105 protein-coding genes and 1 tRNA gene (2 of these 106 running past the window's edge) are annotated in these 115,343 nt (G+C 37.2%); 42 read left to right on the forward strand and 64 right to left on the reverse strand.

Annotation, left to right across the window (positions count from 1 at the left end; translation table 11 throughout):
• On the reverse strand, positions 1–44 hold the 5' portion of the coding sequence (locus B6A32_RS07565; RefSeq protein WP_085302572.1) for an Lrp/AsnC family transcriptional regulator. The gene continues 460 nt to the left of window position 1, outside the view; the window shows 44 of its 504 coding nt (coding positions 1–44); its start codon is at positions 42–44; its stop codon lies off the left edge, out of view.
• Positions 45–182: 138 nt separating this feature from the next.
• On the opposite strand from B6A32_RS07565, the gene B6A32_RS07570 reads away from it, so the two are divergent.
• On the forward strand, positions 183–713 hold the full coding sequence (locus B6A32_RS07570; protein ID WP_233131354.1) for a peptidylprolyl isomerase: 531 nt from the start codon (positions 183–185) through the stop codon (positions 711–713).
• Between the two features lie 40 nt (positions 714–753).
• On the opposite strand, the gene B6A32_RS07575 is transcribed toward B6A32_RS07570, so the two are convergent.
• The 5 genes from B6A32_RS07575 to B6A32_RS07595 form a co-directional block, all read right to left on the reverse strand.
• Entirely contained in the window at positions 754–1,905 is a 1,152-nt protein-coding gene (locus B6A32_RS07575) for an MFS transporter (protein ID WP_085302574.1), read from the reverse strand.
• Between the two features lie 47 nt (positions 1,906–1,952).
• Positions 1,953–3,626, reverse strand: coding sequence for a hydantoinase B/oxoprolinase family protein (locus B6A32_RS07580; protein ID WP_085302576.1), 1,674 nt, complete (start codon positions 3,624–3,626; stop codon positions 1,953–1,955).
• 55 nt (positions 3,627–3,681) lie between these two features.
• A complete protein-coding gene (locus B6A32_RS07585; RefSeq protein ID WP_085302578.1) occupies positions 3,682–5,739 on the reverse strand; it encodes a hydantoinase/oxoprolinase family protein in 2,058 nt (685 codons plus the stop codon).
• 192 nt (positions 5,740–5,931) lie between these two features.
• Positions 5,932–8,106, reverse strand: coding sequence for a TonB-dependent receptor (locus tag B6A32_RS07590; protein WP_085302592.1), 2,175 nt, complete (start codon positions 8,104–8,106; stop codon positions 5,932–5,934).
• A 261-nt stretch (positions 8,107–8,367) separates the two neighbouring features.
• On the reverse strand, positions 8,368–10,155 hold the full coding sequence (locus tag B6A32_RS07595) for an aminopeptidase P family protein (RefSeq protein ID WP_085302594.1): 1,788 nt from the start codon (positions 10,153–10,155) through the stop codon (positions 8,368–8,370).
• Between the two features lie 183 nt (positions 10,156–10,338).
• On the opposite strand from B6A32_RS07595, the gene B6A32_RS07600 reads away from it, so the two are divergent.
• Positions 10,339–10,719, forward strand: coding sequence for a hypothetical protein (locus B6A32_RS07600; protein ID WP_101685930.1), 381 nt, complete (start codon positions 10,339–10,341; stop codon positions 10,717–10,719).
• A gap of 433 nt (positions 10,720–11,152) precedes the next feature.
• Here B6A32_RS07600 and B6A32_RS07605 read toward each other — a convergent pair whose 3' ends face one another.
• The 13 genes from B6A32_RS07605 to B6A32_RS07665 all read right to left on the reverse strand — a co-directional run bounded on the left by B6A32_RS07605 (position 11,153) and on the right by B6A32_RS07665 (position 26,845).
• The gene (locus B6A32_RS07605; RefSeq protein WP_085302596.1) at positions 11,153–11,665 is read right to left on the reverse strand and encodes an AAA family ATPase; all 513 of its coding nucleotides are present in this window, start codon (positions 11,663–11,665) and stop codon (positions 11,153–11,155) included.
• Positions 11,666–11,681: 16 nt separating this feature from the next.
• Positions 11,682–11,903, reverse strand: a complete 222-nt coding sequence (locus B6A32_RS07610; protein WP_085302599.1) for a DUF2986 domain-containing protein — start codon at positions 11,901–11,903, stop codon at positions 11,682–11,684.
• A 167-nt stretch (positions 11,904–12,070) separates the two neighbouring features.
• Positions 12,071–12,331, reverse strand: a complete 261-nt coding sequence (locus tag B6A32_RS07615; RefSeq protein WP_085302601.1) for a DUF5062 family protein — start codon at positions 12,329–12,331, stop codon at positions 12,071–12,073.
• 113 nt (positions 12,332–12,444) lie between these two features.
• Positions 12,445–12,831, reverse strand: a complete 387-nt coding sequence (locus B6A32_RS07620) for a VOC family protein (RefSeq protein WP_085302603.1) — start codon at positions 12,829–12,831, stop codon at positions 12,445–12,447.
• 23 nt (positions 12,832–12,854) lie between these two features.
• Positions 12,855–13,424 (reverse strand): DUF3087 family protein, encoded by a 570-nt coding sequence (locus B6A32_RS07625; RefSeq protein WP_085302605.1) that lies wholly within the window; start codon positions 13,422–13,424, stop codon positions 12,855–12,857.
• 215 nt (positions 13,425–13,639) lie between these two features.
• Positions 13,640–15,799 (reverse strand): exodeoxyribonuclease V subunit alpha, encoded by a 2,160-nt coding sequence (recD, locus tag B6A32_RS07630; protein WP_085302607.1) that lies wholly within the window; start codon positions 15,797–15,799, stop codon positions 13,640–13,642.
• Positions 15,792–19,589, reverse strand: a complete 3,798-nt coding sequence (locus tag B6A32_RS07635; protein ID WP_085302609.1) for a UvrD-helicase domain-containing protein — start codon at positions 19,587–19,589, stop codon at positions 15,792–15,794. The genes recD and B6A32_RS07635 overlap by 8 nt, the downstream gene beginning before the upstream one ends.
• Positions 19,586–23,341 (reverse strand): exodeoxyribonuclease V subunit gamma, encoded by a 3,756-nt coding sequence (recC, locus tag B6A32_RS07640; RefSeq protein ID WP_085302611.1) that lies wholly within the window; start codon positions 23,339–23,341, stop codon positions 19,586–19,588. Before recC ends, B6A32_RS07635 begins: the two co-directional genes overlap by 4 nt.
• A 308-nt stretch (positions 23,342–23,649) precedes the next feature.
• Entirely contained in the window at positions 23,650–24,030 is a 381-nt protein-coding gene (locus tag B6A32_RS07645; protein ID WP_085302613.1) for a hypothetical protein, read from the reverse strand.
• A gap of 1 nt (position 24,031) precedes the next feature.
• Positions 24,032–24,532 (reverse strand): flavodoxin family protein, encoded by a 501-nt coding sequence (locus B6A32_RS07650; protein WP_085302615.1) that lies wholly within the window; start codon positions 24,530–24,532, stop codon positions 24,032–24,034.
• Positions 24,533–24,647: 115 nt separating this feature from the next.
• On the reverse strand, positions 24,648–25,763 hold the full coding sequence (locus tag B6A32_RS07655; protein ID WP_085302617.1) for an acyltransferase family protein: 1,116 nt from the start codon (positions 25,761–25,763) through the stop codon (positions 24,648–24,650).
• A gap of 45 nt (positions 25,764–25,808) precedes the next feature.
• Entirely contained in the window at positions 25,809–26,141 is a 333-nt protein-coding gene (locus B6A32_RS07660) for a YnfA family protein (RefSeq protein ID WP_085302619.1), read from the reverse strand.
• 206 nt (positions 26,142–26,347) lie between these two features.
• A complete protein-coding gene (locus B6A32_RS07665) occupies positions 26,348–26,845 on the reverse strand; it encodes a hypothetical protein (protein ID WP_143327883.1) in 498 nt (165 codons plus the stop codon).
• A gap of 447 nt (positions 26,846–27,292) precedes the next feature.
• Between B6A32_RS07665 and yegD the strand changes: the two genes are divergently transcribed.
• Complete coding sequence (yegD, locus tag B6A32_RS07670; protein ID WP_085302623.1) at positions 27,293–28,651, forward strand: molecular chaperone; 1,359 nt, start codon at positions 27,293–27,295, stop codon at positions 28,649–28,651.
• 126 nt (positions 28,652–28,777) lie between these two features.
• Here the strand turns inward: yegD and B6A32_RS07675 are convergent, their stop codons facing one another.
• Positions 28,778–30,583 carry a GGDEF domain-containing protein gene (locus tag B6A32_RS07675; protein WP_085302625.1) on the reverse strand — a complete coding sequence of 602 codons (1,806 nt, stop codon included), beginning with the start codon at positions 30,581–30,583 and terminating at the stop codon, positions 28,778–28,780.
• Positions 30,584–31,071: 488 nt separating this feature from the next.
• Here B6A32_RS07675 and B6A32_RS07680 point away from each other — a divergent pair, with 488 nt between their 5' ends.
• A complete protein-coding gene (locus tag B6A32_RS07680) occupies positions 31,072–31,320 on the forward strand; it encodes a DUF3297 family protein (RefSeq protein ID WP_085302628.1) in 249 nt (82 codons plus the stop codon).
• A gap of 268 nt (positions 31,321–31,588) precedes the next feature.
• Positions 31,589–32,320, forward strand: a complete 732-nt coding sequence (locus tag B6A32_RS07685; protein ID WP_158088463.1) for an SDR family oxidoreductase — start codon at positions 31,589–31,591, stop codon at positions 32,318–32,320.
• On the opposite strand, the gene B6A32_RS07690 is transcribed toward B6A32_RS07685, so the two are convergent.
• Positions 32,289–32,780, reverse strand: coding sequence for a GNAT family N-acetyltransferase (locus B6A32_RS07690; protein ID WP_085302632.1), 492 nt, complete (start codon positions 32,778–32,780; stop codon positions 32,289–32,291). The two genes, B6A32_RS07685 and B6A32_RS07690, sit on opposite strands and share 32 nt — an antisense overlap.
• Before the next feature lie 66 nt (positions 32,781–32,846).
• Positions 32,847–33,740, reverse strand: coding sequence for a LysR family transcriptional regulator ArgP (locus B6A32_RS07695; RefSeq protein WP_085302634.1), 894 nt, complete (start codon positions 33,738–33,740; stop codon positions 32,847–32,849).
• A 192-nt stretch (positions 33,741–33,932) separates the two neighbouring features.
• On the opposite strand from B6A32_RS07695, the gene B6A32_RS07700 reads away from it, so the two are divergent.
• Positions 33,933–34,505 carry a LysE/ArgO family amino acid transporter gene (locus tag B6A32_RS07700; protein ID WP_233131355.1) on the forward strand — a complete coding sequence of 191 codons (573 nt, stop codon included), beginning with the start codon at positions 33,933–33,935 and terminating at the stop codon, positions 34,503–34,505.
• Between the two features lie 4 nt (positions 34,506–34,509).
• Here the strand turns inward: B6A32_RS07700 and B6A32_RS07705 are convergent, their stop codons facing one another.
• On the reverse strand, positions 34,510–34,851 hold the full coding sequence (locus B6A32_RS07705; protein WP_085302639.1) for a Fis family transcriptional regulator: 342 nt from the start codon (positions 34,849–34,851) through the stop codon (positions 34,510–34,512).
• Positions 34,852–35,458: 607 nt separating this feature from the next.
• Between B6A32_RS07705 and B6A32_RS07710 the strand changes: the two genes are divergently transcribed.
• Entirely contained in the window at positions 35,459–36,832 is a 1,374-nt protein-coding gene (locus tag B6A32_RS07710; protein WP_085302641.1) for a hypothetical protein, read from the forward strand.
• Between the two features lie 45 nt (positions 36,833–36,877).
• Here the strand turns inward: B6A32_RS07710 and fdhD are convergent, their stop codons facing one another.
• Positions 36,878–37,795, reverse strand: coding sequence for a formate dehydrogenase accessory sulfurtransferase FdhD (gene fdhD, locus B6A32_RS07715; protein WP_085302643.1), 918 nt, complete (start codon positions 37,793–37,795; stop codon positions 36,878–36,880).
• A 23-nt stretch (positions 37,796–37,818) separates the two neighbouring features.
• A complete protein-coding gene (locus tag B6A32_RS07720) occupies positions 37,819–38,442 on the reverse strand; it encodes a 3'-5' exonuclease (protein ID WP_085302645.1) in 624 nt (207 codons plus the stop codon).
• A 279-nt stretch (positions 38,443–38,721) separates the two neighbouring features.
• Here B6A32_RS07720 and B6A32_RS07725 point away from each other — a divergent pair, with 279 nt between their 5' ends.
• Entirely contained in the window at positions 38,722–39,681 is a 960-nt protein-coding gene (locus tag B6A32_RS07725; RefSeq protein ID WP_085302647.1) for a LysR family transcriptional regulator, read from the forward strand.
• 3 nt (positions 39,682–39,684) lie between these two features.
• Here B6A32_RS07725 and B6A32_RS07730 read toward each other — a convergent pair whose 3' ends face one another.
• From B6A32_RS07730 to B6A32_RS07750, 5 genes are all read right to left on the reverse strand, one after another.
• Positions 39,685–40,074, reverse strand: a complete 390-nt coding sequence (locus B6A32_RS07730) for a hypothetical protein (protein ID WP_085302649.1) — start codon at positions 40,072–40,074, stop codon at positions 39,685–39,687.
• A 94-nt stretch (positions 40,075–40,168) separates the two neighbouring features.
• On the reverse strand, positions 40,169–40,570 hold the full coding sequence (locus tag B6A32_RS07735; protein WP_143327884.1) for a hypothetical protein: 402 nt from the start codon (positions 40,568–40,570) through the stop codon (positions 40,169–40,171).
• A 141-nt stretch (positions 40,571–40,711) separates the two neighbouring features.
• Positions 40,712–41,341: a putative quinol monooxygenase gene (locus B6A32_RS07740; protein ID WP_085302654.1), complete on the reverse strand. Its 630-nt coding sequence runs from the start codon at positions 41,339–41,341 to the stop codon at positions 40,712–40,714.
• Between the two features lie 73 nt (positions 41,342–41,414).
• Entirely contained in the window at positions 41,415–42,083 is a 669-nt protein-coding gene (gene nfsB, locus B6A32_RS07745; protein ID WP_085302656.1) for an oxygen-insensitive NAD(P)H nitroreductase, read from the reverse strand.
• A 63-nt stretch (positions 42,084–42,146) separates the two neighbouring features.
• Positions 42,147–43,154 (reverse strand): zinc-binding alcohol dehydrogenase family protein, encoded by a 1,008-nt coding sequence (locus B6A32_RS07750; protein ID WP_085302658.1) that lies wholly within the window; start codon positions 43,152–43,154, stop codon positions 42,147–42,149.
• A gap of 417 nt (positions 43,155–43,571) precedes the next feature.
• Between B6A32_RS07750 and B6A32_RS07755 the strand changes: the two genes are divergently transcribed.
• Both B6A32_RS07755 and B6A32_RS07760 read left to right on the forward strand, forming a co-directional pair.
• On the forward strand, positions 43,572–44,705 hold the full coding sequence (locus B6A32_RS07755) for an L-dopachrome tautomerase-related protein (RefSeq protein ID WP_085302660.1): 1,134 nt from the start codon (positions 43,572–43,574) through the stop codon (positions 44,703–44,705).
• A 264-nt stretch (positions 44,706–44,969) separates the two neighbouring features.
• Positions 44,970–45,851, forward strand: a complete 882-nt coding sequence (locus B6A32_RS07760) for a mechanosensitive ion channel family protein (protein ID WP_085302663.1) — start codon at positions 44,970–44,972, stop codon at positions 45,849–45,851.
• Positions 45,852–45,862: 11 nt separating this feature from the next.
• On the opposite strand, the gene B6A32_RS07765 is transcribed toward B6A32_RS07760, so the two are convergent.
• Positions 45,863–46,042 carry a DUF6435 family protein gene (locus B6A32_RS07765; protein ID WP_085302886.1) on the reverse strand — a complete coding sequence of 60 codons (180 nt, stop codon included), beginning with the start codon at positions 46,040–46,042 and terminating at the stop codon, positions 45,863–45,865.
• 371 nt (positions 46,043–46,413) lie between these two features.
• On the opposite strand from B6A32_RS07765, the gene B6A32_RS07770 reads away from it, so the two are divergent.
• Positions 46,414–47,406, forward strand: coding sequence for an endonuclease/exonuclease/phosphatase family protein (locus tag B6A32_RS07770; RefSeq protein WP_332888762.1), 993 nt, complete (start codon positions 46,414–46,416; stop codon positions 47,404–47,406).
• Positions 47,407–47,617: 211 nt separating this feature from the next.
• Here B6A32_RS07770 and B6A32_RS07775 read toward each other — a convergent pair whose 3' ends face one another.
• The 7 genes from B6A32_RS07775 to B6A32_RS07805 all read right to left on the reverse strand — a co-directional run bounded on the left by B6A32_RS07775 (position 47,618) and on the right by B6A32_RS07805 (position 53,505).
• Positions 47,618–48,085 (reverse strand): outer membrane lipoprotein, encoded by a 468-nt coding sequence (locus tag B6A32_RS07775; RefSeq protein ID WP_085302888.1) that lies wholly within the window; start codon positions 48,083–48,085, stop codon positions 47,618–47,620.
• 60 nt (positions 48,086–48,145) lie between these two features.
• On the reverse strand, positions 48,146–48,748 hold the full coding sequence (gene lpoB / locus B6A32_RS07780) for a penicillin-binding protein activator LpoB (protein WP_085302667.1): 603 nt from the start codon (positions 48,746–48,748) through the stop codon (positions 48,146–48,148).
• Between the two features lie 18 nt (positions 48,749–48,766).
• The gene (locus tag B6A32_RS07785; RefSeq protein ID WP_085302669.1) at positions 48,767–49,243 is read right to left on the reverse strand and encodes a YcfL family protein; all 477 of its coding nucleotides are present in this window, start codon (positions 49,241–49,243) and stop codon (positions 48,767–48,769) included.
• A gap of 33 nt (positions 49,244–49,276) precedes the next feature.
• On the reverse strand, positions 49,277–50,668 hold the full coding sequence (locus tag B6A32_RS07790; RefSeq protein ID WP_233131356.1) for a COG3014 family protein: 1,392 nt from the start codon (positions 50,666–50,668) through the stop codon (positions 49,277–49,279).
• 514 nt (positions 50,669–51,182) lie between these two features.
• On the reverse strand, positions 51,183–51,785 hold the full coding sequence (locus tag B6A32_RS07795) for an HvfX family Cu-binding RiPP maturation protein (protein WP_085302674.1): 603 nt from the start codon (positions 51,783–51,785) through the stop codon (positions 51,183–51,185).
• A 727-nt stretch (positions 51,786–52,512) separates the two neighbouring features.
• Complete coding sequence (locus tag B6A32_RS07800) at positions 52,513–52,869, reverse strand: DUF2750 domain-containing protein (protein WP_085302676.1); 357 nt, start codon at positions 52,867–52,869, stop codon at positions 52,513–52,515.
• Positions 52,870–52,926: 57 nt separating this feature from the next.
• Entirely contained in the window at positions 52,927–53,505 is a 579-nt protein-coding gene (locus tag B6A32_RS07805; RefSeq protein WP_085302678.1) for an SOS response-associated peptidase, read from the reverse strand.
• A 175-nt stretch (positions 53,506–53,680) separates the two neighbouring features.
• On the opposite strand from B6A32_RS07805, the gene B6A32_RS07810 reads away from it, so the two are divergent.
• Together B6A32_RS07810 and B6A32_RS07815 are read left to right on the forward strand one after the other, a co-directional pair.
• The gene (locus B6A32_RS07810) at positions 53,681–54,808 is read left to right on the forward strand and encodes a GNAT family N-acetyltransferase (RefSeq protein ID WP_085302680.1); all 1,128 of its coding nucleotides are present in this window, start codon (positions 53,681–53,683) and stop codon (positions 54,806–54,808) included.
• Positions 54,809–54,934: 126 nt separating this feature from the next.
• Positions 54,935–55,528, forward strand: a complete 594-nt coding sequence (locus tag B6A32_RS07815; RefSeq protein WP_085302682.1) for a DUF938 domain-containing protein — start codon at positions 54,935–54,937, stop codon at positions 55,526–55,528.
• Between the two features lie 184 nt (positions 55,529–55,712).
• On the opposite strand, the gene B6A32_RS19320 is transcribed toward B6A32_RS07815, so the two are convergent.
• On the reverse strand, positions 55,713–55,883 hold the full coding sequence (locus B6A32_RS19320) for a hypothetical protein (protein WP_198946881.1): 171 nt from the start codon (positions 55,881–55,883) through the stop codon (positions 55,713–55,715).
• 52 nt (positions 55,884–55,935) lie between these two features.
• Positions 55,936–56,613, reverse strand: coding sequence for an alpha/beta hydrolase (locus B6A32_RS07820; protein ID WP_085302684.1), 678 nt, complete (start codon positions 56,611–56,613; stop codon positions 55,936–55,938).
• 271 nt (positions 56,614–56,884) lie between these two features.
• Between B6A32_RS07820 and B6A32_RS07825 the strand changes: the two genes are divergently transcribed.
• The 3 genes from B6A32_RS07825 to B6A32_RS07835 are packed head-to-tail and all read left to right on the forward strand — an operon-like array spanning position 56,885 to position 60,109.
• Entirely contained in the window at positions 56,885–59,554 is a 2,670-nt protein-coding gene (locus B6A32_RS07825; RefSeq protein WP_085302686.1) for a YdbH domain-containing protein, read from the forward strand.
• A 9-nt stretch (positions 59,555–59,563) separates the two neighbouring features.
• On the forward strand, positions 59,564–59,746 hold the full coding sequence (locus B6A32_RS07830; protein ID WP_085302688.1) for a YnbE family lipoprotein: 183 nt from the start codon (positions 59,564–59,566) through the stop codon (positions 59,744–59,746).
• 9 nt (positions 59,747–59,755) lie between these two features.
• Positions 59,756–60,109 carry a YdbL family protein gene (locus tag B6A32_RS07835; protein WP_085302690.1) on the forward strand — a complete coding sequence of 118 codons (354 nt, stop codon included), beginning with the start codon at positions 59,756–59,758 and terminating at the stop codon, positions 60,107–60,109.
• A 103-nt stretch (positions 60,110–60,212) separates the two neighbouring features.
• On the opposite strand, the gene sigX is transcribed toward B6A32_RS07835, so the two are convergent.
• Genes sigX through B6A32_RS07850 form a run of 3 tightly spaced genes read right to left on the reverse strand, consistent with a single transcriptional unit; the run spans position 60,213 to position 61,824 of the window.
• Positions 60,213–60,752, reverse strand: a complete 540-nt coding sequence (gene sigX / locus B6A32_RS07840; RefSeq protein ID WP_085302697.1) for an RNA polymerase sigma factor SigX — start codon at positions 60,750–60,752, stop codon at positions 60,213–60,215.
• 12 nt (positions 60,753–60,764) lie between these two features.
• Positions 60,765–61,589, reverse strand: a complete 825-nt coding sequence (locus tag B6A32_RS07845) for a mechanosensitive ion channel family protein (RefSeq protein ID WP_085302699.1) — start codon at positions 61,587–61,589, stop codon at positions 60,765–60,767.
• Positions 61,579–61,824 carry a hypothetical protein gene (locus B6A32_RS07850; RefSeq protein ID WP_085302701.1) on the reverse strand — a complete coding sequence of 82 codons (246 nt, stop codon included), beginning with the start codon at positions 61,822–61,824 and terminating at the stop codon, positions 61,579–61,581. Before B6A32_RS07850 ends, B6A32_RS07845 begins: the two co-directional genes overlap by 11 nt.
• Positions 61,825–62,167: 343 nt before the next feature.
• On the opposite strand from B6A32_RS07850, the gene B6A32_RS07855 reads away from it, so the two are divergent.
• The 10 genes from B6A32_RS07855 (at position 62,168) to B6A32_RS07900 (ending at position 75,072) form a co-directional block, all read left to right on the forward strand.
• Positions 62,168–63,214, forward strand: a complete 1,047-nt coding sequence (locus B6A32_RS07855; protein WP_085302703.1) for an OmpA family protein — start codon at positions 62,168–62,170, stop codon at positions 63,212–63,214.
• 141 nt (positions 63,215–63,355) lie between these two features.
• Positions 63,356–63,565 carry a hypothetical protein gene (locus B6A32_RS07860; protein ID WP_085302705.1) on the forward strand — a complete coding sequence of 70 codons (210 nt, stop codon included), beginning with the start codon at positions 63,356–63,358 and terminating at the stop codon, positions 63,563–63,565.
• 626 nt (positions 63,566–64,191) lie between these two features.
• Entirely contained in the window at positions 64,192–66,537 is a 2,346-nt protein-coding gene (locus B6A32_RS07865) for a TonB-dependent receptor (protein ID WP_085302707.1), read from the forward strand.
• A gap of 11 nt (positions 66,538–66,548) precedes the next feature.
• Positions 66,549–68,726: an FAD-dependent oxidoreductase gene (locus tag B6A32_RS07870; RefSeq protein ID WP_085302709.1), complete on the forward strand. Its 2,178-nt coding sequence runs from the start codon at positions 66,549–66,551 to the stop codon at positions 68,724–68,726.
• 5 nt (positions 68,727–68,731) lie between these two features.
• Complete coding sequence (locus B6A32_RS07875) at positions 68,732–69,583, forward strand: DUF547 domain-containing protein (RefSeq protein ID WP_085302711.1); 852 nt, start codon at positions 68,732–68,734, stop codon at positions 69,581–69,583.
• Entirely contained in the window at positions 69,570–71,111 is a 1,542-nt protein-coding gene (locus tag B6A32_RS07880; protein ID WP_233131357.1) for an ABC transporter substrate-binding protein, read from the forward strand. The genes B6A32_RS07875 and B6A32_RS07880 overlap by 14 nt, the downstream gene beginning before the upstream one ends.
• 3 nt (positions 71,112–71,114) lie before the next feature.
• Entirely contained in the window at positions 71,115–72,890 is a 1,776-nt protein-coding gene (locus B6A32_RS07885) for an ABC transporter permease (protein WP_085302713.1), read from the forward strand.
• Entirely contained in the window at positions 72,887–73,549 is a 663-nt protein-coding gene (locus tag B6A32_RS07890) for an ATP-binding cassette domain-containing protein (RefSeq protein ID WP_085302714.1), read from the forward strand. Before B6A32_RS07885 ends, B6A32_RS07890 begins: the two co-directional genes overlap by 4 nt.
• A 44-nt stretch (positions 73,550–73,593) precedes the next feature.
• Positions 73,594–74,283: a CDP-alcohol phosphatidyltransferase family protein gene (locus B6A32_RS07895; RefSeq protein WP_085302715.1), complete on the forward strand. Its 690-nt coding sequence runs from the start codon at positions 73,594–73,596 to the stop codon at positions 74,281–74,283.
• Positions 74,284–75,072: a sterol desaturase family protein gene (locus tag B6A32_RS07900; protein WP_085302719.1), complete on the forward strand. Its 789-nt coding sequence runs from the start codon at positions 74,284–74,286 to the stop codon at positions 75,070–75,072.
• Between the two features lie 130 nt (positions 75,073–75,202).
• On the opposite strand, the gene B6A32_RS07905 is transcribed toward B6A32_RS07900, so the two are convergent.
• Positions 75,203–75,910 (reverse strand): alpha/beta fold hydrolase, encoded by a 708-nt coding sequence (locus tag B6A32_RS07905; RefSeq protein WP_085302721.1) that lies wholly within the window; start codon positions 75,908–75,910, stop codon positions 75,203–75,205.
• Between the two features lie 579 nt (positions 75,911–76,489).
• Here B6A32_RS07905 and xdp1 point away from each other — a divergent pair.
• The 3 genes from xdp1 (at position 76,490) to bamE (ending at position 81,753) form a co-directional block, all read left to right on the forward strand.
• On the forward strand, positions 76,490–77,329 hold the full coding sequence (xdp1, locus tag B6A32_RS07910) for an exosortase-dependent surface protein XDP1 (RefSeq protein WP_085302724.1): 840 nt from the start codon (positions 76,490–76,492) through the stop codon (positions 77,327–77,329).
• A gap of 178 nt (positions 77,330–77,507) precedes the next feature.
• Positions 77,508–80,273 carry an XrtA/PEP-CTERM system TPR-repeat protein PrsT gene (prsT, locus tag B6A32_RS07915; protein WP_085302726.1) on the forward strand — a complete coding sequence of 922 codons (2,766 nt, stop codon included), beginning with the start codon at positions 77,508–77,510 and terminating at the stop codon, positions 80,271–80,273.
• Positions 80,274–81,375: 1,102 nt separating this feature from the next.
• Positions 81,376–81,753 carry an outer membrane protein assembly factor BamE domain-containing protein gene (gene bamE, locus B6A32_RS07920; protein WP_085302728.1) on the forward strand — a complete coding sequence of 126 codons (378 nt, stop codon included), beginning with the start codon at positions 81,376–81,378 and terminating at the stop codon, positions 81,751–81,753.
• 85 nt (positions 81,754–81,838) lie between these two features.
• Here bamE and B6A32_RS19260 read toward each other — a convergent pair whose 3' ends face one another.
• Positions 81,839–81,994 (reverse strand): hypothetical protein, encoded by a 156-nt coding sequence (locus B6A32_RS19260; RefSeq protein ID WP_158088464.1) that lies wholly within the window; start codon positions 81,992–81,994, stop codon positions 81,839–81,841.
• Positions 81,995–82,314: 320 nt separating this feature from the next.
• On the opposite strand from B6A32_RS19260, the gene B6A32_RS07925 reads away from it, so the two are divergent.
• The 4 genes from B6A32_RS07925 to B6A32_RS07940 all read left to right on the forward strand — a co-directional run bounded on the left by B6A32_RS07925 (position 82,315) and on the right by B6A32_RS07940 (position 85,738).
• Positions 82,315–83,463 (forward strand): phage major capsid protein, encoded by a 1,149-nt coding sequence (locus tag B6A32_RS07925; RefSeq protein ID WP_158088465.1) that lies wholly within the window; start codon positions 82,315–82,317, stop codon positions 83,461–83,463.
• A gap of 10 nt (positions 83,464–83,473) precedes the next feature.
• Positions 83,474–84,013, forward strand: a complete 540-nt coding sequence (locus B6A32_RS07930; protein WP_085302742.1) for an HK97 family phage prohead protease — start codon at positions 83,474–83,476, stop codon at positions 84,011–84,013.
• 1 nt (position 84,014) lies between these two features.
• Positions 84,015–85,193 carry a phage portal protein gene (locus B6A32_RS07935; RefSeq protein ID WP_085302744.1) on the forward strand — a complete coding sequence of 393 codons (1,179 nt, stop codon included), beginning with the start codon at positions 84,015–84,017 and terminating at the stop codon, positions 85,191–85,193.
• A 152-nt stretch (positions 85,194–85,345) separates the two neighbouring features.
• Positions 85,346–85,738 carry a P27 family phage terminase small subunit gene (locus tag B6A32_RS07940; RefSeq protein WP_085302746.1) on the forward strand — a complete coding sequence of 131 codons (393 nt, stop codon included), beginning with the start codon at positions 85,346–85,348 and terminating at the stop codon, positions 85,736–85,738.
• A gap of 420 nt (positions 85,739–86,158) precedes the next feature.
• On the opposite strand, the gene B6A32_RS07945 is transcribed toward B6A32_RS07940, so the two are convergent.
• From B6A32_RS07945 to rlmE, 12 genes are all read right to left on the reverse strand, one after another.
• Entirely contained in the window at positions 86,159–87,607 is a 1,449-nt protein-coding gene (locus tag B6A32_RS07945; RefSeq protein ID WP_085302747.1) for a hypothetical protein, read from the reverse strand.
• Between the two features lie 18 nt (positions 87,608–87,625).
• Complete coding sequence (locus tag B6A32_RS07950) at positions 87,626–88,240, reverse strand: hypothetical protein (protein ID WP_085302749.1); 615 nt, start codon at positions 88,238–88,240, stop codon at positions 87,626–87,628.
• A gap of 3 nt (positions 88,241–88,243) precedes the next feature.
• A complete protein-coding gene (locus B6A32_RS07955; RefSeq protein ID WP_085302750.1) occupies positions 88,244–88,501 on the reverse strand; it encodes a helix-turn-helix transcriptional regulator in 258 nt (85 codons plus the stop codon).
• Positions 88,502–88,589: 88 nt separating this feature from the next.
• The gene (locus B6A32_RS07960; protein WP_143327885.1) at positions 88,590–89,267 is read right to left on the reverse strand and encodes a hypothetical protein; all 678 of its coding nucleotides are present in this window, start codon (positions 89,265–89,267) and stop codon (positions 88,590–88,592) included.
• The gene (locus B6A32_RS07965) at positions 89,264–90,511 is read right to left on the reverse strand and encodes an integrase domain-containing protein (protein ID WP_085302753.1); all 1,248 of its coding nucleotides are present in this window, start codon (positions 90,509–90,511) and stop codon (positions 89,264–89,266) included. Before B6A32_RS07965 ends, B6A32_RS07960 begins: the two co-directional genes overlap by 4 nt.
• Positions 90,512–90,676: 165 nt before the next feature.
• Positions 90,677–90,761, reverse strand: a tRNA-Leu gene (locus B6A32_RS07970).
• A gap of 12 nt (positions 90,762–90,773) precedes the next feature.
• On the reverse strand, positions 90,774–91,148 hold the full coding sequence (gene secG, locus B6A32_RS07975) for a preprotein translocase subunit SecG (protein WP_198946888.1): 375 nt from the start codon (positions 91,146–91,148) through the stop codon (positions 90,774–90,776).
• Positions 91,149–91,152: 4 nt separating this feature from the next.
• A complete protein-coding gene (gene tpiA, locus B6A32_RS07980) occupies positions 91,153–91,923 on the reverse strand; it encodes a triose-phosphate isomerase (protein ID WP_085302756.1) in 771 nt (256 codons plus the stop codon).
• 125 nt (positions 91,924–92,048) lie between these two features.
• On the reverse strand, positions 92,049–93,386 hold the full coding sequence (glmM, locus tag B6A32_RS07985) for a phosphoglucosamine mutase (protein ID WP_085302757.1): 1,338 nt from the start codon (positions 93,384–93,386) through the stop codon (positions 92,049–92,051).
• Positions 93,387–93,450: 64 nt separating this feature from the next.
• The gene (folP, locus tag B6A32_RS07990; protein WP_085302892.1) at positions 93,451–94,230 is read right to left on the reverse strand and encodes a dihydropteroate synthase; all 780 of its coding nucleotides are present in this window, start codon (positions 94,228–94,230) and stop codon (positions 93,451–93,453) included.
• Positions 94,231–94,428: 198 nt separating this feature from the next.
• Positions 94,429–96,381: an ATP-dependent zinc metalloprotease FtsH gene (gene ftsH, locus B6A32_RS07995; RefSeq protein WP_198946882.1), complete on the reverse strand. Its 1,953-nt coding sequence runs from the start codon at positions 96,379–96,381 to the stop codon at positions 94,429–94,431.
• 67 nt (positions 96,382–96,448) lie between these two features.
• A complete protein-coding gene (rlmE, locus tag B6A32_RS08000; RefSeq protein ID WP_085302760.1) occupies positions 96,449–97,078 on the reverse strand; it encodes a 23S rRNA (uridine(2552)-2'-O)-methyltransferase RlmE in 630 nt (209 codons plus the stop codon).
• 210 nt (positions 97,079–97,288) lie between these two features.
• Between rlmE and yhbY the strand changes: the two genes are divergently transcribed.
• Both yhbY and B6A32_RS08010 read left to right on the forward strand, forming a co-directional pair.
• The gene (gene yhbY, locus B6A32_RS08005; RefSeq protein WP_085302762.1) at positions 97,289–97,585 is read left to right on the forward strand and encodes a ribosome assembly RNA-binding protein YhbY; all 297 of its coding nucleotides are present in this window, start codon (positions 97,289–97,291) and stop codon (positions 97,583–97,585) included.
• 316 nt (positions 97,586–97,901) lie between these two features.
• Positions 97,902–98,246, forward strand: a complete 345-nt coding sequence (locus B6A32_RS08010; RefSeq protein WP_085302763.1) for a rhodanese-like domain-containing protein — start codon at positions 97,902–97,904, stop codon at positions 98,244–98,246.
• A gap of 90 nt (positions 98,247–98,336) precedes the next feature.
• On the opposite strand, the gene greA is transcribed toward B6A32_RS08010, so the two are convergent.
• The 7 genes from greA to B6A32_RS08045 form a co-directional block, all read right to left on the reverse strand.
• On the reverse strand, positions 98,337–98,813 hold the full coding sequence (gene greA / locus B6A32_RS08015; protein ID WP_085302765.1) for a transcription elongation factor GreA: 477 nt from the start codon (positions 98,811–98,813) through the stop codon (positions 98,337–98,339).
• A gap of 141 nt (positions 98,814–98,954) precedes the next feature.
• On the reverse strand, positions 98,955–102,173 hold the full coding sequence (gene carB / locus B6A32_RS08020) for a carbamoyl-phosphate synthase large subunit (protein WP_085302766.1): 3,219 nt from the start codon (positions 102,171–102,173) through the stop codon (positions 98,955–98,957).
• A 29-nt stretch (positions 102,174–102,202) separates the two neighbouring features.
• Complete coding sequence (gene carA / locus B6A32_RS08025) at positions 102,203–103,348, reverse strand: glutamine-hydrolyzing carbamoyl-phosphate synthase small subunit (RefSeq protein WP_085302767.1); 1,146 nt, start codon at positions 103,346–103,348, stop codon at positions 102,203–102,205.
• Positions 103,349–103,645: 297 nt separating this feature from the next.
• Positions 103,646–104,452: a 4-hydroxy-tetrahydrodipicolinate reductase gene (gene dapB / locus B6A32_RS08030; protein ID WP_085302769.1), complete on the reverse strand. Its 807-nt coding sequence runs from the start codon at positions 104,450–104,452 to the stop codon at positions 103,646–103,648.
• A gap of 34 nt (positions 104,453–104,486) precedes the next feature.
• Positions 104,487–104,912 (reverse strand): hypothetical protein, encoded by a 426-nt coding sequence (locus B6A32_RS08035; RefSeq protein WP_085302770.1) that lies wholly within the window; start codon positions 104,910–104,912, stop codon positions 104,487–104,489.
• A 99-nt stretch (positions 104,913–105,011) separates the two neighbouring features.
• Positions 105,012–105,635, reverse strand: a complete 624-nt coding sequence (locus B6A32_RS08040) for an FKBP-type peptidyl-prolyl cis-trans isomerase (RefSeq protein ID WP_085302772.1) — start codon at positions 105,633–105,635, stop codon at positions 105,012–105,014.
• 157 nt (positions 105,636–105,792) lie between these two features.
• On the reverse strand, positions 105,793–106,779 hold the full coding sequence (locus tag B6A32_RS08045; RefSeq protein ID WP_085302774.1) for a ketopantoate reductase family protein: 987 nt from the start codon (positions 106,777–106,779) through the stop codon (positions 105,793–105,795).
• A gap of 444 nt (positions 106,780–107,223) precedes the next feature.
• On the opposite strand from B6A32_RS08045, the gene B6A32_RS08050 reads away from it, so the two are divergent.
• From B6A32_RS08050 to pgi, 7 genes are all read left to right on the forward strand, one after another.
• Complete coding sequence (locus tag B6A32_RS08050) at positions 107,224–107,988, forward strand: hypothetical protein (RefSeq protein ID WP_085302775.1); 765 nt, start codon at positions 107,224–107,226, stop codon at positions 107,986–107,988.
• A gap of 201 nt (positions 107,989–108,189) precedes the next feature.
• Positions 108,190–109,905, forward strand: a complete 1,716-nt coding sequence (locus tag B6A32_RS08055) for a purine-cytosine permease family protein (RefSeq protein WP_085302777.1) — start codon at positions 108,190–108,192, stop codon at positions 109,903–109,905.
• A 176-nt stretch (positions 109,906–110,081) separates the two neighbouring features.
• Positions 110,082–111,638, forward strand: coding sequence for a mannitol dehydrogenase family protein (locus tag B6A32_RS08060; protein ID WP_085302778.1), 1,557 nt, complete (start codon positions 110,082–110,084; stop codon positions 111,636–111,638).
• Positions 111,638–112,558, forward strand: coding sequence for a carbohydrate kinase family protein (locus tag B6A32_RS08065; RefSeq protein ID WP_085302779.1), 921 nt, complete (start codon positions 111,638–111,640; stop codon positions 112,556–112,558). Before B6A32_RS08060 ends, B6A32_RS08065 begins: the two co-directional genes overlap by 1 nt.
• 82 nt (positions 112,559–112,640) lie before the next feature.
• Positions 112,641–113,342 (forward strand): HAD family hydrolase, encoded by a 702-nt coding sequence (locus B6A32_RS08070; protein ID WP_085302781.1) that lies wholly within the window; start codon positions 112,641–112,643, stop codon positions 113,340–113,342.
• A 3-nt stretch (positions 113,343–113,345) separates the two neighbouring features.
• Complete coding sequence (locus B6A32_RS08075; protein ID WP_085302782.1) at positions 113,346–114,305, forward strand: sugar-binding transcriptional regulator; 960 nt, start codon at positions 113,346–113,348, stop codon at positions 114,303–114,305.
• A 105-nt stretch (positions 114,306–114,410) separates the two neighbouring features.
• Positions 114,411–115,343, forward strand: the 5' portion of a protein-coding gene (pgi, locus tag B6A32_RS08080; RefSeq protein WP_408607665.1) for a glucose-6-phosphate isomerase. The gene runs 714 nt beyond the window's last position; the window shows 933 of its 1,647 coding nt (coding positions 1–933); it begins with the start codon at positions 114,411–114,413; its stop codon lies off the right edge, out of view.

The raw sequence follows: 115,343 nt of genomic DNA on the forward strand, positions 1-115,343 counted from the left end.
ATACGACGATTCATTCTGTCTAACTTAATATGTTTTTTTACCATTTTGTACCAACTTTTGGTTTGTAAAAGTATTAAAAATAAATAGATAATGCTGTTTTAGTATCTGCGTTCTAAATTATATTTGTTACATATACCTCATAATATAAGCTGAACTTCATTAAGCTTATGAGCCGCGAAATTATGATGAAATATTATCCTAGCGTTTTAATTAAAACAGTTTTAGGAAATATTACTGTTAAATTATTTTCAAAAAAAGCACCGATTACAGTAACTAATTTTTTACATTATGTAGATAATCATTTACTTGACGGTAGTAGCATTTTCAGAATAGTTAATGATAACAATGCAAGCCAGGCTGAAGATGCTAATGCAGCAATAAACGTTGTTCAAGCGGGTTTACCGCCAGAGCACCCCAAGTTATTACCTGGAATTGCACATGAAACTACCAAAGACACCGGAATTTTGCATCTAGACGGCACAATATCTATGGCTCGGTTTGAACCCGGTAGTGCTGATGGCAGCTTCTTTTTTTGTATCAAGGATCAACCTGAACTCAACTTTGGCGGCAAACGCTATGATGACGGCTTAGGCTTTGCTGCTTTTGGTCAAATCATTCAAGGTAGAGATGTACTTGAGCAAATTTTTCAAAAAGCTGAAAATCAAGAGTATTTAGAAAACGAAATTTCTATCACATCGATTACCCGTTGTTAGCATTAAATTGCCATATAGAGTTGATTTTCATCGCTAAAGGTTAATCAACTTTTTTAAATCTCGCTAGCGGTAATATTACAATAAAACATAAACTAAACAGCAGCGTTCCCATTATAATGATATCGGTATAGCCTATACCTTTAACTAACGTTGACGCTAAAATCGGCCCTAAAATATAACCCACGCCAACCACTGTTTGAGCTGCACTTATATATTTACCTGAATGATCTACATCTGAAATAACAGCAAATAATCGAGCACCAACAATACTCCAGAAAAAGCTAAATACACACATAGCGATAAGATAACGCGTGTTAGTTAATCCCTTGTTTAATACCCATATTGATAAAGTCATCACGAGTATTGAAATAAACAATAAACCAATGTTTTTACCCATATCCCCTATTAACGCAAAAAACAACGCGCCAGCTAGACCTGCAATCATGGCTAAAGACAATGCTTGAGATACAAAAGACAAAGTTAAACCAGAACTTGTCCCCATAATCGAGACATAGGTCCATACTCCACCAATACTCATATAAAAGAACAGTAAGCTTAGCAACGCTAAATTGAGTAAATTATTGGGTTGTTTAGATAGGTTGGTGATTGCACCTTCTGTCGATTTATAATCATCACTTTTACGTGGTAACAGCTTAATAACAATAAGTGGCAAAGTATAAAAAACCGCCATAGCAACAAAAACGCCACTCAATAACATCGAGTTGTAAATAATGGGCACAAGTACTAGCCCTAAAGCTTGCACAACAACAATTGCCGCGGTATAAAAACCAAACCATCGATTAGGGTTGCTGGTCATGCCGATAGCACTAATACCTACGGCAACAATTATTCCTTCGCCTACCCCTGTTAAACTTCGAATAATACACAGTAATAAAAAGTCAGTTACTAAGGCTGAAATTAAATTACCAATGACGGTAATAACAACCCCTACAATTAATGCTTTTCTAAAGTTCACTCTTTTAATGTAGATAGAAAAAACAAACGTTGCGATGGCTAAACCTATTGAGTCAGTAGAAGCTAGCCAACCTATTTGTTGCTCAGTTAACGCTAAACTAATGCCAACAACTTCTAAGTACACAGGTAAAAATAATAAAACTAAGTAGCCTATAGGTGCAGTGGCTAAACCGCTGAGTCCATATTTTAAATCTGAGTTAGAAGTTGTATGGTGCATTAAAAATCCTTTGCATTCTTAATAAGTAGCTGATAATAAAAGTAAGATTAAATGCCATATATTGCCTGAGCATCGCGCTCAGAAATAAAGCCATTTTTTATATCGGCTAATACTTTAGCTTTAGGGCGCTTATTTGGGTTACCCCAACCACCGCCATTGCCGGTAACTAACCTGATTAAATCACCTTTTTTCAAAGGATAACGACTTGTTCTACTAAAGCGAGCTTTTTCATTACCTTGTTCGTCAAAAACTTGCACATAATTACATGAACCTTCTTCACCTTCATTAATGCCCCAAGGGGTTGTAATACCGCGACCAAAAAAGCTAGAAATATCAGCATCGTCTGAAAGTATTCGATAATCGAGCACGACACCGTTGCCCCCTCTAAACTCACCCGCTCCAGCAGTATTATGACTAAAAGCATATTGCTCTACCATAACGCCGTAGCGTGCTTCTGTAATTTCTACCGGAATATTGCTAGTTTCACCATTACCAACACAAAATTGACCCGACTCACCATCTTTACCAACAGCGGCCCCCCAGCCACCAACTAATGGCTCAACCAACAGATAATGCTCGCCTGTTTCAGGTATTTGACCCGATAAGTTCATAGTACATACTGAACCAAACTGACCAGCAGTAACTACCCCTGGTAAAACAGGAGCTAATGCTTTGCGCACCACATCAGCAGCACATACCATAGATTCAAAATAAGCCGATACTGGTGCTGGTCGTTTTGCTGTTAGTAATGTGCCCTCAGGGCATATCACTTGTAATCGGCGAAAGCAGCCGTCAGTTGCGGGGGCATCGGGCTGAACAATACCCATAAATACTTCTCTAGCCGCAGACACTAATACGCCCATAGTGCAATTAATAGGCCCAGGCGCTTGGTCAGAAGAACCCGAATAATCTAGAACAAAAGCTTCATCGGTTATCGTCACTTTTACTTTAACTTTAAACGGTCCATTACCCATGCCATCTTCATCAATAAGATCTTCAGCTTCGAATACACCTTTAGGTAAAGTTTTAAACTTTTCTAACACCATTAAGTCACCATGTTCAAGCAACTTGTCTATCGCCGTTAAGGTAACGTCTTTACTGTATTTTTTCATAACAGAAAGAAAGCGTTGTTCACCTACTTTTAATGAAGCGGCACAGGCTTGTAAATCACCTAAGGTCATTTCTGGTAAGCGAACATTCACTTCAATTAAATCGAGTAGTGCTTGGTTCGCAATACCTTTTTCAAATACTTTAATACCTGGGAATTGCAAACCTTCTTGATAAATTTCAGTAGCATCGGCACTGTAACTACCGGGATCTTTACCGCCAATTTCAGTCCAATGTGCTTTGTTAGCTGTCCATGCAACAAGCTCTTCTTCAAAAAATACCGGGCGGATCATACAAACATCAGACAAATGAGTACCGCCCCCTGCATAAGGGTCATTTAAAATAAAAACATCATCTGGGTAAATATTTTCGCGATCAAATTTTGCAATAATATTTTGTACGCCCGCATCTAGGGTTCCAATAAAACCTGGAATGCCATTGCCTTGAGAAATAAGTAAACCATTCGCATCTGTAACACCAATACCATAATCTAACGACTCGTAAATAATCGGGCTTTTACTCGTTCTTTTTAAAGCTAAAAACATTTCTTCGCCAATAGCGACTAAGGCATTTTTAATAATTTCTATGGTAAATATATCGACTTTTTTATTCATAATTTTTTACTCAACTTATTTAATTCATTAAATTTATTCAAAAAATATCAATTCATTAATCACGAAGATAAATATGAATACCACCGAAATCATCAATCTCAACTCGGTTCTCAGGTAAAACCACGGTAGTCGTAGTGCTCTCTTCAATAATCGCAGGTCCTTTAAATTTCATACCTGGTTGTAATTTTTCACGATTATAAATAGCCGCGGTTACTTGAGTGTCACTGTCAAAGTCAACCGAACGCTTGCCAATTAAGGCTGTATCTGCACTTTCTGTTGAACTTGCTGGTAATTTTTCAAGTGTTGCTTTATCTAAAAGCCCAAAAGAAACTAAGTGAATATTAACAACTTCAATCGCAGAGCCGTCTAGCCTAAAAGTATATTCTTGTTGATGGGTTTGATGAAAGCGCTCTGAAAGCGCACGAATAAATTCAATTTCTTCAAGTTCAGTGCTTGGAACATGAATTTTAACTGTATGTTCTTGTCCGCTATAGCGAGCATCAACATACATTTCATGCTTAACTTTGCTTTGGTCAATACCATCGTTTTTATAATCAAGTCCAGCTTTTTCAATAACCTGCTCAAAAGCTGAGAGCACGGCGTTTTTACTGTTATCTGTTAAGGCAAATCTATGGGTCTGAATATAATCTCTGCGTAGGTCGATCATCAACATTCCCCAAGCAGAAAAAACACCAGCAAATGGAGGAATAATAACTTTACGCGCATTTAATTCTTTACCTAAGGCTGTAGCATGCAGTGCTCCACCCCCGCCAAAGGCCATTAATGAGAAATCACGTGGGTCGTAACCACGATTTACTGAGATCAATTTCAGTGCATTTACCATATTAGAATTAGCAATGTTCAGCACACCATGTGCTACATCCATGGCGTTAACATTAAGTTGATCAGCCAAGGTTTTAAAAGCAGCTTCTACGGCGTTAAGATCGGGTTGAATTTCTCCACCAGCAAAGTTTTCGCTGTTAATTCTACCGGTAATTAAATTAGCATCCGTTGTTGTTGGCGCAATGCCGCCTCGTCCATAAGCAACAGGGCCAGGAGTAGAACCAGCGCTTTGCGGACCAACATGTAAACTATTGGCGGCATCAATCCAGGCAATACTGCCACCACCATTACCAATTTCAACAATATCAATTACCGGGGTTTTTATTGGGTATCCGGCCTTTTTCGCCGTTTTCTCTAATACATATTCTGTGGTGATACGTGTTTCACCATGATGAATTAATGAACATTTAGCGGTTGTACCACCAATATCCAACGCCATAATATTGCCATCGCCAATAACTTCGCCATAGGCAGCAGCACCAAGAATGCCGCCAACAGGGCCTGACTCAACTAATGTTATCGGGTTATCACGTGCAGATTTTAACGTAGCAATGCCGCCATTAGACTGCATAATAAATGGGTCGCTTTTTAATCCATTCGCCAGTAGCTTCTTTTTCAATTTATCTAAATACTGCTGCGCCGGAGGTAAAACATAGGCTGACAATACTGTGGTGCTCGTTCGTTCGTATTCGCGCCATTCGGCTGATATTTCATGTGAAGAAATTACATTAATTTCTGGCCATAAATTTTTCAGTGCCACAACCAGTTTTATTTCGTGTTCTGGGTTTAAATAAGCATGTAAAAAACAAACACCAATAGCTTCAACCTGTTGCGATTTAAAGTAGGCAACTAACTCAGGTAAGTTATCTAAGTTAATCGGTGTAATAACATTACCTTGGTAATCAAGACGCTCTTCTATTTCTAAACGTAAATGGCGCTCAACAAAAGGATTAGGTTTTTGATAAGTATTGTTGAAAATATCAGGCGTATTACCGCGGGCAATTTCTAAAACATCACGAAAACCTTTTGTGGTGATCAAACCGGTTTTTACACCTTTTCGTTCGGTAATAGCATTGATAACAACAGTGGAACCATGAGCAAAAAAGTCTACATCTGACAAATCAATATCTGCTTTTATAGCGGCATTGACTACGCCCTGCTCAAAGTTTGGCGGTGTTGTATCACTTTTAACGGCTTTAACATTACCTTCATCAATATATACCAGGTCGGTGAACGTTCCACCCACATCTGTTGCGACTCTTACTGTCATAATTTGTACCTTACTTAAAAAGGTTAATTAAAAAAATTATAATTAACCTTATTTAGTTCCATATTTATAACCGAACTAAACATATAAATTTAAAAGAAAATAGTCAGTACTTGATAATGAAATTACCACCAAGCACAGTTTGAGTAGCTACCTAATATGTAGGTAGCTAAATCTCAAGATAGCTTTGCTTGTTTAGAAGTTATAACGCGCCTGCACACCCACTTGTCTTGGTTGATTTCGCATACGTATTAACGGGTTAAATAAGAATACAGTTTCTGGAGAGGCTTCATCTGTTAAGTTAGATGCAAATAATGAAACAGACCATTGTTCATTTTCTACGGCTATATTGGCATTTAAATAGGTATGGGTATCTGATTCGCCGGTATCTTCATTGAAAATATCGAATGAACGCGGCCCAAGGGTGTTAAATGCAAGACGGGTTTTTAGCATGTAATCACCAAATAACTCTCTAGAATAATCGATAGAGCCATTCAGGTTAAAGTCTGAAACATAAGGCATGGTGCCACCTTCGGTTACCGCTAAATCTCTACCAGAAAGAATGTCTACACCTCGGTTTTTGGTAATTTCATTATCAATTAAGCCAATACCAAAGTTAATACTTAAATTGTCTGTAATAGAGGCCGACATTTCTAACTCAAAACCGTCAATTGATACTTCATCAATATTTAAATTTTCAAGCGTAAAGGTATCTGGGTTTAGGCGGGTAAATTGCGCATCTTGTTGCTCAATATGGAACAACGCCATGTTTAACCAAATTTTACCGTCAAGCCACGTTGTTTTAACGCCCAGCTCAACAGTGTCTGAAATTTCTTGGTCATAGTTTCTAATAACAGAAGGAGAATACTCATTGAATCCGCCAGATCTGAAGCCTTTCGAATACGTGGTATAAAGTAAGTGGTCTTCTGTCATTTGCCACGCAATTGACGCTTTAGGTTGTAATTGGCTATAAGTTTCGTTGGCTTTAGAAGCGTTAGGATCTCTTTCATCAAATGCATCGCGCTCTTCAGAGTCATAACGTAATGCTACTGTTAGCTCCAAATCATCTCTGATGTCATAGTTGGTTTGACCGAAAATTGCATAGGCAGTGCTTTCTTGAATAGTTTTTTCACCTTCAAAAACTAGCGAAGGGTCTTGAGCGATATTCTCTTTTACATCTTGGTAAGTTACTCGCTCTGTCGGTGTTAAATCCCACACTTGATCATAAGAAACTTCTCTGTCTTTAGTTTCATAGTATGCGCCAAGTGCCCAACGAAAGCTTTCTTCACCCGAAGATGTAAAGCGCGTTTCAAAACTAGTGGAGTCTTCTTCTATCGGATTTATTTGGGTAATAGGAAAGAAAAAATTGTCTTCGCTGGCATCTTGGTGAGTAAAATCACCGTCAGAGAAAAACATAATGTCTGAATCATTCGCTGAGGCAATAAAGACTAAATCACCATAATCAGTTTCATGCTCAACTTTAGCTGAAACAGACCAAAGCTCAGACTCATCAAGCCCTACAGCATTAGCATCTGGTTTGACTGAAAAGTTTTCTAGCTCGTCTTTTGTCACAAATGCCATGTAATTACTCCCTTGCGTTTTCTTAGAGTAATTACCGTGTAAAGTCAGGGTTGTGTAATCAGTTAAGTAGAATTCAAGCATGCCTTGTGTGCCAAAAGCATCATCAACATAATCAACTTCTTCATTCAAAAATGAATTATCGATTAAGCCGTCAAAATCTTGATAGTTGGCAGAAAACCTAAAGTAAGCTTTATCTTCAACAATTGGGCCACTAACGGCGACATTAACTTTCCTATCATTACCTTGAGCGATTGATGCTTGTATGCTGCCTTCAACTTCATCAGATGCTTGTTTAGTCACAATATTTATTGCACCACCGATAGCGTTTTTACCATACAAGGCGCCTTGTGGGCCTCTTAGTACTTCAATTCTTTCAATGTCGTGTAAGCCTTGGTTAATAAACTCTAGATTTGGCACCGTAATACCATCAACCACATAAGCAATAGGAGCTTCACCAACCTGAGGTGTTATAAGGCCACGCACCGTAACAAAGTTAAGACCTGAGCGAAAATTTGTTGATACATTTAAATTTGGGGTTAGCGCCGAAAAGTCTTTTATTGAGCTTATGCGGGCAGCTTTTATATCTTCGTCGTTAAAAACGGTAACAGAGTCAGGAATTTGTTGAAGGGTTTCTGTTCGTCCTCGGGCTGTCACAACAATTCTTTCAACGTCTTCTACATTATTGTTTGTACTCTGTGCTTCTTCGGCAAATACGCTGGTACTTCCCGACATGGCAATGATTACAGCTAAGGTAACTTTCTTTGGAATAAACTGTTTGAATAGTGACATATAACTTCCCTCAAAATTAAGTGTTGGGCACTTTTTATAATATTTTTTAAGTACCATTTATGCTTTGCCATTTAATACTACGTAATGAGAGGAGAAGTTTTTATTGAAAAACATTCATAAAGCGCAATATATTTTGTATTTATTACCTAAAACGACACATTCCACATTCTGCACGTTAAGTTATTGAAAAGCTTATTACAAAAAATTTGATAAACAACATTTACAACAATAATCACAATAAGCTTTAACAATTTAAATGAATTAAAACGGCATTGTTGCCTTTGCTAGCCAAGCTTTGTTAGTTTCATTACTTAGAGAGGCTATGTGGTGATAAACCCTATGATGATATTGGTTAAGCCAGTTAATTTCTTGCTCACTGAGCATGGTTTTATCAATCAACTTTCGATCAAAAGGCACATGAGTTAGTACTTCAAATTGTAATGTTTTTACTTCTGCACCTACGGGCATTTCACTTTCTTTAATCATATATAAATTTTCATGGCGTATGCCAAATTCCCCTTCACGATAATAACCTGGCTCAATAGAGACAACCATTCCCGCAGCAAGAGCAACACCACTATTAAATTTAGCAATACGTTGCGGCCCTTCATGTACATTTAAGTAATGCCCCACACCATGCCCTGTACCATGTGCATAGTCATAACCGTGTTGCCAAAGGTGCTGCCTTGCTAAAGCATCAATATGTTGTCCTGTTGTGCCTTGAGGAAACTTTAAAGTCGCAAGCGCAATATGGCCTTTTAAGACTAGCGTCGCCATTTTTATTTGTTCATTAGTTACTTGCCCAATAGCGACTGTGCGCGTTACATCTGTTGTGCCATCGAGGTAATGCCCACCTGAATCAAAAAGATAAACACTGTTATTTGTCATTAATGCTGGTGTGGTATCTTTATGGTTGTAATGACACATTGCCGCATTACTGCCGACCGCAGAAACCGTTTCAAAACTAGCCTCTTGATACAAGCTATCTTTTAAGCGCATACTTTCTAGTCGGTCTGATAGCACTTTTTCATCATAAAAAACAAGAGCGCTTGTTGTTTGCTCTAACCAAGCAAGAAAGGCAACAACAGCACTACCGTCACGTAAATGACAGTTCTTAAAACCTGCAATTTCGACAGCATTTTTTTCAGATTTTAATAAACTAACAGGATCAAGGTTTTCTATAATTTCAACGTCATCTTTGATAAGTAAATTAACCATTGCTGCATTAATTGTTTCAGGATCTATTTGGATTCTTTCTGATGAAATAGCAGCTAAATAAGAGTCTAGTTCACTTTCACATCTAAAACTGACACTAGGTTCAAATTGTATAGTAATATCTTTTGGTAGTTTTTTTAGATCGAGGAAACATAAAACCTCTGAGTTTTCGCTGATTATGGCGGTTGCATAAAAAACAGGTAAGCATGGTATGTCGCGCCCACGTAAATTTAACAACCAACAGATAGAATCTAAATTAGTTATAATTGCATTGTTCACGTTATTGCTTTTTAGTCGCTGTGCTACTTGCTTTATCTTTAGTTTACTTGATTTTCCATGATATTTTTCTTGAAGAAAGGTAATAGGCTTTATATTTTTACTAGGACGTTCAATCCAGCACAAATCTATTAAATTTTCTTCGACTGCCAAACAATACTTCCCTGATTTGCTTAAAGCTTGTGTAAATTTTTTATACCAAGAAAATGCATGTAGTTTACAATCAACACCAATTAAAACTTCACTTGGCAATAGTTTATCTGCCCAGTCGTTACTGCTGAAAGTTGATAAACATTCAAATTCAAATAAAGCATTATTTACTTGTTCAGCAACCTGCACTTGGTATCTGCCATCGACAAACATAATCGCTCTATTTTTCAGTATAACCACCACCCCTGCTGTGCCAGTAAAGCCACTTAACCACTTTAGTCGATTATTATATTCAGCAACTTCTTCGAGCAGATATTGATCTTCATGAGGCACTATAAATGCATCTAAATTTAGCTTTGCCATTTTATTTCTAACAGCCTGTAATCTCGACGAGTATGTATTTTTCATTTCAGTACCTAATAAAAATTATATCCCTTTATTTTATGAAGTATTAAAAGTGAATGTATTTCTATTACAGCACTTATTCAGTAATATATTTTGTTTACTCGCCCAATTAACCAAGACATTTTGTCGCGCCAATTAAGTAAGGTCAGGTACACTTTAATTAAGTAGGGTCTGTTGAATCACAAGATGAGTATTAAATTGCGAATATTTTTTTCATTATCACTCGTGCTCGTTTTAGCTTCTTGCACAACTCAAGGAAAACTTGAGTACATCTCTTTGGATGGCGAGCATAAAACAGCGTGCGAAACTGAATATACTTGGGAGCCTTCAGTCGATAAATATGCGCTTGAGTATATTTTAAGTTATTGCGCCAAAAAAGCGGTGAAAAAAGGACATCGCGTTGTTGATGAGTCCTTACTTAAAATAGATTTAAGTATACCTTTATCACCCAATGGTAACTCTTGGACTTTTGATTACGCTAAAAAGTTACATAAAAATAATAGGCTAAGTGACAAGGAATACGGTTATATTATCGCGTATATAGATCTTGGACTGAATAAAGGTTAGGTTTTCTTACTCATCACAAGTGATTTCAACATAAAAAAACAGTTGGTTTTTGCTGATGTCTCGCATCTTTTAACTAACTATTTTATTACAACTTTTAACGATGTTAGGTTTACTTTCAATGAAGATTAATCAAAAGGTCTGGATTTTAAGAGGGTTCGCTTTATTGTTTTTTACTTATCGCAACTCTTACTTCGATAGACGAAGTTAGTTCTTCAGAATATGGTTCATTTTGGCACACATTCATTTTTATATTTAGTTGCCTTGTTTATTATGTGTGCGTTTACCTATCTAGAAAATTAAAGAGCTCTGAAAAAATGAAAACCTAATAAGCGACTTTGCTCGAAACTGCCATAAAAATCACTAATATTAAAACCGTTTTACGGGTTACTCATAAGTAATTGCACGATAATATATGACGGCTTATAAGATGAAGTTACTGGTTATCTATTCGTTGTGCTTTCTCACCTAAAAATTCATTGTAAAGCTTTTCATGGGCCGCTTTTGAAAAGGTATCTGTTCGATGTTCATATTGTGATATCCAATCAACTAGCATAGTTAAATTAGCGTCTTGGTCAGCTTTTGATTTATATTTATGCGGCTCCCAAGGACGTTTTTTCGCATTGCTAATACAAAGCTCTACCGGTTTGTTTAAAAATATAATTTCACTGCAATACTTTAATGTGTGGGTCAATAAATCACTGTAACAGCCTTCAATTACCCACGCGTTGTTTAGCTTAATAAAACGGTCTATTTCACTAACCGAAATATCGACACTTTGGCGATGCGGCACAGGTGATTTTTCGGTGATTGGAAGCCAAGCCAAAGTGTCTAAATCTAAATGCGCAAGTTGATGTAGCTCTGACAGGTGTTTTGCCAAGCTAGATTTACCCGAGGCAGAGTTGCCAAAAATCACAATTCTTTTAACGTCGCTACTCGCTGCTAACATGGCAATACATTAGACCTTATTTTGTTTCGCTTTTAGCAATACTATCCGTATCATTTGCCGAAGTGCTTTCATCTGAGCTTTCACCCGAGACGGCTAGATTAGCTTCTGCTTCTTTCGCAGCAATCGCGGCACGTTCTGCTTTTGAGACATACTTTGGTTTGTTAGAATTTTGCAGTTTAGCATTCATCTTTTTAAGCTTTGATTTCAAGGTTTGGTTAATTTTCTTTTTACGGTTCATATAACAGGTATGCTTCTTTTAATGATTAAGGTGTTTAATGGTTGAACGATAGTTATCAGTAGTTAACTATTGATAATCACTGATAACTACTGGTAACTGCGGGATAATTAAGCCCGCAAACTTAGTAATATTATAATGCGGTAATCGTTTGCTACTTACATTTATGGCTATTTAAGCAAAGGGTGATCCGCAGGTAATTGCTTAGCAATCCATAACGCTAATTTGTGTTTCATGCTGGCTAAGTCTTCACCGTCTTTTGGTAAAGGTTGAATAAGTTTATCGTTAACTAATAAACGGTATAAGCTTTCAACTTTTTCCTTGGCAGCATTGGTGGCTGAAAACCCATTGTAGCCACGATTTTTTGCGTAGCCTTCACCAATAGTAATGGCTTTTTTTAATAATTCTGCTTCATTTTTTAACTTCTTCATCTGCAGTACGGGTTCCTATTTTATGTATTTTATTTAATGGGCTTGATCATTAACGCACCTGTATTAATGATAAAGCCTTGTTCAAGTATATTAATATGCATTTATTAGCAAACTTAAGCGGTTGGCATATCCAAATAAAAAGCATTAAGTTTATTACCATCTAAATCTCTAAAATAGCCAGCATAAAAACCTTCCAACTCCCCTCTTGGCCCTGCAGGTCCTTCACAGATAGCGCCTAGCTCAAGAGCTTTATGATAAAAAGCGTCTACTTCATCAGGAGAATGTAGCATGATAGCGACCATAACGCCGTTCCCCACTGTTGCTGGCTTACCGTCAAAGGGTTTGGTGACAGATATACCGGCTTCTTCTGGTGACCTAGACCAAGCAATAAATTGCTCAGTTTCAAGAAAGCGTGTTGCGCCAATGGTGGCAAGTAATTCATCATAAAAAGCGACTGCTCGCTCTAAATTATTGGTACCTAAAGTAACGTAACCTATCATGGTATATCCCTCTTATTTACATTTTAAAAATCAGCCAACATTGATGGTTCAAACTGGTCGGTTGAAAGAGTTAAATTAAGGTTTTCTAATCGTATATTTAATTCATTTATATCTGTATTGAGTTTAGACATTGTGAGCGTATTGTCATCTAATAAATACACTTGCTTTAAACTGGCATAATAAAAATTCAAAATAATTAAGGCATTGACGTTTACGTCTTCAGCTTCTGCAGCGGCTTTAATTTTTTTCAGTTTACGATAAATAAAGTTCTGCTGCTGTTTAACTTGCCAAACATAATATACTTCACTAAAAAAGGCACTAAAGCGCAATCTATGTAGCGCGAAAACGCAGGTTAATAACGCAAGTAACACGCCCATAAAGTTATATCTGAAATTACTTTCTGTTGCGGCCTCATTAACCATTTCGCCCGAACCTACATTAGCTGAGTTGGGTAATAAGGCATTATCAGCAAAGAGCATAATAAGGCCTTGCCCGTAAACTAGCGCTAAAGTAAGTAAGCTGGCAATAAAGCCAACAATAATAATATTTAAATGTTTACGATAAACGGTTTTCTCAATCTCTTTTAACTTCATTGCTCTACTTACTTGTTAGATTTTATATAGATAATACGGTTATACCAATTGATTTAATGAATCGGTCAATTTTAAACGAGGATAAATTTTCAGTAGCAAGGCGCTTGATTGAGCAATAGCAGGCTATTGCGATTGAAAGCAACGTAGATACTGGATATTTAAACCGCTTTAGAATGATCGATTGTTTATATCAATTGGTATTTTACTCATTTGAGCTAGTCTATGGCGAGTCCAGAGAAGCGACTCACTTGCTGACTTACGCCACTTTGCCAAACACTTTGACTACTGGCTATACTTAAGTGCTGCTTCGCTCGAGTGATGCCAGTATATAATAATTCACGCGACAATAATCTATTGTCTTTTTGTTCAGGCAACACCATAGCAACATGTTTAAATTCACTGCCTTGAGTTTTATGGATAGTCATCGCGTAAACTGTTTCAAATTTCGGTAAACGTGAAGGTAAAATCCAAGTATATCCGCCCGTAGCATCTTCAAAAACAGCCATTAAATGGCCTTCGCTATTGCGCCAAAGTACGCCAATATCACCATTATAAACGCCAAGCCGGTAGTCATTTTCGTTTATCATGATCGGTTGAGCGGCATATAAAGGGTTGTTAGATTCGAAGCGATTAAAGCCAATAACACCTTTATTACGCAAAATATCAATCACTAGAGCATTCAGGCTTTCAACACCTTGTGGGCCTTTGCGGGTAGAAGATAAAATTCTAAACTTTGCCAGTAATGCAAAAGCATCTTCAACTTTTTTACATTGTGATAAAGGTACGTAATATTGCTCAACCAAAGGCGTTAACCAAGTTTCAATGTTGCCTGATAATAAGGTTAGTTGTTTGTTTTTAGCCAAAGGTTCATTTTGTGGCGAACTTTCCAGTGTTTCATTTTGTTTTAATAACTGCCAACTTTCTTGATATTGGCCATTAATAACCAAGTTAGCGATTATGCCTATGCCACCTTCTCCATCAAAGCGACGGCTTTTTAATAAAAAGGTAACGCAATCGCTAGCGCTGTATTGGTTATAATGGCTATTACTGGTGTTAAAGGTGTTATTCGTGTTAGCTAAGTCATCTTTAATTAACGATTGATAACCCGTTACTTGGCTTAAATATTGATGATTTAAGGCGCTAAAACCGATATGAGGTCTTGGCGCAAAATCAGCGAGTACACTCCCAACGGCAACTGAAGGTAATTGGTCAGCATCACCTAATAAAATAACTTTAGTACGTGTTGGCAAGGCGCGGAAAATGCGTGTCATCATAGGTAAATCAACCATAGAGACTTCATCTATCAATAAAATATCGATATCGAGTTTATTCTCTTGGTGATGACGAAAGTTAACTTGCTCAGGTATAACGCCAAGTAGCCTATGAATGGTTTTTGCGCTTTCAGGAATGAGATCTAATATTTTGTCGTCAATACTACCACGAAAATCTGCTACAGCTTTGGTGATAGATTCAGATAAGCGTTGAGCGGCCTTACCTGTTGGGGCAACTAAAGAAATTTTCGGAACTATAAAACTGTCGCCACTTTTAGCTTTAGCTAACATCAAGAGCGCGGCAAGTAACTTAGTAACAGTATAGGTTTTACCTGTGCCTGGGCCACCAGCAATAATAGCAAAATCTTTATTAATAGCATTTGCAACCGCCACTGCTTGCCAATCAATTTCACTTGTTTGTATATCATTCGCTTGTAAGTTGCTTTGAGCAGCTAAATCTGGAAATAAGGTAGCGATAATATTTTTAATATTGCCCGTATCATTTTGCTCTTTATTTCCTGTTTCGTTATGCCCTTCATCAGCGATCTCAAAATGGCTAACATCTGAGTCTAAAAATGGGCCTGCAATGCTTCTTCTTGATCGCACCACCTGCTTTAATTCTTCTTCAAATTGATAATAGCGTCGTAAATACAAACGTTCGTGGTTTAATACTATCGGTTGTGGTTGATCATCGTCTTTGCTATGCGAATTTGCTAAAGGTAATTCAGCCAACAGTTCAGTGATAATGGTTAAGTCAGCAAATAAAAAGCCTTGAGGTGTTAAGTCATTTGAATTATTACTGTCGGAAAATAAACGTTTACCTGCAACTTCGTTCAGAGGTAAGCAACTATGGCCATCACGCAAACTGGCGCTTAATGCGATAAGTAAGTGAAACCATTGCTGCTGCTTTTGGCTAATTGTTATATCGGCATCGTTAGCGGCGTAACTTGATTCAAAGCTAATACACTGAATTAATTCTTTCGCGAAAAAGTAGTCTACAGCAACCAAACCATGTAACTGTTTAGCGGCCTGTTGAAACGACGTATAAATATTATCCACTTGGCGATCTGCTTGCTTTTCGCTGCTAATTATAGCTTCAGACATGTGTCGATTCTCCGGCAAAAATATTGTCGAGTTGTGCTAATTCTTCAAGGGTAATTTGACGATGATATACCCCACAACCTTGATGATCATTTTGATCTGTCATACCACGTAAATACAAATAATAAATACCACCGAAATGCTGCTGAGGATCGTAATCGGCTAAAGCATATTTTAAATGTCGATGCAGTGCCAAAGCATAAATAAGGTATTGTAAGTCGTAATGATTTTTTTCAATATTTTTCCGCATTGCTGCATCGTTATAATCACTGAAGTTATCACCTAAGTGACTAGATTTATAATCGCAAACATAATACTTACCATCGGCTTGAAAAATCAAATCGATAAAACCGTGCATCATACCTTTAAGTTGTTGATAAGATGGAAGGTGTACACGATGTTGCGGCGATGCTTGATTGCTTTTACTACCTTGACTACCTTTGTTAGTTATAGCGAAGTTATTTCTATGTTCGGTCAGCAGTTTAGTTAATGCACTACTACTCGCTGAGCGCATAGGGTAATAAAACTCGGTTTCACGTAAAGTATCTTGTAGTGTTAATTGAGATAAAGACAAGGTGTTGTCTTGATTCAATGGCGTTAGTAGCACTTGCTCTAACCAAGCAACTAGCAATGTATAGCCATGATCTTGTGCGTTACTTTCTAGGCTTCCATCATTTTTTAATGAAGTTTCTAAAATGGCATCCGCTGCACCGTCAAGAGTAACGTCAATAGCGCCATACTTTACCAACGGCCAATGACAACTTTTTTGCCAATCAGGGGCTGAGAAATCGGTTTGTTCTAAAATATCATGCAGTAAATTTCCGGTTTGTGCACCTTTGGTTAAGGAAAATCGAAGGGCTAAATTGTGTTGTGTTGGTGTTGTAAACATAGCTTCTTGTTCATCAGCGAGCAATGTTTCCTGGTTATCACGATCTGGCGCTGAAACACCGTTATGACGCAGATTTTTACTCAAGGCTGAAAAAGAACTTAACCACCAATCACGCTCAATGCTACCGTTAAATTTAGCAACCTCAGGCGTAACTTTAGCGACATTTTCGCTATGGTTGTTTGAAATCGCTGAGCTGGAGAGGGTTTCATTCGGCGATAGGTCAGCCGATAAATAATTATCAAATACTTCAAGGGCGATTTCGTCTGGATTATCATGTGCTAATTGCTGCAAACTGGCTGGAATATCAGTTTCGGTTCCCCACTTTAAAGTTTTGCCTAAAGGTGACTTTTGAAAACTGTCAAACGCGGTACTGAGAATATAACAGCGTTTTTCTGCGCGAGTTACCGCAACATAAAGCAAACGTATAGCTTCTGCATAGGCTTCTGATGCCATGCGTAATTTTGCATCTTCAGTGCCATCAAGACTATGGTGAACCCCACCGTTATCATCATGATGCTCAATAAAGGTTACATTTCTAGGGCCAAACTTCAGAGGGTCTTTATGGCGAGTAGCAAACGGTACAAACACCACGGGATATTCCATGCCCTTAGAGCCATGTTGGGTAATAATCCGAATCAGGTTTTCATCGCTTTCTAATCGAAGCTCAGCTTCAACCTCTGGATTGTCGATTTGGCTTTGTTGCTCAAACCAAAACAGCAGTTCTTGAGGGTGACGATGACGTTGACTTGCCCCTTGCAGTAATTCAAACAAGTGCAACAAATTGGTCAGTATACGATCGGCGTCGCTGTCATTGTCATCACTCATATCAATATGAAAATGTTGATGCATTAACTGCAATGCCATACTAATAAAGCCCTTAAACTGCCATTCATTACGCAGTTTTTCAAAGCTAATTTTTAAGTGCTGCCATTGCTGCTCGTCTTGTTGCAGTTGCAGTAATTTATCGCGTTTGAAGCCCATTAATGGGCTTGCTAAAGCGGCAGTATATAAACGGTCGTTCTCTAAAAAAAGAATACCTTTTAATACTTGCAGCAAATGTTTAGTTTCATCGCTTTGCAATAAGTTCGCGCGATTACTCATAAATACACTGGCTAAATCACACGCATTTAAGGCCATTTTAATATCGGCAGCTTCAGTGCCATCGCGCACTAATAGCGCGATATCGCCACTGACCATATTAAGTGTTGGATTTGCTAACAAACGTACAATTTCGTTGGCGCACCACGTAGCCATAGCGACTCGATAACCTTGTTTTACCGGCTTATCTTTACCGTCTTTGCCCTTAGTTTCAGACTCAACATTAAAATGCACAAATTGCAGGGCATTAAATTGGCTATCTAAAAACAGTTTTTCGTCTGCCTTGGGTGATGCTTTAACCGGTAAATATGGAATTTGATAACCAAACACATCTACTGCATCGCCTGTTAGTTTATTGCCATAAAACAAACGGTTATAGCCGGTGATCATAGCCGCACTTGAACGCCAGTTAGTGTCCATTACCCATTGAAAATCGCAGTCGTTTCGCGCAGAGAGATAGGCAAAAATATCGCCACCACGAAAACCATAAATCGCTTGTTTAGGATCGCCAATCATATAAAGTGCAGCATTAGGCTGATGGTAGTAAATTGCTTTTAAAATAGAGAATTGCTGAGGGTCGGTATCTTGAAATTCGTCAATTAGCGCAACTGGAAATTGCGAAAATATGCTGTTAGCTAAAAACTGTGTGGGGGTATTTTCTTGTCTGTGTTCAAGCTCGTCTGATGTTAACTTATCTATTGTTAACTTATCTATTGATAACTCGCCTGCTTGTTCATTAATTAAACATTGATTTAATGTACTGATTAAATCGTCAAAGCCCATAACATTGGCTTGGAGTTTTTTACGGTCGATTTGTTGGCGAATATGATAAATGCCCTTTCGCACTTCCAGTAAAGCGTATGCGCGATTAAGTTGTTTAGCGAGTTCTGGGTGCTGCTTTTTAACAACATTTACCGCAGCAAAAATTTCAACCAACTCGGTTTTAACTTTTGAGCGCGCATATCGCCTGCCATCAATAAAGGCATCAGGCATTTTTCCATGTTGGCCAGTAACATCAGCCGACAGTGCTTGCAGCCAGTTTAATAATAAATCTAATTCTTGCTGGCGCTTTTCACGCTCAAGCCCTTTTTTTACATCAATTAGCGACTCGGTTAACATCGCTTTATGTTCATTTAAGCTCGCAATAGCTTGTTCAACTAACGCTTTAAATTCCACACTAATGTTTGTGGGGTCTTGCACGTTCAGCACATTTTCTGTACTTAATGCTTTAGAAAACTGTTGAATAAAACTGCTCGGCTCTGACCAAAACTCGGTAACAAGCTTAAAGGCTTGGCTGTTATTTTCGCTGTCTAGGGCTAACACTCGATACCAATCTTGGCAGGCTTCTAAGGTAATGTCTTGAGTGTCAGTTTCCATTTGGGCATTAAAGCTAATGCCGCTAGCAAAAGCATATTGGTTCAGCACACGTTTACAAAAACCATGTATGGTAAAAATAGCCGCTTCGTCGATATACAATAAAGCTTGGGTTAAACGTGCTTTTACTTCTAAACTGCCAATATTTTTCTTGGCTAAGTTCGCGCTTAAACTTTTAAAGTAGTCATCGCTAACAATTAAACTGTCCCAGCTATATAAGCTTTCTCGAATAAAATCATCAATACGACCTCGAATTTCTTCGGTGGCATCTTTGGTGAATGTCATTACCAAAATTTGCTCTATTGGTAATTCTCGCTCTAATAATAAGCGTAAAAATATACGGGTAATATTGTGCGTTTTACCGGTGCCGGCACTGGCTTCAATTAAATGTTTACCTTGCAGTGCAATAGTATTGGCATTTAAATTTTTCATTTTTTAGCTCCTTGCTTTGCGCTAACCTTTACTGTTTGCAAAGCATCGAACATGGGCTGATATATACCCAATAATTTTGCTGAAACTTGATTGTATTCGGGGCATTTTGGCCAAAAGTATCGTATGTAAGCATCATCACCAAAAGCTTGAAAGCTGTTACTGTCTGCCCAAAACTGTTCAAGCTCTGTTTGTTCAAATGCTTTACTTTTACGTATTTTTTCAGCGAGTTCGCCATTAAGTAACAAGGGTTGGTGTTGGCCTAAATAAAAGCTTGCCAATAAACGTAGTAATTGCCCTTTCGCATCTTCTATATTGCTAAAGTAAAACTGGCTTGGTTTCTGGCTTTTGGTGTCAAAATAATAACCATGAGTGGCACTAATCCCGGTAAATAACTCGGCGTTCTCTTGCGCTACACCGGCTTGTGCTATTTGAATAATTAACTGATGCAAATACAAGGTAAATAAGTCTTTTGCTTTCGCACTACTGCTGCGATAAAACACCGCTTTGTTATCTACAATGGTGATTTTACTGCTCAGCGTTAAGCATTTAGGCAGCACGGCTTTTAATATTGTCAGCTCATGGTTTGAATATAAGCCATCAGCCTGCGCAGTTAAATTGCCTAACGCGCTGGCTAAATTAAGCGTAATACTACAATCTATCGGCTCGATATTTAACGCATCGGTTTGTGCTAATTCAGTCATAATAAACTGACTGAAATCTTCGCTGTCTTTTTGCCAACCTTTAATAAGCTCGTCAGTACTGGGTAAATCGGGCAAATTGCCTGAAAGCCTGGCACTGAGCAAAATATCTTCAACACTTTGTTTACTTTGAGTTGGGGCAATATAGTAATTAAGCAGCTCTTGTCTTAATAAATAACTATCGAGATGATTTGGCACAAAGGGCTCAACATCATTTATTAAGGTATCAGTACTATCTAAATATAAATAAAGCGCTTGTTGCGCATAATAACGTGCAGGATGCTGATAAAAACGAATAACATCATTCGCCGATAATAGGCAATCAACAATTTCAGTGCTGTTTTCAAGCATGGATAACGGCTTGTCTAATGATAAGTCGCTTGCTGTTAACTGATCTTCGTTGTTATCACCTTTTTCTGTTCGGCGTAAGTTCAACCAATTAGCGTCGAAGCTTGCAAAGCGGCCAAGATAGTTTTTCTCACTAAACGCCTGCATGGGTAATTGTCGAACTTGGTTAAATTCATTGTTGGGGTTAGTACTTTCAATATCAGCATTTAACCCCAGTAATTTCCAGCCGTAACCGCGGGCAAGATATTCCATTAATTCTTTTAAAACTAACGATGGCTGTCGGTCTTTATTGTTGCGAATATTTTTGCCTTGATAACTTAAATATAAAGCTTGTCGGGCAGAAATAAGCGCTTCTAAAAATAAGTATCTGTCGTCACCACGGCGCGATCTGTCACCTAATTGTGCCGGTGTTGTGCTCATTAAATCAAAACTTAACGGTTGGCGTTGACGTGGAAACTCACCATCATTTAAGCCAAGAACAGCAATGATTTTGAAAGGAATACTGCGCATAGGTAGCATTGAACAAAAGGTGACTTGGCCTATCATAAACTGGCGACCAGGGTCTGGCTGACTGAAATGGCTGTTTAAAAAATCGCGAATAACCGCCAAGCTAATGTCGCTGTTATAAGCTGCGTGTTGGCAATATTCAACTAAAGACTCAACAGCGCTGCGCACAACATTGAGACCGTTATCGTTTTGATCGTCGAAGAGTTGTTGTAATAATTCAAACAAAAATTTCTGCCATTGAGAGGCTGTGCGCGCCTTTGACATGTTAGTGGCGGTTATTTGTAACTGCTCAATAATCAACATCAATTTACCAAGAAGTTCACTATCGCTGCCTTCTATGCTCGGCAATAACATTTGGTTTTGATAAATAGCGCTGTGATCGCCAAAAGCAAAACCGCGCATTAAGCGCGATAAACCTTGCTGCCAGGTAAAGCTATTACTGGTGTTATGTAAACTGTTGGTATCAGACGTTTCACTTTGCGACAGCACTTGTTGTTTATGCGCTTTATCTAGTCCCCAATGCACACTTGAAATTTCTAACCAATGGGTGATTTTTTCAATGTCTTCTAGGCTAATACCAAAGCGAGCTTGCATCGCTGGCAAGCGCAACAAAGCAATTAAACTCGATACCTGAAAACGACTATCGGGTAACGTTAATAACTGTGCAAACGCGGCCACTAATGGCTCAGCATCTTTACTGATTCGATCGGCAATTGAACATGGCAGTGGTGGTACTTCGTCAGCAATATCTTGCCAACCGCGGGTAAAAACTGCATTAACATAAGGCGCATATTGTTCAACTTGCGGACACATCACTAAAACATCTTTTGGTGTTAAGCTTTTATCTTGGTTGAATTGATGTAATAGCCAGTCGTGTAAACCTTGTACTTCTCGCAGTGCGCTGTGTGCACTGGTGATTAAAATTGAGCCATCAACTTTAGCCGCTTGTTGCTGGCTTTTTGACTCTGCTGAGCGCGCATCGGTTAGTGATAAAATATCTTGCTGAACACTTGCCAACACATTGGCTTGTGCAAAAGCTTCTGGGCTTGGAATAACGTTGTCTGCTGTTGTCGAATCTTCGCTGGCTAGATCTGCCACGGCTGACTCAAATACATCAATATTGATGGTACTGTATTGATATAACAAGGCCATAAATTCTCGACCTTGCTGGCCTAAATTGGCTAACAACGGATTACCTACTTGCCGGTTTATATCAGCTAAATCATGGCTATCTTTTTCAGGTTGTTCATCGTCAACAAACAAACCTAATTGTTGTGTTTGCTCATCGCTAGTTTTATCAATTGCTTGCTCTACTTCATTAAAACTTGTGCCATTTAGCCAAGCTTCAATAGCATTTTTTTCCGTTACCACATCGCCCCAATAAGCATAACAAGGGTTTAAGTGGAAAAAGTGCACATCAATTTTAGCACTCAAAGCACTAATAAATTCAAGCCAAAGCGGCGCCATGGCATTAATGCCAAAAAACGATAAGCGATGCTTCAAGTCCATTGCTTTTAATCGATCAACATTATTGAGATTCTTTATTGCCAGAGCGACTAATTCTTGTGGATTATAAGGTTGTTCACGTACCAATAAATACCAGAGCTTACCTTGCCAAACAGCATTACTTTCTAGCGTTAGGTCGATAACGTCTGATGCACTATCGCTCGAGGAATGAGTTTGATCAAAAGCAGGAAATTCGCCTTGATGCCAAGCATGGATCCACTCAGGCCTAAATATTAAATATTGCTCGTATAAATCAGCTAACTGACAGGCTAATTGATAACGCTTTAACTGCTCTGCTTCGCTATATAGTGTATTTACCGTATCTGTTGAATTCGCTTGCCAATAGGTGCTTGCCACCGCAAAGGTTTTATCACTAATAACCTCATCAGACCCTAATAAGGTATCAATTCGCCAGGCGAGTACTTCGCGAGAATAAGGCGATTGCTCTGGAACGTCTTCATCGCTGGCTAGATTTCTGATTAAATTCCACAAAAATTGCGACGGTAAAGCATAGCGCATATTCATGCTGATGCCGCGCTGTTCAGCCAGCGACATATTCAGCCAATGTTGCATGCCAGCATTTTGCACTATAACGGTGTCTTGAGCGAAAACAGGAAGTGGGGAAAGTTGCTGAATTTTATCGAGCAATACTAACAAATTTTCCATTTTATTAGCGGGATAAAGATAGAACAAATGCGCGCCTTTTTAGCCATTTTTCTTATGGCTAAATTTAACCACATCAAGGCTGATAACACTAGCGGTTGTTGTGCATTATCGAGGGAATAGCACGGTTAATGAAGTAAGCTATGTAACTCATTAGCTTACTTTATTACCCTAGCTTGACTCATTGTTGCCACTTTGATTTTATCCCCGTTCGTTAACAGCTCGTACTGACCATAGTTTGATGCATAATTTGATGCAATTGGTTTGATGCATAACTTGATGCATAACTTGATGCAATTGGTTTGATGCATAGCTTGATGAAATGTATCAGGCAGAACTTAGTGCATTAGTTCGCCGGTATATCTGTCTCTACCTTTCCAATATAAACATTCTGGACAATGTTCACCTTCAGGATAATCAATACCTTCTTCATGCGGACAACCAAATATTTGCTCAATCATACTGACAGAATTAGCGCCGTTGTCGTCTATAAATGCCAATATCTCTTGAAATACTTGTTCTGATTTTCTTAAGTCGGAAGTCGAAAACCATTTTTTCACAGGCTCTGCTTCTGCGCCATCAAAGGCGATAATCGCACAAACCACTTTAGATGCTTTGGTATTGTCAGCACCGTAAAATGCGATAGTGGCGATTGGGTAGCCTTTATCACCTTTTCTCAGTTTTTTGTTCAACAACTTTTTATGTTTGCCTTGCGCCATGTTAGTTCTCCTTTGAGAAAGTTGCTTCTATCTTCGTGATATGTTCTTCAACTATAAAGTTTTCTCTGCAGCAGCAATATAAAATACCGGTATAATCAATGCCAAAATATTTGGCTGTCAATTTAAAAGGCTCAATAAAACAATCAGGTGCTTTGGTATCCGTACCTGTTGCAAGAATAGAGCAACTTTTCCCGTTAAGTGCCCTACCCAAAGCTTTCTCAATAGTCAGCAAATCTGATAATCGGTCAACAAACAGTTTCATTTGAGCGCTCATCGCATACCAATAAACCGGTGTTGCAAAAATTAAATGGTCGTATTTCACCAACACGTTAATCAAAGTAATAAAATCATCATTTTGATTGTTATGTTGATAATCGTAGGGGGAGATTACGTAGTCTTTTAAATTAAATAAATCGCAGGGTTGATGTTTAAGGTATAAATCAACTAGCTGATGAGTATTACCATCTGCACGAGAAGTAGCCAATATAATCGCTGTTTTCATTCAATCTCCATACTTTTGATTAAAGATTCCTGCGGTATTTTTACGTTATCAAATGATAACGTTCTAACACATATTCAGCTGTTAATAAGCTAACGTTACCGTGCTAGTTTTATCTCTATACCTTTCGCTTTAAACCAAATAAAAAACGCAAAGTATTAAAAGGCTTAATAATAAATAAACAAATTCCACAAGTGATAAGTAAAGCGGATAAAAACAGCGCAACAGCTTTGATCCAAATAGCTGTTTGCCAACTAATAATATAAAAGCCGATGACAACAATCACCGTTTGATGAAAAACATAAAACGGATAAATGAGTTCATTACTCAGACGTAACCACTGTGGTGTTTTTTTCAAATAAAATTGGGCATAGCCCAAAATAGTTAACAAAGCAGACCATGAAACTAAGCAACACACCAACCACCATATTGACCATCGAATATTTAATGACAAATATGCACTCAGATCAGGAGAATAGTAATAGCCATAAAAAAAGACTGTGCTGATTAAAAGCATCATTAAATGATAAAAACGATGTTCACAAACCCTTTGCCAAAGATGCTTGTTAGCCACAAAGATCATACCTGTAATAAAAAAGAACAAGTAATAAGTCGATGAAGATAAGTTTTCAATTTTGTTATCGTCGCTAGGAAACCATAAAGAAAAACTGATTTTTATCGCTATCAGTAAACCAACGAATAAAAATAACCCACCGTTAAACTTGGTCAGCTCAACAAGGTATTTAAACACCTTAGCACTTGTCTTAGTGTTTAAAATTATATTCAAGGGAATGGCCAGCAACGAGAAGACAATAAGGTATTCTATAAACCAAAGATGATTAGTGGAGAAGTTAAGCGCAAGTGACGGATATGCTTGCCAATATGACGGGTATTGGTTGATATTTTCAATATAACTTTGCGGAGGAACAACCAATAACATGCCAATGATAAGCGGAATTAAAAGCCTTAATAACTTATCAGCAGCAAACTTTTTAGCTGATATTTTTGACAGTAAAATAACCGCGCCAGCACCAGAAATAAAAAATAAAATAGGTAACCTAAACTGCTCAAAATACACCATGACATCGTCAAGTAACTTGCTAGATTCATTATTCATAATATGCCAATTATCACCATTAAACGGCATCAAAACATGATGAATAAAGACAGCAAATATTAATATTACCCTTAACCAATCGAGCTCGGTTAACCTTTGATTACTGTCTATTTTCACTTGTTAATCCTTCCTTAAAATAACAAAGTTGCAGTGTATGTAACGCTATGACGCTTTTGGCGCAAACATAATAATAGCCATACCAATTAACGCGATTGAACCACCAACAATGTCCCAAAGCGAGGGTTTGATGCCGTCAACGCCCCAAAGCCATAATATAGCAACAAAAATATAAACGCCGCCATAAGCGGCATATACTCGACCTGCAGCTGTTGGATGCAAAGTTAAAAGCCAAGCAAATAAGGCCAGACTCGCCGCTGCGGGAATTAAAAGCAAAATGCTCTTATCTTGTTTTAGCCAAAGGTAAGGCAAGTAACAACCGATAATTTCAGCCAAAGCAGTTAAGGCAAATAGTGCAATGGTTTTAAGTTCAAACATTAAACAGATCTCATAAAATTAACTTAAATAAAATTAGACCCAGCTAGGTTAAGCACAGTTATTAGCGGCGAAATAGACGAGTAAGTTATTATTTAAACTTCGAATGATTCGTTTCAAGCCATTGCTATTGCATTTAGTGGCAATATTTAATGCTAAGGTGCAGTGACAAATTGCAATGGCCTTTTTCAAGAATGATCAGCTTAGCATTAACTGGCTTTTTTAACGGCTGATTTAACTACTTCACTCACCACTTCGCCGCTTGAGTTTTCAAGCCACACCTCTGAGCCATTTTTAGTTAACTTACCGTTCACTTTATAGCGTTCTCCAGCAACAGGGGTGAACTCAATGTCACCCGTTACTAGCATACTATCACCAAACATTGCTTGCCCGTCGGTAGCAAATTGCACAAAACCGGCAATAGAAATAATTTGCGATATGGTAGCGACTTCTCTAGACACCATAGTAGGCGTCATATTAAAGCCCCGACCTGAATTAACTACTCGTGTTTTATAACCACTGTCTTCGATAGCTAAACCGTTAACTTTGTTAACAATATAAAAATGAGCGGTAGAACCCTCATGATTTGAAAATGAATCAGAAATGGTGCTTGTAGTGCCAGAATAACCTTCAGGCAAAGAGCTTTTAAATGAAACACAACCAGACAATAGAAGTAACGAGGTGACTAATACAATAAATTTTTTCAAGGTAATCTCCATATTTTTATTAAAATTTATAACCTAGCATAAAAGGTATTTACGTTTTACAACAAAGGAATTTGCTAAACTAAGCAAATATGCTTGCTAATATAATGAACAAATTTACTGGCATTGTAAAAGCTAAATGTTTAAAAGCTCAATATAAAACCTTTGATTAGCCCTGTGTTTACTAAACTGTGTCTACCAAGCACAATACTTAGCAATGACAATAGTATTCGAACTGAAAACAACGTACGCATTAATACTGTTAGCATTGAAGGAGACTTACCTAAGATAAATTTTATGCTAACGATATCTCTCTTCCCAACAAGCACTGTCTAAATAAAATTCATATTCAGAATCAAACATTAACTTTATCATCAGATAGCCTAAAACACCTTGCCTAGTGGTCAATATGTCAGTATTCTACGCGGCCTTTAAATCACTGGAGTTCACATGATTGGATTTGATTACGGCACCTCAAATTGCGCTGTCGGTGTTATGGAAAATAACAGCCCAAAACTTTTATCTTTAGGTGATCATGGGCGCTATATTTCGTCAACCTTGTACGCACCAAGTCGTGACGTTATTGTAAATTGGTTACATAAGAACCTCTCAGAATCTGAACAAAAAAACTTTCAGTTACAGCGCCAGCATCAACTACAAAAAGGTAAAAACACGTTACGTGAATTAACGCTAGATGGTTACCCTACCGATTTGTCATTTGGTCAACAAGCCTTAAATAATTACTTACAAGAGCCTGATGAAGGCTATTACATTAAATCCCCTAAATCTTTTTTAGGCGCGAGTGGATTACTGCCACAGCAAATTGATTTATTTGAAGATATTGTTGCCGCCATGATGAGCAACGTAAAAAACCTTACCGAAGAAAGTCTAGGTCGAAGTGTTACGCAAACGGTTATTGGTCGCCCTATTAACTTCCAAGGTTTACGCGGTGAAAAAAGTAATTTACAAGCATTAAAAATATTAACCAATGCAGCTAAACGCGTTGGCTTTAAAGATGTTGAATTTCAATTTGAACCCGTTGCAGCAGGCTTTGAATATGAAGCAAGCCTAACCCAAGAAACTAAAGTATTAATAGTAGATATTGGCGGCGGTACAACCGATTGTTCGATGTTATTAATGGGCCCTAAACAAGCGAAATCTGCCGATAGAAATACTGATTTATTGAGTCATAGTGGTGAGCGTGTTGGTGGTAATGACTTTGATATAGCATTTGCTTTAAAAGGTTTGATGCCAAGCTTTGGCTTAAATAGCTTACTAAAAACGGGCAAACCTATGCCGAGTAACAGCTTTTGGCAAGCAATGGCCATTAATAATATTAATGACCAAACCGAGTTTTACAGTGCAACAAATGCCAGATTTTTAGCGCAATTGATACGAGATGCAGAGCAACCTGCGTTATTATCGCGTTTATTGACAGTACAAAAACAAAAATTAAGTTATCGTGTAGTCAATGCTGCCGAACAAACTAAAATTGCTTTAACTGACCAATCTGAGCAATTAATCGATTTGTCTGATATCGACGAAGGACTTAACGTGCAACTAAACAGGGATGACTTTGCTGTAGCGTGTAAACGTGAACTTAACTCAATTGCCACGTTAATGAAAGATGCTATTACACAAGCAAATTGCCAACCTGATGTAGTTTTCGTTACTGGTGGTACCGCTAAATCGCCTATTTTGAATAAGTTTTTACAAGATCAATTTGCAAATACTGAAATCGTCATTGGTGATCATTTTGGTAGTGTAACTGCTGGGTTAACGCGTTGGGCACAAACTATTTATCGATAGCAACATAAAATAATATTGAGGTAGTTAAATTGATATCACAACTTAATTACCTCATTAAAACACTAAATCAACGTTACTATTTATCAATGAGATAACAACTTAACAGCCAATTCATTCGCTTCAAGATCACACCTCTTCAATTCGGTTTCGTCCTAAGTCTTTGGCCTTGTATAACGCATTATCTAATTTCTGATACAGCTTTTCAAAATTAGACTTAGAGTTTTTAACATAAGCTATTGAGAAGCTAGCAGTTACATGTAATTTTTCATTTGAGTCTAATGCCATAGGATTAGTTTCAAAGCTTTTTCTAATGCGCTCAACAATTATTTGGGCTGAAATTTTTTCTAAATCTTTCAAACACACAACAAACTCTTCACCACCAACCCTTCCAAAAAGGTCTTGTTGCCTGATATTACCCTTGGTTAATTTAACAATATGCTTTAACGCTTTATCACCAAAAATATGTGAGTACTTATCATTAACCGCTTTAAAGTCATCTAAATCAAAAAGAATAATCGCATGTACGTTACCCTGCTGACTATCTTTAAGGCTATTAATTTGTTCAAAAATAGCGCGTCTATTATTGATACGAGTTAACTCATCTGTTTCTGACAATTTTTTTTGTTTATTTTTCAAGTGCCAAACAAATAAACAAATTGCCACCAACAACAAAATTAAAATACCCGATAAAACTAAAACAATTTTTGAATTCTCTAATTTCGCAGAAACTAAGCCCAGTTCTAATGAAGCTAAATCTTGCTGCAACTCTGCAAAACCTAAAATAGACACCGAGTCTTGTTGATGAGCCAGTGAAGTTTTATTCAGTTCAATAAACTTTTCAAAGTGTTCATTCGCTAACTGAATTTGTCCTTGAGAAATATAATATTTAATTAAAAATTCGTAGTAGTAAATTAAGTTAGTTTCATTGGTCTGCTGGAGTAATGTGTCTTTATTGGCAATAAAATCATTAATACATTGGACTTTCTTATTTTCTACACAAGCGATTGCCTTATATAAAGCCATTCTATTATTTTTATGTAGACTTTGCGTGCTGCTTTGAAATGGTTCAAACTCTTCAAGAAGTGCTAACATTACATCGTATTGTTTATCTATATAGGCAAACTTTATTTGCAAAATTAACGATAAAACCTTGTAGTCTTGAGTATCTGTAAATAAATCTTTTCCTGCTTCAAACTTTTTAAAATACTCTTTACTATTTTCAATGGCTCCTGCATCTAAAAATTCAGTAGCAATAGCGTAATATGTCCAATGTATATCGTATTTATCCACTATAAACGCTAACTGCTTTATAAAAGTGTTAGCGGCAAGGTTGTACTGACCAATTGTCGAATATATTTCACCTATATTGAGGTAAGCATTACTGATAAATATATTATCGCCTTTATACGACTCTAATAGTTTTAAAAATAGTTTAATTTGTTCTACCGGCGTCACTTCAGAACAGTATTTAATTTCAGCCATGTCTAAATATTTCATAAAATCTTGAGAGGCATTAGTTAAGCTTGACTTGGTTTCATAAAAAAAATCACATGATTTTTTTTGTGAATATTTATAATAAAATTCAGTCAAATCATAAACAGCAATACTCAAAACGTCATGATTTACTTCTTCAATGGGTAACTGTGTAATTTTTTTTAATTGTCGTAGGTAATCTTCACTAAAGCCGAATTTACAAAAGATAGCTTTAGATTTTTGCCACAGTAACTTTGATCTTGCTAGGTTCGACAAGTCAACATTGTTAGCTAACAAAGCCTCGACTTTTTCATTTAACACGCTATCGACAGGACAAATATAATCGTGGGAAGGCTTTATGCTATTAAGTGTAATTTTCAAATCATTGGTACTTGCATTAGCAGAACATACAAATACACAATAAAACACTAGCGTTAATAGCAAAATGTTAATTTTCATAACTTAAAGTCCATTTAGCGTTTATATCCATTTTATTTTTATCATATAAAAACTACTTATTCTTACAGAAAATAATACTTCAGACTAACAAGCTGCCTGGTTAAAAATAATGATGTTACGAAAATATACATTCATAAAATTTATCAAAAACGTTAATTTAAGAAAATTTTAAAGAAAGAATTAAAGAGTTTACCTGATAAAACCCCATTACTCTTAATATTTATTTAATTGTGTATTATAAACAACCCTATGGGCACTAAAAGTTTTATAAAAAACCTGGTTGTCTTGCGCCCTGATGAATACAAAGGCTGAATTATACTTTCTTGATTACTTTTGAGTATTAAAAATTATTTCTAACCTTCAAAAACAACATTAATCACTTAAAGTTTGTATATATATATCCGAGATAAATCAACCTACAGTACTTGAGCAAGACACTTATATTGCCTACAATAGCGCACTTTTTATTTATTAACAGCACACATAAAATGACCGATACAAACTCACAACCGGCTTTACCTGATCGTCTTTCTATTAACCCTCGTAGCCCACATTATGTGGCTGCTGTATTCGAACATGAAATTGGCATTAAAATTAATGGCAAAGAACGTTTCGATGTTGAAGAGTATTGTATCAGCGAAGGTTGGATTAAAGTTGCAGCGGCTAAAGCACTCGATCGTCGCGGCCAACCTCTTTTAGTTTCTGTTAAAGGAACGGTAGAAGCATTTTATCGTTAGAATGTACAAAAATAGATAAGATAACCTTCTTGTCAAAATACCTGACAGGGTTTTGCATATTAATTCATGTGTTTTATAGCCCTGTTAGCGTTAGTAGCTAAAGAACCCATTTAAAAATTACGCTCTAAAAAGGCAAATTGAATAATTGCCTCGACCCAATAGCCTGTGTAAATGTCATCATAATGACTTACAGCTGAAACATTAATGATTTACATGCTTTAATGGCATGTTAACCTGTTTTTATACAAATATATTGATTAAGCCTGAAATGTCAGTAACTAACGCATTAAAAAGTAAAGCTCAGCCGAAAGTAGCATTAATTGTTGGTGCTAGTGGTTTGGTTGGTCAGCATTTACTCTCGCAACTATTAGCAAGTAAAAATTATAGCCAAGTCATTGCCTTAGTACGAAAACCGCTTGATGTTAATCATAATAAATTGATACAAAAACAAGTAGATTTTAATAATTTAGCACATAATTTAACGCAACTGACTAAGCCGAATAACGGTCAGGAAAAGTTAGATTTAAACGAAGATTATTTACCTAAAATAGATCATGTTTTTTGCACACTCGGCAGTACTATCAAAAAAGCAGGTTCTAAGTCAGCCTTTAAGCAAGTTGATTATTTATACCCTTTGCTCATCGCCAAGCACTTTTATCAAGAAAATGCTTCTTTATTCTGTGTAGTAACAGCAATGGCAGCCAATGAATCTTCAGCTATATTTTATAACCAAGTAAAAGGTCAGTTAGAGTCAGCAATATGTGATATTGGCTATCAGCACTTGGGAATATTTCGACCATCAATGTTATCAGGTCAACGAAATGAATATAGACTGGGTGAACAATTCGGCACGCTAGTGATGAATGCATTAGCTTTTATGATCCCAAAGAAATACCGCGTAATTAAAGCAAATAAAGTGGCGAATGCTATGTTAGCTTATGCTGAACATCCACCACTAGGTATTACTATTACTCAGTCAGATCAGCTGCAAAATCACTAAGGGTTTTGCCTGTCATTCGATAACCAACCCACTCTTCTTGCGCGACTGCACCTAACGAGTGATAAAACTCTCTAGAAGGTGTATTCCAATCTAAACAACTCCACTCAAATCTTGCACAATCTTTTTCAACCGCTATTTTAGCCATTGCTTTTAACAACTTAACACCAGCACCTTTACCTCGGTATTCTGGCATTACATACAAGTCTTCTAAATAAAGACCCGATTTTGCCAACCAAGTTGAGTAATTAAAGAAATAAATGGCAGAGCCAATAGCCACACCATCAAGCTCACAAATTAAAGCAAAAACATGGCTGTTCTCAGCAAAAATAGTTTCTTTAATGGTTTGTTCTGTTGCTAATACTTCATGTTCAGCTTTTTCATAAATAGCGAGATCTATAATAAATTTAAACAATATGCCGGTATCGTTTACTGTTGCTTTTCTTACAACTAAATTACTCACATTAGCTCCTGATTATTTGGTTTTTATTATGCATTTAATAGTAAATGCATAGAGTGTTAAATACTATTATTGATTATTTAAAGCGTGTCTAGCCCGTGCAACAATAGCAGTTGAAAATGTTTTAAATACGCCTTTTAACAACACCCAATGATGCCAGTATAAAGTTCTTATAATTTGGTGTTCAGGCATTAAACTTACCAGTTCTTTAGCATCGAGTTCAGCTTGTATTTGTAGTTTAGGTATTAAGCAATAGGCAATGCCATGTTTGGCAAAATTAACAAATGCTTCAGAAGACCTCACGGTGTGGCATGGATAAGAGCCCTTTTTTAAGCCAAAAATTTGCTCAATATAATCAATATGCATTTCATCTTTTTGATCATAAGCTACAGCAGGTGCAGTTGCTAATGCTTGTTGATTAATGCCCTTGGGAAAATAACGTGCAACAAAACTTGGCGAAGCAACTAACAAATATTGCATGTCTCCTAGCTTTTCAAAAGTACAACCAGGTAAAGCGTGCGGGTGCGTACTTAAAGCGCCAAACACTTCACCATCTTTTAAATAATTTATCGTTCTATTTTCGTCAGCAAGTCTAAAATTTACCGCAACATTATATTCGTGACAAACATCACCAATTGCCGAAATTAACCAAGTTGCCAAACTGTCAGCATTACTGGCAATATTTGCGGTTATTGTTTCGTGCTTTTTATCACCCGAAATATCAGGAAGAATATCTTGCTCGAGTAATTTAACCTGCTGATAGTGAGCAAGTAATTTTTTACCAATAATGGTTGCTTCAATAGGCTGACTTCTAATTAATACTGGCTGTCCTATTGCTTGCTCTAAGCTCTTAATACGTTGGGAAACTGCTGATTGTGTAACTGCTAAAACAGACGATGCTCGATCAAAGTTTTGTTCGTCTAGCACCACGCTCAACGCGTGGAGAAGTTTATAATCTAGCATGACTTTTCGCTCCAAAAATTTTAGTGATTAACTCACCTCACACACATTAGCAAAACTTATCAAAGATAAAAAACATTAATTATATTTATATACCAACATACGTTAGATTAGCCGCATTAACAAAACAGACAATCACTTTTTGGAGCAACAATGGTTTCCCCTCTTCTACAAGGCCTCTTTTTAGGCAGCAGTATGATTATTCCTCTTGGCGCGCAAAACTCGCACATACTTAACCATGGTATTAAAAGAAATCGTCATTTTTTGGCGGCCACCGTTTGCATGCTTTGTGATGTAATTCTTATTGCCATCGGCGTATTTGGCGGGGCTAAGCTAATCGCTACTTCACCTTCTTTAGTTATAGCTATATCTTGGGGAGGAATATTATTTTTGTCTGGTTATGCCTTTTTGTCTTTTCGCCAAGCTTGGCAAAATAATTATCAGAAAACGACAGAAGAAGGGATAAAAATTAATAACAAACCATGGCTAGTTATTATGTCTACACTCGCGGTTACACTGTTAAACCCACATGTTTACCTTGATACAGTATTAATTCTGGGCAGTGTTGGTGGTCAATTTGAAGGCAATGAAAAAGTCGCTTTTGCCGTTGGCACTATGCTGGCATCTATCCTTTGGTTTTATAGTTTAGCTGGAGCGGCAGCAAAAATGTCGCCTTGGTTAAGCAAAGCCAAAGTTAGAAGAAACATTGATATCATCGTTGGGCTAATAATGTGTGCAATTGCGGGTTCTTTATTTAATAACTTATAACTGACTAGACCAGCCTTTTCTGCCAATTACCGCCATGATATAGCGTGCAGTTTTCTTCACTGTCGAGCTCAATTTGGTTTTTGGCATTTTTTAATTCTATGCCAACATCAGCAAGTTGATTAATAATTTGTAGCGCCAAACTGTCTTTACTGCTTGATTTTAAATAGTGTGCAAGCTTGGCGTTACTATCAAAAACACATACAATTTTTAAGCTTTCCGGGAATTTATTAAAATTAACGGTATGCGTTAACCATTCAAAACCATCGATATCTTCTAACGCTGAATGACAAACTTGAGTTAGTGCTTTAACAATTTGATTATCTAATTTTTTATCTGATTTACGCATGTTATTTTAATATCACTTCTGCTTGATTGCATCTACAAACTTAACAGGGCCTTTATACAGTAACTGTACTCAATTTTACAGTTTGTTTTTATCCGTGTTATTGCGCGGCTCTTTAACAGCAGTTAAATCGATCATACAATTTAATTAGTTTTATTACCTAACCTGAGGTCGAGATAATAAGTGCTTGATACGCAAGTGAATCAAAAGCTTAAGTGGTAAAGTACATGCTATAGCAAGGTGAACATCACGAATAGACACCATCAATGCTTCATTTTATGCCATTTCCAAGGCAAAACGTTTATGAATAGCAACAAGCTATTTATCGACGTTTTAACGCAGATAATGGGTTAAAAGGAGTATTGAGCAAGTGCTGCTTACCCTGAGTTAAGGTTATCTATTTATTAGCAACTAGTCTGCCATAAATAATGTTAGAGATTTTCACCCATTTATTGAACAACATACAAGATTAATTATTCACTTACCATCGTATTTAACATTAAATTAATTCAACTATAAGTGAATAAAATCTTTAGGAAAACAACATGTTTTCAGGCATAATTATTTAATCATGACAAGGCAATTAACTGTTTAGGGGCAGACGATATAAGTGAATAATACCAAACTCACCCAAGACGAAAACCTATCGATTAAAGTTAGTTATCAGTTATTGCCTAATGATCATCAAAGACTTGATTTGTATTTCTCTCTACCTGTAGAAATGGGGATTGGTCCTAATACCTTGGCCGAAGAGCAATATTTTCATAGCAGTATTGAAAGCCACAGCGCTTATTATTCAGATCAGTTGCATTTACCCTTAGTTCGCAGCCGTTTTATCAGTCAAAAAAAAGGCGAACAGAGCGATTATCGCTTGAACCTTAACTTATTCTCTTACCAAATTTTAATTGCCTTAGATACCGATATAAAACAAACAATTAAAAAAAGAGAGAGTGAAAGCTTTTATCCTCAAGCTATTGTGCTGGCTGAACAAATATCGAGTTTATTGAAGAAACTGAGAAGGTACACGCCACCGGATAAAAAACTGAGCCCGTTTTTTGAAAATGCTGACAATTACCTGAGCTGGCAAGTTGAGCAGTCATTTTTAAAGCTATTATCTCGCGGGCCCAAAAGTAGCGATTTTACGACCGAGCGAAACTTTTTATTTGCATTATGTCGCAGCGAAAGTGAATACCGCGAAGCCAATCAATATAATTCAAAAACGACTTTGGATGATCCTAATCGAATAACCAATAAAATGCGTTTACTGCAAAGGTTAATTGAGTACGGAGTAGTACTTCAACAAGAAGTTAAAAGCCTTAATCAAAATTTAAAACGCATGGTAAGTGGCGCAGTAACTATGGTTATTATGGCCTTTGTGATGATGTTGGTGCTAAATGCGCGGGCTAACTTTACTGAAGTGACTATTGCATTAGTCGCAACATTGGGCTTTATTTACGGTTTAAGGGAAATATTTAAAGATGATATTACCCGAGTGCTTTGGCGCAGTATTCAAAGAGGTTTACCTAAATGGAGAAACATTTATACCAATAGTGTAAACAAAGTTCGCATTGCAACTCAAACTATTTGGCTAGAGTACATTCGTGATAAAGATCTGCCAAAGCAAGTAGATAAGTTATTTCAAAATAGACGTCATCAAAATAAGCAAGCCGCGCAGCTACTACATTTTCGCAGTGATATTAAGGTTAATGCAAAAAGCTTTATGCCTGGCTACGATGAAATTCAACAGCGCATTTTCTTTAATCTTACGCCTTTTATTCGCTTTCTCAAAAAAGGTGAAGGACGTTTGTATTCGCTTGACGGTAGTAAAATAACCAAACAAGCCGTAGAGCGTCGTTACCAAATTAATGTGGTTCTGATGCAAACGGATAAACAACACCTGCAAAAAATGCAACGCTATAAAATTACTTTAAATCGTTCAACAATCGTTAATATCGAAGCGATGAAAGCAGATGACGATGATTAAGCCTAATAAATACTCTTTTAATTGATGAGGTTTTTATCTGCTGAATTATTCGGTAGTTACCAAAGGTATTAAACGCCAATCGCCATGATATAGATTAAAACTATCACGCTTAGTAAAACCAATTAATGTTAAGTTGAAACGTTTAGCGGCTAATATGGCTAACTCAGAAGGCGCGCCAACAGCAATTAACACACTAATGCCCGCCATCACCGTTTTTTGCACTATTTCAAAACTAATGCGACCACTGACTAAAATACTATATTGAGATTGACAAGTATCGCGCTGTATTAAACTCGCGCCTAGTAATTTATCTAAAGCATTATGACGACCAATATCTTCTTTAAGATCAATTAAAACACCCTGTTGATCAAATAAAGCTGCCGCGTGAGAGCCGCCGGTTTGTACAAATTGAGACTGTGCTGCACGCATCAACGTTGGCATTGCACAGATAACGTTAAAAGCTAACCAATGTTTGTGCTCAGATAAAACCGGAGGGTTTTTCATTTCCAATGACTTTAGCGATGTTGTACCACATAAGCCACAACTACTATAGGTTACTTGAAAGCGCTCAAGCGATTTAATATCTGGCATAACGCCGGCTTTGAGTTTAACTTGCCATTCATTCTCTGTATTTATCTGATCAGATGTTTGAGCTTCATCTTGAGATATTTCAGGCGCAATATTTTCTATTTGTTGAAAACATTGAATAATGCCTTCAGATTGCATTAAGCCTATTATCAAAGCTTTATCGTTACCAGGTGTTCGCATCGTAATTGAAAAGATTTTACTTTGATAAGTTTGCTCATCAGTTTGTTGCCACAATAAGCGTATTTGTAATGGTTGTTCGACAATGACTTGGTCTAGTTGCAACATTTTACCTTGCGCACTATATCGAAACTTTACTAACTCTGCTGTAGCAAGTTCCAGATCTTGGTGTTGCTCTGTGGTTTTACTTTTGCTCATAGCATGATGAAACCTTGGTATATTTAACTAACTTTAGCTGCATAATTTGCTAGTAACTTATTCACTTGAGCCTTTGGCGTTTTAGCTAGCCGCTTAATAAGACTAAATGGAATGTCTGCTAGCCCATAGCGCACACTTATATCATTTAGCATAATTACCCATAGCTCGGCTGTCATTTGGGCATCAAATAATGCTCTATGAAAACTACCGTCAACAGCAATATTTTTATAATTTATTAACGTGCCTAACTTATGATTAGGGGCATCTTGATAAATACGTCGTGATACTAATAAAGAGCAAGTAAACTCGCCGGGAACAACTCGTCCTAAACGTGCTAATTCAGCGTCGAGAAAACGGCTATCAAAAGAAGCGTTATGGGCTAATAAGTTACTTTCACCAATAAAGTCAGCAAAATCAGTCATTACTTTTGCACAAGGTGGTGCTACCGCTAACATCCTATTATTGATGCCGGTATAGTTTTCAATAAAACTATTTATGCGTCGACCCGGGTTCATTAAGGCTTGAAACTTATCGGTAATTATACCGTTTTCAAGCTTTACAGCGCCAATTTCAATAGCGCGATCACCTTGATCGGGAGATAAGCCTGTGGTTTCAAAATCGAGTACGACAATAGAATTAGCTAACACTAATGCATCCTTTAGAAATGGTAGAGCAAATAATGCCAAATTATCTCACAATAATTTAAATTACACATCACGGCAACAGTTCAAAGTTGCGATTAATAAGCACACCTTTTCATGATAAATAGTAAGCAAAGTAAAAAATTTAACTTATCTTAACTTATGTAAAATTAACAACCTAAGTCTAGGGTGTACCATTAGTCATTACATTATTATAATATCTCTTAATTGAATACCGAGGTTTTGATACCCGTAGTTTCATTATTAATTTCTTTAAGGTTCCTTATGATAGCTACCAACCAGCTAGCGTTATTTCTTGATGTTGTTCAGCAAGGCTCTTTTGCCAAAGCCGCAACATTACACGATATGGATAACTCATCGTTATCAAAGCAAATTAAAAAACTAGAAACGAGTTTAGGTGTTCAGTTACTGAATCGGTCTACCCGTTCTTTTTCGCTAACGCCTGCTGGAGAAGAAATTCTCGCTCAAACTCATTTGCTTATATCAACGCTAGACCAAATACAAAACATTGCTGATTCTTACCAAACCACACCTAAAGGTCATATTAGAATTGCCTCGTCAATTGCCTTTGGTCAAATGTATTTGCAACCGGCTATTTCTCGTTATATGAAAAAATTTCCGGAGGTAAAAATTACCCTGTCGTTAGATGATAAACGAAATGACATTATTGCCGATCACTTTGACTTGGCATTTCGAGTGGGCAAGCTTACTGAGTCAAATTTAATTGCAAAAAAAATCGCCAACACCAATTTTGCTCTTGTTGCCTCTAAAGACTTTGTTGCGCAATATGGCTACCCTAAAACGCCTGAAGAACTTATAGATTTACCCGCCGTTGTATACAGTAATGGCAACGTAACTTTAGATTTATTAAAGATGAGTGAGTCACCAAGCAGTGATATTTTTAATAATTACAAAATGAAAGGTAACTATAAAGTTAGCGACGTTAAATCAATTATTGACGCGGTACAACATGGTATAGGCTATACCTTGCTTGATCTTTTTAATTTAGAAAAACCGATCAGCGAGTTAAATTTAGTGCCGCTGTTAACAGACCACAAAATTTCAATGCTGGATACAGGTATTTACGCTATTTATCCACACCGAAAACAAACACCACTAATTACTGAGTTCATCAGTGAATTACAAAACTATATTGGTACCCCACCCTTTTGGGAAAGCCATATTCCTAATTACCATAATTTGTACCCATTAAAAAATACATAAGACTTATAGCGTTTTAAGCTTACGTTTAGCTTCATCTGTGTGCTTAAAAAACTGATAAGGGATATTTAATTTTTTATAACAACGTGATATTTGCTTTTCAATTAATGCGTTACAGGTTGATGTTTTAATAACAACGGCTGAGAAAGCTAAACTGTGATCAACTCTATATTTCAAGGTTTTACAAAGTGCTGCTTCCGCCTCAGGAGTAAAAATACTCTCAGCGTGCAAAATAATTATTTGATGCCACGTTTTATGTGTAAAATTAGGCACAAGCTTTTTTAACGCTTGATCAAGTTTCTCAATAATTTCAATATTAAACGGCCCCGACGCTTCGATAACAAGCTGCTCATCACTGTTTTTGATCACATAATTTCCGTGTGCTACAAATGACATATTTTCCTCCTCTACAAATTTTACAGATTGTATTAATACTATTTTTGGATGCTCAACGATTTATATGAACAGAGTAGAGCCGACAATTTAAGGTTTATTTTTCTACCTTAACAATTTTAGCGCCATGAAAATGCACCGTTTCACCTTGTAAAATTGCACTGCCGTACAGAAGGTTATTATTAAAATTAATATGCAAAGTTACATAGTCACCGTAACCCTCTTCAAACCACGCGGCTAAATATGTGTTATCAGCTACTTCAAATGCAGTGTAAGGAAATGGTCCCCACCACTTCTCTGGTTTTGAGCCCGTTAAGTATTGGTAACTTACCCCATCAGGTGCAAACTTCACATGATAAGAACGCCCACTGGTATAATTGTATGAAATAGCGGTGCCATCAAGTGCCCGTGTCGAAGGCTTCAAGTCATCAGCAAAAACATTATTTGCGCTTGTAATTAACCACACTACAAAAGCGAATTTATAAAATATTTTCATCATTAATCTCCTTAGTCTTTCCAAACGCGGTACCTAACTTCAAGCTTAACTGCAACACTAACCCCGCTATTAGATAAACTAAAAACCAAAGTCAGTGCCAATTAATATTCGTTACGGTTAGTAAAAATATCGCTAGCTTATACACTAAAATTCTTCAACAAAACTCATGTATTGCTTTAAGTCACCAACAACCGCTTCATTAAGTAGCGCACCGGTTTCAATGGCATAAGGTTGATTAAAGTGTATATCCCACAAGTCTGATTCTTTTCGCCAATGTTCATAAATAACTAATGTGTCGTCTTTTCCGTCAATTGTGTAGAGATCGAAAACTAAATTACCCTGCTCTTGTCGGGTGTTCTCTACGTGGCTTTCAAAGCGTGTTAACAATTGCTGGCGATATGCAGGTTTAATATCAAAAATAAAGAATACAGAGAATACATCGTCAGCTTCGTGCACTTTTTTAGTGTTACTTTCGTGTAAAGGTGTAGGTGCTGTGTTGTTAAGCACCATTACTGTTGGAGCTGCTTTTGAAGCACTTTCTAGCATGCCTAAAACATTTTTTACATAGCTTTGTTCTGCATGATAGTCTAAAGCAGCTTGGTCTTGAAAACGCTCATAAGCGAAGAAAACACCCGCTTGATTTTTATCTTGAAATAAGCGTAATTCTAAACAACCTTGCTCACTTTCTGCACCTTGCTTATCAACAACAAGCGCTGCTTTAAATGTTTCAATTTGCTCAGGTTTAATATCAAACTTTACGATTTGTGTGATCATGTTAATGTCCAACTCTATAATTTATTGAAAACATTAAGACCTCAATAATAGATCTTAATGTAAAACAGACTAGTTATACTTCAGTTAAAATAGTTTCATAAGGTAATCGAGATTTAGGTAACGCCGCATTAAAGTCATTTTTTGCATCGCTATAACCAAGGGTTACAATAAATAAACTTGAAAAGCCCTTTTCTGTTAAGCCAAATTCTTTATCGAGTACACCAGTATCAATTCCTTCCATAGGAGTAGCGTCAATACCGAGTGCAGAAACACCAAGTAAAAACTGTCCTAAATTTAGGTAAACTTGCTTATCCATCCAATGTTTTACATCGTTAAGCTGACCTTTGTGCAAATCAATAAACATTTTTCGTCCTGCATCCATACCCGCACGAAATGTTTCAGGGTCACCAGCAAATCGGCCATCAGTTTCTTCTTGAGCTAGCAGTGCTTTTAAATGTTCTTCATCAGCTTCTAAACGACTCGCAAATACAATGACATTTGAAGCATTATGAATTGAAGGACTATTAAACGGATAAAGCTCATCGGTAGACTTTGCTATTCTGCTTTTGCCTTCGGCTGTTGATGCCATGACAAAATGCCAAGGCTGAAGATTAACGCTTGAAGGACTAAATCTTAGTAAAGCTTTAACTTTATCAATATCTTCAGCTGATATTTTTTTGCTTGCGTCATAAGCTTTAACGGTTTTTCTTTTTTGACTGTAATAGGTAATGTCGTTATTCATTCTAAACCTCGGTAAATTTATATTTTGAGAAGCTTTCGGTTAAAAAAGTTAACTAAAGTGTCATTAAAAACCCGCTAAAACAATTTTGCCTTTCGCTTTGCCTGACTCTAAAAATTGATGCGCTTTACGTAAATTTTCAGCGTTAATAGTGCCAAAGTTTTCGCCTAACGTTGTTTTGATTTTTCCAGCGTCAATCAAGTTAGCCACTTCATTAAGTAAATCATGTTGTGCTTGCATATCAGGTGTTTGAAACAATGAACGTGTAAACATAAGCTCCCAATGTACAGAAATGGCTTTGGCTTTAAATGGCATAATATCGAGCACTTCAGGATCATCAATCAAACCAAATTTGCCTTGAGGTTTAATAACTTTCTCTATTTCCACAAGGTGTGAATCGGTATTATTTAAACTCACGACATAATCAACTTGCGCTAAGTTTTGTTCGCTAAATTCATCGCTTAATTTGTTACGGTGGTTAACGATATGGTCAGCACCTAAGTCTTGTAACCAAGCAATAGTTTCAGGGCGAGAAGCCGATGCAATAATAGTTAAATCCGTTAATTGCTTAAGTAATTGCACCATGATTGAACCAACACCACCGGCAGCACCAATGACTAAAATACTTTTAGCACTGTCGTTTTTAGATACTTCTAAGCGATCAAACAACATTTCCCAAGCAGTTAGCGTTGTTAAAGGTAACGCTGCTGCATCACTAAAAGATAATGATTTAGGCATTGCGCCCACTATACGTTCATCAACTAATTGCATTTCTGCATTACTGCCGGAACGAGTTAGGTCACCGGCATACCAAACTTTATCGCCAGGTTGAAATAATGTCACTTTATCGCCTACGGCTTTTACAATGCCAGTAGCATCCCAACCAATGACTTTCCATTCATCTTCTGGAGCTGGAGTGCTAGCTCTAATTTTATAATCTACCGGGTTAACAGAAATGGCTTTTACTTCAACTAAAATGTCGTGCCCTGTTGCAACGGGTTGTGTAAGTTCAATATCTTGTAATGAGTTTTTATCTTCAATAGGTAAGTTTTTTTGGTATGCAATAGCTTTCATGTTGTTCTCTCGTGGTTCGTTTTAATGCGGTTATTATGACGGTCTGATTTATAAAATAAATGGTCAAAAAATCAAATTATTATGGACAATATATTCCACAATAAAAGTAAAGCTTTCAATCTGCTTTACTTAGTCATGCTTTAGTTAGGTATGCTTTTAAGTAAGTTATATACTCAAACACTATTTAATAAGACCTTCATAAGGTCTGTGGCTACAATATTCAAAACGATATATATGCTCAATTTCACCTCTCCAATCACGCTTACCGGGCGACTCTAACTAAATGTGGCGTTAATTAATTTTACAGTTCTTTCAATTATGGAATAAAAACTCCACAGCATTTGGACTATTCCACTCTTTTTTAAGCTCGGTAAATTAATCATAATTCTCATCATTAATTTTAAGAGGATTTATAAAATGAAAATATTAAAAACAGGTTTAGGATTTTTACTGAGCTTTAGTCTATTAAGTAGTAGCCTAGTTGCTAAAGAGCTTGTTAAAAATGAACCTTACCTTGAGCTAGAGCAGGCCGCAGCAGGTATTGCATATACTTCAGACAAGCGCCTTTTTATAACTTACCATCCTTTTTATAATCCAAAAATTAAAGTAGCAGAGCGCTTAAATAATGGTGATATTGTTCCGTTTCCAAGTGCTGAGATGCAAACAGCTTATAAAGCAGATGGTAGTTTAAAAAATCCAGGTGATTACTTAAATTGGGTATTAAGTAGCCGAACTGATGGTAAAGGTACACTGTGGATTTTAGACTCTGGCCAAGCAGAGCCTAGAATTACACCTAAACTTGTTGCTTGGGATTTAAAGAAAAATCAGCTTAAAAAAGTTATTTATTTACCAGAAGGGGTTACCTTAAAAGAATCACAACATAACGATTTTGCCATTTCAACTAAGCATAATCTCATTGTTATTTCTGATGAAGGAATAGCAGCAGGTCCTATTGGCGATAAAGCGGCACTTGTTGTAATTAATACCGAAACAGGCTTAAGTCGTCGTGTTTTACAAGGAAACCACAGTGTAATGCCAAATATGAAAATGCCAATGTTAATGGATAAAAACACTCCGTTTGAAAAATCAGTTGATTTATTTATTGGCGTTGACGGCATCGCATTAGACAAACAGCAGCAATGGTTATATTTTACCACCGTAAACCACACTAAGGTCTACAGAATTAATATCGCCGAATTGGCTGACTTTTCACAAAACAGTGTAACGCTTGCGGCCAAAGTCGAAGAATATGCCGATAAGCCGATGAACGGTGGTTTAACCATTGATTCAGCAGGTAATCTTTATTTATGTGAAATAGGCACGCGCACTATTGGTGTAATTCCTGCTGATACACGACAATATAAAGAGTTTACATCAAATGAAAATATGGTGTGGCCTGACGGTTTAAATGCAGGCCCTGATGGATTTTTATATACCTCGGCAGCACAAGTTTCGTTATCCCCTGCTTTTAATAACGGCAAAGCACTTAATAAACCACCTTATATAATTTACCGCTTCGAGCCCTTAGCCAAGCCATTAATGGGTCGATAATTCAGTACTTCCCTTTTACTAAACTTTACTTGGTAGCAAAACATAGCTTTATTTAAAACAGTCTGCATAATAATGTAGGCTGTATTAAATTATATTAAAGATTATGACGCTCATCTGACTAAATCTATAATGCTTATTTGTCATGCATTCAATTTTTTAAAATTACCTAACCCTTGATCTAGAAGGCGAAGTTGATTAGTTTTATAAAGATACTTTTCAGCGCTTCATAAATCAGTCAGCCTTTAATAGGTAAAGGGAAGTAAAATGGAACCACTTAATATTTTAGTCACTCAACTTCGCGAAATAGCGCGAGGTGCGATTGAAGTAATGCCACAACTATTAATAGCTTTAGTTATAGTATTGATAACGTACGCGTTTGCCAAATTAGCCAGAAGCATTGCAAAGCGTATACTACAAAAAACCAAACTTCGTAAAAGCCTGATTAATCTATTAATACTTTTCTCCTCTATTACTATTTGGATTATTGGTTTGATGATTGCGGCCATTATTGCTTTTCCTGACTTAACTCCAACTAAAATGCTGGCGGGTTTAGGTATTGGATCGGTTGCCATTGGTTTTGCTTTTAAAGATATTTTTGAAAACTTTTTAGCCGGTATTATTATCTTGCTGCGTAAGGAAATGCGCATAAATGATTTTATCGCCTGTGAAGGCTATGAAGGAACTGTTGAATCTATACTGGTGCGTGAAACACATATTCGTCAACCTGATGGTGAATTGGTGATACTGCCAAATAGTATGCTTTTTAAAAATCCATTAACCATCAGAACGGATATCGCCCAAAGAAGAACCACCATTATTTGTGGCGTTGCTTACGGTGAAAATGTAGATGAAGCAAGGTCAGTCATTAAACAAGCGGTAACAGACTGTAAAACTGTGATCACTGATTCTCGACCGGTACAAATATTCGCCAATGAATTCGCAGATTCTTCAATAAATTTTGAAGTGACTTGGTGGACAGGTTCGAAGCCAATAAACATTAGAGAATCAAGAGACGAAGTAATAGCAGCAGTCAAATCAGCCTTAGATAAGTCAGGTATTGAAATACCATTTCCTTACCGAACGCTAACCTTTAATCAGCCGCTTCAAGTTAAGACAGATCTTAATAATAATGAGACGGATGATTAGTTAAAGTACATTCAAGAGTTGTTCTTAGCTTCTAGCAACTTTATTTGTGCAGCTATTTCTTCAGCTTCAGCGGTGATCATTGAATAACCTTTAATATTACCGTTTCTTTGTGCATGCATTGCAAGTGCTAACTTGGCTTCGTAGCGCTTATTTAATTTTTTTAAAGGATCTGACTTAAATATTGAAAACATAATAAATGACCAATAAGTTAACTTATGAAGGTTATACGGTGTAAATGGCATTTAAGATTTTATTTCAACACAAATTTTTATAAAAATCTTTATCTATAAACTAACTGTAAATATATTTAGTTTATATACTTGTATCAATCAAAGTAAAAATTCGATTACTTTACAGTTTTCAATAAAATACTTTAATTGAGAAAATAGCATCATTATTTAATGCTATCGGTATACAAATTATTCAGGGTTATCGGTATAGTATAAAGCTAACTATTTAATACAAAAAATATATGTTACTCATACTTAGTCTTTGCACATTTATTATTCTTATTTTTACTTTGCTGCCATTATCACGACATCCACATTGGATTATCAGGGGCATGGATTTTCCACGTTTACAGTTTATGTTATTTGCCGCTGCGCTGGTAATTGCACAGTTACTTTTATTAGATAGAGCAGCAATAAGTACTCAGGCATTAATTCTTGCTACTTCAGCTTGTTTACTATGGCAATTATGGTGGATATTGCCATTTACACCGTTGTGGCGTAAAGAGGTTAAATCTTCAAATGATTACGCTACTGAAAAGCAGCTAAGCATACTCACTTCGAATGTATTCACCCCAAACCGTAACGCTAAAGCTTTAATTAACTTGGTCAATCATTACAAACCAGATGTTTTAGTTACCTTAGAATCCGATCAGTGGTGGCAAGATCAGCTCGAAGCAATAGAAGCTGACATGCCTTATAGCGTTAAATGCCCACTCGATAACTTGTACGGCATGCATGTTTATTCTCGACTTCCATTAGATGAACAAGAAATATCTTACTTGGTTGAGCAAGACGTGCCTTCGATACATGTTTGCTTAACACTTCGAACTGGCGATAAAGTGCGTGCTCATTTTCTTCACCCTGCTCCACCTAGTCCAACAGAGAATCCAGAGTCATCAGAGCGTGATGCAGAATTAGTTATAGTTGCTAAAAGTGTTGCTGACAGTAATCAACCTGTGATTGTTACCGGCGACCTTAACGACGTTGCTTGGTCGGCAACCACACGACTATTTCGTAAAATTAGTGGCTTGTTAGATCCCCGTGTTGGTCGTGGCGCATTTAACACTTTTCATGTCGCTTACCCTATTGCGCGTTGGCCGTTAGACCATTTATTTCACAGCTCACATTTTACGTTGCGTGATATTAAGCGTTTACCGTCTATTGACTCTGATCACTTTCCTTTGTTAACTCGCTTGGTTTTTGCATCACCCAATGGGAATAATCAGCAAGGTATTAAACCTGAGGCTGAAGAAAAAGCTTGGTCAGAAAAAATCACTAATAACCAACAAGTAAGTAAAAGTGATGTTCCAACGCCGGCTGAATAGCAAAAGTAAGACAGTGTAGATATTAGTGACTGTACTGACAGGGTTTAACAAAAATGTAGTAAAAATGTAGTAATAGCGGCTTAATTATTTACCGGTTGATTTTTAATGGGAAAGTGAAAAAGCAGAATAGTTAAATTAAATTGCTATGATAAAAAAAGCTTAGTATTTCGACTAAGCTTTTTATTTTCAGCGTATTATTTTCACTAGATACTTACATTTGCTTATCAATACGCACTGTATCGTTGGCAAGATAAACCATTCTAACCGCATCTTTACGTTGAAATAACATACGATGATCTAAGTCTTGTATCACCATATATTCATCTCCGTTATCTACTTTTATCATAAGCTCAACTAACAACAGGGTCTCTTCATGATATTGTGGATTCTTGTCATGAGCGATAGAACCGCCGATAATCGCACCTAATATCGTTGCAACACCTCGGCCACTGCCACTGCCAAATTGATTACCTATAGCGCCGCCAATTAATGCTCCACCAAAGGTTTTCCAACCCGAGTTTTTATCCTGGATTAATTCACGTTCGGTAATGTTGCGCACAGATAACACTTGCCCAAATAACACTTTTTCAACCGGTACTGCTTTGTTGCGCTCATAATCAGCATTCGCCATTGGAATTAATGCCAACCAACAAATTATCGTTATATAGATTGCTTTCATTTCGCTCACCTTTTTACTTGAAAAATTGTATTTGAAAAGTAGCTTCGCTAAAGCTGCCATTTACCAACCTACGGACTCTTTCGCTTTCGTTTTACGTATTTCGGTCTCGTCTGCCCATTCAACTAAACCACTTTCAAGGTCCATTAAACGTAAGGTAAATTTATAGTAAACATCGGTTTTATCTTGATTACTTTTTACAATGCTCGATAAGTTACCGTACAACATATATTGAGCGCCAATTTGACGACCAAACTGTGTCGCTTTGCTTGGATCTACCATACCGCCATCGTGTTGAAATTTAAGTTGCTCGCGTGCTGCTTCTACTCGGCCCATATCAACAAAACGAAACTTACCTGAACGTAAAAGCTTAGTAGAAATAGAGTCAGTAATTGACTCAGTATCGATATGCTCACTGGTTTTGTTTTTTAAGCGTTCTACAAACATTACCGGACGTGTATTTTGCGTTAATGTGCCAACAACCGGTGACAAAAACAACGAATCGGTCATTTGAGCCGCTACTTTTTGTAAATCTGTTGAACCAAAATTAATATCAGTTGTTTCTACTGCGGTAGCATCACCATAGCGAACAACAGATTTATTAGCACAACCCGCTGCAAATACAAGGGTCAAGCCGAGAGTGGTTACTAGTGCTAATTTATTCATAATACTATTCCTTAACAATTAATATTCGTATGCTTTTTCGGGGATTTCGCGAACATAAACACTAAAAGTGCTGACCTTAGTATTCGGGGCTAATCCTCGCAAAGTTGTAGATTGTTTACCATGTAATTCCACCGGAACCCATGGTGTTTTTCCAGCTTCAATAACAAAGCCTGCTTCGTCAAACCAGTTGAAATGATATTGTAATTTCTGTGATTTCTCATAACGACTAGTTAACGTTAAGTTTATTTCGAGTAAGTCATTTGATTTACGTGATTTTACGTCGCTGATAAATAACCGCTTTGCTAAATCAGCATTATGTACTTCAAGATGCTTACTAAAGTCATCACCTTGTGTCATCGCACTAGTACCAGTACCTGCAGTTACGGGTGGGGTTTTATTGGCACAACCTGCTATAACCATAGTGCTGAGCAATATCATCGCTAAACTGCTGGTAACTTTTTTACTCGTACTTGTAGTAATCTTGCTGTTAAACATATTACCTCCTAAATCATGTCTCATTGAAACAAATTATAAATTAACGCTTTGATAGTCAATATGACGACCAATAGCTGAAAGACTAATTAAGCTAATTCTATTGGGTTGAACATCAATCTCAATAGATTTTTGTTGTCCATCTAGCTGTATTTGCAAGACCTGTTTACCCGAAGCAGTATTGAAACGAATGATATCAACTTGATCAGGCAAGGTACTCCAACTGCGCGTATCTGCTTTTTCAGAAGCAATATTATATATACTCGCTAAAATGTTACCTACATCGCCTGCTTCACGACTAAGTTTTTGGCGCACTTGCTCTTTGGCAACTACGCGCACGACTTGTCGGGTTAACAGTGACGGCAAGTGATCTTTTAAATCCTTCGCTGCTAGTGACTGAATACGTACAATTTCATTACTTTGAAACGTTTGTCCTGCATTCTGTAGTGTCAATTTATTGTGCTGTATTAAAGCACCTTCATATACTGGTAAAGAAAAGCTAAAAAACTTCAAGCCGTTATTGCTTCGACCTACTGGCAAGTTTAAACCAACATCTTGTTTACTGTTTACTATGTCTCGTTCCACAAGTACAACAACGCTACCTTGCCCTGATAATGTTTTTTCTTGATACTTGCCAAAACGTTGTTGAAAAGCGATTAAATCGTCTTGCATACCCAGTTTACTAGCTAATCTTAAAACATCTTGTTGCAAGTAGGGATTATCAGGATAAATTTCTATCGCGCGCTTAAAGTCGATATAGGCATCATTTAATTCACCACTGGCCTCATACAAAATCCCAGAAAGATAAAAAGTAAAAGCATTTTGAAAGCCATTTTTTACTTTCCCAATAGCTCTGTCCATATTGGGGTAGCCACCTTGCAAGCTGTCGGTGCTCATACCTGAATTATTTAGCTCATTTTGGGCTTTATATATTTCTTCTTTATAAACATTAAGCGCCGTTTCTTGTACTAAATTTGCACGACGTATTTCAACTAACGCACCAGACAAATCATGCTGAAATAAATAATTTAACGCTTGGTAACTATGTAACATGCCCTGTTCGTAATAAGGTACTTCATATGAGGTAGCATTGTCATTACTGACTACGGCGCCTAATTTCTCGATACCTTTACTGACTTGAATTTTTGCTTTGTTACGTTGTGCTTCTATCTCAGTATATGCCTGAGCAAATGTTTGCTGGCTGGCAGACCAATTATGCGCTAAAAACTCTAATCGCCCTCTTTCGAGTAAACTTAATATATAGGTATTATTACTTTGATCGCGTTCGTTTAGTTGGCTTTTTGCTTTTACGAAGTCGCCTTGAAGCATTGCCGCTTTTACGGGTTTCATTTGGCTATTGTAGCCCTGAAATAAATCGTTGAGCTGAAAAGTTGCACAACCTGATATAACAATAAGAAGTAAGATCAATAAGGTTCGCTTTAAAAGGCAATTCAACATTAAATTAATTAATTTCCTTAAATTATGGTTTCGCACTTTAAACGTTTAACAATACCTGTGAAGGTATTCGAATGTTTAATTATACATACTCTGCCAAACGGTTTGAATATTTAAACTGCATTCAATCAATATACCGTTAGAAGTGCAAGTGGCTTGATTGAGTAATAACGAACAATTAGGGGGTTGAATAAAACGCAGAAGTTTAGCTAGTAGAGCATTCGAAGGTCATCAATAAAATTTGTCAGCATAGGATAAAGTAAGCTTATTTAGAGGGAGAAGCCATAGTTACTTTGTGAAAAATTTAAGTATTATTTTTATTAACTTGATTTGAGTAAACAGTAAACAACAAACAGTGTTCTAAATGACTATTCATTGTTTACTCGCCTTACCTACCTAATAATTTAAAATAGAGACTAGAGAAAATAAGCTGCTAATCTAAAAAATCAATCATTCATAAGCATTAATTAGCTGTTAACGTTGGTAACTAACTTGCTGTTATAAACCTACGTTTTAACCAGTAATCAAGGCTGACATAGCGACCACCACCGATAAAGAATAGCGCTAGAAGCATAATAAAATATGTTGCAGCAAACTCAATACCGTTATTTAAAATCGTGATATTTCCGCTACTAGTAAGCCATTCGTAATTACCATGCTCTTGTAAAATAGAAATAATCATCTCTTTCTTTTCAACAGAGGCCTCTACGCGTTCATTTGCAAACGGCGCGTTAGCATCGGCAATAGCTTGCCAACCGTATTGTCCGTGTACAGATGTCATGGCGATAATCATGGTAAACATCATGGGAATAGCCATTAAGCGCACGCCTAATCCTAACAATAATGCAATAGCTCCAATAGCTTCAGCACCTATCGCTAATATCGCAAGAATAAATGGAAAGGGTAAACCTAGCCCCCAATCATCATTACCAAACCATTGCACAATATTGTCAAAACCCTCTATTTTATGAGTACCCGCCATCCAAAAAATAGGCACTAAATATAAACGCATTAACAGGGGAGCAATAAAATCTAACTTTTTAGTCGAGTTTAATATCCCGTAGCCCTTTTCCAATATTGCTTTTACCATATTATTTTCCTATTCACTTTAATGTGTTGTGTAATGTTTTAGTCTAGCTCAAATTTTATTGTCCAATAATTAGCGCAAATCAAACTTTTAAAACTATGCCTTACTGATGAATTTGACCTTGCAAGTTACTTTACAATTTCATTATTTTTTTTACTTAGCTTAGCGAAAAGAAATACATTATTTTTTGAAATAAAAAGTACGTTAGACGGTTCGGTAATAAAAAAGCGATAAATCAACTGGGTTAACATTTCTTATTTAGCTTGTAAAAAAATGTAAGCAACTGAAACTAATTGTAAAAATATTATTTGTATTTTATAGGAAGAATTTTATTTTGATGATGAAGTAATTTTAACTTCGGGCCTAACGTTAAAAAAAAGAATAAAAAAAACTGTAAAAAAAAATAAATATTTTTTACAGTTTTATAAGTAAGGTCGATAATTAACACATCACTATGATGCTATATGTTGGTAAAAAATTACTTTTTACCAACTAAAAACAGTAAAAACGCAGTGATAAAAGTGATAATAGAATGTTATTAACTCAGTATTTCACCAGAATTATTGTCTTGCTCTGTCAAACATCTAGTTTATTCAAGATTTATTCAAGATAATAAACAGCCTGCTCTGGTTAGTTCTGCTTTGTTCTGTTCTATTTCACTTTATAAATAATGCTTTCAGTTACACTACTTCTAGAAACACAGCGCCATTTTAAAGATTATAGCGAAGGCTTATAACGTTTCGATCTCGGCTAAAGCTTGAGTAAACTCAGGAAGCTCTAGTTCAAAACAGTCTTCGTTTTCTTGCCAATTAAGGCCGATAATAACGCCATCTTCGAGTAAGTCTTCAACCCAAAACTCCATCCAATCAGCAACAGATATAGCAGCAGGCACATAGTCTGCCCATTCTTCGACACAATGGCTTTTCGCTAATGTCTCGGTTGACCAAAGCGGCATAACTTCTGTATTTTCAAAATTTACTGAGTCAAGTACCACCCAATCTTCGCTATTTTTATCTTGTAGAGCCCAAAACTCTTGTGTGTCTTTAACTTGCTGCAAAAATGACTTTACTGTTGTATCTGTACTCATTGGTTTAATTACCTTAATAACGTTTTTGATATTATACGTGAATTATAATGCTAGCGACTAGCTTGTTGTAACACTAATATACTCATCGGGTATTGCTGACATTAATCGCGATAAATTAGCTTGCGAGTTTTGAGGTGCTAGCCAGGCGTTTATGCTATCAGGTAAAATAAATACCGGCATACGATGATGATACTGCTCGCACAACTGGTTCGGTTTAGTGGTTAATGTTACCACTTGAGGCGGTGTGTTGAACTTATGATAGCTCACTCCCGCCATATACAAAGGAAGATTCTGTGAATGACTAAAATAATACTTTTGTTTTTTACTGCCCTCTTTTCGCCACTCATACCAACCACTAATAGGAATTAAACAGCGATGTGCAACAAAGGCTTTCGCAAAGGTGGGTTTAATGGCAACGGTTTCACTTTGCGCATTTATTAATAAACGTTTCGACCACGAAGGTTGAATGCCCCACTGCATATTAACTTGGCTAACATGTTCATTACTTTGCACTATGGTCGATAACAACTCACTTGGAGATAAGTTATCATTACTTTCGCTGTGAAAATTTAAGCCTATGGTGTCGCTAACAATCTTGCATAACGAAGTGTTAATAATGTTGAGCCTGCCACACATATTATTTTCCTTAATTATTGTTGAAGCGCCGAGATAGTATTAAAGATCAGCCTTGATACTAAATTTTAAAATACCTTTTAAACTAATTATGCTGTCGGTACAAATTAGAGTATACCTATTAAATAAGTCATCTGTTAAGCTGCAACGATAAGATAGATAAAGAACAGATAATTCATTGAAAATTGAAATTATAAATAACATTTCAGATATTGCTGAACAAGATTGGCAACGACTTAATACTCAACCGTCAGTATTCTCAAATTATCAATTTTTTCAGTGCTTAGAAAGCAGTGGTTCAGTATCTGCTGCTCAGGGCTGGCAACCTCATCACTTACAATTTCGAAATAACAAGAGTAATCAAGTTAATGCGCTATTGCCCATGTACGTTAAATCGCACTCATGGGGAGAATATGTTTTTGATTGGGCATGGGCTGACGCTTATCAACAACATAATGTTCCCTATTATCCGAAATTAGTTGCTACTGCACCTTTTACACCCGTTACCAGTAATAAACTTTTGTCTGATGAAGTTGTACTTGCAGACACTTTTGATATATTGACTCAGCTTTGTCAGCAGCAGTCATTAAATAGCTGGCACATATTATATTGCTCGCCTGCCGAGTATAAAGCAGAAGATGTCTACCAACGCAATACCGTACAGTTTCATTGGCTTAATCGTAACTATCGAGATTTTGATGAATTTCTATCGCGCTTTACGGCCAGAAAAAGAAAAAACACCCGTAAAGAGCGTCTTTCAATCAGCCAACAAAACATTGAAGTTCGGCGCGTGCTAGGTAAAGATATCAGTAAAAATGAGTTAGATTTCTTCTACTTAACTTATCAATTAACCTATATAAGACGGGGACATACGCCGCATTTGTCTTTTGAGTTTTTTCAAGCAATTATAGAAAAGTTACCTGAGAACATATTGTTAATTATTGCCCAATGCAATGGCGAAGACATTGCCTGTGCTTGGTTCTTTTTTGACGAGCAAACGTTATATGGCCGTTATTGGGGCTGCACCAAATCGTACAACAACTTGCATTTTGAATTGTGCTACTACCAAGGGATAGAATTCTGCATAGAGAACAAACTCGCTTTATTCCACCCAGGCACACAAGGTGAGCATAAAATACAACGTGGTTTTGAACCAAAACTCACCACTTCTTATCATTGGATTAAACATGACGGATTTAGACCTGCAATTAAAGCCTTTTGTTTACAAGAACAACAGCAAATGCGAGCTTATCAAGCGCAGTGTATGCAGTTACTTCCGTTTAATTCAAACGATGAAAATAGATAACAATAGATAACAATAGATAACAATAGATAACAATAGATAACAATAGATAACAATAGATAACAACGCCACAGATAAAATAAATAAAAATTTGCACATTAAATTTAATAAAACTTTGAGCATAAAATCATGAATAAACCTTTCTCACAAGCATGTGAAAATAATAAATCACCGATACTCGCCCTATTAACTCAAGCCTTGAGTAAATGTAAGACCGTATTAGAAGTTGGCTCTGGCACTGGACAACATGCGGTATATTTTGCGCCAAATATGACATGGTTAAGCTGGCAAACCAGTGATATACTTATAAATCATCAAGGTATTAGTCAATGGTTACAGGAGTATCCTGCCGGGAATTTACTCTCGCCCATTGAGCTTGATCTTAACCACCCATGGCCCATTGAAAAAGTTGACGCTATTTACACCGCCAATACATTACACATTGTCAGTTGGCCATTAGTGCAAGCCTTCTTTAAAGGCGTATCACAACATTTAAACCTGCAAGGTAAACTCTGTATTTATGGCCCTTTTAATTATCAAGGCCAATACAGTAGTGAAAGTAATGCCAGTTTTGACATTTGGCTTAAAGATCGTGATAACGAAAGTGCCATTCGCGATTTTGAAGCTATAGTAGCACTTGCTGAACAAGCGGGTTTGACGCTAGAAAATGATCACGCCATGCCGGCTAATAATCGTTTACTGGAATTTTCGAAGACAAACTAGAGTAGATATTTATTAAAATAATACCGTAGAAATGAAAATGCGCTAATAAAAAACTAGCGCATTATTAATACTTTATAGTTAACCCCAAAGTTTAAAATAAAATTAAGTATTTAAAGACAAATCAAAACTTAAAGTTAAATCAACTGTTGAAATCAAGCCTAAATAAATACCTAAGCTTACATGTCTAGTCTGGAGTCTTTACCGTAATTTCAATGGCTTTAGCATCGCCGGCCAACCATTTTTGTAAATACACACTCCCTACAGCTTCAGCTTTACCGGGCTCTGGCACTTCTTTGAAACGGATACTATTTTTGTTTTCTTTTTCAAAAACAAGTTTCACATTAACTTCTGGCATTATATTGTCCTGTACTTTGACTTTCGCTGTGTAGGTTAATTATTACTATTTCTTAAGCTAAGTCTAAGCGCGCAACTAACCATGAAGCAATATCACGAATTTCCGTTGGATGAACACTATGCGCCATCGGGTATGTTTTCCAAGTTACTGGATAGTTTTTCTCATTTAATAATTTATTCGCCATTTTACCTGCACTTAATGGCACTACATCGTCGTTTTCACCATGAAGTTGCAAAATACTGGTATTGCTATTAGCTTCGCTGAGTTGTTCTGGCAGGGCATCGGCATTGGGTAAGTAGCATGAAAGCGCCATAACGCCAGCAAGCTTTTCAGGATAACGTAAACCCGTAAACATACTAACCACACCACCTTGACTAAAGCCGGCTAAAACAATACGACTTGCCGGAATACCCGCTGAAATTTGCTCAGCAATTAAAGCATGTACTTTAACTTCAGACTCAAGCACACCTTGCATATCAGCACGGTTATGCAAATCCATACTTTTAATGTCGTACCATGAACGCATTACATAACCTTGGTTAATGGTTACTGGTTGCTCTGGTGCATGTGGGAAAATAAAACGTACCGCATGATTTTTAGGTAAACCTAGCTCTGGCACAATGGGTGAAAATCCAGCGCCTGAATCGCCTAAGCCGTGTAACCAAATAACACAGGCGGTAGCAGGTAAAGTTGGTTCGATGGTAATTCGTTCTAATGGGGCAGCAGACATGCTTCTCTCTTTATAATGGTTACAGTAAAAAATGCCGATATCATAACGTGTATAACGCACAATTAAAATATCCGCTAAGGTGAGAAAATAACAATACTACCTTAAGCTATTTTCAGCTGTTGGTTTTATTCTGCGAATTTGATTGAAACTATGACTTAACACTCATAAAGTAGTTAGCCTAAGCTTGTTTACACTTCGGATAAATTCGAGCCAAAACAAAGCTAAAACAAAGCTAAAACAAATTTATTAAGGCAGAGACCAAATAAAAACAATGACATTAGCCAAGAAAGTTTACCTAAGCGTCGCCCTATTATTTAGCTTATTTATTATCGCTTTTATGACGTTTTACGTTGCCCGTGTAGCGATAGTAAAAAGCATTTCACAAGAGCAACTAGCGCTATATCAGGCTAATATTTCGTGTCTTGATTTCACCATCGCCAATGACTTAACACTGAACATAAAAATGCTATGTTTAAAAACTCCGCAAGCTGATTTCGAACTCAACACGGTTAAAGTAAAGTTAGACTTAATTGCTGAGCAAAAAATTAAACATGTAGAGATTAGGTCTATGTCAATCGATGCTAACACAGCCCTACTCGATGCATTTAAAGAGCAACCAGAGGAAAACAACACGTTAAGTGCTGCACAACGACTTAATATTACCCTTACAAAACTGTCAAAGCTTCAGATACCTTTTACCCTTAATGTTAATGAGTTTCATTATTCACCATTTAACACCAAAAGTAATAGCTATAGCGGTAAGTTTTCAGCTACCAACACCAACTTGCAATTAGCGTTAAAAGACCCGCAGCAAAAAACAGTTTTTAGCGCTAACATTTTCGAGCTTAAAAACAAGCAATTTAAAGCTGAAATCATTAGTGATTTAACCCCATTAAAAAACTTTATTTTATCGCATCAACTCCCTTTGCAAGCATCATTGTTAGATACCTTGGCATTAACGACTCTTGAAGGTTTATTTCATAGCGATGTAGATTATGATGCAGGAAAATTATCGATTATAAGTCAGCTAAATAATGTAGCGATTTTATCGACTAAAGGCATTCAAACTAGCGGGCCGTTTGCGTTAAGCGGTGCGCTTAATATAAATAGCCAAATAACGCTGCCTTCCACTAGCTTATTATCTGCTAGTGACGAATTAACAAATAAATCTGCTAATGTTGATCTTGAATTTAAAAAGCAGAACCGTTTACAGCTTAAGTTTAGCCCTCAACATTTACTGGATTATTTAAAGCAAGAGGCGTTTTCAAATGAACTTACCACGCTTTTAGCTGACAACCCCTTTGAACAAATAGCAGTAACCCCAGAAGGCAAGTTAACTTACAACCTGAACAAGCATAAAATATCCTTGTCGACGTTAATCCTAGCGGCAAAAAACGACAAACAAAAACATCAACTTGTTTTAAACAATATTAAAGTAGATATAGCGCACTTTCTAAGACATAAAAACCTACAAAAACCACTTCACCAAAATGCAATGGATGAAACTAAAAACGCGGTTTACTTAGACTTTAAACTTAACAGTCCTTTAATTATTAATGCACTGAAAAACTATAGTCATTCTCCAGTCGAGTTATTATTACAAGGCTCTTTTGAACAAGACTCACTGAAAAGCAAAATACACTTTGATGAAAGCTCCACCATAACAGGTAATAATATCATTGGATTTAGCGCCGAAAAAACAACAGATAAAAATCGACTTGCGATTAAACAAGTTACCACAAAAGTACAAGGTGATATTAAAGTATCAACCCGAGTAAAAAGTAGTAATAACACTCAGAGTAATAACCAGGAAAATCACCAACCGCCTATTAGTTTGAATTTAAGTCTTAATACTCAAGCTAAAAAATTACGCTATGCCAATATTGCCGAAATAAAAACGCTATCATTAAGTAGCGGTATTACAGGGAGTTTTGACGATATTAAATTACAGACTTCAATTATTGCTGACAGTCTACTCTTGGGTGAGTTGAAGGTATCTGGCGCGGTAGAAAAACCGAAAATTTCGCTCGCAGTAAATCAACTGCCCCTAACAGACTTACTCGCGCTTAATATTAAATTACCGACAGAAATTAATTTAGTGGCGGGTACATTAAGTTATAGTGTGAACGGTCAAGTTATTGATTTAAATAATTTTCAAGACTCCACTTTCGAGCTATCTTTGCATGTATCATCACTTAGTGGCGAAGTAGCCGACATTTGGATCCAAGAATTAAATTGGCAACAGAACTTCAAATTTTTAAACAATGAACTGAGCTCAATCGACGGCACGAATAAAACAAGACAAGATAACCTCACCATTGCACTGATAGAAACACCAACGCCAGTATCTCAGTTTTCAATTAACACTCAGTGGCACTATCAAAAAGAGTTTAAAATTTCAGCCACTAACCTTAAGGGTGATATTTTAGGCGGTAGTTTTGCCATTCCTAAAATACAGTGGCCACTTCAGCATGATCATTCAGTTGACGTTCAGCTTACTCATATAGACTTAGCCCAAGTGTTGGCGTTAGATAAAAAGCAAGGTATTGTAGTTACAGGGGATATCTCAGGGCAATTACCTATTATTTATGATGGTGAAAAATACACGATAGAAAAAGGTGAGTTGCATAATGTTAGTAATGGCTTAATTCAAGTCAAAGATAACCCAGCGGTAGCAAGGCTAAAGGCAAATAATACGCAATTACAGTTAGCGTTTGATGCCCTGCAAAACTTACATTATCATCAGCTGTCTTCTGATGTTTCAATGGCAGATGATGGCTATATGTTGTTGGAAACGGTTATTAAAGGTCGAAACCCTGACATCGACAACGATGTAAACCTGAACTTAAATTTAAGTTATGACCTATTAGGCTTGCTGGAATCAATATCAATTACCAAACAATTTGAAGAACGTATTCTCAAAGGTTTACAAAAAAATTAAGGAGTTTCTATGAAAAAAGCACTATCGGTAATAATCGCTGTGTTAATCATAAGCGGTTGTACACACAGGGTAGAAGTTAGCGCAAAAGAACCCATTACCATTAACTTAAACCTAAAAATTGATCATGAAATTAAAGTAAAAGTAGACAAACAACTTGATGATATTTTTAGTGACGATAGCGACATATTTTAAGGAGTGATCATGAACAAACTTATAAACAACTTAACAAGCATATCTAAAAGAATCACCGGTGTAATATTAGCCAGTTCAATAGCTTTTTCCGCATGGGCTATTTCGCTTGACGATGCAAAGAAGCAAGGGTTAGTTGGCGAAATGCAAAATGGTTACCTAGGTGTTGTGGTCGATAGTGCTCAAGCAAAAAGTTTAGTGAATGAGGTAAACGAAAAACGTAAAAATATTTATCTTAACTTAGCTCGAAAAAACAAAATAACTCTTGAGCAAGTCACGGCTCTGGCAGGTAATAAAGCGGTTAGCAAAACCCAGTCGGGTCATTTTATTCAAAACTCAGCAGGTAAGTGGGTAAAAAAACAATAATCAATTTATAAAGGGGCAAATTAATGCCCCTTTTAACTAGCTACCTTGGTTGTGTTAACCGCTCAATAATGACTTAATGTATTTATTTAGCTTTTCTAATCTACTATTGCTCAGAGCTCATATGAGTGGTCAAGTACTCAAGTACCCTTTTGTGACGCATTTTCACAGCGGATAATTTCATCTCACAAATATCAGCAATCTCTTGAAAATCTAACCCTGTGCGATAACGCAATAGCATAATATTACGATCGTCAAAAGATAAGCTGTCTATCATGTTGGCAAGCACTAAATTAATATCGTTTTCTGCTGGTTGTTCAGCTTCCAAGCTATCAAGGTAGTCATCATCATATTGCATAATATCCCAACGACGCTCTCTTATTTTATTAATGCATTCGTTGTGAGCAATTTTAAATAACCAAGATTGAAACGATACTAGCCACTTAAATCCGTTTAAGTTTGTTAAGGCTTTAATAATAGTTTCTTGTACAGCTTCTTCTGCATCAGGCTGATTGCCAAGCACCTTTACACAATAGCCTTTTAATTTAGGCAAGTATGGTGTGATCAGCTGCTGAAAATAGCGCGTGTCATAAGGTAAACTCTCTTGCACTAAGGCAACGAGCTGGCGTTCGTTGAATGAACTCAAATCAACAGTAACCTATTGCTTAGTCACTTTATTCGCTAATAAAAAGGTATTAGGCACGGTAATTATCACTTCATTTTCACCTATAACTTTACTAGCAACACTACCAATAGAAACCAACGCACCTTTAATTTCTTCAACTTCAAGGTTGTCACCAGCTTTATACATATCTCTTAAGTAAACGCCTGCAACAATTTCTTGAGCCATCGACTTTGTACCTATACCTAAAGAAATAGCGGCAGCTAAGCCTACACTGGCAATTATTACCGAAATAATGCTGTTTAGTAACCACACATCAATATCAAGTTGAGTGATAGAAAGTGAAACGGTAATAATAATGATGATACCGCGACAAACCTCAGCCACAGAACGCCCGTAATCAACCCCGGTATTTTTTGATGCTATTTTCACCGCGTTATAAACAATTTGTGCGGTAAAAAATCCACAAAGCAATACCGCTAATGCAGCGAGCAACTTAGGTAAAAACAACACTAAGGTATCAATTAAGCCTGACAACATATCAAGGCCGACAATATCTAATGCTGCTAATAGAAATATCAAAAAGATAAAGAATGAAATTAGACTAGCGACTACTTGACTGCCCTGAACTTTTAAGTCCATTTTTTTCAGCAAAGTCTCTAAACCTAACTTATCTAAAAAGGTATTAAAGCCGATTTTAATTAATGATTTATTTAATAATCGCTTAATTAAATTTGCAATAACCCAACCCGCAAGTAAAAAAACTAATGCGACAATTAAATCAGGCAGAAAAGTAACAACTTTATGCCAAACGGCGATGAGACCATTGAAAGTTTTTTCTGTAATGTTTTCATTTTCCATTATTTTTTACGCCTTTATTCGCCTGATTTTTTAAAGTTGGCTTTAATACATTAATAAACAACCCAGCAAAAACCACCCAAATAGAGGCCATACCGAGTGAAATTAAATCTTTACTGCCTTGTTTTACATTGGCTGTTACCTCAGCCCGTTTAAATAACTCTTCATCTGACATAGCAAAAGCAATATCATCTTCACGCTGAAGAGCCTGTGTTAAGTTCTGTTCTATGTTGTTCATTTTAATCCCCTAGCTAAAACTTACCTGCTATTAATAACAACGATTTTTAAAGTAAAAAGTCACAATAATTTTATTTTTTTAGTGACAAAAAACCACCTTTTACAGCATTAAGCGTGATTCTACGCGACTTAGCTGTAGACTTCTCAGTAATTAACTGAGAAATAAATAATTAATTTTGATCTTAATCAAAACTTCCAACGTACTGGCAGTCGAAGTATTAAATATTATTGTTAATACTAGATTTTAAAATAAATTAAATTAATTTGTGACTTTCTTCTGACTCACTCGTTATACAAGACAGAAATTAATAAAAATTTATTTACACTTAAACAAGGAATTACCAATGAAAGCATTTAAAGTCTCTCTACTTGCAGCACTTATCAGCTCACCACTAGCTGCAGAAAACATTGATAAAACATGGGAATTAGGTGTGTTTGGCGAATATATGAAGTCAGACACTAATAAAGAAACAAATTTAGACTGGGATCGTATCGAAGCCGGCAAAACTATTGGTCTTGATTTACAAAAAGTTATTAACGATTACTGGGATGTGCGTGTAGAACTTGCTAAAACACGTTATGACGTAAACAATGGTGGCGATAAAGACTACGGTATTCGTGGTGGTGTTGACGCTATTTACAAATTAGAAGACAGCAATATCTATATGTTTGCTGGTGTAAAACGCTTTAGTAACGTTAGAAGTTACAACGCAGTAAATGTTGGTGCTGGTTACAACTTCCCAGTGAACGACCGTTTATCATTTTATACAGAAGCCGCTGTTTATAAAGATGTAGACTATGGTTTTATCGACCAAGGTTTAAAACTAGGTCTTAAATATGCATTTGGTGATGTTAAACAAGCACCTGTAATGGCCAAGCCTAAAGCTGCTGAGCCTGTAGCTCAAGCTGTTGTTACTGTTTTAGATTCTGATAACGATGGTGTTGCTGACAATGTTGACCGTTGTGCGAATACTCCATCAACAGTTAAAGTAGATTCTAAAGGCTGTACTTTATATTCAGAACATGCCGTTGAAATTAAGCTTAACATTGCTTTTGCTAACAACAGCTCAGTAATTCAACCTGCGTTAGTTGACGATATTAGACGTTTAGCTGATTTCATGAATGAATATACTCGTACTTCAGTTGAAATTGAAGGACATAGCTCTGCTCCTGGTGACGACGCTTACAACTTAATGCTTTCACAAAAACGTGCAGACGCAGTTAAGAGTGTTTTAGTTAATAAGTTTAACATTGACGCTAGTCGTTTAACGTCTAAAGGCTACGGTGAGACTCAGTTATTATCTACAGAAAATACACGTACAGCGAATCAATTAAACCGCCGTGTAGTAGCTAAAATCGAAACTAGTGCGAAAAAAGTAGTTACTAAATAAGCATTATTAATTAACAAGAGCGAACGTAATAATTCGCTCTTGAATTAATTATTTATTTAAAACATATATATACCCAATTTAAATGCTGGTAGATTTCTAGCGAGTAAATAAGTTGGGTATTTTTAAATTCAAAGGTTTATGATGAAAAAAATAAGCAAAACAACGTTAGATTTTATTAATGAAAATATTAATATAAATGCCCAAGCATCGTCATACCCGCTTAGAAAACAACATGATATTACTGACACTCCGACTAAAGACAGTGCTCCTCAGTTAAATTCACAGCCAACAACATCTTCTTCATCTCCTGCTTGTTTGGCAACACTTAAAATTGCTGAAAACTATAGCTAGCAAATTAAACCAATAAGTATTTCCTAAAAGCTTAACCTCAAGCCGCTCCCCTTTTCTTCCTAATAAAACTCTGTTTTGACCAAAATGCTATATAGAAAGTATAAATAACCTGAATTCTGGATAAGCAGTACTTGCTCAATCCTCCCTTTTAAGCCATTACCTGCGTTAAAACGTCGATAAATAGCCCGCTATTCATCGACGTTTTGCCTTGGAAATGGCATAAAATGAAGCATTGATGGTGTAAATTCGTGATGTTCACCTTACTATAGCATTTACTTTAACACCTAAGCTTTTGATTCACTTGAGTATCAAGCACTCATTATCCAGAGTTCAGGTTAAATAATTAAATTACACAAAATTAAACCTTAATTATATATTTTCTGACTTTTCAGTTTTCAACATACAGTAAATTCACTGTAACCCTTGTATTAATTCTCCTAACGTGAGTCTTTAACAGCTTTATGTCATCAGTTTAATGAACTAAAATCAGCATTAAACGTATTGTTATTTAACTGCGCTTGAAATTTATTAGTTTTAATTCAGGTCTAGTCACCCATAGCACTTTTTAAGTCACCATATTAAGTAATTTTGACCATGATTAATAACAAAAAATTAGGTATAAAAAAATGAAGTACAGTTTAGTCGCTCTGAGTATTCACTTGTTTTTTCAAACTCAAATAGCCAATGCACAAGAAACAGAAAAAACAGACGTTGAAGTACTAGAAGTCTCAGGGCAACGTATTATTAACCATGGTTTTTCGCCAAAAAACACATCTGTGAACGGTCCGTTCGGTGATGACTTAGGCTTAGCTGACATTGCACGCTCAATGACGCCAATTACCAGCGCCATGATGGAACAGTTAAATATAACTGATTTACAAGATATCTTAGCCATTACACCAAGCAGTTACTCCGCAAGTGGTTTTGGTGCACCAAGCCTACCAACGTTACGGGGGCAACTGGGCGAGCTATTTCAAGATGGAATGCGTCGTCAAGCCGGTAATAATGGCTTTGGTGTGCCACTTTCTTTTAACTCAGTTGAACAACTAGATGTTATTAAAGGTGCACCACCGGTATTATTTGGTAGCAGTCAGCGTAATGGCGGCTTTGTAAATTTACAATCTAAACGAGCTTCAACACAAGAAAGTGCCGCAAAAGTAAAGTTTACTGCCGGTCGTTGGGACCACTACAGCGCACAGCTTGATATTTCAGCGCCTATTGTCGAAGGTGAAAGTGGCTTTAGAATTAGCGCTGAGCATATTGACAATGGTAGCTTTTACGATCATTCAAGCTTCGAAAGCGACAGTATCTTCGCTGCATTTAGATATCTTCCTAATGAAAAAAGCACGTGGGACATCAACGTTGAGTATTATCAAGTAGAGTTTACCGACAATGCAGGTATTAATCGCCCGACACAAGCACTCATCGATCATGGTTTATATATTACTGGCCAAGGTGTGCAACCTAACGGCAGCCTAATACCTGGCGCTGGCGCTATCGTATCACCTACAGGACAAGTAAAATTAAGTCGCAGTACCGTTTTAACAGATCCTGACAATGCCAACGAAGCTGAAACTTTTCTTTTACATAGCATATACACTTATGAATTAAGTGGGCAAACTCGGTTAAAAAACAGCACTTATTATCAGCACCTAACACGCGATGAAGTTGCACAAAACAGTTTTGTAGAGATTATTGATGCCGCCGATACTGCTCAAAACCGATTAGAGTTAAGTCATGACTGGAACAGCGAACAGCAAACCATTTTAGCTTTTGATGTACGTTACAACAAGGTTCGTGGCTTTAGCCAGTTTACTACAGAGGCTGACGATCCAATCGATTTAACCGGGCCGATTGAAAACCGACGCATTCCTCTAACCCCAGAACAACAAGCTAGACTCGTTGAACTCAGACCAGGTGTATTTGTTTCTCCTGGCGGGCAATATGATATTAATAACGATAATGTTGGCGATTTTTCATTATCTGATACTACCGACTCAACTAGCTGGCAAACAGGCTTTGCTATTCAACAAGACAGTCAATGGAGCGAGCGTTTACGCACAAACTTTGGTTACCGTATCGACTTTTACGATGTTGAAGCTAAAGACCCTATTGCACCTGCAGGGCAAGTTGCGGCACGAGATAGTATCAATGAAATACTTCATTCAGGCCAAGCTAGCATTAATTATAAACTTAGATCAGATTTAACCATTTATGCCGCTACCAGTTACAACGAAGCCACATCAAACAGTATGGCAGGGGGGAATTCTCTCGGTTCTGATAACTTAATTAGTGAGCAAAATTTTGCTACTGAAAACACCTTAAATGAATTTGGTATTAAATACATCCCAGACAATAGCGCTTGGTATGTTGATGGCTCTATATTTAATCAACGCCGTAGTTTACGTAATCGCGATGGCAGTAACACAGGTATAAAAACTAAAGGGGTTGAATTACAAGTTTTTTATGATGCTGCACCCTACTGGTTTAACGTGAGTTATAGCTACCTTGATGCACGATATGACAACTCAGCGAGCAGCCAAAGTTCATCGCAAATAGCCGATGCCTTTGATAATTCGCGCCCTGATATTATTCAAGGTACCAGCGTTGGTGCACCAAGCTTTACTGCATTTGCACCATCCACTAGACGTGTTCAAGGTATTCCAGAACAATCTTTAAGCGTTAATGGTGGTATTTATCTTACCGAGTTTTGGCAAGCAGGTTTTGCCGCTTTATATACCTCTAGCTACCCATTAGACTTTTTAGCTACCGTTAACATTCGAGATCAATACACCTTAGGTCTCAATTCCAGTTATACCCTAGCCGAAAACACTAAAGTACGCTTTGATATAAACAACATAACGAATCAAAAAAACTGGCGCCCTGTTTTTGAAGGCGGATACTTTGGCTCTACCCTGGTTTTTCCAGAGTTACCAATTAATGCCAAACTTACAGTAACTTATAGCTTTTAAGGACCCATACCATGTTTAAAAAAATATTATTATTAGTGATTGCCATTACTTTAGTGGCATTGTTTTTTCACTACGATTTAAACCAATTGTTAACCCTAGATGGCTTAAAGGGCTCGATGGATCAATTTGGCGAGTGGCGTGAGCAATCACCACTATTGGTTATTGGTGGTTTCTTTGCTTTATATATTCTAGTTACGGCGTTGTCTTTGCCAGGTGCAGCCATTTTAACGTTAGCAGCAGGCGCTTTATTTGGTTTAGTTGAAGGCTTTATTATTGTTTCATTTGCTTCAAGCATTGGTGCATTGCTAGCCTTTTTAGTTTCCCGTTATTTATTGCGTGACAGCATTAAAAACAAATTTCCTGAACGTTTGAAGGCTATTGATGAAGGCGTACAAAAAGAAGGCGCATTTTATCTATTTACCTTGCGCTTAGTTCCTGTATTTCCATTCTTTTTAGTTAACTTATTAATGGGTGTTACCGGTATAAAAGCTTGGACATTTTACTGGATAAGCCAACTAGGCATGCTAGCTGGCACGGTTGTTTATGTTAACGCGGGCACACAACTAGCTGATATAGAAAGCTTGTCAGGTATTTTATCACCTAAGCTTATATTCTCTTTTGTTTTACTCGGGCTTTTACCTTTAATTGGCAAAGCTATTGTTAACAAAATAAAGCAACGCAAAGTCTATAAAAAATGGCAAAAACCTAAAAAGTTTGATCGTAACTTATTAGTTATCGGCGCTGGTGCCGGTGGTTTAGTCACAAGCTACATAGCTGCAGCTGTTAAAGCGAAAGTTACCTTAATAGAAGCCGGCGAAATGGGCGGTGACTGTTTAAACTATGGCTGTGTGCCAAGTAAGGCAATTATTAAAAGTGCTAAAATTGTCGACCAAATTAAGCATGCAGAGCATTACGGTTTAGAAAACACTTCGCCACAATTTTCGTTCAAAAAAGTAATGGCTCGTGTGCATCAAGTTATAGCCGATATTGCCCCGCATGACAGTGTTGAACGCTACACTGACTTAGGCGTAGAAGTTATTAAAGGCTACGGGAAATTAATTAACCCATGGACGGTAGAAATTAAACTGAACGATGGCACTATGCAAACCCTAACAGCACGTAGCATTGTTATAGCAACAGGTGCTCGCCCATTTGTACCGCCATTACCGGGTATTGAAGAAAGTGGTTATGTTACCAGTGACACCTTATGGACTGAATTTGCCAAACTCGATACCGCGCCGAAAAAATTAGTAGTGTTAGGCGGTGGGCCTATCGGTAGTGAACTTGCACAAAGCTTTGCACGTTTAGGTTCAGAGGTTATACAAATTGAAATGGCTGAGCGTATTATGATCAGAGAAGATCTTGAAGTCTCTGAGTTTGCTAGCCAGTCGTTACAAAAAAGTGGCGTAAATATTCTAACCTCACACCAAGCTTTACGTTGTGAACAACGTGATGGTAAGAAATTCATCATTGTTAAAAACCTTAAGCACGAACAAGGTTCAGCGCAAGAAGAAGAAATGGCTATCGAATACGACGAGTTATTGTGCGCTGTTGGCCGTTCTGCCCGTTTAAAAGGTTATGGTCTTGAAGAACTAGGTATTGAAACTAACCGAACGATTCAAACTAATGACTATTTAGAAACCTTATACCCTAATATTTTTGCTGCCGGTGATATTGTAGGTCCTTATCAGTTTACTCACGTTGCTGCTCATCAGGGTTGGTATGCCGCGGTTAATGCTTTATTTGGCACCTTTAAAAAGTTCAAAGTAGATTATCGTGTTATTCCTTGGGCAACCTTTATTGACCCAGAAGTCGCTCGTGTGGGAATTAACGAACAAGAAGCAATCGAGCAAGGCATTGACTATGAAATTACTCGCTTTGATTTTGAAGAGTTAGACCGCGCAATTACTGACAGCGCAGCTAATGGCTTTATTAAAGTGATCACGCCAAAAGGAAAAGACAAAATTTTGGGTGTGACTATTGTTTCTGAGCATGCTGGTGATTTAATAGCAGAGTTTGTATTAGCAATGAAGCACGGCTTAGGCTTGAACAAAATATTAGGCACTATTCACAGTTACCCAACATGGGCTGAAGGTAATAAATATGCAGCTGGTGAATGGAAACGTAACCATGCACCTGAAACGGTTCTAAGCTGGTTAGAGAAATACCACACTTGGAAACGAGGTTAATCGTTATGGTTAAAACGAAATACAAGCGATTAACTACCCAGATTAAATCCTTGCAATTAGCTTTATTGCTGTTGCTAACTGGAGTTTTTAGCGTCATAAGCGTGGCGCAAGAGCCTTTGCACCATGCTTTACATCAGCCATGGCAAGCATTATTAGCTCAACATGTTAAGCCAATAAATAATGGTCATTCAAGCCAGGTAGATTACGCCGGTTTTAAAAGCGAACGCGTGCAGTTAAAAGCTTATTTAGCTGCGCTAGGCGCTGTTGACGAGGCAGTATTTTCACAATGGTCAGCGGCCAAGCAATTAGCTTTTTTAATTAATGCTTACAATGCTTGGACGGTTGAATTTATTTTAACCGCTTATCCTGATATCGAATCAATAAAAGATTTGGGCAGTTTTTTTAGTTCACCCTGGAGTAAAAAATTTATTCCTTTATTAGGCGAAACACGAAGCTTAGATAATATTGAGCACGAATTAATTCGTGGTGACAATAAATATGGCGACCCGCGTATTCACTTTGCCGTTAACTGTGCCAGTATTGGCTGCCCTGCTTTGCGCGAGGAAGCTTATACTGCAGACAAATTAGAGCAACAATTAAGTGAACAAACTGTGCGCTTTTTAACGGATACCAGCCGCAATCGCTTTAACGAAGATAGCATGGAGCTTTCTGCTATTTTTAAGTGGTATGGTGATGACTTCACCTTAGGTTTTCGTGGCAGTAATTCTTTATCCGCATTTATATTGCTTTATCATCAAGCATTAAATTTAACGTCAGCACAACAAGCATTATTAGCCTCTGATGATATGGATAAGAAGTTTTTAAATTACGATTGGGCGCTCAATGCTGTTAAATAAGCTACAGCAGTTAATGTTCAGTAAAAAGAGTCGTTTATCGACTCTTTTTGTTTACTTCCTTCTGAGCAAATTTGTTGTTGTATTAACCAATATCCGAACACTGGGCTTGAGAAAGCAATATGCTAAAAAGTCAAAACCCTCGCTTCCAAAAACCTCTATCTATAGATTTTGGCTGTTAATAATCATTGTTGTAATAAAGTTTCTAGCCTTACTTTCCCTATCAACATTGAGTTATGCTCAAGCTACATCGGTAAAAACAGCTGTTCAAGCCGCTATATTTGCACAAGAAACCACAGCAAAAAACACTTTAAAAATAACAAGCGACTCTCCTAGAGCAGCGCAATGGAATACCATAGAAAAATTAGGGAAGAATCAGCCCGTATACTTCCATGCTTGGGGTGGTGATCCACAAATTAATAGTTACATTCAATGGCTAGCGACCCGAGTTAAACAATTGCATAACATAGATTTACACCATGTAAAACTCACCGACACCAGTGAAGCCGTAAGTCGCGTGTTAGCGGAGAAATCAGCAGAAAATCACCAACAAGGACAAGTTGATTTGGTTTGGATAAACGGCCAAAACTTTGCATCAATGGCTAAGTACCAACTACTAACAAAAAACTGGGTTGAACAATTACCAAACTTTAGCTTAACAAACCCAACCGAAAACGAAGCGATGACCCGCGATTTTGGTTTGCCTACACAAGGCATGGAGGCACCATGGGGACAAGCATCACTAACGTTTTATTACACGCCTGAACATAGCAATAGTGTTGATTTCACAAAGAGTAGCTATCTAGAAAGTACTCAAAGTGCACCTAAAAACATTCATCAATTACTCGATTGGGCTGAGAAAAATCCAGGTCGATTTACTTATCCTAAACCTGCTGATTTTTTATCATTAAGTTTTTTAAAGTATGCTTTAATCACTTTAAATCAAGATAAGAATGAACAGATAAAATCAGGATTATACCAAGCCGTAACACCACAAAGCCAAGCTGCTTTGTTACCTGTTTTATGGTGTTACTTAGATAAACTGCACCCATATTTATGGCGTAAAGGGCAATATTTTGTTACCAGTGGTACCGCATTGCAAAGACTTGTTGGCGACGGTGAAATACAATTAGGCTTTACCTTTTCTGCCGCACAAATTCCGGCCTCGGTTAATCGCTATAATTTACCAAAGCAAACACGTAGCTTTGTTATGCAAGATGGTAGCTTAAGCAATATTCACTTTGTTGCTTTACCTTATAATGCCGCCAATAGTAACTCAGCAAAAGTTGTTGCTAATTTTATGCTAAGTGTTGAAGCACAAGCAAAAAAACAACAAGCCCACGTTTGGGGTGACAGCACGGTTATCGATATATCTCAATTAGCGCTAGAGCAACAAAAGCTATTCAACTCAAATAAACCACACCCAAGTGCGTTACCCGTTAGTAGTAAAATAAAAGCGTTAAGCGAACCTCACCCTAGCTGGTCTAAACTCATTAGTGTTGAGTGGCTAAAACGTTATGGGGCGCAATAATTTATGAGCCATTCTTTTATCGCTCAACCTCAGGAACCACATAAAACTAAAGCCAGTGTTCGGTTTTTTAGTGCGCTGGTTAAATTTAGCCCTAAACTACTTATGGCTATATTAATTTTACCAGTGCTTGGCGGTTTACTTGGCGTGATTTTACCGGCCTTTGGTTGGTTGCCAGCATTAGATAAAACTCAATTTAATTTGCAAGGTTTTGAACAGCTAATACAAACACCAGGCATAATAAAAATGATAGCGTTGAGTTTTTTTAGCAGTATTATTAGTGGTTTGCTAGCCTTCATTATTACCTTGTTACTATTAGCGACCTATTTTGATAGCCCTTGGTTGGCGCGTATTCAAAAGCTATTAGGACCTATTCTCGTTATACCTCATGCAGCAGCCGCTATCGCCATTGCATTTTTAATCGCGCCATCAGGTATGATCGCCAGACTCCTGTCGCCATGGCTAACTGGCTGGCAAAGTCCCGTTGATTGGTTATTGCCTCACGACCCGTTCGGTATCAGCATTATTATGGGGTTAACGTTAAAAGAATTACCGTTTTTATTACTGATGACGTTAAGTGCTATTGCACAGCCCGCGCTCAATAGTAAATTACGTGCACAATATCGACTTGCGCTTAGTTTAGGTTATTACCCAATGACCGCTTTTTTCAAAGCAGTATTACCAAATATATATCCGTTAATGCGTTTACCTATATTAGCCATTCTAGCTTACGCCAGTGCAAGTGTAGAAATGCCATTAATACTCGGACCAAACACACCACCAACTTTAGCCGTGGCGATTATAAATTGGTTTCATGACGTTGATTTAAGCCTGCGAATAAAAGCCTCAGCGGGCGCACTAATACAACTATTAATTACCGTTTCAGTACTCATTACCTGGTGGTTATTAGAAAAAATTGCACTAGCCATAACCTGTAAAACCCTTAGCAATGGTAAACGAAATTACGGCGATGCTTTTATTGCTAAAGGCATGCAGATTTTTACTGTTTTTTTGATAAGCACTATCGCGCTAGCTCTACTCGGCATGATATTTTGGTCGTTTGCAGGCTACTGGCAGTTTCCGCAAGCTATGCCTGAGCAATGGGTCTTACTGCATTGGCAATCTGCTTTACAACAAGTACAAACACCTATTATAAACTCTCTTAGCATTGCTTTAGTATCAACAAGTGTTGCTGTTATTTTAACTTTGCTAACCTTAGAATATGAAAAACAAAACGGGTCTCAGCTTTCCAATTGCAGCAGCTTAATTATTTATTTACCGATGATGATACCTAGCATTGCTTTTTTGTTTGGCTTAGTTTGGTTACAAGAAACCTTGCACGCTAACGCGACCTTTATTAATGTTTCCTTAGCGCATTTATTATTTGTTTTACCTTATGTATTTTTATCGTTAGCGGTGAGTTATCGCCGACTCGATCCCCGTTATGCCCAAGTAGCGGCAAGTTTAGGGGCATCACCATTAAAAATATTTATCCAGGTAAGTTTACCCCAACTACTTATTCCTATTTTAATGGCAAGTGCTTTAGGGCTAGCCGTTAGTTTTAGCCAATATTTACCTACTTTACTTGTTGGCGGTGGCCGATTAAATACCGTAACCACTGAAGCCGTCAGCTTAGCTAATGGCGCTAGTCGCCGCACAAGTGCAGTTTATGCACTGATACAAATGCTACTACCTGCTATCGCTTTTTCAATGATATGGCTAGTGTCAACATGGCAAAATAAACAAAGAGCACAAAAGATGAAAACCGAGGTCAGCTTATGAGCCCCACTAATGAGCACAACAGTTTACACATTGAAAATTTAACCATATCGCGAGATAAAACGCCGCTATTATCACTTAATGAAACAATCAGAGGTGGTGAGGTGTTAACGATTATGGGACCTTCAGGTAGTGGTAAGTCGACCTTGTTAAACTGGCTAACAGGCCAGTTACCTAAAGGGTTTAATGCCGATGGAAAAGTATATTTAAATGGCATTAATATTTCTCACACGCCAAGCTACCAACGCCATATCGGTTTATTGTATCAAGATGCCTTGTTGTTTCCGCATTTATCTGTTGCTGAGAACATCGCTTTTGCGATGCCAAAAGGCGATAAAAAAGCTCGGGCAACTAAAATTAGTTTCGCCCTTGCTGAGGTTGGCTTAGCCGGTTTAGATCATCGTCACCCCGACAGTTTGTCAGGCGGGCAACAAGCGCGTGTTGCACTCTTAAGGGTGTTATTAAGCCAGCCAAAGGCTATATTATTAGATGAAGCATTTAGCAAGTTAGATAGCCAATTACGCCAAGAAACTCGTGAACTCGTATTTGAGCAAATTAAGCAGCACAAGTTACCCGCAATAATGGTAACCCATGATGAGTCAGATGCGATTGCCGCTAATGGTAAAGTGATTAATTTGAAGATAAATCAACAAATTAATTAGTAACATCAACATGCTAAGAACATAAATAATTTAAGAAGAAGCTCATGTTAGATAAATATATTACTCCAGTGATAAAGCCCTTATTGCACCCAGTAGTTATGCTGTTAGATAAAAAAAATGTAACAGCTGATCAGCTCACCGTTATTGGCTTTGTTATAGGTTTATTAGCCGTGCCGCTATTAGCTTTCAACTTATGGGATTTTGCTTTAGCTGCTATTATTTTAAATCGGATATTTGACGGCTTAGACGGCGCACTCGCAAGGTATCAAAACAGCAGTTCAAGTGCGGGTGGCTTTTTAGATATTTGTCTCGATTTCTTGTTTTATGCAGCCATACCTTTAGGGTTTGCATTGGCAAATCCTGAGCATAATGCGATAGCAGCTGCTGTATTATTAGCCGTATTTATTGGTACAGGCTCAAGCTTTTTAGCTTTTGCTATTCCAGCCGAAAAGTTCAACTTAGATAAGCCCCAATTTTCCTACAAAAGTTTTTACTATTTAAATGGCTTAACCGAAGGCACCGAAACCATTGCTGTTTTTATAGCATTTTGTTTATGGCCGCAGTATTTTGCTGAACTCGCCTATGCCTTTGCTTTTTTAGCGGGTATCACAATTTTTACACGCGTGTACGGTGGTTATCATACGTTAAAAGAGCAACACATAAATCAACAGACTTCTGTGGTAAAAAATACTGATAAAAACATTGATAAAAAGAATATCGAAACGGATAAATAAATGACCGACGCAAGTTTACGATTAAGTATATTTTTTACTATATTACTCGCGATGCTAGTGTTAGAAAGCTGCTTTCCGGCACGAAAAAGCAAACTAACGAAACGCGTTCGCTGGTTAGGTAACTTTTCACTTTTAATTATATCTTCAGTCATCGCTAGGTTATTAGTGCCTATTGGTGTTGCGGGTATTGCCTTGTTTGCTGCTTCACAAAACATCGGAATATTCAATAACGTTAACTTACCCAGCTGGCTAGTTATAACACTAAGTATAGTGTTACTAGATTTAATGATTTATTGGCAGCATAGAGTTTTTCATCTCGTCCCTATATTATGGCGCTTTCATAGGGTGCACCATGCCGACAGCCATATCGATGCCAGTACTGGCTTGCGTTTCCATCCAGTTGAAATTGTGTTGAGCATATTACTGAAAGGTTTAGCCGTTTTAATACTGGGCGTGCCAGCCATTGCAGTGATTATTTTTGAAGTTGCGCTAAATGGCTTCGCACTGTTTAATCACGCAAACATTAGGTTACCTCGATGGTTAGAATACCCTTTACGCGCCATACTGATAACGCAAGTTTTGCATCGTATTCATCATAGCCAAATCGTTGAAGAAACTAACAGTAATTATGGTTTTAGTGTTAGTTGGTGGGATAGGTTATTTGGCAGCTATAAGTCACAAGCGCAAAAAACAGATGACGATTTAGATATTGGTCTAAAAAGCTACCCTGCCAATAAAAAATCCGCGGGGTTGTTATCTTTATTGAAAATGCCTTTTAGAAGAGATTAATCAATAAATTTATGGCAGACTTCTACATAGTTTTCGACGTTAAATTTTAAATAAAAATGTTGCCGACTTTAGAATCGACAACATTTTCAAAAGCGAAGCTTAAAATCAACGTTAAGCTTAATAATTGTCGCTATTTAATTAAATCATATTGCTTATTAGCAGTATAAGTTTGTAAGCCAAAGTGACCTAAGTTATAAGTATAGGTCGCATCTTCATTGTCAATTTGGCTCGAATGAACACCACCCACACGACATGTACCGCTGCCACACACTATTTGATCACTCCAACTTTTTATTGAATACACACGACTTGCAATTGTTTGTCCCTCAAGCCAATCTAAAAATGGGCTAGACACAGACAAACCGCTAGCACCACAAGTTGGTGTCCATACATTCCAAGGGTATGCACCACAGGTCCATAAACCTCGATAAGCGCCCGCAACACCAACAAACGCATCTATTTTATTGCTTTTACCTAGTTTTAATACTTGTTGTGCCGCTAATGTAACGCCCATTGAATGACCAATAATATCGATTTTCCCTGTGCAAGAACTGGAAATTGCACTATTAATCGCATTTTTAACCGGTGTTTCTTCAGAGCCACTATGATTGTTATAGCTGGCAGACGAGCCGCCCCACGATGGTCTAAAAATTTGATTGTCGTTGTAGTTTTTCGCTTTCAATAAATCGTATGTATTATCCCAATCAGATGGTGTGCCGGTATTACCATGCACTAAAACAACGCTGTCTACGCAAGCAGCATAAACACTTTGTGATATAAAGATTAAGATCAGAGAACACAGTATTTTAATTTTCGGTATAAAATATATAACTTTCATTGGTTGCTCGCTTATTAATTATAGTTATTACGAATATTCATTAAATGAACAAGGTTAACTTTAATAAACAATGCGTTTAAAAGAAGTGCTACCTTAGTACTATCTAACCTAAACTCTGGATAAGCATTGATGGTGTCTATTCTTGATGTTCACTTTGCTATAGCATTTACTTTACCAACTAAGCTTTTGATTCACTTTAGTATCCAGCAGTCATTATCCAGAGTTAGGGTTATCTAGACGATTACTTAAAAAGAAATAATATCTACCAATTGATTTTGCTTACTTGAGAACTTTGGAAGTATAAAACTTAACCTCTTATTAAACGATAGAACAACTGGTTAAACCACTATGACTTGCCTTATTATTACGCTATAATTGCCAGAATAAACACTCGTTATGTGTCAGTTTTTTTTACATAAGCACCAAAGCAAAACGAACACATAACGGTAAAACATTGAATTATATAAAATTACATTTACTGGCCTGATATTTGCTTATGTATCAATATGTAATTTTATCTCTATGTTAGATTGAATAAAAAATCTAAATAGTCGTCTTAGAAAGGTAAATGGAGTTAATATGTTAAACAACATAAAAAAAATGAGTTTAATCGCTACGTTATTAGTATCGTCGTCAGCTATGGCTAGTGTAACAACTACATCAGGCCATTTTGGTGGTGTTTCTGATACTGGTAGCAACTTCAATCAATTTGAAGTTACTTTCGGTGGCGTTGATGTTAACGTTTCTGGTTGGTCAGATACTGCTGGTAACACTGCATCAAACTCAGAAGACTTCGACCCAACGATCGAGCGTGCAGTAGACTTTGATAAAAATGGTTATGGCTGGTCGATGGAAAATACTGATGAGATGAACTCACGTAATTGTGGTTATTCTCATTCTGCAGACAATTTTGGTTCTAATTGTAACTATCAAGATTACGACTTTTTTTTGTTAGAGTTTTCAGAAGCGGTAACGTTAAATAGTGCTACATACAGTTGGGTAAGTGCTGGCTCATCAGGAACCCAAGTTAGTGTTGCTGCATTAGACTCAAATGCACTTAATGGTAGTACATGGCAAGATGTAAAAGATAATCAGACAATCGCTTCAAACTGGTCTCAAATGCGTTATTCTGGCACTGGTGGTCAAGCTTACTATACTAACTTCGGCCAAACAGGTAGTGGTAATGCTTCAAACTTAGCGAATACAAGCTCGAACTTCTGGTTAATTGGTGCATTAAATGCAGCCGTATTTGGTGGTAACACAAACTGGGAAGGTAATGACGGCATGAAGTTGGCTGGTATTACTTTTACTACTGGCTCACAAGCACCAGCAACAAGCGTACCTGAGCCTAGCTCAATTGCATTGTTTGGTTTAGCCATTGCAGGTTTATTTGCTTCTAGCCGTAAAAAGCTAAAGTAATAGAAATGTAAACGTGATAAAAGATGGCTAAGCCATCTTTTTTTATGCCTGAAACTTTATAACATCTCCGCTTATCAGCTTAAATTAACTAATTTTACTTTTAGATTAGAGTAGATTAAGCAATAATCATTTCTGCTAAATTTATTTCATTTTATTCATCATTAACATTTGGATTGCTATGCGTTTATTTTTACTCAGTATTTTTATTATTTTCTCGATTGAAGCCAATGCTAATAACTACGAAAAAGCTCTAACAGCTTTTAACAATAATAAAATTGAAGAAGCTTATATTCACCTGAAAAATGTTATGCAAGACGAACCTGAAAACCTTTCAGCTAAGGTCTTAATGGGTAAAGTATTAATGCATAAACAGTACTTTGGTGACGGTATAGCAGTACTCGATGAAGCATTAATTGAAGGCGCAGATGTTAACTTATTTTTAAATGAGTTAGGTAACGCCTTATTGATCGCTCGTGAATTTCAGCAAGTAATTGATTTAGGAAAAGGTAAGTCGCTAAATAGTGAAAATAAGCTTACCTGGTATTTATTAACCGCGAATGCTTATAGTGAGTTAGGCGATATAGAAGAAACGCGACGATACTTTAAACTGGCGCTAGATTTAGCGCCCACAAATGATCGAGCCCTTGGCGCCTTCGCCGCATTTGAATTAAACCAAAGAAATTACATTTCAGCCGAAAGTTTAATTGAAAAGGCCATCGTTTTATACCCTCAGCAAAGTAGAATGTGGCACCTTAAAGGCCAGCTTTATATAGACAAAAAAGACAACAATAATGCCTTAAAAGCGTTCGAAACCGCTTACAACATAGACAACAATGACCCCATAGTACAACGAGCACTTGCTAATGCTTATACTAATGCTGGTCAATTTGATGAAGCATTAGTATTGGTTGATAAAATATTACTTAATACTCCTGATGACCCTATGGCTAAATTACTTCAAAGTGAGCTTTTAGCTAATACCGCTAAGTTTGAAGAAGCTAAAGCTGTACTCGCAGATATTAGTCAAAAGTTATCTTTGTATACTGACCAACAAAAAAACACTAACGCTTCCCTAACCTATGTAGCAGGTGCTGCAGCATATTTACAAAACGATTTTGAAGTTGCTCAAAAAGAATTACTCGCTTATTTAAGAGATGTTCCTCAAGATTTTGCGGCAATTAAAATGTTGGTCGATATTTATTCACGCCAAAACCAACAAGATAAAGCCCTTGATTTGCTGGAAACTAAAGAAGCGCTAATCATTGAAAATTTACCGCTAGCCGCAAGATTAATCGACTTATATTTAAACAACCAAAAAATTTATAAAGCAGAGCGATTAATAACCAATTTAGAAACAGAATTTAAAAGCAGCCCTACTTTAATCTTGGCAAAAGTAAATTACTTAACCAAAATAGAACAATTTGATAATGCCATTACCCTGCTTAATCAACACCAGCCAAAAGAGTTTAACCCTACATTTTTGTTAACAAAAGGCCTGGTTTATCGTGCAAGTAATAAAATAGTTGAAGCGAATGAAGTCGCCGATATTTTAATGAAAGCACAACCACTTAACTCCGACTTTTTAACCTTTAAGGGTGTGTTGCTTTTACAACAGCAACAATGGAGCTCAGCGATTACAGCCTTTGAACAAGTTTTGTCGAATAAACCTGATGATTTCAACAGCCTTTTCAATATTGCCAATGCTAAAGCGGCATTGGGCCAAATTGACGAAGCTAAAAGCATCACGACTAAATTATTAACAGCACAAGTTGAATATGCCCCATTGATTATTCTAGACGCCAAGCTTGATAGAGATCTAAACAACATAACTCAAGCAGTTGAAAAACTAACCAAATTAACTAGCGCTAGCAAAACAAACATAAAAGCCTCTGAAGCCTTAGTCGATATTTACATGCAACAAAGTGAGTTTGAGTTAGCGTTAAATGAATTAGACAAGCTGAATAAAGTTGTATTTTTAAACCCTGCCTATATAAAACAAAAAATTGAAATTTACTTAGCACTAAATGACCTTAAGCAGGCAACCAAGCAAATTGAGATACTAGAAGGGTTAGTCGATAGCCCAAGAGAGCTTTACGAACTTAGCCAGTTATATACGCGTACCAATAAACCTTTAAAAGCAAAAGAAACATTGCAACGAGCACAGGTATTAGCCCCAAGCAGTTTATTAATTCAATTACAATTAATTAAGCTAGATATACAGTTAAACTTATTTGAAGAAGCCAATGCTGCGTTAACAGCAATTGAGAAAACAGATAGCAAAAACCCTAATGTGTTATTAGTTAGAGGGGATTTATTGCTACAACAGAAGCAACTTGCATTAGCGAGCAATAAGTATGCACAAGCACTTGTATTAGATAACAACTTTACCCGAGCATTAGCTAAACTTTATCAAATGACAACTTTAGGATTTGGTCAAGCAGCATTTGAAAACATCAGCACTGACATTTTAGCAAAGAATAAAAACTTTCATTTTATGCGTAACCTTTTAGCAGATCATTATTTAAATACTGGTAATTCGACCAAAGCTAAAAGCCATTATGAAATACTAAAAGAAGTTAGTGACTTGCCAAGTAAAGCATTAGTTTTAAATAATTTAGCAAATATTTTATTAAAAGAAGATCTCGATTTAGCTGAAAAATATGCCTTTGAAGCATTATCCTTAGATGATTCATCTGCTGCAATTCTTGATACTTACGGATGGATCCAAGCATTACAGGGTAAATTTGAAGAGGCATTAACCACTCTTAGAAGTGCCTACACGATGAACTCTAATGACCCTGCGATTAATTACCACATAGGTTATACGCTGCTGAAACTTGATAGAACTACTGAAGCACGACGTGAATTACAACGCGCGCTTGCTAGTGAAATGAACTTTTACGAGCGAGATGAAGCTCAAGCATTAATTGACGGCATTAAATAACAATTCCCTTTTAAATTAACACACAAATAATATAGAGAGTTTTCCTGTATCGACACTTTGTTTTATTAGTATTTAAGACCCAGTAACAAACTTTGCTACTGGGTCTTTTTTATTTCACGCTGTTTCATCTTCGTTATTTCCCCTGCTAAAACCTACCCCGCACTTATATCGCCTTAGCGCTAAATTTCACAATAAATAATCAAAATCTCGCCCAGAGTATTATTAAAATAAGTTATCAGTAAATAAGAGGTATAAGTCGCGTTTTATGGTAATTACTAAGTGTTAAAAAGTTAACCTTTATTCAATAAAGCTAACGGTTAACATTGAAGAGATGTGATTTAGTCATAGTAGATTAGAGGTGACAAACACAATACGTTAATTAGATTAGCTAGATGTTTGAAGGTGAACAGTAAAATAGCCATTATATTGAAAGCTTACGAACGTTATTTTAATTATTATTATTGTGCCAACTGTCGATTATAAATTATTCGATACTTATTAATTTGGCTACAGAGCCTATTTTTCTGCAGCAATTTTTAGATATTGTTGCAAGGTCAAAGACACTGTTACCACAGATGTTACTAAAAGTTTAAATCACCGCTAATATAATTCAAACAGTTGCATAAAACTTCAGACATAAAAAAACCGGAACACCTTAATTATAAAGGTTATTCCGGTCTTTACCGGTTCTTATAGAACCTGTATGTGGTGCGATAGAGAGACTCGACAACCAAAATAAAACATTGATTTAATTGAATTAAACCAACCAAAAACTTTTCAGTACCGCCTTTAGTACTCCTACAACAAATAATCATATATTTGCACCTATATGCAGAGTAAAAATAAACACATTTTATTTAAAATATTTTCAATCTATTTTAATTATTCTATAAATATTTAGACGAGTGTTCGGATTAATATGGGATTGCACATATTTGCACACGCGTTAACTATACAATAGCCTTTAACTTTTCAATAGAAAATTATAGTGTCAGAAGCTTTGTAGTTATGATAAAAAGAGGAGTATTGAAAAGTATGAATATACTTTTTAATAATATAACACACTCATTATATTTCAAACTTAATAAGGATTATTAAAGTTATGTTCAAAACATTCTTACCTAAAAGCGTTTTACTTCTCGTTGCTGTACTTTCTTTTTCAGGCTGTACTTATAGTTCTAAAGTAGATTATGGAAATCAATTTACTTCTGAGCAGGTTGCTCAAATAAAGAAAAACAAAACAACTTCAACCGAACTTTTACAAATATTTGGCGAGCCTAGTATTAAAAGTGTTTTAAATGAAACAGAAGAAAAGTGGGTGTACTCATATACTGGTGGTACTGGCTCAGTTCAAACTTTCACTATGAAAACAACGTCTGATATGTCAACTCACATGCTTGATATTTTAATTAGAGATGGGGTAGTTATTAATTTTGCAGAAACTAACACTACTCACAATATGAATGTATCGACTCAATAACAACATGATCGATTAAGATATAACCACCTAACATATTTTATTATCAAAGCCCTTAACATCTAAGGGCTTTTTTTATTTACCTTAATCACTCCAACAAATAAAAATCAGCCAGTTCAACAGAGCCAAAGATTTTCTCTAAATTTTTTTCAATTAAAGCTTTCTGTTCTGGGGGTAAGTAATCAGTTTTGATTAACTGTAACCATGTGCGAACAAGCACTTTGGGAGGGATAAAGCTTTCCATGTTCATTCATCCTTGAATTATTTATTAGCTAAAGCTTAGTGGAAATTTAACAACAAGCAATAAAAAGCCCCTTGGTGGTCGCAAGGGGCTTACTTTTTTCAGAGAAATAAAACCAGTTAACTTAACAATAAAAAGTGATTGAGGTGAATAAAGCCTCAGTTGTAAAAATAGCGTATTTAAATCGTTAAATCAAACCGAGACAGAATTAAATTTGATAAAAACCCATTTGGTCGTGTTTTATTTGGTTTGCGGCAAATAATATGCCAGAATCTACCTGTAAACAGAATTTAATTCGATTTAACTCATTACAGGTGAATAAAATGAAACGATTATTAGAACTACGTCAAAACAAAGCCGCTTTAGTCAAAAGCGCAAACTCAATTATGTCTAAAGTTGAAAATGAAAAGCGTTCAATGACAGGCGAAGAAAATACACAACTTACTGAGTTACGTTCTCAGCTTACTTCCATCAATAGCCACATTGACCATGCACAAGCGTTAGCTGATGAAGAACGCTCGTTAATTGGCGAAAACACAGAGCAGCGCAGCACTGACAAGCCAAGCAATGCTGAAATGCGTACCTTTGTGAAAACTGGTGATAGTCGCTCGCTAAGTGTTGGTGTTAATGCTGATGGTGGCTTTGCAGTTGTTCCAAGCTTGGATAAAGTAATTGCCGTACAAATGCGTGATCAAGTAACGCTGATGGGCTTAGCTACTCCTAAAACTATTAGTTCAAGCTCTTATGAGCAAATTGTTAGTGTTGGTGGTGGTCAGTCGGGTTGGGCTGCTGAGTCAGAAAGCCGAAGTGAAACAGCTACAAGTAAAATGAATAAAGTGACCATTGCAGTTAATGCTTTATATGCTTATCCAAAAGCTACAATTGAAATTTTAGACCAAAGTGATTTTAATATCGAAGAATGGTTAGCAAGTGAAACAAGCGCACAATTTGCCGAAGATCTAAACAAAGCTCTTTTCATTGGTACTGGTACTGGACAACCAAAAGGCATTTTAACTTATACCCGTTCTGCAACGCCTGCTTTCGGTCAAATTAAAGAAATTACTTCTACTGCTAGTGGTGTTTTTGATCTTGATGATGTTCGCGCACTTAAAAAAGCATTGCCAAAAGCATACCGTAAAGCCGCCTCATACATTATGAATGATAACGCTGCTTATGCCTTGCTAGGTATTAAAGATACTACAGGCCGGTATATTTATCTTGAAGCTGTTACGGCTGGCGAACCTGATACGCTATTTGGTAAGCCCGTACATATAGACGAACAAATGCCAGATGATGAAATTTTGTTTGGTGATATTGCCCGTGGCTATACGGTTGTTTCTCATACCACTGGTACAAAAATGCTCAAAGATATGATCACGAGTCCTGGCTATGTCAAAATGCACAACACCGCTTATTACGGTGGCGGTGTTACGGACAGCAAAGCTTTAGTTATTCTTAAGAAAGCTGCTTAGGGGGTAAGTAATGGAAATTAGAGCAACCAACATCAAAGCCGATAACATGAAACTTATTGGCTCGGTTGCTTTTAATTCTGTTAGTCGTGACCTAGGTGGTTTTGTCGAAGTGATTAAGCCAACAAGTTTTAGTGATAGCTTAGCCAGTGGTGAGCCAGTCAAAGCAATAGTTGAACATAACCATGATTTGCTTTTAGGAAAAACCACCAGTAACACGCTCGAGTTATCAGAAAACGCTACAGAATTAGAAGTAACTATTCATTTAAGTAATAAAATTCAAGCACACGTTGATCTATACGAACAAGTTAAACGTAGGGATTTAGATTCTCTGTCGTTTGGCTTTGTGGCTGATGTCGAAGAATGGGATCACGAGGCAAGTCCACCAATTCGATATATCTCAAAAGCACGCCTTTATGAAATAACAGTTTGTGCAGTTGGTGCTTATGCTGCCAATAAAGTTGATGCCCGTAGTTTATTAAATTCTGCTATCGCTCAAACGTCTGCTATTCAAACGCTAAAAGCACAATTTCAATTACTGGAGCTAATCTAATATGTGGCCTTTTAAACGAAATATTGAAACTCGCAGTAAAACATTAGATCAGCTTTTAGCAAGTCAAAATGTACGAAGCACAAGCGGTATTAACGTGAATACTGTTAGTGCTTTATCGCTACCAAGAGTTAAACGCTGCATTGATCTTATTGCACAAAATATTGCTTCACTACCAATTGAAGTTTACAAAGCAAACAAGATTCAAAAACAATCGGCAATAGCGAAGTTATTGGCAAAGCCGAACAGCTACCAGACTTCATACGAATTTAAAGAATTGCTTATGCGTGATGCTTTAACGCATGGTGATGGCTTTATATACATTGAGCATAATACTTCTGGCGCTGCTATTGGTTTGCATATTTTGCCTGCAACGAGTGTTCAAGTTAAAGCGTTGCCTAATTATCGAATAGGGTATACATACACACAGCAAGGCGCAGATAGTAGACCATCAAACACTTTTAACTATAATGCTGATGAAGTAATACACTTGAAAAATTCACCAATTTCAGGGTCATTAACAGGCACTAGCCCACTTACCCAGTGCCGCGACTCTATAGGAGAATCATTAGCTAATCGCAATTGCTCAAGTAACCTTTTTGCCAATGGCTTGGCTGCATCTTTTGTTCTAGAAACTGACATGGTGTTTAAAGATAGCAATGCCGTTACTAGATTAAAAAAGGATATTGAAGATCGCTACAGTTCAACCTCTAAAAAAGGTGGCACGATGGTTCTTGAAAACGGTTTGAAGCTTAGAAAGGTTGATGCTAGTTCAGTTGATTCAGAGCTTTTGGCTACTCGTCAGGCAGGTAACAATGACATAGCCGAAATGTTCAATATTCCTTTAGGTATGTTTGCTGATCAACCTGATGCACAAGCATTACGCCAATTTTACAATATAACGCTAAAACCTTGGTTAAAGGCAATTGAAGAACAGTTTAACAGTAAGCTTATATTCGGCACTGGCTATGTAGCGTTTGATAGTTCTGAACTCTTAAAGGCTTCACCTGCTGAACGCTTTGAGTCTCACTCTAAAGGTATTGCTAGTGGTGTACTCACCATTAACGAGGCTAGAGCTAAAGAAGGCTTAGAACCATCTTCTAGCCAGTTTAGTGATGAATGTATCGCTTCATACCATACGCAAGCTGTTGCAGCTTTAAATGATCAAAGTGGCAATGATTAGATATATTCTCTAAGTAAAGATCGATAATGTTGATATTAATAATAAAAAAATGTTAGGGGGGCTGCTTAAAAGTAGCATTAATAGTGGCCTCTATCCCCGTTTTCCTCGTTTCTGACTGAATTCGGCTCAAACTTTTTTTCCATGGAGTAAAAATGAATATAAAACCGCCATTATTTGTTCGTACACGCGAGCAAAAGAAATATTTCAAAGCCGTACTGGCAGAATTGAATATTAATAAAGTCGATATAAAAACAAGTGACCGTTTTGCACTCGGTACGTTGGCGATTAATCTGGCTTTGATAGATCAATCTATGATCTCATTAGCTGAAAATGGCACAGTTATGGAAAGTGCCACTGAAAAAGGAGTTACTAGAAAAGCTAACCCTGCTTTGAAAATGTTGTCTGAAGCTCAGCTTGCTGTACGGGCATATTATAAAGAATTTCAAATGTCACCTAATAGCAGAGCCAGTAATAGTTATAGTTTGCCAAGTGCGCCACTTGATACTTACGGCATTGCATCTATTCGAGTTAACCGCCCAAAATAACAAAGGTGGCACTCAAAATAGCGTTACTTTTATTTATCCCGATTTATCCCGTTTTTTATCCCAACGGGATAAAAAGTAAAGTACCTGTATTTAAAGGGGTGTAGGCAATATATACATAATAAATATATATATTTATCCCTTTATCCCTATACTCCCCCTCTGTTTTTATTAGTACATATTATTTTCTATTTTTAATTTAGCCGAGTTGTTTTTTATATACCCCTAGAAAACGGGATAAATGGGATAAATGGGATAAAAACAATAATTATCAATAAGTTATGAGTTATCTCGGAGTGAGAAAACGGGGTAAATGGGATAAAAGTAATAATTATCATAAACTTACAATCACTTGTTGTGATAGAGATAATGTCAAAATAAGTAAAAGAAGCAGTGTTTTTAGTAAAAGAAGTAAAAAAGGGGCTAAAAAGCCCCTGTATGATTAATTTTTTTTCCATTTATTTGTATTTTACCCATTATTTCCAAGCCTTGAATAACATTGTTGTATAAATTATCAAACATAGCTTTTTGCCTTGGATTCTTAAACGACTTTGAAACACGCTGCTTTAATTTTGAAGCATATAAACCATTATCAGCACCTTTAGTAAATCGTAAGACTCTAGCCGTGATTTCTTCTGTAAAATTTTCAGGATTTAAAAATGTGCTTTCTTTTGATAATGACTGTATCGCCAAAAATTCACAATCCGCAATACTTCTAAGGCAAATTGCTAAAGCGTAGCGACAATCATCGAGTTTAATCATGCCACTTTCCAAAGCTAGCAATGATGACAACACCTTAACTCGTTCAAAAATTCGGGCGTACAAAGGGCCAGTACGTTCATTGTTACGATATACCTCTTGGTCATAATATGATCGTACATAATCAAGAAAGAATTTCGCATCTTCATCGGCATTGACTGGTACATTTTCAGAGTCTTTAATTGATTTTAAGCGCTCGAAAATTTCAGGCTTAATGTTATGGCTAGAATTGTCAGAAAGTGGCTGTCTACCATCATCGTTTCGAAATATAATAGCTCGAGCAAGTAGTCCACTTTCTAGATTTTGCTCACAAATTAATGAATCTAAATTTTTTGGTGTACTGGTTCCCGCAAAGCTGACATTAATACCTGTAAAACCATTTTCGATACAATTAAGTGATCTTTCTATTTTTTGCGCTTTGCGCTCTAACCTAATCCGTTTAATGTCATCAACCTCTTTTTCAATTAATCGATTGACGAAATTTAATTCTTTAACCCCACGCTCAGTAAACTCTCGCTTATGCAGGCCTGAAAGCGTATATACTCGAGCGGTACTCATTTTTAAGAGTTCGTCACCGATACCAGAAATATAATGTTGTGCGTTTGAATTTTCTAGCCCTCTAAAGAGTCCTTGGCACTCATCTACAATATAGAGTGACTTGCCATCCCCATCTATTAAATTGGTTATCATATCTTTGTCAGAACGAGGCTTATCGAATATAAATTTAGATAAGGAAAGTTGATTAGCAACCGTAGCACAAAACGCTTGCCCCAAATCTTTGCCTGACCCTGTTTCCGAGATCATGATGGTAAATAAATTTAGTTTTGAACCATCAAAACCACGATTATTGCCAGCCACTAGAGACAATAATTGCAGCCCATAAAGCGGATAACTCAGTGGCAATAATCTACTTGCTTGCGCTTTCATATTGTCGCAAATAAGACCTAGTAAACTATTCTTATATGGCTTTGTTATATCAATATCACTAACATCAATAATGGTACTGTTAAAGCTATTTTCTTCTGTCTCTGGCATGTTGAATTTAGCAAAGGCTTTATCTATGCCTACCATACTTTCATCAATTACTTTTTGAACTTGTTCAGAGTTGACCACTTTTTTTTCCCCTAAAAGCTATAAAGAGTATAAAGATCTAAAAAAGCTTTTAATGCCTTTTTTAGGCTGCTCAGCGTTAGATTTTTGTTTTTGTGCTTGATTAAATCGTGTTACTTGATCTTTATGAAGCTCAATTTCTTCAGCGGTGCTTTCATCTTCGCAAAAAACGATCCCGTCTCCATCTGCTAGTGAATAAAATTTATATGGCTTGTGAAAGTATGCTTTATCTAAACGAATAGCTTTTTTAAATAAGTCATTTATAAAAACCGTGTACGCTTCAACTTCATTTCTAAAAGGGTTTGTGTTGTCGCAAAATTTAACCGCATTATCGAATTTCAATTTAAGAGCTAAGGCCTCAGTATCTGTTAGAAATATTGGTAAATGTCGAACCGTACCGCCCATATCGTATACGATTCTGTATTGCGGAGACTGATTCCAAAGGTCGATAAAGTACCCACTTTCTTGCTCGTTAGATTTTCTCAATACGAGCTTTAACCAAGGTATATGTATTAATTGAGCCTCGGCTTTGGCAGCCCATTGGCGCGCAACCTCTTTATTGTTGGCAATATCTTGAAAATGCTGAATTTGTTCTCTCAGCGCTTTACCAGTGAGATCGTGATTTAGATGTTTCATTGGTTAAATATCCTTCCGTTGCGCTTCAAGACTAATGACAAGAGTTCTAATTTCGTCGTCAGTTTTGCCTGCTATTCTGGCCTTGAGAACTTCCTTGATCTCATGTTCAAGATAACCAACGGACCTTGCCCCTAATGAAATTGGAGAACAAAGCAACCCTTCTTTTATTTGTGATTGGAATGTAGATTTGCAAATAGGTAATAAACCTAATGCTTCTGGCTTGCGTAAAACTTGAATACTAGCTTGATTTGTATAACTCATAATTAACCCTCTTTGGCTTTAATAAAACGTGTTGAGGGCATTAGAGTCTTTTAATGCTTTGGTAACCTAGCGTGCTACCAAAGTTTGCTTATTTATTCTTAAAATAATTTTGGCGTAATGTTTCCACTGATAAAGACTTTAATTGAAATAACTCTTTTCCATATTCGGCTGCATTTATTCGTGCCTCTGTAAGATTTCTTTTTTTTCCTGATTCTTTTATTTGGCACTTATCAGAGTTGAAATATTCCCACAAAATATCAATTTGTTGATCATTAAGTTTTGTTTCATTGTTGATGTTTTTAGTAGAACCTTTTGAGATAGCAGGCTCGTTTATGCTATAAATGAATCTAGAAAATCTCCCTACCAAGTTCAATGCCGACGTGTAGGAGTTTTTAAAACTCCCCTCTTTGCTATACGCTCTGCATGCATCAATTTCAGATAAACAAAATGAAGCCTCTATAGTTCCTTTAGTGTCTAAATGCTTATTTCTAAGTGTTATTGGTAGATATTCCCCTTTTGGTACTGATGTTGGTAAATTGTTGTCTTTGAGCCATTCAAATAATGTACTTTCGATATCTAAAAGCATTTTTTCATGATCAGGAACATGCATAATACTCTTTAGCTTATCAGCTGAGTCATTAATATTAACGTCTGTTTCATACATAATATTCAACGATGTTCTTTTATAGCTAGAACCATATTTAATAAAAGTTTTCGTCGTATCACCAGACTTTGTTGTTTTTACTTTTCGCTTATTAACCATCATTCACCAACCACTTTAAACTGCTTAACATTAAAGGCTGAAGAAACTTTTGAATTTTCGGCATTTTCTATATGCTCAGACCAAAAAGCCATCAAAACTCGCCTGCGCTCAAGGTACTGAGATCGATTATAAGCTGATCTGACTTTGTTTTCGTCTTGATGGCTTAATGCCGCCTCTATCACATCTCCATCAAAGCCAAGCGAATTAAGGGTTGTACTAGCTAAACTTCTTAAGCCATGCCCTACTAGACGGCCTTTGTAGCCCATACGACCTAATGCTTTATTTACTGTTTCTGGGTTACTTCCCTTAGTAAGTTGTCTATCTGATGGAAAAATATGTTCACAATGTCCGCTTATCGGCTTCATTCGCTCTAATATCTCTAGTACTTGAGGAGTTAATGGGATTGTATGTGGTTTACCCCTTTTCATTCGCTCATCGGGAATTAACCAAAGCTTGTTTTCAAAGTCTATTTCACTCCAAGTTGCCCCCGCAGCTTCATTTGGGCGACACATGCAATGTAACTGAAATTCGATTAAGCAACGAGTGGTTAGCTTAATACTGGCATAACTTATCGTTTTCATTAACTGAGGCAGTTCTTCAGGCTCAAGCGTTGGCATATGCTTAACCTTAGGTTTATCAAATGCGGCTCTAATACCTGACAATGGGTTTGCATGTATTAAGCCTGTATTCACAGCATATTTCATTACAGCATTAAGGTTGCCGGCAATTTTATCAACAGTTTCTAAACTTCCTTTTGCTGCTAGAGCTTTAAGCGTTTGAATAACTTCTGGCGCTGACAATTTCGCAATAGGTCTTTTACCAATTTTTGGAAAAACATGTTTTTCAAAGTTACGCCATAATGACTTTGCAGTAGTTTCTGCAATTGTTTTCTTCTTTTTATCAAACCAATCTGAGGCGACCACCTCTAATGTATTGTTAGCCGCTATTTTATTTTTACGTGCTAAATCGTCTTTGAATTCTTTTGGGTCGATATCTTCAGAGATTTGCGTGCGAGCGATACGCTTTTTTTCTCTTGCTGCTGCTAGTGTAACTTCAGGAAAAGAACCAAAGCCGATTGAAGTTCTAGTTTTGGTGTGAGGTTTATAATAATCAAATAACCATGTTTTAGATCCGTTTGGGCGAATCCTTAGCTTCAAGCCTTCACCATCATTTAATTTATACTCTTTGTCTTTTGCTTTAGCATTCTTAACTGCTGTATTGGTCAGTTTTATAGTGTTCCTAGCCATTTTTTGGAGTACCGAAATTTGTGCTATTTGCTGGTACTCCTAAAAGTACTCCTAAAACATCTGGATTTCAATACCTCGCAATGGTGCTTAATGGGCATAAAAAAACCGAAAGCTCTTTATAATTAGAAGCTTTCGGTCTTTATCGGTTTTTATAAAACCTGTATTTGGTGCAGATAGAGAGACTCGAACTCTCACGCCCTAAGGCACCACCCCCTCAAGGTGGCGCGTCTACCAATTCCGCCATATCTGCAAATTTTTAAAACTAGTTTGGAACGTCGCTTACTTTCTCTACAGCGGCATCACTTGCAGGTACATCGTCATTTGTTGCTTGAGGTACGATAGTATCAGCAGGAATACTTTGTTCAGCTGGTACAGCTAGGTTATCAAAGTCAGCACCGGCTTTAACGCGGTTTGCTGTTAAGTTACCTAACACTAAACTAATAACAAAGAATGCTATCGCTAAGTAAGTTGTCGATTTTGTTAAGAAGTTACCAGAACCGCTTGAACCAAAAATAGTGGCTGAAGAGCCTGCACCGAATGATGCGCCCATATCAGCACCTTTACCTTGTTGAATTAGTACTAAACCAATTAAACATAAAGCAACGATCAAATACACTACAATTAACACTTGATACAACATTTTATTTTCCCTTTGCTGCCGAACAAATTATTTTAAATTCTTCGGCTTTTAAACTAGCACCGCCGATTAATCCACCATCGATATCAGCTTGTGCAAATAATTCTTCACAGTTTTTCGCATTTACACTACCACCATACAACAATGGCAATTTATCTGCGACGTTTTCATCAAATTTAGCGATAAATTCACGTATAAATTGATGGGTTTCTTGTGCCATTTCTGGCGATGCTGTTTTTCCTGTACCTATTGCCCAAACTGGCTCGTACGCAATAACAACATTTTTAAAATTTTCAATACCAACTTCGTCAATAACTGGCTGTAACTGCTCAGCCAATACAACTTCAGTTTTTTCTGCTGCACGTTCTTCTTCACTTTCACCTATACAAAGAATAGGTTTAAGGCCAGATGCTAACGCTGCTTTAACTTTTTTAGCAACTAGAGCGCTTGATTCATTATAAATACTTCGACGCTCAGAATGCCCTACTATGATGTAACTCACACCAACTTCTTGTAGCATTGACGCTGAAACTTCACCGGTAAATGCACCGCTATTATGCTCACTAAAGTTTTGAGCACCTAAACTAAATGCTGCAGATAAATTCGTACTAGCACTAGCTGCATTAAAAGCCGCTAAGTAAGGAGAGCTAGGACAAACAACTACTTCAACATTTTCATTTAACGTGACGTTATTTAATTCTGAAACCATTGAGTTGACTAAAGCTAAACTGCCATTCATTTTCCAGTTTGCTGCAACTATCGAAAGTCTTTTCATTTATCATTCCTAAATCAAAGCGGCGAGATATTAACTAACCTATCGACAAGATACAAGTATTTCAATCAATATCCTGTTTAATTGCTCATAATTCATTCGACTTTAAAATCGAGCGAAGTTTTTTTCTAAAAAGATTGTTTTACAGCATCGGCAATTTCATTTGCTAACGCAGTAACTTCGTCATGTTCAGGGCCTTCTACCATTACGCGAATTAACGGTTCGGTGCCTGATTTTCTTAAAAGTACTCGGCCACGGCCGGTGAGTTTGTCATTAACGCGATCAACCGAAGCTAAAACGTCAGCATTGGTTAACGGGTCGTTATCGCCAGAGAATCTAACATTCACTAACACTTGCGGTAATTTAGTCATGCCTTGTCGTAATTCAAATAGCGTTTTACCTGAATTACAAATTGCAGTTAGTACATTTAATGCCGCAATTATTCCGTCACCAGTTGAGGTATGGTTTAAGTTGATAACGTGGCCTGAGTTTTCTGCGCCCAATTTCCAACCTTTTTGTTTTAACATTTCCATAACGTAGCGATCACCAACATTACTTCGTGCAAAAGGTACATCCATATCGGCAAGGGCAAGTTCTAAGCCCATGTTACTCATTAATGTCCCTACAACACCACCATCAATACTGCCATTTTGTAAATCATTGCAAGCAATAACATACACACTTTCATCGCCATCTATAACATAACCTGTGTGATCAACCATCATTAGGCGATCACCATCACCGTCAAGGGCAATGCCTAAGTCAGCTTGATGTTCTACAACCGCGGCACTTATTGCAGCCATAGAAGTAGCGCCGCACTCATGGTTGATGTTAGTGCCATTAGGTGATGTACCTATTTCTATAACGTCTGCGCCTAGCTCTCGAAATACATTCGGAGCAATGTGGTAAGTGGCACCGTGAGCACAATCAACGACGATTTTCATGCCTTTTAATGAGTACTGGCTTGGAAAGTTACTTTTACAAAACTCAATGTAACGTCCAGCGGCATCTGCAATGCGCGAGGCTTTGCCTAAATGTGCTGACTCGACACAACCCATGTCTTTATCTAATTCTGCTTCAATGGCTAATTCAACATCGTCAGGTAATTTTTGTCCGTCTTGGGAGAAAAATTTAATACCATTATCATAAAATGGATTGTGCGATGCACTGATCACAATGCCAGCTTCAGCTCTGAAGGTTTTAGTTAAATAAGCGATACCTGGTGTTGGCATAGGGCCTAATAAGCCAATATCTATACCTGCCGCTGAAAAACCAGCTTCTAAGGCTGACTCCAACATGTAACCGGAGATTCGAGTGTCTTTACCGATTAATACTTTTTTAGTACCTTGCGCCGCTAATACGCGCCCTGCTGCATAACCTAACTTCATAACAAATTCAGGTGTAATTGGGTATTGGCCTACTAAACCTCGTATTCCATCAGTACCAAAATATCTTCTTTGTGACATTTCTATCTTCCTTTATCTCAATATTCTTATTTTATTAATTTTTAAATTACTGTGATTGACTCTGTTAACGATTATCAGTCACTGCTTTTAATATGTTTAGTGCATCTGCGGTTTCTTGCACATCATGTACACGAATTATATGCGCACCTTGTTGAGCAGCTATTAATGCAGTACTTATACTACCTGCAAGTCGCTGGTCAACTTCTCGATTCAATAAATTTCCGATCATCGATTTTCTAGACATCCCAGCGAGTATAGGTAAGCCGAGCGAAGAGAATTTCGATACATTCGCCAATAAATGAAAGTTTTGCTCGAGTGTTTTACCAAAACCAAAACCGGGGTCTAGAATTATACGATCACGTGAAATTCCTGCATTAACACATGCATTAATACGTTGCTGAAAAAAAGCTATAATATCGTTAATCAAATCTTCATAACTTGGGTTATTTTGCATAGTTCGGGGTAAGCCTTGCATATGCATTAAGCAAACAGGAGTGTTACTTGCCGCTAATGCAGCTAAACACCCCTCGTTTTGTAAAGCACGTACATCGTTGATGATATCAGCGCCTGCCGCTATAGCAGCACTCATAACCTTAGCTTTACTTGTATCAACAGATACTAAAATATTAAAACGCTTTTTAATGGCTTTTAGTACAGGTATAACACGAGCGAGCTCATCGGCTTCACTTACCTCTTCGGCGCCTGGGCGTGTAGACTCACCGCCAATATCAATAATAGTAGCACCATCAGTAATCATACGTTGAACTTGCGCTAATGCTGGTTCAAAATCGGCAAACTTACCACCATCAGAGAATGAATCAGGTGTAACATTTAAAATGCCCATTATTTGTGGTGTTGATAAATCTATGACTGAATTCGGGCAAACAAGTTGGTTTAGCACTGTAATCTCTTTATAACAAATTCTTTATTATTTTAACTTCTCAAACAGCTTTGGTGTTTTAAAAAGTTAAAATAATAAAGCCTCAATATAAATTAAACGGTTAGATTTAATCCTTTGAGGCTTTAATAATTTCTCTAGCGATTAAGAAGCTGGAATATCTGAATTATCAGTTGAGCTTTTCGGCTCTTTAGTTTCCTTTACTTCTTCATCTTTTTTAGCTGAAGGCTTACTTGAATCAGTATTATTGTCTGATTTGTCATCAGAGCTTCTTGCATCAAAATCAGCTGGTGGGCGGACTTTAGTACGATTCATTAAGTCATCAACTTGCAAAGCATCAATAGTTTCATATTCCATTAACGCATCTTTCATTGCATGAAGAATATCTTCATTGTCTTTTAATATTTTTTCTGCTCGATCGTAATTACGATTAACAAAATCTTTAATTTCTTCATCAATTGCACGTGCCGTTTCATCAGACATATTTAATGACTTAGACGATGTTCTTCCTAAGAATACTTCACCTTCTTCTTCAGCAAATAGCATAGGACCCATTTTTTGTGAGAAGCCCCACTGTGTCACCATTTTGCGTGCAAGTTGTGTTGCGCGCTCAATATCGTTTGAAGCACCTGTTGAAACTTTTTCAAAACCGTAAATCATTTCTTCTGCAATACGACCACCGTATAAAGATGAAATGTTACTTTCTAGATGCTGCTTACTGTGGCTGAAACGATCTTGCTCAGGTAAGTACATAGTTACACCCAATGCCCGACCACGTGGCATAATGCTCACTTTATAAACTGGGTCATGATCTGGCACTAAACGACCTACAATCGCGTGTCCTGCTTCATGATAAGCAGTCATTTCTTTTTCTGACTCAGTCATCACCATAGAGCGTCGTTCTGAGCCCATCATGATTTTGTCTTTCGCTTTTTCAAATTCAGCCATACCTACAACACGACGTGCTGAACGCGCAGCAAATAAAGCCGCCTCGTTTACTAGGTTAGCTAAGTCAGCACCAGAAAAACCTGGGGTACCACGAGCAATAACAGAGGCTTTAACATCATCACCTAAAGGTACTTTACGCATGTGAACTTTCAAAATTTGCTCACGACCACGAATATCAGGTAAACCAACGGTAACTTGACGGTCAAAACGACCAGGACGAAGTAACGCCGGATCTAATACATCAGGGCGGTTAGTGGCAGCAATAACGATTACGCCTTCATTACCTTCAAAACCATCCATTTCAACCAGCATTTGGTTCAGTGTTTGTTCACGTTCATCATGACCACCACCCATACCTGCGCCACGTTGGCGACCTACAGCATCAATTTCATCGATAAAGATGATACAAGGAGCTGATTTTTTAGCTTGCTCGAACATGTCGCGCACACGAGATGCACCAACACCAACAAACATTTCAACAAAATCAGAGCCTGAAATAGTAAAGAAAGGTACCTTAGCTTCACCAGCAATTGCTTTTGCTAATAACGTTTTACCTGTACCTGGTTGACCCACCATCAAAACACCTGATGGAATACGACCACCTAGTTTTTGAAAACGTGTTGGATCTTTCAAGTAATCAACTAATTCTGTTACTTCTTCTTTCGCTTCGTCACAACCAGCAACATCAGCAAAAGTTGTTTTAATTTGATCTTCGCCCAATAAACGCGCTTTAGACTTACCAAAACTCATTGCGCCTTTACCGCCCCCACCTTGCATTTGACGCATGAAGAAAATCCATACACCAATTAACAATATCATTGGGAACCAAGAGACAAAAATTGTCATTAAGAAACTTTGTTCTTCTGGTAATTCGCCCGATGCGTTAACACCTTGCTTAACTAGATCGTTGATTAAATCACGATCGTAGCCACCAGGAATAACGGTAACAAAGTTTTCACCGCTACGTTTAATACCATTGATAACGCCATTTCTATCAACGTCTACTTCTCTAATCTGCCCTTGACGTACGTCTTGAACAAATTGTGTGTAATCCACTTGTTGCTCTTTGCCGCTTCCAGGAGTAAAACTTTGGAAAACAGACATTAATACAACTGCAATAACTAACCATAAAATAAGATTTTTTGCCATATCGCTCAACTTAATGACCTCTTGATAATGTTAAAAATGGTGCGAAGAAATAATTCCACCCAATTTACTACAATTTAAAGCCCGTAGCTACAAGATAAACTTCACGTGAGCGTGCACGTGACGATTCTGGCTTGCGAGTTCTAACGGTTTTAAATGCGGCTCGAGCATCTTTCATAAATTGCTCAAAGCCCTCTCCTTGGAACACTTTCACTACAAAGGCGCCATCTTTCTTTAATACCTGATTGCACATATCTAGCGCTAATTCGACTAAATACATACTGCGCGCCGCGTCTGCAGCGTCATTACCGGTAAAATTTGCTGCCATGTCAGACATAACAACGTCGATACTTTTACCATTAATTCGAGTTAATAAAGCATCGAGTACTGCTTCTTCACGAAAGTCACCTTGCAAGAAATCTACACCTGCAATAGGGTCCATCGCTAAAATGTCACATGCAACAACTTGCCCGCTATCACCGACTACTTTCGTAGCGTATTCTGACCAACCGCCAGGAGCCGCACCTAAATCAACCACCTTCATACCAGGTTTAATTAATTTATCTTTATTATTTATCTCTTCAATTTTAAAAACAGCACGTGAGCGTAAGCCCAAACGTTGTGCTTTTTTTACATATTCATCATCAAAATGCTCTTTTAACCACCGAGCACTACTGACACTGACCTTATTCTTACTCATTCAATCCACTTATATTTTTTTGCTTTTAACAGTTGCTTATTTAAAAACGCGTTTACTTTATGCATTACTTAAAAGTATCAGCTGTATTTTAACCATAAATCACTATAAATGTACGGTTAAAAGCTGACTGTTTGTAAACAATATTAGTATTACAAACTAGATGGAGGTAAAATAGTCATAATTCAAGCTAACTTGTAACGAAAATTGTTCATGAACCTAAATAAAAAACAAATTCAGTATTTAAAAGGCTTAGCACATAGCCTTAAACCCGTAGTAATGCTAGGTAATAATGGCCTTACTGAAGCAGTAGTTGCCGAAATCGACTATTCGTTAAATCATCACGAATTAATCAAGATTAAAATCCCTACTGATGATCGTGAAACCAAAGCGCTTATTGTTGAAGCTATTTGTCGTGAAACAAATGCAACAAAAGTGCAAGTAATTGGTAAAACATTAATTATTTTTAGACCTACGGATGAAAAGAAAATTCGTATTCCTAAAATTTAATTCGTTTTAAGTTAAATCTGTTAGTGCTATCAACTTAAGTGCAGCTGCACTTTAAATATTAGCTAGCTTAACATTTTGGTATTTCAAAAAAGGGCATTAGCCCTTTTTTTTTGTACCTCAACTTTACAATCTGCCTTATCACGAACAACATAACTTTTAAAATCTTATCACTATTTCAGCAGGTAAGAAGTTTGCTCTACAAGGTAAAACAATAATCATCAACACTACATTAGAAAAAACTAATATACAAAAGATGTAGCTTGCCTTACAATCATTTTTTCTTCAATACTTCTTACATAACTTCGAGGATTTAAAAATGTTATTAACAGTACCAGAGCTAGTTACACAGGCTAAAACTTCGGTTGCCTGTGTTAGTGCAACACATGCTTATAGTCGCAAAAATGCAATAATTATTGATGTTCGAGAAGCTGGAGAAACTGCTACTTCGCCGGTAGCAAACTCAATCGCTATTCCTCGCGGAGTGTTGGAGATGCATATTGCTACACATTGCAAAGATTCAGAGGCTGAAATTTTTGTCCATTGCGCTTCAGGAGGGCGAGCTACATTAGCAGCAGAACAACTTCAACGCATGGGCTATAAAAATGTAAAAGCTATTAGCAATTCTCATGATGAAGTTTGTCAGGCACAAAAAAACCAGTAAACGTTTAATTAATAGCGTTTACTGGTTTTAAGTATGCATTAACACAGTGAACATTAAGTCCACCTTGTTGGGCTTAATGTAAAGTTAAGATTAAATGTGTTCTACGCCAACAATTTCATATTCAACTATACCGCCTGGGGTAGTTATTTCAATTTCTGAATCAACCTCTTTACCAATTAAACCGCGGGCAATTGGTGAGTTTAATGAAATACGGCCTGTTTTAAAGTCAGCTTCATCATCGCCAACAATTTTATAAGTTACTTCAACTTCAGTTTCAATATTTAATAGTGTAACTGTTGAGCCAAAAATAACCTTACCCGTATTAGGTATTTTAGTTACGTCTATAACTTGCGCGTTACATAAGCGACCTTCAATATCTTGAATGCGGCCTTCACAGAACCCCTGCTCTTCTTTCGCAGCATGGTACTCAGCATTTTCTTTCAGATCGCCATGTTCACGCGCATCAGCAATATCTTTTACAATACGTGGACGCTTTTCGGTTTTTAATACTCTTAATTCTTCTTTTAATTGCTCTGCACCAAGCAATGTCATCGGATACTTTGTCATTTTACTCTTCTTTTTCAAACAATAAAGGCGGTTTACCTATACTAAATAATAGAAGGTAACCACCTTTAGAAAATTATTCGCTTACGTTTACTTTACCGTTAATTTGTTCAAATTGCAGAACAAATTAACTTTTCTAGCAACTTATTTACAGCGTGTGTGTAATTCTTGTATAGAATTTACGATATTGCGGTCGTCTGCGGCATGTGATTGACACGCTGCAAATGCGGCATTCAATGTTGTAGTATATGCCACTTTGTAACGTAAAGCACCACCACGTAATACTTTAGAGTCTTCAATTGCTTTACGACCCTCGGTAGTATTAATAATGTAGGTATACTCACCGTTTTTAATTCTATCGAGAATATGTGGGCGACCTTCATGTACTTTGTTAACTAAACGACAAGGGATATTGGCTTCGCCTAGAATTACCGCGGTACCATGCGTAGCATCAAGTTCATAACCTAAAGCAACCATTTGTTTAGCAAGCTCTACCACACGACCTTTATCGCTATGACGCACTGAAACTAAAGCTCGACCATCTTTTGGTACAGAAACACCCGCACCTAAGTTAGCTTTAGCATAAGCTTCTTCAAAGGTATCGCCAACACCCATTACTTCACCCGTTGAACGCATTTCAGGGCCAACTAAAGGATCACTACCGTGGAACTTATTAAATGGGATAACCACTTCTTTAACAGAGAAATACGGAGGAATAACTTCCTTAGTAATACCTTGCTCTTTCAGTGACTTACCTGCCATTACACGCGCACCAACTTTAGCTAACGGTACCGCCGTTGCTTTTGATACAAATGGGATTGTACGAGCAGCACGAGGGTTAACCTCGATTAAATAAACTTTGCCATCTTTTACTGCCATTTGTGTATTCATTAGGCCAATAACACCTAACTCAAACGCTAAGTCAGTAACTTGCTTGCGCATAACGTCTTGTACTTCTTGGCTTAAGCTGTATGCCGGTAATGAACATGCTGAGTCACCTGAATGCACACCCGCTTGTTCGATATGCTGCATAATGCCACCTACAACTACATCTGTGCCGTCACATACAACGTCGATATCAACTTCAATCGCGTCATCTAAGAAATGGTCAAGTAGCACCGGTGAGTCATTTGATACACTTACCGCTTCCGTCATATAACGACGTAAATCATCTAAATCATAAACTATTTCCATTGCACGACCACCTAAAACATAAGATGGACGAACCACGAGTGGGAAACCAATGGTTTCAGCTTTTGCCATAGCTTCATCAAGAGAAGTAACCGTAGCATTTTCTGGTTGTAATAAACCTAAACGGTCTACCGCTTGTTGAAAGCGTTCACGATCTTCTGCACGGTCAATGGCATCGGGAGAAGTACCAATAATTGGCACACCAGCAGCTTCTAAAGCACGTGCTAATTTCAGTGGTGTTTGACCACCGTATTGTACGATTACGCCTTTAGGCTTTTCAATGCGAACAATTTCGAGCACATCTTCAAAAGTAATTGACTCAAAATACAAACGATCTGATGTGTCGTAGTCAGTTGAAACAGTTTCAGGGTTACAGTTAACCATAATAGTTTCAAAACCGTCTTCGCGTAATGCTAATGCTGCGTGTACACAACAATAATCAAATTCGATACCTTGGCCGATACGGTTTGGACCGCCACCTAAGATCATAATTGATTCTTTGCCGGTTGGGTTTGCTTCACATTCTTCATCATACGTTGAGTACATGTAAGCTGTGTCTGAGCTAAACTCTGCCGCACAGGTATCTACACGTTTGTAAACAGGGAAGATATTGGCATTATGACGCTTTTTACGTACTTCAGCTTCAGCAACACCAATTAAGTCAGCTAAACGTGAGTCTGCGAAACCTTTACGTTTGAGTTTGCGCAAATAAGTTGGCGTTAATACTTTTAAGCCACCTTCGCTAACTTTCGCTTCATCTAAAATAATATCTTCAATTTGTACCAGAAACCAACGGTCAATTTTGGTTAAGCGGAAAATATCATCAACACTTAAACCAAGGCGGAAGGCGTCACCAATATACCAAATACGATCAGCGCCAGCTTCTTGTAACTCGTGCATAATTTTGGTTTTAGCACCCGGTTGAGTTACATCAACCATAGAATCAAAACCATTAACGCCAACTTCTAAGCCACGAAGCGCTTTTTGTAATGACTCTTGCTGATTACGTCCAATTGACATGACCTCGCCAACAGATTTCATTTGCGTGGTAAGACGATCTTCTGCACCAGCAAATTTCTCAAAGTTAAAACGAGGTATTTTAGTTACAACGTAATCGATAGTTGGCTCAAATGACGCAGGTGTTTTACCGCCGGTAATATCATTAGTTAATTCATCAAGCGTATAACCTACTGCAAGTTTTGCTGCAATTTTAGCAATTGGGAAGCCAGTTGCTTTTGATGCTAATGCTGACGAACGAGAAACACGTGGGTTCATCTCGATAATAACCATACGGCCAGTATCAGGACAAATACCAAACTGTACGTTTGAGCCACCCGTTTCAACACCAATTTCACGTAATACCGCAATCGATGCATTACGCATGATTTGATATTCTTTATCCGTTAAGGTTTGTGCTGGTGCAACCGTGATTGAATCACCTGTATGAATGCCCATTGGGTCGAAGTTTTCAATCGAACAAATTATGATACAGTTATCATTTTTGTCGCGAACCACTTCCATTTCATATTCTTTCCAACCAATTAATGATTCATCAATCAATAATTCAGAAGTTGGAGAAAGATCTAAGCCACGTGTACAAATTTCGGTAAATTCTTCGCGGTTATAAGCAATACCGCCACCTGAGCCACCCATAGTAAATGATGGGCGAATAATACACGGAAAACCTAAGTTCTTACTTGCTTCATGTGCTTCTTCAAGTGTGTGTACAATTTCAGCGCGTGGTGTTTCTAAACCAATCGCTTTCATTGCTTTATCGAAACGACTGCGGTCTTCAGCTTTATCAATTGCATCAGCTGTAGCGCCAATCATTTCAACATTAAATTCTTTTAAAACGCCTTTAGCTTCTAGCTCTAACGCACAGTTTAAAGCGGTTTGGCCACCCATAGTCGGTAGCACAGCACAAGGACGTTCTTTTTCAATAATTTTACGTACAACTTCCCAGTGAATAGGTTCGATGTAAGTTGCATCGGCCATTTCAGGATCGGTCATAATAGTTGCTGGGTTCGAGTTAACTAGAATAACTCGGTAACCTTCTTCGCGTAGCGCTTTACAGGCTTGTGCACCTGAGTAATCAAACTCACATGCTTGGCCAATAACAATTGGTCCTGCGCCTAAGATCAAGATACTTTTTAAATCAGTACGTTTTGCCATTTTCTATTCTCTCTTCTCTTGTCTAAGGGCTAAGCTTTTTTTGAAGCAACGATTAAGTCGATAAAATGATCGAACAACGGAGCGGCATCAGTTGGGCCTGGGCTTGCTTCAGGGTGGCCTTGAAAACTAAACGCAGGTTTATCTGTACGATGAATACCTTGAATTGAACCATCGAACAATGAAGTGTGGGTTACTTTTAAGTTGTCAGATAAGTTATTTTCGTCAACAGCAAAACCATGGTTTTGCGCAGTGATCATCACAACATTACGCTCAAAGTCTTTTACAGGGTGATTGCCACCATGATGACCGAATTTCATTTTAATAGTTTGTGCACCGCTAGCCAAAGCTAACAATTGGTGACCTAAACAAATACCAAATACTGGGATATCCGTTGTTAAGAAGGTTTTTATCGCGCTAATGGCATAATCACATGGCTCAGGGTCACCTGGGCCATTAGATAAGAAAATACCGTCTGGGTTCATCGCTAAAACTTCTTCAGCTGAGGTTTGTGCAGGGACTACGGTAAGTTTACAGCCACGGTCTACTAACATACGTAAAATATTACGTTTAGCACCAAAATCGTATGCAACTACATGAAACTGTGAGTTTTCAGGTGTAACATGACCTTTTCCTAACTGCCAGCTGCCTTCTGTCCATTGGTATGATTCTTTCGTAGAAACAACTTTTGCTAAGTCCATACCTTTAAGACCAGGGAACGCCTGTGCTTGAGATAAAGCCTTTGCTGCTTCAACATTGTCATCGCTGAAGTCACCAGCGATTATACAACCGTTTTGTGCGCCTTTTTCACGTAAAATACGGGTAAGTTTGCGCGTGTCTATATCCGCAATACCTAAAATATTTTTTGCTTTTAAGTAGTCAGCTAAACTTTGCTCATTACGAAAGTTACTTGCGAGTAGCGGTAAATCACGAATTACTAAACCTTTTGCCCAAATAGTACTAGATTCTTCATCTTCACTATTGGTACCTGTGTTACCTATGTGTGGATATGTAAGGGTAACAATTTGCTCTGCATAAGAGGGATCTGTCAAAATTTCTTGGTAGCCTGTCATTGAAGTATTAAATACTACTTCACCCACAGCCGTCCCTTCTGCACCGATAGCGGTGCCCTTAAATACAGTGCCGTCTTCAAGCACTAAAATGGCAGATTTAGTCAATGTAACCTCCGTTAAGAAGAAAGAAAATTAATGGCCAAACAACTAATAACTTAACCATTAATGATAAAAGCGATACGCACAAAAATTGCCAAAAATTTACTCATGTTCACCATGAAGTGTAAATTTTTGACAAAATCCACTTATTTTACGCTTGTAAGCTTCTTTCGTCTAGTAATAATTGTAAAAACTCTATACTTTTAACGTTATTGCAACAAAAGCGTCAAAAACAACACTTTACTATACACAACACCCGTAAATACTAACCATTTAGTCAGGTTTTATTCACTTAAGTAATTTCTAATTTTTTAAACCTAATACATCTTGCATGTCATAAAAACCTGGGGTTGCTTCACTCAACCAAAAGGCAGCACGCATTGCACCAAGAGCAAAAGTCATTCGAGAACTCGCTTTATGTGTTAACTCAAGTCGTTCACCAATATCTGCAAAGTAGGCGGTATGTTCACCAATGATGTCCCCTGCTCTAACGGTAGCAAAGCCAATGGTTTCACGACTACGTTCTTCAGTAATACCTTCACGTCCGTAAACTGCCACTTTATTTAAGTCTCGACCTAAAGTGTCAGCAATAACTTGGCCCATTTTAACTGCGGTGCCAGACGGTGCGTCTTTTTTAAACCTGTGGTGCGCTTCAAAAATTTCTATATCAGTATAGTCACCAATTGCTTTCGTGGTAACTTCTAATAGTTTAAATAACAAATTTACGCCTACACTGGTATTCGGCGCTAAAACAACGGGGATTTTTTCACCTGCGGTTTTAATGGTTTCGACTTGTGAGTCAGAAAAACCGGTAGTACCAATGACCAATGCTTTATTGTGTTGCTGACACCAATTAAGGTGCTCTAATGTTGCTTCAATCGAAGTAAAGTCGATTAACACATCTGCTGCTAATAATGTTTGATAATCTGTTGTAGTTTTTTGACCTATAGCACCAACTCCGGCTATTTCGCCTAAATCAAAGTTTTCGAATGATGAACCAACTCGAACACTTCCACCGACAAGTTCAACAGATTTATGCTCTATTGCTGCTTGAATTAAATTGCGGCCCATACGCCCGCTACAACCTAGAATAGCTACTTTTACTTTCATGAAAACGTATTCCTAATACGGTAATGCTATAAGTCTACTTATAAGCAATTTTAAAAGGGGTTTCTAAATCAATAGATTGGCTTAGCTCTTGTGACACTACATTAAATATGCGCCATTGCCCTGTTGTTAAAACTAAATGGTAAAAAGCAGAGAAGTCCGTAAAAACTTCCTCATTAGGGCCAATAAACTGCCAATCAACACACGCAAGTATGACATCGTCTTTTAACTGACTAAAGCTCGACTTTAATGGCAAAAAATGTGATATTTTTGCATGTGATAATACTGTAAATATATCTAAAAACTCTTCTGTAAAGGTTTTGTCATTGGTAATTAAAACTGCCTTATCTGGCGTATGCAACGTACAAGGCAACTGATAACATTGTTTTACAGCCGACATTTCTTGTTGCTGAAACGCCACTATATAACGCTGAAATAAGTCTTCTATTGCTTGTGTTTGCATGAATATCTTAATACCTATGATTTACTATCAATTATTTTTAATGTTTAAATTGAGCTTATAAAAAAGCCCTCAACTGAGGGCTTTTAAAAATAAGCTTATTTAGCTAACAACCGCTAATAACTCAACGTCGAATATTAACGTTGCATAAGGTGGTATTGCACCTTGAGAACCACGCTCGCCGTATGCTAAGCCGTAAGGCACGTATAAACGCCACTTTGAACCTTCAGTCATTAATTGTAATGCTTCAGTCCAACCAGCGATAACGCCGCCCACTGGAAATTCAGCAGGTTGGCCACGATCAACTGAGCTATCAAAGATATCACCATTGATGAATGTACCGTGGTAATGAACACGAACAGTGCTTGCTGCTGTTGGTGTTTCGCCTTCACCAGTAGCGATTACTTCGTATTGTAAGCCTGATTCAGTTGTAGTTACTTCATCACGTTTTGCATTTTCTACTAAAAATGCTTCACCTTCAGCTGCTTTAACTTTAGCTTCAGCTTGCTCTAGTTCTTGTAATTTTTTAGATACAATACCAAACGCTTCATTTAAATCTTCGTCAGATACTTGGCTTTCAGTATTAGCAATAGCATCTGCTAAACCAGCTTGTACAGCTGATACATCAAAGTCTTTAAAAGGGTTATTACGAAGTTGATCACCAAGTTGACGACCTACACCGTAGCTTACGCGTTGTTCAATTGTTTCAAGTTTATTTTCTGACATTATTTAATCTTCACTTAATTAATACGATAAAAATTCGCCATACAATAGCATAAATTTAACGCCCTCTGAAGTGCTAGCGAAGGTGAATTTGTTATTTATTATAAGTTTTTTATCTTTCACCTTGCATTGACGGTTAAGGTTTAATAATCCAAAACAATTAAGGTAGACTTTTCGTTATTCTTTCATAGCACTGCATTAGTACAGGTGCTGATAAATTTAATTTTTCAACGAGCTTAACTGGGTAGGCAATTAATACGTCGAATTCCGAGTTAGATCCTGCGGCTAAATCTCGTTGCATTGAAGTTTCACTACTATCGGGTAAGCGTGATAAAAAGCTTAAGGTTTCTTTTATATGTTTGTCGCCAAGGCCTACGCCTGACTTTCTCGCTATATCGCCATACTCATTAACAATACGCTCTAATAAAAAAGCAATATGGCTTTGCGCTCTAATTTCGCCTAAATTTAACTTTCTTGCCGATGCTAGAGTCCCCCAAGCTGCAACAAGTATAAATTTACGCCATAACGCTAATTCGATATCACTTGTCACGCCAACACTAATGCCTGCCAAGGTTAATCGTTTGGCTATTTCACTAAGCTGTGCGGTTTCATCCATAACTAGCGTAGCTTTTTGCGGTTGGGTTTTCTCATCTGCGCGCTTTGAGGTTGAAGCAGAAAATGAGCCTAGAGTAATGTGCGGTTTAGCCCCAGTATGATTTATCACGCCTTCGGCAGACTTCTCCGCTATTATTTTTGCTAAACCGCCAATAATATTTTCTTTTGCTACACCGTACTCATGCATTATTTCAGCGGCATTAACACCATTTAATAAAGGAATAATTTTTGTATTTTCAGTGATTAAAGGTGTTATCTGTGCAAGAGATTCTGCCAGGTGATATGACTTTACGCACAAAAAGATAACATCTGCAGGTGAAGATAAACTGTTTAGTGTCAAGTTTTCAGCATTAACAACATTAAGGTTATCTAAGTGCACATCGCCTTCAATACTTTTAATGGTTAAGCCAGTTTTTTGCATGGCTTGCAATTGTTTACCACGCGCAATAAAAGTAACCTTCTCCCCATGTTGTGCTAAACGACCACCAAAATAACCACCAACAGCACCACACCCTACAATGACAAAATGCATTACCTTTCCTTAAATGCTAAAAATATACTGAAGTTTATCATGAAGAGTCTCAAATAATCAGACGTATCAAGCTTAAAAAATCGTAATTAAATCACGGCTAAATTTACTGCTACATTTACTGCTCAACCTGACTTCTACTAAGCGGCATTATTTTATCTACCGACTTATTTTGCAGTAAAACTAAAATCATCTTAACTAGAGCGACCCATTCTGACATTAGCGCCACATTTATCCCATTTAATAAACTACTGAAATTTAATATAAAAAATATTTATCGAAAAAATTCAGCACATTTTTCGAACAAACTGGTTGACGACACAAAAACTTAATGGGATTATGCCTACCTACTGAGCAATTGCCCGAACTGCACATTATGCTAGCGATAAATATAAATGTAATTCAATTGTAGGGTTACTGATAAACATAAAATAGAAAGGGTTAACTATGAAAAAAAGTATAAAAACATTGGGGATGACAACAGCCTTGCTATCTTGCTGCTTGAGTGCACAAGTAATGGCAGAGGCTGGTGGTGAGTTTGATTTAAGTTTTGGCATAAAAACCAATCATTTGTGGCATGGTTTTATCGTGACCGACGGTGTGATGACTGCCGGTGCATTAGAGTATAAAACTGCAGATAAAAACACCACATTCGGACTTTGGGCTGGTGGTTCATTTAACGGGGAGTACAAAGAATTTACTTACTATGCCTCGCATAAATTTTCAGACAATTTTTTCGTTGAAATAGTCAACCATGGTAATCATTCTGGCATTGCTGATGACGAGGTTGATATATTTAACTACTCTTCTGATGACTCTAAAACAGGTAACTTTACCGATATTGGTATGGGCTACACTTTTGCTGGTGACACACCAGTTTCATTATACTATGCCATTATAATACAAGGTGTTGATAAGCATATTGATGATAGTTCTGGCGAGCTAGAGCGCTCCTACACTAATTATATTGAGGTTTCAGCCCCCGTTTGGCACGGCAAAAATGGCGAAACGGTTAATGCTTTTGTCGGTGGTGCATTCTCTCCGGTTCATAAGCGAAATTTCTACTCTGATAATGCCAATATCAATAATGTCGGCTTTACTTTCTCAAAAAAAATTAACCTTTTAAATACTTCGTTCCCTGTTTCAGCAACCGCTATGTGGAACCCGGCACTTAACCATGGTGCGCTGCAAGTTGCCGTAGAGTTATTCTAATAGAAGTATTAAAAAAAGATAATCAACTGTTATAAAACAGATGGTTAGCTTAAATATCTAATCCGCTATATTGATTTGGGTAAACTGAAATAAAACGATAGAATTATTAATACTTAAACATCAAAAATTAATAATTTTAGTCTAAAAACTTATCACTAAGCTGGCTAAATATAAATGTTCAGTGATAAATAGGAATTGAAAATGGCTAATATTCAAAGAGAAAATACATTTAGTGAAATAAATGAAGAACAAATGCCGGTAGCAAAAAATAAACTACATGGCTGGAAGCACTTTGCTGGTTTGTATGCAGGAGAGCATGTTGCCGCAACAGAGTTTGTTATCGGGGCGACCTTTGTCGCATTAGGTGCTGCAACTACCGATATTTTATTAGGTTTGTTAATAGGTAATTTATTAGCAATGTGCTCTTGGTGGTTACTAACCGCACCAATAGCTGTTGAGACTCGTTTAAGTTTATATAATTACCTTAATAAGATTGCCGGTAATTCAATGACAAAACTTTATAACTGGGCGAACGTTGTGATATTTTCAGTGATATCAGCCGCCATGATCACCGTGTCATCCACCGCAGTTAGGTTCTTGTTTGATATTCCAGCACAACTCAATTGGTACCCCAGCAGCTTTTGGTTTGTTGCCATTGTACTTGCCGTTGGTTCAATAGTGGTGTTTGTTGCTATGTATGGGTTTTCCACCGTAGCTGACTTCTCTAAAATATGTGCCCCTTGGTTGTTTGTTATATTTATTGCCGGTTCATTCACCTTATTTCCAGCATTATCGAACCATGTATTAGGGTCTACAACGCTGACTGGTTGGGGTGACTTTATCACTATTGGTGACAGTTCCATTTGGACCGGCTTTACCCCTGATGGTGAAAGTGGCATAGGGTTGTTAGAAGTTATCGGTTTTGCTTGGGCTGCAAACTCAATTACCCATTTTGGCCTTATTGATATGGCAATATTTCGATTTGCCAAACGCAAAAGATACGGTTTATTGTCAGGCGTTGGCATGTTCTTCGGTCATTACATAGCATGGATTTCAGCCGGTATTATGGGTGCAGGTGCTGCAGTATTACTTAAAACTACCATTACCTCATTAGATCCAGGCGATGTTGCTTACCATGCTTTAGGTTTAACCGGTTTTGTTATTATTATTATTGCCGGTTGGACTACGGCCAACGCAAACCTTTATCGTGCAGGTTTAGCTGCTCAATCAATTTTTGTAAATCATTCACGTGAAAAAACCACTGCAATAGTTGGCGTTGTTACCGTAATAATTGCTTGCTTCCCTTTTGTATTTTCACAAATGTTACCGCTACTTACTTATGCTGGCTTATTAGTCGTGCCTGTTGGTGGCATTGTGTTTGCAGAGCACATGCTATTTCCAAAATTAGGCTTAACTCGTTATTGGGCAAAATACCAAAATATATCTCGCAGCATTCCAGCTATCGCCACTTGGGCATTAGCTTTAGTTTTTGGTTTTGGCTTGAACGCGCTAGATGTTATGTCGTTTTATTACTTATTTATTCCTACATGGATATTCAGCATTGTTATTTATACGGTATTAGCAAAAAAATACGGCGCAGATAAAGATTACACTAATGAAGTAGCAGCTGAAGCACTTGAGCAAAAAGAAATTGTTTTGTATCAAACTCAGCAAGCGCTTACAGATAATCCCTTCATTGAAGATACAAGCACTATCAGCAAGATATTAAATGCAGTGTCAACAATTTCACTATTAGTGATTAGTGTTTTTGCATGTCAGGTAATGTTTTTTAGTGAAACGATGGCGGTTTATGAGACGAATAAAGCACAGTTTGAGTTTTATTGTTTTATTTTCACCATTACTTACTTTGCCAGTGCTTATATGTCGCTCAAACGTCAAAAAGCCCTTAATAGCTAGCTCATTTTACTTTGCGTTTATGCAATTAATTTACTCGCTAATGTAAAAAAATGCACCGTTACATTGTTAATATACTAACAATGTAACGGGCCGAAACAACAGAAAAAATAGGTGAATAGCAGCAGAGTTCATCTAATTATATTTTAGGTTCAAACCTATTTAGCAAGGCCAAAAACATGAATGATATTTCAAAAAATAACAGCCAAAATCAGCCATTAACTCAGCATTTAAGCCAGTTAACATTAGCTGAGTTACCTGAACATATTGATATTCCGAATTATGACCGAAAAAACCTCAAAGCCGGTATTGTGCATATTGGCGTTGGTGGCTTTCATCGTGCGCATCAAGCCATGTATATAAACGAGCTATTAAAAACTCCGGGGTCAGAACAATGGGCTATTTGTGGTATTGGCTTATTAGAAAATAACCGTGGCCTGCGAGATACTCTAGTTAAGCAAGACTATTTATATTCACTTGTCGTTCGCCACCCTAATGGACAAATCGATAATAAAGTTATCGGCTCAATGATCGATTTTATCTTTGCCCCTGAAAATAAACAAACCGCTATCGATAAATTAGCCCATAACGACACTAAAATTGTTTCGTTAACCATTACAGAAGGTGGGTATAATTTACATCCGATTACGGGTGATCTCGACTTAACAAACCCCGATATAATGCATGACATTGCAAGCCCTAATGATCCAAAAACAGCCTTGGGTTATATTGCGGCGGCATTAAAAGTTCGTCAAGCAAACAACTCACCTGCTTTTACCGTGCAATCTTGTGACAATATCCAACATAACGGAGCAGTAACACGTAGAATGTTACTCACTCTGACTGAAAAGCAAGATCCTGCCTTAAGTCAATGGATAGAAAAAAATGTAGCTTTTCCAAATGCTATGGTTGATCGCATAACACCTGTTACGACAAAAGTTGATACTGATTATGTTAGTGAAACATTTGGTTTAATTGATGAGTGGCCAATAACTTGTGAGTCGTTTTCGCAATGGGTAATTGAAGATAACTTCAGTAACGGTCGCCCAAACTGGGATTTAGCCGGCGCACAATTTGTTCAAGATGTAACACCCTTTGAAAAAATGAAAATTCGATTATTAAATGCTGGGCATTCAGTATTAGGTTTATTAGGGTCGATTCACGGTTATTCAACCATAGATGAAACCGTGTCTGATCAAGACTTTGCAAATTATCTAAGCGCTTTTATGGACTTAGAAGTAACACCTTTGTTAGATGAATTAGACGGAATTGATTTAGTCGCATACAAAGAGACCTTAATTGAGCGTTTTTCTAACCCAAATATTAAAGATAGCTTGGCTAGAATTTGTAGCGAAAGTTCAGCTAAACTACCAAAATTTTTAATTGCCACTATAACTGAAAACTTAGCGGTAAAGCGTGACTGTTCATTAGCGGCTTTAGTTATTGCAACGTGGTGTTTGTACAGCGACAAACAGGTAAACCAACAGCAGCAAGCTTTAGATATTCAAGATGCCATGCAGGAACAACTGCACGAATACGCTCAACAAACTGGCTCAGATAAACTCGCGTTTTTAAAATTAAGCAGCTTGTTTACTGACTTAATTGATCAGCCAGATTTCAGTCAACTTTACATTAACGCTATTAATTTACTTTATGTACCTACAAGTAATATTAAAAATATAATGAAAACCACCCTTGAACAAAAATTAAATAAAGTTGCTCTGGAGACAAAATAATGAACAGCTTATTCATCAATCATAAAAGCCCTAGCGAAATAACAATCAACTGTTTTGGTGAAGTTTTATGGGATTGTTTTGCTAACGAAAAACGTTTAGGCGGTGCACCTTTAAATGTTTGTTTACGTTTAAATTCTCTCGGCATTCAAGCTAAAATGCTGAGTGCTGTTGGCAATGATGCTTTAGGAGAGGAATTATTAGATGATATTAAAACGCGCAATATAGATACTGACTTTATTACCGTTAATTGCCATAAAAAAACCAGTACCGTAGAAGTTACTTTAGATAGCAATGGCAGTGCAACATACGAAATTGTTGCTGATACCGCGTGGGATAACATAGCGTTAACTCCCGCCCTTATTGAGCAAGTTAAGTCTTCAGATATTTTTGTTTTTGGCAGCTTGGTCGGGCGTGAAAAAGTATCATTGAATACGTTAAAACAGCTGATTGAAGTCGCACAATTTAAAGTTTTTGATGTCAACTTACGTAAGCCGCACTATGATCTTGAAACGTTAATCCAACTTATGCAAAGTGCTGACTTTATCAAACTCAACGACGATGAGTTATACGAAATAGCACACGCTATGGGCTCTAAATTCAATTCGTTAGAGCAAAACCTTGAATTTATCGCTGATAAAACAAATACGCCTTATATGTGTGTAACTAAAGGTTCCCATGGTGCTTTATTAAAAATTAATGATCAAAATTATTATAATTCTGGCTACCTGATAAAAGTCGTTGATACTGTAGGCGCTGGTGATTCATTTTTAGGGTCGTTAATTTACCAGCTTTGTAACACAACCAATGCACAATATGCGGTTAATTTTGCTTGTGCTGTTGGCGCTATGGTGGCACAAAACCACGGTGCAACTCCAGAGTTACCCATAAATGCAATTGAACAGTTTATGAATCCAATATGATTTATACAATTCCAATAGATTACAAAAACTTGTATTCTAGTTAAATAACTAGCATACAAGTAATGAGGATAAATAAAAATTAATGAAAGCCAACGATTTAGCGATTAATAGCGCCATAGATTTAATTATCTTCGATTGCGATGGTGTGCTGGTTGATAGTGAAGTACTAAGCCAACGCGTGCTTATTGAAATGCTAGCAGAGATTGGTGTGGCTGTATCAGAAGAATATTTTCTTACTCACTTCTTAGGATATAATTTTGAGCATGTTACCGCTAAAGTATTCTCAGACTTTTCGGTTAAATTAACCGCTGAATTTCGAGAAAACTATCGTGATAAATTAATCAAGGTATTTGCTGTCGAGCTTCAGCAAACTCAAGATTTAGCGTGGATGCTATCTCAAATTAATGTTAAAAGTTGCGTTGCCACTAGCGGCAGTCCTGATAAAGTAAGAAACTCGCTGCATTACACCAAGCTAGAGCAATATTTTGGAAACCGAGTATTTACCTCTTCAGAAGTTAAAAACGGTAAACCTGCGCCAGATTTATTTTTACATGCTGCAAATAAAATGGCGGTAGCACCACAAAACTGTTTAGTAATAGAAGACTCAAACGCCGGCGTTCGAGCTGGTTTAGCGGCGAACATGCAGGTAATAAGATATACAGGTGCTAGCCACCTATCAGGTTTAAAGACTACAATGTCTGATGATGTTACCACTATAGATCATTGGACTGAGCTATTTGAGCAGATACCTTCGCTTAGTTCATCTACAAAAACCGAGAGGTAAAGTGTGTTAAAGCGTTCGAATTCCGAAATAAGAAAGTTAGACGATGCCGCTAAAGCAGGTTGGCTATATTATGTTGCCGGCAATACTCAAGAAGAAATAGCCAAAAAGCTTAATGTTTCTCGCCAATCAGCGCAACGCATGGTGGCACTATCCGTTAGCGAGGGCCTAATTAAAGTGCGCCTTGAGCATCCAATCGCTAAATGTATGGATTTACAATTAAAGATAAAAACACGCTTTGGATTACAGTCTTGTATTGTTGTTCCAAGCGATACTAGTGATCCTACCTCTACATTAGGTCTTGCCCAAGCCGGCGCAAAAGAAATAGAGTTACATCTAAAAGCAACAGAGCCAAAAATAATAGCAATGGGCACTGGACGAGTTCTTCGTGCTTGCGTTGAAGAACTGTCTTTACTGAACTGTGAACAACATCAAATTGTCGCACTATTAGGCAATATGGCTTCCGATGGTTCGGCCTCTTCATACGATGTTGTAATGCGCATGGCTGAACACATTAACGCTAAGCATTACCCTATGCCACTACCTGTGCTTCCAAATAGTAAGGAAGAAAAAGACCAGTTACATGCACAGCGTTATATTGCCAATAATTTAGCCTTAGCAGCACAAGCAGATGTAACCTTTATTGGTGTCGGTAATTTAGCAATTAACTCTCCGCTGCACATCGACGGTTTTGTTACCCCAAAAGAGCTAAAAGAGTTACAAACTAAAGGCGCTGTAGGAGAATTAATTAGTTGGGTTTTAGATGTTAACGGCAACCTGATTGACTGCGCAGTGAATAAGCGTGTTGCCAGTTCACCATTAAAAGCAAACTCTGACAAAGCGGTTTACGCTATAGCTGCCGGTGAAGAAAAAGTTTTTGCGATATTAGGTGCCCTAAGATCTAAACTAATCAATGGTTTAATTACCAATGAATATACCGCTGAACGCCTACTAGGCATAGATTAAATTCAATAAATCAAAAGCGCAACTACATTCGCAATAACAATAAGTCGACTATGCTTAGGCAATTAATGTCGCAGTTTGAAACAAACATAAATTTTATAAGGCTTAATACACATGTTGACTAATACTCTAGCGTGGCAAAACTTACAAATTCACTACTTAGATAGTAAAACGATTCACTTAAAGTCCTTATTTCGAATTGACCCTGAAAGGTTTGACAAGTTCACCATTTCAGCATCTGGGCTTACGCTAGATTACTCAAAAAATCATTTAGTACCTGAAACAAAAAAATTACTTGTCGATTTGGCCGAGCAATGTGGCGTGAAAGAGAAAATAGAAAAAATGTTTTCAGGTGCGCCGATTAACACCACTGAAAACCGCCCTGTTTTACACACAGCATTACGTAACTTTTCTGATGAACCGGTTTATGTTGATGGCGAGAATATCATGCCATTGGTCAAAAACACTTTAGAAAAAATTAAAACCTTTGTTAATGATGTGTCATCTGGCACTACGAAAGGTTATAGCGGCAAAGCGTTTACCGATATTGTTGCCATTGGTATTGGTGGCTCATTTTTAGGGCCTAAAATTATGTCAGAGGCATTAAAGCCTTATCGTCAAAAGCATTTGAACGTGCACTACGTAGCCAATGTTGATGGTTGTCATATTCATGATGTGTTATCTGATTTAGATCCTGAAACGACTTTAGTGATCACCTCTTCAAAAACGCTAACCACGCAAGAAACCCTTAGAAATACTGAGTCAGCAAAAGAATGGTTTTTAAAACAAGCCAAAGTGACTGACATTGAACATAACTTTGCTTGTGTCTCTAGTAATATTGAAGCGGCGAAAAGCTTTGGTATTAATGAGAAAAATATCTTTCCTATGTGGGATTGGGTTGGCGGTCGTTATTCTATTTGGTCAGCCATTGGCTTACCGCTTGCTATTGGTATTGGCTATGATAATTACTTAGCGTTTTTAAATGGCGCATTTGAAATGGATGAACACTTTAGACAAGCGCCATTTGAAGAAAATATGCCG

The organism is Colwellia polaris (genome assembly GCF_002104515.1).
GTDB classification, from domain to species: Bacteria; Pseudomonadota; Gammaproteobacteria; order Enterobacterales; family Alteromonadaceae; genus Cognaticolwellia; species Cognaticolwellia polaris.

Bases quoted from the DNA above. Each gene is read 5' to 3' on its own strand.
- B6A32_RS07570 (WP_233131354.1), top strand. From the start codon at position 183: ATGATGAAATATTATCCTAGCGTTTTAATTAAAACAGTTTTAGGAAAT.
- B6A32_RS07575 (WP_085302574.1), bottom strand. From the start codon at position 1,905: ATGCACCATACAACTTCTAACTCAGATTTAAAATATGGACTCAGCGGT.
- B6A32_RS07580 (WP_085302576.1), bottom strand. From the start codon at position 3,626: ATGAATAAAAAAGTCGATATATTTACCATAGAAATTATTAAAAATGCC.
- B6A32_RS07585 (WP_085302578.1), bottom strand. From the start codon at position 5,739: ATGACAGTAAGAGTCGCAACAGATGTGGGTGGAACGTTCACCGACCTG.
- B6A32_RS07590 (WP_085302592.1), bottom strand. From the start codon at position 8,106: ATGTCACTATTCAAACAGTTTATTCCAAAGAAAGTTACCTTAGCTGTA.
- B6A32_RS07595 (WP_085302594.1), bottom strand. From the start codon at position 10,155: ATGAAAAATACATACTCGTCGAGATTACAGGCTGTTAGAAATAAAATG.
- B6A32_RS07600 (WP_101685930.1), top strand. From the start codon at position 10,339: ATGAGTATTAAATTGCGAATATTTTTTTCATTATCACTCGTGCTCGTT.
- B6A32_RS07605 (WP_085302596.1), bottom strand. From the start codon at position 11,665: ATGTTAGCAGCGAGTAGCGACGTTAAAAGAATTGTGATTTTTGGCAAC.
- B6A32_RS07610 (WP_085302599.1), bottom strand. From the start codon at position 11,903: ATGAACCGTAAAAAGAAAATTAACCAAACCTTGAAATCAAAGCTTAAA.
- B6A32_RS07615 (WP_085302601.1), bottom strand. From the start codon at position 12,331: ATGAAGAAGTTAAAAAATGAAGCAGAATTATTAAAAAAAGCCATTACT.
- B6A32_RS07620 (WP_085302603.1), bottom strand. From the start codon at position 12,831: ATGATAGGTTACGTTACTTTAGGTACCAATAATTTAGAGCGAGCAGTC.
- B6A32_RS07625 (WP_085302605.1), bottom strand. From the start codon at position 13,424: ATGAAGTTAAAAGAGATTGAGAAAACCGTTTATCGTAAACATTTAAAT.
- recD (WP_085302607.1), bottom strand. From the start codon at position 15,799: ATGTCTGAAGCTATAATTAGCAGCGAAAAGCAAGCAGATCGCCAAGTG.
- B6A32_RS07635 (WP_085302609.1), bottom strand. From the start codon at position 19,589: ATGAAAAATTTAAATGCCAATACTATTGCACTGCAAGGTAAACATTTA.
- B6A32_RS07645 (WP_085302613.1), bottom strand. From the start codon at position 24,030: ATGGCGCAAGGCAAACATAAAAAGTTGTTGAACAAAAAACTGAGAAAA.
- B6A32_RS07650 (WP_085302615.1), bottom strand. From the start codon at position 24,532: ATGAAAACAGCGATTATATTGGCTACTTCTCGTGCAGATGGTAATACT.
- B6A32_RS07660 (WP_085302619.1), bottom strand. From the start codon at position 26,141: ATGTTTGAACTTAAAACCATTGCACTATTTGCCTTAACTGCTTTGGCT.
- yegD (WP_085302623.1), top strand. From the start codon at position 27,293: ATGATTGGATTTGATTACGGCACCTCAAATTGCGCTGTCGGTGTTATG.
- B6A32_RS07675 (WP_085302625.1), bottom strand. From the start codon at position 30,583: ATGAAAATTAACATTTTGCTATTAACGCTAGTGTTTTATTGTGTATTT.
- B6A32_RS07680 (WP_085302628.1), top strand. From the start codon at position 31,072: ATGACCGATACAAACTCACAACCGGCTTTACCTGATCGTCTTTCTATT.
- B6A32_RS07685 (WP_158088463.1), top strand. From the start codon at position 31,589: ATGTCAGTAACTAACGCATTAAAAAGTAAAGCTCAGCCGAAAGTAGCA.
- B6A32_RS07695 (WP_085302634.1), bottom strand. From the start codon at position 33,740: ATGCTAGATTATAAACTTCTCCACGCGTTGAGCGTGGTGCTAGACGAA.
- B6A32_RS07700 (WP_233131355.1), top strand. From the start codon at position 33,933: ATGATTATTCCTCTTGGCGCGCAAAACTCGCACATACTTAACCATGGT.
- B6A32_RS07705 (WP_085302639.1), bottom strand. From the start codon at position 34,851: ATGCGTAAATCAGATAAAAAATTAGATAATCAAATTGTTAAAGCACTA.
- fdhD (WP_085302643.1), bottom strand. From the start codon at position 37,795: ATGAGCAAAAGTAAAACCACAGAGCAACACCAAGATCTGGAACTTGCT.
- B6A32_RS07725 (WP_085302647.1), top strand. From the start codon at position 38,722: ATGATAGCTACCAACCAGCTAGCGTTATTTCTTGATGTTGTTCAGCAA.
- B6A32_RS07730 (WP_085302649.1), bottom strand. From the start codon at position 40,074: ATGTCATTTGTAGCACACGGAAATTATGTGATCAAAAACAGTGATGAG.
- B6A32_RS07735 (WP_143327884.1), bottom strand. From the start codon at position 40,570: ATGATGAAAATATTTTATAAATTCGCTTTTGTAGTGTGGTTAATTACA.
- B6A32_RS07740 (WP_085302654.1), bottom strand. From the start codon at position 41,341: ATGATCACACAAATCGTAAAGTTTGATATTAAACCTGAGCAAATTGAA.
- nfsB (WP_085302656.1), bottom strand. From the start codon at position 42,083: ATGAATAACGACATTACCTATTACAGTCAAAAAAGAAAAACCGTTAAA.
- B6A32_RS07750 (WP_085302658.1), bottom strand. From the start codon at position 43,154: ATGAAAGCTATTGCATACCAAAAAAACTTACCTATTGAAGATAAAAAC.
- B6A32_RS07755 (WP_085302660.1), top strand. From the start codon at position 43,572: ATGAAAATATTAAAAACAGGTTTAGGATTTTTACTGAGCTTTAGTCTA.
- B6A32_RS07760 (WP_085302663.1), top strand. From the start codon at position 44,970: ATGGAACCACTTAATATTTTAGTCACTCAACTTCGCGAAATAGCGCGA.
- B6A32_RS07765 (WP_085302886.1), bottom strand. From the start codon at position 46,042: ATGTTTTCAATATTTAAGTCAGATCCTTTAAAAAAATTAAATAAGCGC.
- B6A32_RS07770 (WP_332888762.1), top strand. From the start codon at position 46,414: ATGGATTTTCCACGTTTACAGTTTATGTTATTTGCCGCTGCGCTGGTA.
- B6A32_RS07775 (WP_085302888.1), bottom strand. From the start codon at position 48,085: ATGAAAGCAATCTATATAACGATAATTTGTTGGTTGGCATTAATTCCA.
- lpoB (WP_085302667.1), bottom strand. From the start codon at position 48,748: ATGAATAAATTAGCACTAGTAACCACTCTCGGCTTGACCCTTGTATTT.
- B6A32_RS07785 (WP_085302669.1), bottom strand. From the start codon at position 49,243: ATGTTTAACAGCAAGATTACTACAAGTACGAGTAAAAAAGTTACCAGC.
- B6A32_RS07795 (WP_085302674.1), bottom strand. From the start codon at position 51,785: ATGGTAAAAGCAATATTGGAAAAGGGCTACGGGATATTAAACTCGACT.
- B6A32_RS07800 (WP_085302676.1), bottom strand. From the start codon at position 52,869: ATGAGTACAGATACAACAGTAAAGTCATTTTTGCAGCAAGTTAAAGAC.
- B6A32_RS07805 (WP_085302678.1), bottom strand. From the start codon at position 53,505: ATGTGTGGCAGGCTCAACATTATTAACACTTCGTTATGCAAGATTGTT.
- B6A32_RS07815 (WP_085302682.1), top strand. From the start codon at position 54,935: ATGAATAAACCTTTCTCACAAGCATGTGAAAATAATAAATCACCGATA.
- B6A32_RS19320 (WP_198946881.1), bottom strand. From the start codon at position 55,883: ATGCCAGAAGTTAATGTGAAACTTGTTTTTGAAAAAGAAAACAAAAAT.
- B6A32_RS07820 (WP_085302684.1), bottom strand. From the start codon at position 56,613: ATGTCTGCTGCCCCATTAGAACGAATTACCATCGAACCAACTTTACCT.
- B6A32_RS07825 (WP_085302686.1), top strand. From the start codon at position 56,885: ATGACATTAGCCAAGAAAGTTTACCTAAGCGTCGCCCTATTATTTAGC.
- B6A32_RS07830 (WP_085302688.1), top strand. From the start codon at position 59,564: ATGAAAAAAGCACTATCGGTAATAATCGCTGTGTTAATCATAAGCGGT.
- B6A32_RS07835 (WP_085302690.1), top strand. From the start codon at position 59,756: ATGAACAAACTTATAAACAACTTAACAAGCATATCTAAAAGAATCACC.
- B6A32_RS07845 (WP_085302699.1), bottom strand. From the start codon at position 61,589: ATGGAAAATGAAAACATTACAGAAAAAACTTTCAATGGTCTCATCGCC.
- B6A32_RS07850 (WP_085302701.1), bottom strand. From the start codon at position 61,824: ATGAACAACATAGAACAGAACTTAACACAGGCTCTTCAGCGTGAAGAT.
- B6A32_RS07855 (WP_085302703.1), top strand. From the start codon at position 62,168: ATGAAAGCATTTAAAGTCTCTCTACTTGCAGCACTTATCAGCTCACCA.
- B6A32_RS07860 (WP_085302705.1), top strand. From the start codon at position 63,356: ATGAAAAAAATAAGCAAAACAACGTTAGATTTTATTAATGAAAATATT.
- B6A32_RS07865 (WP_085302707.1), top strand. From the start codon at position 64,192: ATGAAGTACAGTTTAGTCGCTCTGAGTATTCACTTGTTTTTTCAAACT.
- B6A32_RS07870 (WP_085302709.1), top strand. From the start codon at position 66,549: ATGTTTAAAAAAATATTATTATTAGTGATTGCCATTACTTTAGTGGCA.
- B6A32_RS07875 (WP_085302711.1), top strand. From the start codon at position 68,732: ATGGTTAAAACGAAATACAAGCGATTAACTACCCAGATTAAATCCTTG.
- B6A32_RS07880 (WP_233131357.1), top strand. From the start codon at position 69,570: ATGCTGTTAAATAAGCTACAGCAGTTAATGTTCAGTAAAAAGAGTCGT.
- B6A32_RS07885 (WP_085302713.1), top strand. From the start codon at position 71,115: ATGAGCCATTCTTTTATCGCTCAACCTCAGGAACCACATAAAACTAAA.
- B6A32_RS07890 (WP_085302714.1), top strand. From the start codon at position 72,887: ATGAGCCCCACTAATGAGCACAACAGTTTACACATTGAAAATTTAACC.
- B6A32_RS07895 (WP_085302715.1), top strand. From the start codon at position 73,594: ATGTTAGATAAATATATTACTCCAGTGATAAAGCCCTTATTGCACCCA.
- B6A32_RS07900 (WP_085302719.1), top strand. From the start codon at position 74,284: ATGACCGACGCAAGTTTACGATTAAGTATATTTTTTACTATATTACTC.
- B6A32_RS07905 (WP_085302721.1), bottom strand. From the start codon at position 75,910: ATGAAAGTTATATATTTTATACCGAAAATTAAAATACTGTGTTCTCTG.
- xdp1 (WP_085302724.1), top strand. From the start codon at position 76,490: ATGTTAAACAACATAAAAAAAATGAGTTTAATCGCTACGTTATTAGTA.
- prsT (WP_085302726.1), top strand. From the start codon at position 77,508: ATGCGTTTATTTTTACTCAGTATTTTTATTATTTTCTCGATTGAAGCC.
- bamE (WP_085302728.1), top strand. From the start codon at position 81,376: ATGTTCAAAACATTCTTACCTAAAAGCGTTTTACTTCTCGTTGCTGTA.
- B6A32_RS19260 (WP_158088464.1), bottom strand. From the start codon at position 81,994: ATGGAAAGCTTTATCCCTCCCAAAGTGCTTGTTCGCACATGGTTACAG.
- B6A32_RS07925 (WP_158088465.1), top strand. From the start codon at position 82,315: ATGAAACGATTATTAGAACTACGTCAAAACAAAGCCGCTTTAGTCAAA.
- B6A32_RS07930 (WP_085302742.1), top strand. From the start codon at position 83,474: ATGGAAATTAGAGCAACCAACATCAAAGCCGATAACATGAAACTTATT.
- B6A32_RS07935 (WP_085302744.1), top strand. From the start codon at position 84,015: ATGTGGCCTTTTAAACGAAATATTGAAACTCGCAGTAAAACATTAGAT.
- B6A32_RS07940 (WP_085302746.1), top strand. From the start codon at position 85,346: ATGAATATAAAACCGCCATTATTTGTTCGTACACGCGAGCAAAAGAAA.
- B6A32_RS07950 (WP_085302749.1), bottom strand. From the start codon at position 88,240: ATGAAACATCTAAATCACGATCTCACTGGTAAAGCGCTGAGAGAACAA.
- B6A32_RS07955 (WP_085302750.1), bottom strand. From the start codon at position 88,501: ATGAGTTATACAAATCAAGCTAGTATTCAAGTTTTACGCAAGCCAGAA.
- B6A32_RS07960 (WP_143327885.1), bottom strand. From the start codon at position 89,267: ATGATGGTTAATAAGCGAAAAGTAAAAACAACAAAGTCTGGTGATACG.
- B6A32_RS07965 (WP_085302753.1), bottom strand. From the start codon at position 90,511: ATGGCTAGGAACACTATAAAACTGACCAATACAGCAGTTAAGAATGCT.
- tpiA (WP_085302756.1), bottom strand. From the start codon at position 91,923: ATGAAAAGACTTTCGATAGTTGCAGCAAACTGGAAAATGAATGGCAGT.
- glmM (WP_085302757.1), bottom strand. From the start codon at position 93,386: ATGTCACAAAGAAGATATTTTGGTACTGATGGAATACGAGGTTTAGTA.
- folP (WP_085302892.1), bottom strand. From the start codon at position 94,230: ATGGGCATTTTAAATGTTACACCTGATTCATTCTCTGATGGTGGTAAG.
- ftsH (WP_198946882.1), bottom strand. From the start codon at position 96,381: ATGGCAAAAAATCTTATTTTATGGTTAGTTATTGCAGTTGTATTAATG.
- rlmE (WP_085302760.1), bottom strand. From the start codon at position 97,078: ATGAGTAAGAATAAGGTCAGTGTCAGTAGTGCTCGGTGGTTAAAAGAG.
- yhbY (WP_085302762.1), top strand. From the start codon at position 97,289: ATGAACCTAAATAAAAAACAAATTCAGTATTTAAAAGGCTTAGCACAT.
- B6A32_RS08010 (WP_085302763.1), top strand. From the start codon at position 97,902: ATGTTATTAACAGTACCAGAGCTAGTTACACAGGCTAAAACTTCGGTT.
- greA (WP_085302765.1), bottom strand. From the start codon at position 98,813: ATGACAAAGTATCCGATGACATTGCTTGGTGCAGAGCAATTAAAAGAA.
- carB (WP_085302766.1), bottom strand. From the start codon at position 102,173: ATGGCAAAACGTACTGATTTAAAAAGTATCTTGATCTTAGGCGCAGGA.
- dapB (WP_085302769.1), bottom strand. From the start codon at position 104,452: ATGAAAGTAAAAGTAGCTATTCTAGGTTGTAGCGGGCGTATGGGCCGC.
- B6A32_RS08035 (WP_085302770.1), bottom strand. From the start codon at position 104,912: ATGCAAACACAAGCAATAGAAGACTTATTTCAGCGTTATATAGTGGCG.
- B6A32_RS08040 (WP_085302772.1), bottom strand. From the start codon at position 105,635: ATGTCAGAAAATAAACTTGAAACAATTGAACAACGCGTAAGCTACGGT.
- B6A32_RS08045 (WP_085302774.1), bottom strand. From the start codon at position 106,779: ATGCATTTTGTCATTGTAGGGTGTGGTGCTGTTGGTGGTTATTTTGGT.
- B6A32_RS08050 (WP_085302775.1), top strand. From the start codon at position 107,224: ATGAAAAAAAGTATAAAAACATTGGGGATGACAACAGCCTTGCTATCT.
- B6A32_RS08055 (WP_085302777.1), top strand. From the start codon at position 108,190: ATGGCTAATATTCAAAGAGAAAATACATTTAGTGAAATAAATGAAGAA.
- B6A32_RS08060 (WP_085302778.1), top strand. From the start codon at position 110,082: ATGAATGATATTTCAAAAAATAACAGCCAAAATCAGCCATTAACTCAG.
- B6A32_RS08065 (WP_085302779.1), top strand. From the start codon at position 111,638: ATGAACAGCTTATTCATCAATCATAAAAGCCCTAGCGAAATAACAATC.
- B6A32_RS08070 (WP_085302781.1), top strand. From the start codon at position 112,641: ATGAAAGCCAACGATTTAGCGATTAATAGCGCCATAGATTTAATTATC.